The 113908-nt window shown below is 60.0% G+C and carries 103 protein-coding genes and 1 pseudogene (1 of these 104 cut by a window edge); 36 read left to right on the top strand and 68 right to left on the bottom strand.

The features are described 5' to 3' along the window. Positions 1–227, bottom strand: the 5' end (the start) of a protein-coding gene (gene pth, locus Q1B40_RS13370; protein ID WP_299815286.1) for an aminoacyl-tRNA hydrolase. 517 nt of this gene lie to the left of the window's left edge; only the first 227 of its 744 coding nucleotides appear in the window; its start codon is at positions 225–227; its stop codon lies off the left edge, out of view. A gap of 123 nt (positions 228–350) precedes the next feature. Beyond that, the gene (locus Q1B40_RS13365; protein WP_299815283.1) at positions 351–974 is read right to left on the bottom strand and encodes a 50S ribosomal protein L25/general stress protein Ctc; all 624 of its coding nucleotides are present in this window, start codon (positions 972–974) and stop codon (positions 351–353) included. Positions 975–1434: 460 nt separating this feature from the next. Between Q1B40_RS13365 and Q1B40_RS13360 the strand changes: the two genes are divergently transcribed. Together Q1B40_RS13360 and Q1B40_RS13355 are read left to right on the top strand one after the other, a co-directional pair. Then, the gene (locus Q1B40_RS13360; RefSeq protein ID WP_299815280.1) at positions 1435–2004 is read left to right on the top strand and encodes a hypothetical protein; all 570 of its coding nucleotides are present in this window, start codon (positions 1435–1437) and stop codon (positions 2002–2004) included. Positions 2005–2128: 124 nt separating this feature from the next. Beyond that, the gene (locus Q1B40_RS13355; protein WP_299815277.1) at positions 2129–4186 is read left to right on the top strand and encodes a methyl-accepting chemotaxis protein; all 2058 of its coding nucleotides are present in this window, start codon (positions 2129–2131) and stop codon (positions 4184–4186) included. A gap of 98 nt (positions 4187–4284) precedes the next feature. On the opposite strand, the gene Q1B40_RS13350 is transcribed toward Q1B40_RS13355, so the two are convergent. From Q1B40_RS13350 to lgt, 6 genes are all read right to left on the bottom strand, one after another. After that, a complete protein-coding gene (locus Q1B40_RS13350; protein ID WP_068413041.1) occupies positions 4285–5217 on the bottom strand; it encodes a ribose-phosphate pyrophosphokinase in 933 nt (310 codons plus the stop codon). A 337-nt stretch (positions 5218–5554) separates the two neighbouring features. Then, on the bottom strand, positions 5555–6076 hold the full coding sequence (locus Q1B40_RS13345) for a hypothetical protein (RefSeq protein ID WP_299815274.1): 522 nt from the start codon (positions 6074–6076) through the stop codon (positions 5555–5557). Positions 6077–6169: 93 nt separating this feature from the next. Then, a complete protein-coding gene (locus Q1B40_RS13340) occupies positions 6170–7327 on the bottom strand; it encodes a Xaa-Pro peptidase family protein (RefSeq protein WP_299815271.1) in 1158 nt (385 codons plus the stop codon). Positions 7328–7337: 10 nt separating this feature from the next. Beyond that, entirely contained in the window at positions 7338–8102 is a 765-nt protein-coding gene (gene pgeF / locus Q1B40_RS13335) for a peptidoglycan editing factor PgeF (protein WP_299815268.1), read from the bottom strand. Positions 8103–8219: 117 nt separating this feature from the next. Further along, entirely contained in the window at positions 8220–9314 is a 1095-nt protein-coding gene (locus Q1B40_RS13330; protein ID WP_299815265.1) for a class I SAM-dependent methyltransferase, read from the bottom strand. A gap of 4 nt (positions 9315–9318) precedes the next feature. After that, on the bottom strand, positions 9319–10152 hold the full coding sequence (gene lgt / locus Q1B40_RS13325) for a prolipoprotein diacylglyceryl transferase (RefSeq protein WP_299815262.1): 834 nt from the start codon (positions 10150–10152) through the stop codon (positions 9319–9321). A 168-nt stretch (positions 10153–10320) separates the two neighbouring features. Between lgt and Q1B40_RS13320 the strand changes: the two genes are divergently transcribed. From Q1B40_RS13320 to proC, 3 genes are all read left to right on the top strand, one after another. After that, a complete protein-coding gene (locus Q1B40_RS13320) occupies positions 10321–10587 on the top strand; it encodes an accessory factor UbiK family protein (RefSeq protein ID WP_299815259.1) in 267 nt (88 codons plus the stop codon). A 343-nt stretch (positions 10588–10930) separates the two neighbouring features. After that, positions 10931–11431 carry a YbjN domain-containing protein gene (locus Q1B40_RS13315; protein ID WP_299815256.1) on the top strand — a complete coding sequence of 167 codons (501 nt, stop codon included), beginning with the start codon at positions 10931–10933 and terminating at the stop codon, positions 11429–11431. Further along, the gene (gene proC / locus Q1B40_RS13310; RefSeq protein ID WP_299815253.1) at positions 11428–12246 is read left to right on the top strand and encodes a pyrroline-5-carboxylate reductase; all 819 of its coding nucleotides are present in this window, start codon (positions 11428–11430) and stop codon (positions 12244–12246) included. Before Q1B40_RS13315 ends, proC begins: the two co-directional genes overlap by 4 nt. 110 nt (positions 12247–12356) lie before the next feature. Here the strand turns inward: proC and Q1B40_RS13305 are convergent, their stop codons facing one another. Further along, the gene (locus Q1B40_RS13305) at positions 12357–12830 is read right to left on the bottom strand and encodes a ferritin-like domain-containing protein (RefSeq protein ID WP_299815250.1); all 474 of its coding nucleotides are present in this window, start codon (positions 12828–12830) and stop codon (positions 12357–12359) included. Positions 12831–13110: 280 nt separating this feature from the next. On the opposite strand from Q1B40_RS13305, the gene Q1B40_RS13300 reads away from it, so the two are divergent. Both Q1B40_RS13300 and Q1B40_RS13295 read left to right on the top strand, forming a co-directional pair. Continuing rightward, positions 13111–13809: a TetR/AcrR family transcriptional regulator gene (locus Q1B40_RS13300; RefSeq protein WP_299815247.1), complete on the top strand. Its 699-nt coding sequence runs from the start codon at positions 13111–13113 to the stop codon at positions 13807–13809. 98 nt (positions 13810–13907) lie between these two features. After that, complete coding sequence (locus tag Q1B40_RS13295) at positions 13908–14249, top strand: tRNA-binding protein (protein WP_299815244.1); 342 nt, start codon at positions 13908–13910, stop codon at positions 14247–14249. Between the two features lie 15 nt (positions 14250–14264). Here Q1B40_RS13295 and Q1B40_RS13290 read toward each other — a convergent pair whose 3' ends face one another. From Q1B40_RS13290 to Q1B40_RS13280, 3 genes are all read right to left on the bottom strand, one after another. Then, positions 14265–15680, bottom strand: coding sequence for an ATP-binding protein (locus Q1B40_RS13290; protein WP_299815242.1), 1416 nt, complete (start codon positions 15678–15680; stop codon positions 14265–14267). A gap of 4 nt (positions 15681–15684) precedes the next feature. Further along, positions 15685–16383 carry a response regulator transcription factor gene (locus tag Q1B40_RS13285; RefSeq protein ID WP_299815240.1) on the bottom strand — a complete coding sequence of 233 codons (699 nt, stop codon included), beginning with the start codon at positions 16381–16383 and terminating at the stop codon, positions 15685–15687. A 69-nt stretch (positions 16384–16452) separates the two neighbouring features. Further along, a complete protein-coding gene (locus Q1B40_RS13280) occupies positions 16453–17013 on the bottom strand; it encodes a MarR family winged helix-turn-helix transcriptional regulator (protein WP_299815238.1) in 561 nt (186 codons plus the stop codon). Positions 17014–17256: 243 nt separating this feature from the next. On the opposite strand from Q1B40_RS13280, the gene Q1B40_RS13275 reads away from it, so the two are divergent. Next, complete coding sequence (locus tag Q1B40_RS13275; RefSeq protein ID WP_299815236.1) at positions 17257–18159, top strand: branched-chain amino acid aminotransferase; 903 nt, start codon at positions 17257–17259, stop codon at positions 18157–18159. Between the two features lie 308 nt (positions 18160–18467). Here Q1B40_RS13275 and Q1B40_RS13270 read toward each other — a convergent pair whose 3' ends face one another. From Q1B40_RS13270 to mscL, 6 genes are all read right to left on the bottom strand, one after another. After that, positions 18468–19772 (bottom strand): multidrug effflux MFS transporter, encoded by a 1305-nt coding sequence (locus Q1B40_RS13270; protein WP_367279121.1) that lies wholly within the window; start codon positions 19770–19772, stop codon positions 18468–18470. A 97-nt stretch (positions 19773–19869) separates the two neighbouring features. Further along, the gene (locus Q1B40_RS13265) at positions 19870–20337 is read right to left on the bottom strand and encodes a molybdenum cofactor biosynthesis protein MoaE (RefSeq protein WP_299815233.1); all 468 of its coding nucleotides are present in this window, start codon (positions 20335–20337) and stop codon (positions 19870–19872) included. Positions 20338–20340: 3 nt separating this feature from the next. Next, on the bottom strand, positions 20341–20592 hold the full coding sequence (gene moaD / locus Q1B40_RS13260; protein WP_299815230.1) for a molybdopterin converting factor subunit 1: 252 nt from the start codon (positions 20590–20592) through the stop codon (positions 20341–20343). Between the two features lie 160 nt (positions 20593–20752). After that, complete coding sequence (gene pgsA / locus Q1B40_RS13255; protein ID WP_299815227.1) at positions 20753–21325, bottom strand: CDP-diacylglycerol--glycerol-3-phosphate 3-phosphatidyltransferase; 573 nt, start codon at positions 21323–21325, stop codon at positions 20753–20755. 114 nt (positions 21326–21439) lie between these two features. Continuing rightward, complete coding sequence (locus Q1B40_RS13250; RefSeq protein WP_299815224.1) at positions 21440–21742, bottom strand: HlyU family transcriptional regulator; 303 nt, start codon at positions 21740–21742, stop codon at positions 21440–21442. Between the two features lie 171 nt (positions 21743–21913). Beyond that, entirely contained in the window at positions 21914–22360 is a 447-nt protein-coding gene (mscL, locus tag Q1B40_RS13245; RefSeq protein WP_299815221.1) for a large conductance mechanosensitive channel protein MscL, read from the bottom strand. Between the two features lie 309 nt (positions 22361–22669). On the opposite strand from mscL, the gene hisC reads away from it, so the two are divergent. Beyond that, entirely contained in the window at positions 22670–23731 is a 1062-nt protein-coding gene (hisC, locus tag Q1B40_RS13240) for a histidinol-phosphate transaminase (protein ID WP_299815217.1), read from the top strand. 67 nt (positions 23732–23798) lie between these two features. On the opposite strand, the gene Q1B40_RS13235 is transcribed toward hisC, so the two are convergent. The 4 genes from Q1B40_RS13235 to Q1B40_RS13220 all read right to left on the bottom strand — a co-directional run bounded on the left by Q1B40_RS13235 (position 23799) and on the right by Q1B40_RS13220 (position 28706). After that, positions 23799–24377, bottom strand: a complete 579-nt coding sequence (locus Q1B40_RS13235) for a thymidine kinase (RefSeq protein ID WP_299815214.1) — start codon at positions 24375–24377, stop codon at positions 23799–23801. Between the two features lie 93 nt (positions 24378–24470). After that, positions 24471–25577: an endonuclease/exonuclease/phosphatase family protein gene (locus Q1B40_RS13230; protein WP_299815211.1), complete on the bottom strand. Its 1107-nt coding sequence runs from the start codon at positions 25575–25577 to the stop codon at positions 24471–24473. 82 nt (positions 25578–25659) lie between these two features. Further along, positions 25660–27633 (bottom strand): excinuclease ABC subunit UvrC, encoded by a 1974-nt coding sequence (gene uvrC / locus Q1B40_RS13225; RefSeq protein WP_299815208.1) that lies wholly within the window; start codon positions 27631–27633, stop codon positions 25660–25662. Positions 27634–27692: 59 nt separating this feature from the next. Then, positions 27693–28706 (bottom strand): calcium/sodium antiporter, encoded by a 1014-nt coding sequence (locus Q1B40_RS13220; protein WP_299815205.1) that lies wholly within the window; start codon positions 28704–28706, stop codon positions 27693–27695. A gap of 367 nt (positions 28707–29073) precedes the next feature. Here Q1B40_RS13220 and Q1B40_RS13215 point away from each other — a divergent pair, with 367 nt between their 5' ends. The 3 genes from Q1B40_RS13215 (at position 29074) to Q1B40_RS13205 (ending at position 34641) form a co-directional block, all read left to right on the top strand. Further along, positions 29074–29736, top strand: a complete 663-nt coding sequence (locus Q1B40_RS13215) for an outer membrane protein (RefSeq protein ID WP_299815202.1) — start codon at positions 29074–29076, stop codon at positions 29734–29736. Between the two features lie 173 nt (positions 29737–29909). Further along, the gene (locus Q1B40_RS13210; RefSeq protein WP_299815199.1) at positions 29910–31421 is read left to right on the top strand and encodes an HlyD family efflux transporter periplasmic adaptor subunit; all 1512 of its coding nucleotides are present in this window, start codon (positions 29910–29912) and stop codon (positions 31419–31421) included. A gap of 40 nt (positions 31422–31461) precedes the next feature. Beyond that, on the top strand, positions 31462–34641 hold the full coding sequence (locus tag Q1B40_RS13205; RefSeq protein WP_299815196.1) for an efflux RND transporter permease subunit: 3180 nt from the start codon (positions 31462–31464) through the stop codon (positions 34639–34641). A gap of 80 nt (positions 34642–34721) precedes the next feature. Here Q1B40_RS13205 and Q1B40_RS13200 read toward each other — a convergent pair whose 3' ends face one another. The 3 genes from Q1B40_RS13200 to Q1B40_RS13190 all read right to left on the bottom strand — a co-directional run bounded on the left by Q1B40_RS13200 (position 34722) and on the right by Q1B40_RS13190 (position 38238). After that, on the bottom strand, positions 34722–36314 hold the full coding sequence (locus Q1B40_RS13200; protein WP_299815193.1) for a TRAP transporter large permease subunit: 1593 nt from the start codon (positions 36312–36314) through the stop codon (positions 34722–34724). Positions 36315–36318: 4 nt separating this feature from the next. Next, positions 36319–37131 carry a TRAP transporter small permease subunit gene (locus Q1B40_RS13195; RefSeq protein WP_299815190.1) on the bottom strand — a complete coding sequence of 271 codons (813 nt, stop codon included), beginning with the start codon at positions 37129–37131 and terminating at the stop codon, positions 36319–36321. Positions 37132–37224: 93 nt separating this feature from the next. Beyond that, positions 37225–38238 (bottom strand): TRAP transporter substrate-binding protein, encoded by a 1014-nt coding sequence (locus Q1B40_RS13190; RefSeq protein ID WP_299815187.1) that lies wholly within the window; start codon positions 38236–38238, stop codon positions 37225–37227. A gap of 262 nt (positions 38239–38500) precedes the next feature. Here Q1B40_RS13190 and Q1B40_RS13185 point away from each other — a divergent pair, with 262 nt between their 5' ends. From Q1B40_RS13185 to Q1B40_RS13175, 3 genes are read left to right on the top strand one after another with little or no spacing between them, the layout of a single operon-like run. After that, positions 38501–39199, top strand: coding sequence for a GntR family transcriptional regulator (locus Q1B40_RS13185; RefSeq protein ID WP_299816515.1), 699 nt, complete (start codon positions 38501–38503; stop codon positions 39197–39199). A 14-nt stretch (positions 39200–39213) separates the two neighbouring features. After that, the gene (locus Q1B40_RS13180; protein ID WP_299815184.1) at positions 39214–41007 is read left to right on the top strand and encodes an IlvD/Edd family dehydratase; all 1794 of its coding nucleotides are present in this window, start codon (positions 39214–39216) and stop codon (positions 41005–41007) included. A 42-nt stretch (positions 41008–41049) separates the two neighbouring features. Continuing rightward, the gene (locus Q1B40_RS13175) at positions 41050–41859 is read left to right on the top strand and encodes an SDR family NAD(P)-dependent oxidoreductase (protein WP_299815174.1); all 810 of its coding nucleotides are present in this window, start codon (positions 41050–41052) and stop codon (positions 41857–41859) included. 52 nt (positions 41860–41911) lie between these two features. Here Q1B40_RS13175 and Q1B40_RS13170 read toward each other — a convergent pair whose 3' ends face one another. The 7 genes from Q1B40_RS13170 to Q1B40_RS13140 form a co-directional block, all read right to left on the bottom strand. Continuing rightward, a complete protein-coding gene (locus tag Q1B40_RS13170) occupies positions 41912–42562 on the bottom strand; it encodes a glutathione S-transferase family protein (protein ID WP_299815171.1) in 651 nt (216 codons plus the stop codon). 49 nt (positions 42563–42611) lie between these two features. Next, entirely contained in the window at positions 42612–43214 is a 603-nt protein-coding gene (locus Q1B40_RS13165) for a ribonuclease T (RefSeq protein ID WP_299815168.1), read from the bottom strand. 72 nt (positions 43215–43286) lie between these two features. Then, complete coding sequence (locus Q1B40_RS13160) at positions 43287–43739, bottom strand: cytoplasmic protein (RefSeq protein ID WP_299815165.1); 453 nt, start codon at positions 43737–43739, stop codon at positions 43287–43289. Between the two features lie 98 nt (positions 43740–43837). After that, positions 43838–44686 (bottom strand): 23S rRNA (adenine(2030)-N(6))-methyltransferase RlmJ, encoded by an 849-nt coding sequence (locus tag Q1B40_RS13155; RefSeq protein ID WP_299815162.1) that lies wholly within the window; start codon positions 44684–44686, stop codon positions 43838–43840. Next, entirely contained in the window at positions 44683–45210 is a 528-nt protein-coding gene (locus tag Q1B40_RS13150; protein ID WP_299815159.1) for a GNAT family N-acetyltransferase, read from the bottom strand. The genes Q1B40_RS13155 and Q1B40_RS13150 overlap by 4 nt, the downstream gene beginning before the upstream one ends. A gap of 333 nt (positions 45211–45543) precedes the next feature. Beyond that, positions 45544–46395, bottom strand: coding sequence for a cold-shock protein (locus Q1B40_RS13145; protein ID WP_299815156.1), 852 nt, complete (start codon positions 46393–46395; stop codon positions 45544–45546). Positions 46396–46609: 214 nt separating this feature from the next. Continuing rightward, positions 46610–47707: a DUF1176 domain-containing protein gene (locus Q1B40_RS13140; protein ID WP_299815152.1), complete on the bottom strand. Its 1098-nt coding sequence runs from the start codon at positions 47705–47707 to the stop codon at positions 46610–46612. Positions 47708–47933: 226 nt separating this feature from the next. Between Q1B40_RS13140 and Q1B40_RS13135 the strand changes: the two genes are divergently transcribed. Then, positions 47934–48572 carry an MBL fold metallo-hydrolase gene (locus Q1B40_RS13135; protein ID WP_299816513.1) on the top strand — a complete coding sequence of 213 codons (639 nt, stop codon included), beginning with the start codon at positions 47934–47936 and terminating at the stop codon, positions 48570–48572. A gap of 28 nt (positions 48573–48600) precedes the next feature. On the opposite strand, the gene Q1B40_RS13130 is transcribed toward Q1B40_RS13135, so the two are convergent. The 4 genes from Q1B40_RS13130 to Q1B40_RS13115 all read right to left on the bottom strand — a co-directional run bounded on the left by Q1B40_RS13130 (position 48601) and on the right by Q1B40_RS13115 (position 52142). Beyond that, on the bottom strand, positions 48601–49488 hold the full coding sequence (locus Q1B40_RS13130) for a DUF1402 family protein (RefSeq protein ID WP_299815149.1): 888 nt from the start codon (positions 49486–49488) through the stop codon (positions 48601–48603). A 347-nt stretch (positions 49489–49835) separates the two neighbouring features. Beyond that, entirely contained in the window at positions 49836–50186 is a 351-nt protein-coding gene (locus Q1B40_RS13125) for a DUF6665 family protein (RefSeq protein ID WP_299815147.1), read from the bottom strand. Positions 50187–50232: 46 nt separating this feature from the next. After that, entirely contained in the window at positions 50233–51582 is a 1350-nt protein-coding gene (locus tag Q1B40_RS13120) for an MFS transporter (protein ID WP_299815144.1), read from the bottom strand. Next, on the bottom strand, positions 51579–52142 hold the full coding sequence (locus Q1B40_RS13115) for a chalcone isomerase family protein (RefSeq protein WP_299815141.1): 564 nt from the start codon (positions 52140–52142) through the stop codon (positions 51579–51581). The genes Q1B40_RS13120 and Q1B40_RS13115 overlap by 4 nt, the downstream gene beginning before the upstream one ends. Positions 52143–52626: 484 nt before the next feature. Between Q1B40_RS13115 and clpS the strand changes: the two genes are divergently transcribed. Then, on the top strand, positions 52627–52929 hold the full coding sequence (gene clpS / locus Q1B40_RS13110) for an ATP-dependent Clp protease adapter ClpS (protein WP_299815138.1): 303 nt from the start codon (positions 52627–52629) through the stop codon (positions 52927–52929). 106 nt (positions 52930–53035) lie between these two features. Here clpS and Q1B40_RS13105 read toward each other — a convergent pair whose 3' ends face one another. Both Q1B40_RS13105 and Q1B40_RS13100 read right to left on the bottom strand, forming a co-directional pair. Further along, positions 53036–54520, bottom strand: a complete 1485-nt coding sequence (locus tag Q1B40_RS13105) for a hypothetical protein (RefSeq protein WP_299815133.1) — start codon at positions 54518–54520, stop codon at positions 53036–53038. Between the two features lie 218 nt (positions 54521–54738). Next, positions 54739–55938 (bottom strand): DUF1176 domain-containing protein, encoded by a 1200-nt coding sequence (locus tag Q1B40_RS13100; RefSeq protein WP_299815129.1) that lies wholly within the window; start codon positions 55936–55938, stop codon positions 54739–54741. Between the two features lie 215 nt (positions 55939–56153). Between Q1B40_RS13100 and Q1B40_RS13095 the strand changes: the two genes are divergently transcribed. The 3 genes from Q1B40_RS13095 to Q1B40_RS13085 all read left to right on the top strand — a co-directional run bounded on the left by Q1B40_RS13095 (position 56154) and on the right by Q1B40_RS13085 (position 59020). Further along, entirely contained in the window at positions 56154–58019 is a 1866-nt protein-coding gene (locus Q1B40_RS13095) for an OmpA family protein (RefSeq protein ID WP_299815126.1), read from the top strand. A 269-nt stretch (positions 58020–58288) separates the two neighbouring features. Then, on the top strand, positions 58289–58462 hold the full coding sequence (locus Q1B40_RS13090; protein WP_299815123.1) for a hypothetical protein: 174 nt from the start codon (positions 58289–58291) through the stop codon (positions 58460–58462). 270 nt (positions 58463–58732) lie between these two features. After that, positions 58733–59020 carry a GIY-YIG nuclease family protein gene (locus Q1B40_RS13085; protein WP_299815120.1) on the top strand — a complete coding sequence of 96 codons (288 nt, stop codon included), beginning with the start codon at positions 58733–58735 and terminating at the stop codon, positions 59018–59020. 187 nt (positions 59021–59207) lie between these two features. Here the strand turns inward: Q1B40_RS13085 and uvrB are convergent, their stop codons facing one another. From uvrB to Q1B40_RS13040, 9 genes are all read right to left on the bottom strand, one after another. Next, entirely contained in the window at positions 59208–62129 is a 2922-nt protein-coding gene (gene uvrB / locus Q1B40_RS13080) for an excinuclease ABC subunit UvrB (RefSeq protein WP_299815117.1), read from the bottom strand. Positions 62130–62304: 175 nt separating this feature from the next. Continuing rightward, on the bottom strand, positions 62305–64140 hold the full coding sequence (locus Q1B40_RS13075) for a peptidoglycan-binding protein (RefSeq protein ID WP_299815114.1): 1836 nt from the start codon (positions 64138–64140) through the stop codon (positions 62305–62307). A 177-nt stretch (positions 64141–64317) separates the two neighbouring features. Then, positions 64318–65241, bottom strand: coding sequence for a hypothetical protein (locus Q1B40_RS13070; protein WP_299815111.1), 924 nt, complete (start codon positions 65239–65241; stop codon positions 64318–64320). A gap of 262 nt (positions 65242–65503) precedes the next feature. Continuing rightward, a complete protein-coding gene (locus Q1B40_RS13065) occupies positions 65504–66580 on the bottom strand; it encodes an ABC transporter ATP-binding protein (RefSeq protein ID WP_299815108.1) in 1077 nt (358 codons plus the stop codon). Continuing rightward, on the bottom strand, positions 66577–67404 hold the full coding sequence (locus Q1B40_RS13060; protein ID WP_299815105.1) for a carbohydrate ABC transporter permease: 828 nt from the start codon (positions 67402–67404) through the stop codon (positions 66577–66579). The genes Q1B40_RS13065 and Q1B40_RS13060 overlap by 4 nt, the downstream gene beginning before the upstream one ends. Next, a complete protein-coding gene (locus Q1B40_RS13055; protein WP_299816511.1) occupies positions 67401–68303 on the bottom strand; it encodes a carbohydrate ABC transporter permease in 903 nt (300 codons plus the stop codon). The genes Q1B40_RS13060 and Q1B40_RS13055 overlap by 4 nt, the downstream gene beginning before the upstream one ends. A gap of 64 nt (positions 68304–68367) precedes the next feature. Next, positions 68368–69591 carry a sugar ABC transporter substrate-binding protein gene (locus tag Q1B40_RS13050; RefSeq protein ID WP_299815101.1) on the bottom strand — a complete coding sequence of 408 codons (1224 nt, stop codon included), beginning with the start codon at positions 69589–69591 and terminating at the stop codon, positions 68368–68370. A gap of 24 nt (positions 69592–69615) precedes the next feature. Next, complete coding sequence (locus tag Q1B40_RS13045; protein WP_299815098.1) at positions 69616–70551, bottom strand: sugar phosphate isomerase/epimerase; 936 nt, start codon at positions 70549–70551, stop codon at positions 69616–69618. Positions 70552–70558: 7 nt separating this feature from the next. Next, positions 70559–71611: a Gfo/Idh/MocA family oxidoreductase gene (locus tag Q1B40_RS13040; protein WP_299815095.1), complete on the bottom strand. Its 1053-nt coding sequence runs from the start codon at positions 71609–71611 to the stop codon at positions 70559–70561. Positions 71612–71758: 147 nt separating this feature from the next. Here Q1B40_RS13040 and Q1B40_RS13035 point away from each other — a divergent pair, with 147 nt between their 5' ends. Beyond that, positions 71759–72787, top strand: a complete 1029-nt coding sequence (locus tag Q1B40_RS13035) for a LacI family DNA-binding transcriptional regulator (protein ID WP_299815092.1) — start codon at positions 71759–71761, stop codon at positions 72785–72787. Between the two features lie 111 nt (positions 72788–72898). Here Q1B40_RS13035 and Q1B40_RS13030 read toward each other — a convergent pair whose 3' ends face one another. Both Q1B40_RS13030 and betC read right to left on the bottom strand, forming a co-directional pair. After that, complete coding sequence (locus Q1B40_RS13030; RefSeq protein WP_299815089.1) at positions 72899–73801, bottom strand: HNH endonuclease; 903 nt, start codon at positions 73799–73801, stop codon at positions 72899–72901. 89 nt (positions 73802–73890) lie between these two features. Further along, on the bottom strand, positions 73891–75405 hold the full coding sequence (gene betC, locus Q1B40_RS13025) for a choline-sulfatase (protein ID WP_299815086.1): 1515 nt from the start codon (positions 75403–75405) through the stop codon (positions 73891–73893). A gap of 227 nt (positions 75406–75632) precedes the next feature. Here betC and Q1B40_RS13020 point away from each other — a divergent pair, with 227 nt between their 5' ends. Continuing rightward, positions 75633–76109 (top strand): MerR family transcriptional regulator, encoded by a 477-nt coding sequence (locus Q1B40_RS13020; RefSeq protein ID WP_299815083.1) that lies wholly within the window; start codon positions 75633–75635, stop codon positions 76107–76109. Next, complete coding sequence (locus Q1B40_RS13015) at positions 76063–76446, top strand: carboxymuconolactone decarboxylase family protein (protein ID WP_068419344.1); 384 nt, start codon at positions 76063–76065, stop codon at positions 76444–76446. Before Q1B40_RS13020 ends, Q1B40_RS13015 begins: the two co-directional genes overlap by 47 nt. Before the next feature lie 251 nt (positions 76447–76697). Here the strand turns inward: Q1B40_RS13015 and Q1B40_RS13010 are convergent, their stop codons facing one another. Then, positions 76698–76997 carry a SelT/SelW/SelH family protein gene (locus Q1B40_RS13010; protein WP_299815076.1) on the bottom strand — a complete coding sequence of 100 codons (300 nt, stop codon included), beginning with the start codon at positions 76995–76997 and terminating at the stop codon, positions 76698–76700. A gap of 71 nt (positions 76998–77068) precedes the next feature. Here Q1B40_RS13010 and Q1B40_RS13005 point away from each other — a divergent pair, with 71 nt between their 5' ends. After that, entirely contained in the window at positions 77069–77941 is an 873-nt protein-coding gene (locus tag Q1B40_RS13005) for a choline kinase family protein (RefSeq protein ID WP_299815073.1), read from the top strand. On the opposite strand, the gene Q1B40_RS13000 is transcribed toward Q1B40_RS13005, so the two are convergent. From Q1B40_RS13000 to Q1B40_RS12960, 9 genes are all read right to left on the bottom strand, one after another. Beyond that, on the bottom strand, positions 77938–78900 hold the full coding sequence (locus Q1B40_RS13000) for a DUF1624 domain-containing protein (RefSeq protein WP_299815070.1): 963 nt from the start codon (positions 78898–78900) through the stop codon (positions 77938–77940). The two genes, Q1B40_RS13005 and Q1B40_RS13000, sit on opposite strands and share 4 nt — an antisense overlap. A gap of 365 nt (positions 78901–79265) precedes the next feature. Then, a complete protein-coding gene (locus tag Q1B40_RS12995) occupies positions 79266–79676 on the bottom strand; it encodes a DUF3775 domain-containing protein (protein ID WP_299815067.1) in 411 nt (136 codons plus the stop codon). Positions 79677–80180: 504 nt separating this feature from the next. Further along, positions 80181–81479 (bottom strand): hypothetical protein, encoded by a 1299-nt coding sequence (locus Q1B40_RS12990; RefSeq protein ID WP_299815064.1) that lies wholly within the window; start codon positions 81477–81479, stop codon positions 80181–80183. After that, complete coding sequence (locus Q1B40_RS12985) at positions 81472–82230, bottom strand: ABC transporter ATP-binding protein (RefSeq protein WP_299815061.1); 759 nt, start codon at positions 82228–82230, stop codon at positions 81472–81474. Before Q1B40_RS12985 ends, Q1B40_RS12990 begins: the two co-directional genes overlap by 8 nt. Further along, positions 82223–83278: an iron ABC transporter permease gene (locus Q1B40_RS12980; protein ID WP_299815058.1), complete on the bottom strand. Its 1056-nt coding sequence runs from the start codon at positions 83276–83278 to the stop codon at positions 82223–82225. Before Q1B40_RS12980 ends, Q1B40_RS12985 begins: the two co-directional genes overlap by 8 nt. 8 nt (positions 83279–83286) lie before the next feature. Then, the gene (locus Q1B40_RS12975; RefSeq protein WP_299815055.1) at positions 83287–84354 is read right to left on the bottom strand and encodes an ABC transporter substrate-binding protein; all 1068 of its coding nucleotides are present in this window, start codon (positions 84352–84354) and stop codon (positions 83287–83289) included. 112 nt (positions 84355–84466) lie between these two features. Then, positions 84467–84916, bottom strand: a complete 450-nt coding sequence (locus tag Q1B40_RS12970) for a cupin domain-containing protein (protein WP_299815052.1) — start codon at positions 84914–84916, stop codon at positions 84467–84469. A gap of 281 nt (positions 84917–85197) precedes the next feature. Continuing rightward, positions 85198–85425, bottom strand: coding sequence for a hypothetical protein (locus Q1B40_RS12965; protein ID WP_299815049.1), 228 nt, complete (start codon positions 85423–85425; stop codon positions 85198–85200). 56 nt (positions 85426–85481) lie between these two features. After that, positions 85482–85709 carry a hypothetical protein gene (locus tag Q1B40_RS12960; RefSeq protein ID WP_299815047.1) on the bottom strand — a complete coding sequence of 76 codons (228 nt, stop codon included), beginning with the start codon at positions 85707–85709 and terminating at the stop codon, positions 85482–85484. A gap of 398 nt (positions 85710–86107) precedes the next feature. On the opposite strand from Q1B40_RS12960, the gene Q1B40_RS12955 reads away from it, so the two are divergent. The 3 genes from Q1B40_RS12955 (at position 86108) to Q1B40_RS12945 (ending at position 89317) form a co-directional block, all read left to right on the top strand. After that, positions 86108–87238, top strand: coding sequence for a hypothetical protein (locus Q1B40_RS12955; protein ID WP_299815044.1), 1131 nt, complete (start codon positions 86108–86110; stop codon positions 87236–87238). A 201-nt stretch (positions 87239–87439) separates the two neighbouring features. Further along, entirely contained in the window at positions 87440–88639 is a 1200-nt protein-coding gene (locus Q1B40_RS12950) for a pyridoxal phosphate-dependent aminotransferase (protein ID WP_299815041.1), read from the top strand. A gap of 198 nt (positions 88640–88837) precedes the next feature. Continuing rightward, entirely contained in the window at positions 88838–89317 is a 480-nt protein-coding gene (locus Q1B40_RS12945) for a DUF992 domain-containing protein (RefSeq protein WP_299815038.1), read from the top strand. Positions 89318–89410: 93 nt separating this feature from the next. On the opposite strand, the gene Q1B40_RS12940 is transcribed toward Q1B40_RS12945, so the two are convergent. After that, positions 89411–89749 carry a hypothetical protein gene (locus Q1B40_RS12940; protein ID WP_299815035.1) on the bottom strand — a complete coding sequence of 113 codons (339 nt, stop codon included), beginning with the start codon at positions 89747–89749 and terminating at the stop codon, positions 89411–89413. Positions 89750–90263: 514 nt separating this feature from the next. On the opposite strand from Q1B40_RS12940, the gene Q1B40_RS12935 reads away from it, so the two are divergent. From Q1B40_RS12935 to Q1B40_RS12925, 3 genes are all read left to right on the top strand, one after another. Further along, positions 90264–92330, top strand: a complete 2067-nt coding sequence (locus tag Q1B40_RS12935; RefSeq protein WP_299815032.1) for an elongation factor G — start codon at positions 90264–90266, stop codon at positions 92328–92330. 183 nt (positions 92331–92513) lie between these two features. After that, positions 92514–93476, top strand: coding sequence for a protein-methionine-sulfoxide reductase catalytic subunit MsrP (gene msrP / locus Q1B40_RS12930; RefSeq protein WP_299815029.1), 963 nt, complete (start codon positions 92514–92516; stop codon positions 93474–93476). Between the two features lie 630 nt (positions 93477–94106). After that, entirely contained in the window at positions 94107–95822 is a 1716-nt protein-coding gene (locus Q1B40_RS12925; RefSeq protein WP_299815026.1) for a thiamine pyrophosphate-dependent enzyme, read from the top strand. Between the two features lie 333 nt (positions 95823–96155). On the opposite strand, the gene Q1B40_RS12920 is transcribed toward Q1B40_RS12925, so the two are convergent. The 3 genes from Q1B40_RS12920 to Q1B40_RS12910 form a co-directional block, all read right to left on the bottom strand. Beyond that, on the bottom strand, positions 96156–97052 hold the full coding sequence (locus Q1B40_RS12920) for a LysR family transcriptional regulator (protein WP_299815023.1): 897 nt from the start codon (positions 97050–97052) through the stop codon (positions 96156–96158). Positions 97053–97082: 30 nt separating this feature from the next. Continuing rightward, positions 97083–98051 carry a thioredoxin-disulfide reductase gene (gene trxB / locus Q1B40_RS12915; protein ID WP_299815019.1) on the bottom strand — a complete coding sequence of 323 codons (969 nt, stop codon included), beginning with the start codon at positions 98049–98051 and terminating at the stop codon, positions 97083–97085. Between the two features lie 63 nt (positions 98052–98114). After that, positions 98115–99119, bottom strand: coding sequence for a mitochondrial fission ELM1 family protein (locus Q1B40_RS12910; RefSeq protein WP_299815016.1), 1005 nt, complete (start codon positions 99117–99119; stop codon positions 98115–98117). 235 nt (positions 99120–99354) lie between these two features. Here Q1B40_RS12910 and Q1B40_RS12905 point away from each other — a divergent pair, with 235 nt between their 5' ends. After that, positions 99355–99822 (top strand): Lrp/AsnC family transcriptional regulator, encoded by a 468-nt coding sequence (locus Q1B40_RS12905; RefSeq protein ID WP_299815013.1) that lies wholly within the window; start codon positions 99355–99357, stop codon positions 99820–99822. Between the two features lie 96 nt (positions 99823–99918). Here Q1B40_RS12905 and Q1B40_RS12900 read toward each other — a convergent pair whose 3' ends face one another. The 4 genes from Q1B40_RS12900 to Q1B40_RS12885 all read right to left on the bottom strand — a co-directional run bounded on the left by Q1B40_RS12900 (position 99919) and on the right by Q1B40_RS12885 (position 104905). Continuing rightward, entirely contained in the window at positions 99919–100401 is a 483-nt protein-coding gene (locus tag Q1B40_RS12900) for a hypothetical protein (RefSeq protein ID WP_299815011.1), read from the bottom strand. Between the two features lie 143 nt (positions 100402–100544). After that, positions 100545–101018: a transcription elongation factor GreA gene (gene greA, locus Q1B40_RS12895; protein ID WP_299815009.1), complete on the bottom strand. Its 474-nt coding sequence runs from the start codon at positions 101016–101018 to the stop codon at positions 100545–100547. Between the two features lie 109 nt (positions 101019–101127). Further along, positions 101128–104490 carry a carbamoyl-phosphate synthase large subunit gene (gene carB, locus Q1B40_RS12890; protein ID WP_299815006.1) on the bottom strand — a complete coding sequence of 1121 codons (3363 nt, stop codon included), beginning with the start codon at positions 104488–104490 and terminating at the stop codon, positions 101128–101130. A gap of 172 nt (positions 104491–104662) precedes the next feature. Beyond that, positions 104663–104905: a helix-turn-helix transcriptional regulator gene (locus Q1B40_RS12885; RefSeq protein ID WP_299815003.1), complete on the bottom strand. Its 243-nt coding sequence runs from the start codon at positions 104903–104905 to the stop codon at positions 104663–104665. Positions 104906–105935: 1030 nt separating this feature from the next. Here Q1B40_RS12885 and Q1B40_RS12880 point away from each other — a divergent pair. Next, entirely contained in the window at positions 105936–106304 is a 369-nt protein-coding gene (locus Q1B40_RS12880; RefSeq protein WP_299815000.1) for a MerR family transcriptional regulator, read from the top strand. Positions 106305–106528: 224 nt separating this feature from the next. On the opposite strand, the gene carA is transcribed toward Q1B40_RS12880, so the two are convergent. Next, positions 106529–107710 (bottom strand): glutamine-hydrolyzing carbamoyl-phosphate synthase small subunit, encoded by a 1182-nt coding sequence (gene carA / locus Q1B40_RS12875; protein ID WP_299814997.1) that lies wholly within the window; start codon positions 107708–107710, stop codon positions 106529–106531. Positions 107711–107957: 247 nt separating this feature from the next. On the opposite strand from carA, the gene Q1B40_RS12870 reads away from it, so the two are divergent. The 4 genes and pseudogenes from Q1B40_RS12870 to Q1B40_RS12855 form a co-directional block, all read left to right on the top strand. Beyond that, a complete protein-coding gene (locus Q1B40_RS12870) occupies positions 107958–108443 on the top strand; it encodes a GatB/YqeY domain-containing protein (protein WP_299814994.1) in 486 nt (161 codons plus the stop codon). Between the two features lie 234 nt (positions 108444–108677). Continuing rightward, a complete protein-coding gene (gene dnaG / locus Q1B40_RS12865; protein WP_299814991.1) occupies positions 108678–110621 on the top strand; it encodes a DNA primase in 1944 nt (647 codons plus the stop codon). A 511-nt stretch (positions 110622–111132) separates the two neighbouring features. Continuing rightward, positions 111133–113127 (top strand): RNA polymerase sigma factor RpoD, encoded by a 1995-nt coding sequence (rpoD, locus tag Q1B40_RS12860; RefSeq protein ID WP_299814988.1) that lies wholly within the window; start codon positions 111133–111135, stop codon positions 113125–113127. 145 nt (positions 113128–113272) lie between these two features. Further along, a pseudogene (locus tag Q1B40_RS12855) lies at positions 113273–113908 on the top strand (hypothetical protein); the annotation flags it as partial.

Here is a 113908-nt window from a genome sequence, read left to right as displayed (position 1 = left end):
GCTTCTCCAACAGCGCGGCCGGATTCGTTCATGTAGGTGTTTGGCTTGAGCAGAAGCACCTTCTGCGAGCCGAGGCGGCCTTCGGACACCTGTCCCTGAAACCGCATGCGCCAGGGCTGGAAGCCGGATTGGCGGCGATGGATTTCATCGACAGCCATGAAGCCGATATTGTGCCGGTTGCCTTCGTATTTCGAGCCCGGATTGCCCAGACCGACGATCAATTTCATGGCACGCCTTTCAAGATCCGTCTTGAAACGAAAAAGCAGCCGGAGCGGCTGCTGAAAAAGGGTTCTCCGGGGAGGAGAGGAGGCAGCGTGCTGCCTCCCGCATTTTTATAGCAGACCGCGAACTTATTCGCTTGTCTCTTCTTCGGCTTCTTCCGGAGCCTCGTCATCGGTCTCCTGAACGCCTGCCGGTGCGGCGATCGTCGCGATGGTAAAATCGCGGTCGGTGATCGTCGGATGGCAGCCTTCGGGAAGCTTGACGGCGGAAATGTGCAAGCTGTCGCCCGGCTGAGCCTTCAACAGATCGATTTCCAGAGCTTCGGGGATGTTGTCGGCCGGAACGGTCATTTCGACGGTGTGACGTACGATGTTCAGAACGCCACCCTTCTTGATGCCCGGGCAATCTTCCTCGTTGAGGAAGTGTACCGGCAGATCGACGGTCAGCGTCGCGCCCTTGGCGACACGCAGGAAATCAACATGCAGAACCGTGTCTTTCACAGGGTGCAGCTGAAAGTCCTTGGCGATGACCTGGTGCTTTTCACCGTCGACTTCGACGATACCGATATGAGTCAGAAAACCGCCCTTTTTCAGGGTGAGAGTGGTTTCCTTCATGGAAATGGTAATCGGCAGAGCCGGTTTCTTGTCGCCGTAGATCACGGCAGGTAGAAGGCCTTCTCGACGCAGTGTCCGTGCGGCCCCCTTGCCCACCCGGTCCCGTGCCGATGCCTTCAGCTCATAGCTGGCAGCCATGGCAAAACTCCTTGAGTGTATGATAACGGACCGGCGATCCACCGTGGGGTCTTTGAAAGACTTCGGATGTCCGGGATCGGTCCAGAAACGCCTCCTCCAGGGGTGCAGGCGCGAGCGCGCATATAGCGGAAATGTGGGCCGCACGCAAGAGCACGCGGATTTCCGCCCCGTACATTCGCCTGTCAGCCGCTGAATTTGCCCGCCTTTCATTGGAAGACGGCCAGAGGAATTGGCTCTGTCAGGGCGCTGCGTGAGAGGGTTGTTTTTGTAACTGAAGCTTCAGGTTGTTATTTACTATGTATAATTGTAGTATCTGTTACATTTCTATTGTAATAATTGTCAATATTATTTCGAGCTTGTCCATGTACTTTTGAAATATCTGGAATGAATTTTACCTTCTACACATAATATTAAGACAAAAACATGATCATTCCGTCGAGTAACCTCATGGGAGTGAGAAATGAAATACCTTGTTCAAACGATTGCACTTTGTCTTTTCTTCACAGGTTCTGCCTTCGCGAATGAATTCGAAAGCGAGCTCAAGAATCTTGCCGCAGGCAAGATTGCCGAGATCGCGTCCTCGGAGGAAGTCGTGTCGGCTGTCATCGCGCAAAACGCCGATACCGCGTCCTACGATCAATCGAAGATCGACGCACTGGATGCGAAATGGCGTGAGGAAGCCGACGCCGTTGACCAGCCAATGATCGACGAGGTTCTGGACAATCCCCTGTCTGTCTACCTTGCGGCTGCCCAGGAAGAGAGCGACGGTCTCTTCACCGAGATTTTCGTCATGGACGCCAAGGGGCTGAACGTCGGTCAGAGCGATGTGACTTCGGATTTCTGGCAGGGAGACGAAGCCAAATGGCAGGAAACCTATCCTGTCGGCAAAGGTGCGGTCCACGTCAGTGAGCTGGAAGAGGACGACAGCACTCAGACCCTGCAAAGCCAGGTAAGCGTGCCGGTCTTCGATCCGGCAAGCGGTGAAGCCATTGGTGCGGTCACCTTCGGTGTGAACGTCGAAAACCTCTGATTAGAAAAAGAAAAAGCGGGAAGGCATTGCTTTCCCGCAACTTCCAGGAGGAAGCATGAAAGTCTCCGTGAAACTTCCGGCACTTGTGCTTGGCATCGCGCTTTTATGTTCAGGAGGCGTTGGTGTGGCAAGCTATATATCGGGCGCCAACACCGTGCGCGGACAGGCGGAGCAACGTTTGATGGCGCTCGCCGAAGGCCGCAGGGATAGCCTGCTGGAGTTTTACCGGAGCAAAGAGATATCCATCGACAGTCATCTCGGGGGAAAAGCCCTCCGGTCTGCCTATAGCGACCTGGAAGGGGCCTGGGCGAAATACGGTGACAAGGCGTTCGATACTCTCACGAAGATTTATGTCACGGACAATCCCCATCCGGTGCATGAGCGCGACCAGCTGGTCAAGGCCGGGCGCAAGCCCTACGACAAGGCCCACGCGAAACACCATACGTCCCTCCGGGACTATGCGGATGCGAACGACCATCCGGACATTCTGCTGATCAACCTGAACGGGGACGTGATCTACAGTGTCCGCAAGCGGTCGGATTTCGGCGTGAATGTGCGCTCCGCAGACTTGCAGGGAACGCCGCTGGCTGAAGGATTTGAGCAGATCGTATCAGGTGAAGCCGAAACCCTCGTGGGCTTCGATCCGGTCTTCTACCCTGGCAAGGACAATGAGCCGGCGGGTTTCTGGGCCGCTCCGATGGTCGTTGGTTCGAAGACCATCGGCGTGATCGTATACGAGACGCCGATCAGCAAGATCGATTCCCTGCTCGGGAAATACGCCGGTCTTGGCGAAACCGGAGACATCTATCTTCTGAATGAAGACGGCCTGGTGCTCAACGACAGCCAGCGCACAGCGGATGTGTCTGAAATGCTGAGTGCGCAGTTCGCTGCACCGGAAATCATGTCGGCGATGGCAGGCGAGGCGACGTTCGGACATCTGCCGGACTACAATGGACGGGATGTCTTCGCGGCGATGGTTCCCTTCACGGCTCTCGACAACAAATACACGTTGGTCGTCGTTCAGGGAGCGGATGAAGTACTGGCACCTCTGTCTTCCCTGAAACTGTGGATTTTCGGAATCGCTCTGGCCTGTGCGGCTGCCGCATGCATGTTCGGGCTGCTCATGGCGCGAAATCTGTCGGGCCGGCTCAATGGACTTGGTGAAGTCATGAACAGGCTTGCCGGAGGCGATAGTACCGTCGAGATACCGGCGCAATCCGCTTCCGATGAAATCGCCGAAATGGCGGCCACGGTGGACGTGTTCCGCGAAAACGCGCTGGCGCGTGAACGGCTGGAATCGGAGCAGCGGGACTCCGGCCTTGCGCAGGAACGCCAGTCTGCCGAGATCTCCAGAATGATCGCCGAGTTCCGGTCTGAAGTCACGGAGATGCTGGACGCAGTGTTCAGCAACAGCGAGCAGATGCGGCACGCTGCCGAAGAGCTGAACAGCGTTGCCGACGAGACTGCGGGCGATGCCACGAATGCATCGGCTGCCTCCGAAGAGGCCTCGACGAATGTGCAGACGGTGGCTTCAGCCGCCGAGGAGCTGTCGGCATCGATCCAGGAGATCCGACGGCAGGTTCAGTCGACCACTGAAATCGTCCAGAACGCGTCGCATGCCGCGGTGCAGACCAACAACAAGATCGAGGGGCTTGCGGAATCCGCGCAGCGCATCGGTGATGTCGTCAATCTGATTTCCGCCATCGCCGAACAGACCAATCTGTTGGCGCTGAATGCCACCATTGAGGCCGCAAGGGCCGGAGAAGCCGGGCGCGGGTTCGCGGTTGTGGCTTCCGAAGTCAAGGAACTCGCGACGCAGACCGCAAAGGCGACGGAAGAAATCGAAGGTCAGATTGCGGAAGTGCAAGCGGCGACGAAGGAAGCCGTCACGGCGATCGCCGGAATTACCCAGACAATGAGCCAGGTCGACGAATATACCGGCTCGATTGCCTCGGCCGTAGAGCAGCAGGGAGCTGCGACGAACGAAATCTCCGGGAACGTGCAGGAAGCGGCCAAAGGCACGCAGGATGTTGCACGCACCATCGTGACAATCTCGGAAAAGACGCGTGTCACGAGTTCGTCCGCCGGACAGGTGCTGTCGGCCTCGACGGATGTCAACGGCCAGACGACTGCGTTGCGGGACACGGTCGACCGGTTTCTGAATGCGGTGGCAGCGGCCTGATACAAATCAGCCTGCCTTCATGCGATTTTGCTTGAAGGCAGGCTGTATTCTCAATTCCGGGATGTCGGAACCTTCTATTTGTCTTTCTGACCGCACATTCAGCTGAACAGGCTGGAGACCGATTTTTCCAGGGCTGTGCGGTTGATGGCCTCACCGATCAGCGGGGCGATCGAGATGGTGCGGATGTTGGCCGCCGCCGTGATCGCCGCCGTGGGTTCGATCGAGTTGGTGATCACCAGTTCCTTCAGCTTCGAAGACGTGACGCGCGCAACGGCTCCGCCGGACAGAACGCCGTGGGTGATATAGGCCGTCACCGACTTGGCGCCCTTGGCGAGCAGGGCTTCGGCCGCATTGCAGAGCGTGCCGCCGCTGTCGACGATATCGTCGACCAGAATGCAGTCAAAGCCGTTCACTTCACCGATGATGTTCATGACTTCCGACTCTCCAGGCTTGTCGCGGCGCTTGTCGACGATGGAGAGCGGCGCCTCGATGCGCTTGGCAAGGGCACGTGCCCGGACCACGCCGCCGACATCGGGAGACACCACCATGACATTGTCGGTGGCATAGCGTTCCTTGATGTCGCGGGTCATGACGGGAGCGGCAAACAGGTTGTCGGTCGGCAGATCGAAAAAACCCTGGATCTGTCCGGCGTGGAGATCCAGGGTGAGGACGCGGTCAGCGCCGGCTTCGGTGATCAGGTTGGCCACCAGCTTCGCCGAAATCGGCGTTCGGCCGGAGGCGCGGCGGTCTTGCCGCGCGTAGCCGAAATAGGGGAGCACCGCCGTGATACGGCGGGCAGAGGACCGGCGCGCTGCATCGATGATGATGAGCAGCTCCATCAGGTGGTCATTGGCCGGGTAGCTGGTCGGCTGAACGACGAAAACGTCCTCGCCGCGCACATTTTCCTGGATCTCAACGAAGATTTCCTGGTCGGCAAACCGCCGGACCTGGCATTTCGCGAGGGGGACTTCGAGGTATCCGGAGATTTCCTCAGCCAGGGCTCGGTTGGAATTGCCCGCGACGATCTTCATAAGCCGCAAGTCCTTCTGGTGCGACAGCGGATCAGCAGGCAGGTTCATCCCTGCTGAAACGCGGAAAGGGCCAAGAGCGTTCTGCGTTCAGGTCAACACAGACTTCTCTAACACTTTAAAATCGATCAGCTTTTCTTCTCTCATGCGATGCCGCATGTGAGCAGGCCGAATCGAGGTCTTAACAGTTTGCCGAATGCCGGAGGCCCGAATGGAAAGCCTTGGCAGGCGGCGGCGTTGTAACAACCAACCACCCGGACCACAACAGGCGTTCGCCGTTGAGACCCGCTTTTTTTGAATTTTTGTGGCGCTGCACCCTCATTATCCGGCTAAAGGCAGATTAGCGGTTGAGCCAGGCCTTGATTTCCACCATCGACCGGTTGGCGATGCGCGACAAGGTTCCCGATCCGACCGCCTGCCAGGGGTCGCCGGAGGCGCCGCCCGTATCTTCGGTGCCGGAGATTCGTTTCACCCGGCGGCCGGAGCCGTCAACAATGTCGAATACATAGAAGACGGTGCCGTTGGAGGGCTGGCCGGTGGCCGCAAGATAGCCGTTGACGCGGTAGGTCGCGGCTGCGCCTACGCGGCGGACAAGAGTAATACCCTGCTTGCGGGCTTCAGCTCCGATGAGCTCGGACAATTCGTCGGAGATGTTGCCGGGAGCGCCTGTAAAGGGTTCGAAAGCGAGTGTTACCCCTTCTTCCTGATCGATCTGTCCGGAAATCGAAGGCGCGGTGACCGTGGTCGATATGGGGCTCGGAGGCTGCTGCGCCGACTGACAGGCGGCCAGGCCGCCCAGAAGCAGGAGGCAGATGATCGAACGCAGGGTCGAAAAGGAATTCTGTCTGGAAAAGGTGAGCATGTAGGCGCCTGGCTCTGATAATCGATTTCGACATGGTGCGGATCGTCTGCCGACAATGCAAGAACGGAAGCGGCCCGCTGAGTTGCAGTTTGTTTAGCCTGACTTGACCGGCAGGTCGAGAGGCAGGGTGGATAAGCACTCCGGAGCGCCATTGGTGGTCAGGTAGGTCTGCCCCAGTGTCATCGCGGTTCCGGTGATGGAATCCATCAGGATCATGTGCATGAAGATCACCATGTCCGGCTTTACCTCGGCCGGATTGGCCTTGTAGGCCATGGGCATGTCCATCCAGCTCGGCGTGAAGCGTGCGCCCAGCGAATAGCCGCAGGCATTCAGCCTGTGGGGCATCATGTCATGGGCATCCACACGTTCGGCATGGGCGTCGAAAACGTCGCCGAAGGTCCGGCCCGGAACAAGCTGGGTTTCAACGGCGGCCAGCGCTTCGCGTGCGGCGGTATACATCTCGTGGTGCCGGTCGGTCGGTGAGCCGATGACGACGGTGCGCATCAGCGCGGCGTGGTAATGGCGATAGCTTCCCGCCCATTCCAGCGTGAGCTGGTCCCGATCGGACAGGTTTCGGCGGCCGGCCTTGTAGCGGCACAAGAGCGCATCAGCGCCGGAGCCGATGATGAATTCATTGGCGGGATAATCTCCACCGCCTTCGAAAATCGCTCCCTGCATGGCGGCAAGAATGCGGCCCTCGTCGGCACCGGGGCGGATTTCTTCCATGGCGGCATAATAAGCCTTGTCGGCGAGTTCGGCAGCCTTGCGCACATAGACGATTTCTTCAGCGCTCTTCACTGCACGCAGTTGCGGGACCAATTCGGAGGCGTCGGAAATATCGGCGAAACTGGTCAGTTCCGCATTTATCTGCAGTCCGATCCTGCCGGTCATGCCGTGGGTATCGTATTCGATGCCGATACGGCTACCGAGGAGATCCAGGTCGAACAGGAGATCCTTGAGCTGCCCGACCGGGCTGGCCGATCCCCGGTCGATCCAGATGCGAATGTCGGCGATGTTCGAGGTGTGCCTGGCCTGACGCTGGTCGGCGGAGCGGGTGAGGAGCACAATCTCTCCATCCCTCTTTACGACGAGGCACTGGAAAAAGCAGAAGCCGAAGGTGTCGTAGCCGGTCAGCCAGTACATGCTTTCCTGTGCGAAAAGCAGCATGGCATCGAGTTTTTCCGCCTCCATGGCGGCCTTGAGCTTCTCGAAACGGCTCTCGAACTCGGCATCGGAAAAGTGCAGTGCCATCGGTGTCTCCCTATCTCAGAACGATCGCGCTGATCTGGCGGCCATAGTCCGGTTCCTTGCGGTGGGTGGTGCGGCGGTAGGAGAAAAAACGGGTCTCGTCGCCGTAAGTGCATAGTGCGAGGTCCGTGACCTCGCCAAGGTTCAGTCGCTCAAGTCTGTCCCTGATGAAGGCAGGCAGGTCGAACATGAAATGATTTTCCCGCTCGGACGGCTGGAAATATTCCGTATTGCGGGAGGCGTCCTGAAGGAACCGTTCGCGGAATTCCGGACCGACTTCATAGGCCTGGCGGGATATCGTCGGCCCGAGGACCGCGGTGATACCGTTTCTTGTCGCACCCAACGCTTCCATGGCGACGACCGTGTTCAGGAGAACTCCGGTCAAGGCGCCTTTCCAGCCTGCATGGGCGGCTCCGACGACGCGCGCTGCGGGGTCCGCGAAAAGCACCGGGCCGCAGTCGGCCGTCAGAACTCCGATGGCCAGTCCCGGCGTGCTTGTGACGAGCGCGTCGGCTTTCCTGTCCGCAGCGTCCTCCCAGGGGCCTGTAACCGTGATTACGTCCGGTGAGTGGATCTGATAGGGGGAAAGCAGGTTCTCCGGGACAACGCCAACTGCATCGGCGGCCCGTCTGCGGTTCTCCAGAACCCTGCTGCGCTCGTCATCCGAACCGAGGCCGAGATTCAGACTTTCATAAATGCCGTTCGAGACGCCGCCCTGCCGGGTGAAAAAGCCGTGGCCGAGGCCTTCGAGCTTCAATGCGTCTGCTTCAATTCTCATACGGGTCTCCGGACCAGATCGACCTGCTTGTCATTGGAACACCAGAAAGCGGATAACTGACCGCTCTCCAGATGTTTCGAACAGGATTCGTTTTGCAGCGATTGATCCTTGAGGGGATCACGGCGCGCTGTCAAACGGCGGAAACGATATTCCCGCGCCTGTCACAGCCAGAACCTTGAAGAGATCGCCCATCTTGGCGGGGGCTGCCAGACGTTCGACCGCGTCGTGGATCGCTTCCTGCTCTTCGCGGGATTTTCCCGCACCGAGGGCCCCGGCCCGCTCCAGAAGTCCGGACTTCAGGAGAAAATCCCCCTGTGACATTGGCGGAAGTGCTGTCGCTCCGCCTCTTACAGCCGCCGCGGCCAATGCGTCGAAATTCACATGCGCCGTCAGATCTGCCTCGCCGGGGTGCGCCAGAACATCGTCGAATTGATGCCTGTAAAGGGCCTGCAGCGTGTCGCCGGGGGCGGTTTTCAGATAGCCGTAATCGATGAAAATCGCGGCCCCGCCGTGTTCGGCAATCCGCGCGCCGATGGCTTCGGCTATGGCGTTTGCGGCAGGTTGGGTTTCGAGGATCGTGCCTTCGGCAGAACCGGCAATACGGGCCGGGATGGCGTCATCGGAAAGCCTGGCGGTGCCGGCGCCGAAGATGAGACTGCCGTCCTCCGACAGGCCGATCCGGCGTTCGCGCCAACCGTCCCCGGTTTTGACGAACTGATGGATCGGCAGCGCATCGAAGAATTCATTGGCGACCAGAATCAGCGGACCATCGGGGATATCCGCGACTGTGGTCCGGAAGTCCGGTTCGAGCGGTGCCCCGGCCAAAGTCTCCTGCTGGATTTCGCGAAGGCGCGGGCTTGTCTCGACGAGGGACAGGCTGGCTGCCTTCAGGAATGCCGGGCGCAGTGCGGCTACGCGCAGCAGGTCCGCCATCAGGGTTCCGCGGCCCGGTCCCAGTTCCACGAGCTGAAACCGTTCGGAGGCACCCATGGCTTCGTAGGCGGCCAGACAGGATGCGCCGATCAGTTCGCCAAACATCTGGCTGACTTCGGGCGCGGTGATGAAATCGCCGCTCGCGCCGAAAGGCTCCCGCGTCGTGTAATAGCCCGCCTCGGGATCACCGAGGCAGATCGACATGTACTCGGCGACAGAAAGAGGTCCTTCGGCGGATATGCGGGCCTTGATCCTGTCCTTCAGAGAGAGGGCCGGCATGGTCTTACCCGGCTGTGGCGGCGGAATTGCGGGATGACGCCCAGATCATCGCGGCCAGTCCGCCCAGGATCATCGGCAGCGACAGCAATATGCCCATGGTGAAAAAGCCGCCCAGATAACCGATATGGGCATCGGGAACCCGGAAAAGTTCCGAGATCGAACGGGCAATGCCGTAGCCGCAGGCAAAGGCTCCGGCGAGAAATCCCGGCTTTTTCAGAAGCTTGAAACGGTGGCTGAGCAGACGCAGCACGAGGAACAGGACAAGCCCCTCAAGCGCGGCTTCGTAGAGCTGGCTGGGATGGCGGGCATCAGGACCGCCATTGGGAAAGACAAAGGCCCAGGGCACATCCGAGGGGCGGCCCCATAATTCGGAATTGATGAAGTTGGCGATCCGTCCGAAGAAAAGCCCGATCGGCGCCGCGCAGCCCGCCAGATCGAACAGGGTCCAGACGGAGACGCCCCGGCTCCAGGCGAACAGCATCATGGCGATCACCGTGCCGGCGAAACCGCCATGGAACGACATGCCTCCGGTCCAGATCGCGAATGCGTCCATCGGATTGGCGAGATAATAAGCCGGATTGTAGAAGAGCACGTACCCGAGACGGCCGCCGATGATGATGCCGAGGGTTCCCCAGAGGACGAAGTCGTCGAGCTGGGCGAGGGACGGCCTGCCGATGCTGCCCCAGAGCCGGTGGTTGAGGACAAGAGCGCGCATGTAGCGCCAGGCCAGAATGATGCCGACGATGTAGGCCAGCGCATACCAGCGCAGGGCGAAGGGACCGAATTCAACAATGACCGGGTCGATGGCGGGGAACGGCAGGACGAGTAAGGGCGGCACGGCATAACCTTCTTTGTTTTTGTCCTGAAAGAGCAGGGCAAAGCCCGGCGCAACGCATGCGCGATCTTGTTCGATCCGTCAAGCACGCGGGCGGAATTGGTTCTTGAAGTTCAGGCCATTCCCACATACCTCTCAGGTGTAAGTTTGTTCCTGACCAAGGAGGGTCACATGACCCAGGGCCCGAACCGTATTCTCGACGATTTCGCGAAGCTGATGACTGACGCCGCCGGTGTCGCCCAGGGGGCGCGCCGTGAAGTGGAAACCGCATTCAAGGCACAGGCCGAGCGTTTCCTGTCCGATATGGATATGGTCTCGCGGGAAGAACATGAAGCCGTCAAGGAGATGGCCGTGCGTGCGCTCGACAAGGCCGAAGAGCTCGAATCGCGGCTCGCGAAGCTGGAAAAAACAGGTGCCGCCGGTGGCAAGGGCGCCTGACGCGGCTCGCTGACGCGGATGTGACCGATTTCTGTTCATAGTTCGTGACAGAAATGCGACCAGTGCACTTGGCGGAAATGCGTTGCTTTTGAGCAATGTGCTGAAAATTGACGCTGTGTCGTCCACAAGATTCGGCTTTCGGGGCAGAAATGGTATGTATCCCTTAAATCAATCTTGCTCCTATACTCATAGGTAACAGGGATTCGTCGGAGCAAGACGGAACCGGTTCGCTCCAAGGACCAGCAAGGGACGCGTTTTGCTCCTCCGGCATGGGACATTTCCCGGCGGTCCGCCCGGTTTTCCTGATCGGGTATTCGGCCCCGGCTCGAAAGGGAGTAGGCACATGAGCCTCATCGAAATCGACTTCGAGCGACCTGGCAATCCCGTTGACACAATAGAAACCGTCGCGGCTCTGAACGACTGGACTTTCGAACGGTCGGACGACGACGAGATCACCATCTCCCTTGGTGGCAGCTGGTGTGACTATCATGTCTCTTTCTCGTGGATGGAAGATGTGGAGGCGCTGCATCTCGCCTGCGCCTTCGACCTCAAGGTCACGGAACTCCGCAAGACGGAAGTCGTCCGCCTGCTGGCGCTTGTGAACGAGCAGCTCTGGATGGGGCACTTCGATCTCTGGCACAAGGAGAACGTCGTCATGTTCCGCCAGTCGCTCATTCTGGCCGGAGGCGCGGAAGCCTCTTCGGCGCAGATCGAAGCCATGCTGACAAATGCGCTTGAAAACTGCGAGCGTTTCTATCAAGCCTTCCAGTTCGTCGTCTGGGCCGGTCATTCGGCTTCCCAGGCCATGGACACGGCCTTGTTTGAAACCGCAGGAGAAGCATGAGTTTTTCAAAAGAGAGGCCCTTCCTTCTTGTCGGAGCCGGCAAGATGGGAGGTGCAATGTTGTCAGGCTGGGTGGCGGAAGGGATAGACACTTCCGCCCTCATGGTATGCGACCCGTATCTGTCCGGGCCAATGGCTGCGCTTCTGAAACAATACGGTATCCGGCATGTAACCGTCATACCCGATGACTTGCGCGCGGGCATTGTTCTTGTCGCCGTCAAACCGCAGATGATGGACGATGTCCTGCCCGCTCTGAAGTCGGCGGTGGCGCCGGATACGCTCGTGCTTTCCATTGCGGCCGGGACACCGGTTTCGAAATTCGAATCCGTGTTCGGGAGCGTACCGGTTTGCCGCTGCATGCCGAATACACCGGCGATGGTCAAACGGGGGATCACCGCGGTTTATCCAACGGCGGCGGTTTCAGACGAGAGCAAAAAAGACGTCGACCGGCTTCTGGGCGCTATTGGGAAGGTGGTCTGGCTGGACAGCGAGGACCAGATCGATCTGGTTACGGGTGTCAGCGGGTCGGGTCCTGCCTACGTGTTCTATCTTGCTGAGACTCTGAGCGAGGCAGGCAGGCAGGCCGGGCTTCCCGATGATCTCGCCGACGAACTTGCCATTGCGACTGTCTATGGTGCGGGGGAACTGATGCGCCGCTCCGGCGAGCATCCTTCGGTTCTTCGCAAGAATGTCACCAGCCCGAACGGAACGACGGCGGCAGCGCTGGAGGTTCTGATGGGAACCGGCGGCTTGCAGCCGATCATGACCGAGGCCGTTGCGGAAGCGGTCCGGCGGGCGAAGGAACTGGCAGGCTGATCCTGCCGGCGTCGTCTTCTTTGTTTAACTGAGCCATGGTTTCAGGCGCTGACGGCTGGGGCGATGAAGCGCGCATTTTCAAGCGCGCTTCATCCGGCATGGTGATGCGTTTACTGCTCGTTGATTGCGGCGACTGCCAGACCGGTCAGCTTGCTGTTGGCAGCCTTTTCCTGGTCGAGAATTCCGGTCAGCAGGTCGTGCGCCTCGTCGTGGCCGAGAACCTTCGCCCATTCACGCAAGGTGCCGTAGCGGGCAATCTCATAGTGTTCGACAGCCTGGCAGGCGGCGACAAGCGCTGCGTTTTTCGCAGTGCCGCTGGCTTCGGCGATTATGCCGTCGGTTTCCTTCAGAAGACCCTCGATAGCGTCGCATTTTTCACCGGAAGCCTTTTTGCCGAGCGACTTGAAAACCTGCTCGAGCGTCTTGACCTGGGTTTTGGTCTCTTCAAGGTGATCGCCGATCACGTCCTTGAGTTTTTTGCCGTTGGCTGCTTCCTGGAGCTTCGGCATGGCTTTTGTGAGTTGCTGCTCGGCGTAATAGATGTCCTGCAGCGTATGTTCGAATGCATCGGCAAGCGTTTTCATGGGGTTTCTCTCCTCGCGGTAGTGATCTGGTGGACGCTTCTGACGGTCGGTTTCTGAAAGGCTGCGACCCGGCCGGGCTGCAGCGACCGTGGCGGGACTGCAAGGCGCCGGACCGGGCCGCATCCTTCAGGCAATCAACGCAGCGGCGTCGACTCTGGTTCCAGCCTGTCGTGAAGAATGATCGGGGAAAGGATCGCCGGACCCGTGGCACGGTGCCGCCCTTTCCTCAGGAGAGCAGGTTTCCTATCTTAAGGTGTGAAGACCAACTGGAGACCTTCTCATGGCAACCGCTAAAACCAGGCAGAAAATCCTTCAAACGTTCTTGGAGCTGTTGTCCGAGCATCCTTATGAGGATGTCTCGCTGCCAATGATTGCCGAGACGGCGAAGGTGAAGCTCTCGGAGATGCGCAGCGCTTACGCTTCGAAACTTCAGCTTGTCGCTGCATTCGTGGAGAAGATCGACACAACGGTTCTTGATGGGGTGGACGCGGACATGGGCGATCAGCCACCGCGCGACCGGCTGTTCGATGTCCTGATGACACGGATCGACGCGCTTGCCCCGCACAAGGAGGCTGTCAGGGCGCTGCATGACGCGGCGCGTCACGATCCTGGACTTGCGCTTGATTTCAACCGGCTGGCGGTGCGTTCCCAGAAATGGATGCTGATTGCAGCCGGTATCGATGTTTCCGGTGTGAAGGCGACCATCGTCGGACAGGCGCTGGCTGTCGCATTCGCCCGTGTGGTCGATGTCTGGCTGGACGAGGCCGATGAAGGCATGCCCCGCACGATGGCACGGCTCGACAAGGAACTGGACAAGGGCTCCTCCTTCATGAAGCGTTTGAACGGTGTGGAGAGCCTTGCCAGGGGACTGCGTTCATTCCTGAAAAAAGCATCCTCGGGCGGCAGGAGTCGCCGAGGCCGGGACGGTGAACCGGATCAGGATGCCGGCGTCGACGCAGAAGCCCCCGCAAGTGCCTGACGGCCACAGGTCTGTCGCAAAAAGTCGCTGAACGGCTGCCTGTGTCTTGCACGGTCCTTGTTGACCGGCCATGGTCGCTCTCAAAAGGAGTATGTTTCGTGAGCGACCAGATCAGTTTTGACGATTTTCTGAAAGTGGATGTGCGCGTCGGCCGTATTGTCGAGGCCGAGAATTTTCCCGAAGCGCGCAAGCCCGCCTACAAGATGCGGATCGACTTTGGTCCGGATATCGGCGTCAAGAAGACCTCCGCGCAGATCACGAAGCACTACACACCGGGCGAGCTGGTCGGCAAGCTGGTGATGGCGGTGGTCAATTTTCCTCCGCGCCAGATCGGTCCCGTCATGTCCGAAGTTCTCACCCTCGGCGTTCCGGACGAGGATGGCGAAGTCGTCCTGCTGACCCCGGACAAGGACGTGCCGATCGGCGGGCGGCTTTATTAGGGCGTAAGAACAGTCTTACGCCGGCAATCTCAGCCGTGTTCTCAGCCCTCCCAGCGGGCTGTCTTCCAGGTAGAGTTCGCCGCCGTGGCCGCGGGCGATGTCGCGGGCGATCGCAAGGCCGAGGCCGCTGCCGGTCTGGTCCTGGTTGCGGGCCAGGTCCAGCCGGTGAAACGCCCGGAAGGCCATATCGCGCTGATCTTCGGGAATGCCGGGGCCGTCATCGTCAATGGTGATGACAAGCCAGTTTCCCTCGATCCCGGCAGAGATTTCGACCTGGGTGCCGTATTTGCAGGCGTTGGTGACGAGGTTGGCGAGACAGCGTTTCATCGAAATGCGTCTCACTTCGACGTCGAGAGGCCCTTCGATGCGGGTGGTCACGGAATAGCCGGAGATTTCGGCTTCCTCTTCCAGTTCCTCAAGAAGAAGCGCCATGTCGGTCGTCTGGACTTCTTCGTCGCCATCACCGCTGGCAAAGGCAAGATAATCCTCCAGCATATGGCTCATCTCGTCGACGTCCTTGCGCATGGCATCGCTTTCAGGGGTCTCGGCCAGAAAGGCGAGCTGTAGTCGCAGGCGCGTCAGGATGGTCCTCAGATCGTGACTGACGCCGGCCAGCATCGTTGTGCGTTGCTCGATCTGGCGTTCGATGCGGCGGCGCATGTCGATGAAGGCCAGGCTGGCGCGGCGTACCTCGCGGGCGCCGCTGGCCCGGAAATCCGCAGCCGGGCGCCCCCTGCCGAAAGCCTCAGCGGCATTGGCCAGACGGATGATCGGGCGGATCTGGTTGCGCAGAAAGAGTAGGGCGACAATCACCAGAACAAGCGAGGTGGAGAACATCCAGACCAGGAAGATATGCGAGTTGGAGGCATAGGTCTGGCTGCGCCGGGTGAAAATCCTCAGGATGGAATCGGTGAGCTGAATGCGAATTTCCACAAAGCGGGAGCGGCCGACCGTATCGATCCAGAAGGGTTTGCCGATCCGTTGGCTGATGGCAAGACTCAGTTCCTGGTCGATGACATCGAAGAACGGCTTGGGCGTTGGAGGCGGCAGCGGTTCCAGCGGCATGACGGTCATAGACATGCCAAGCGCGCGTGAGGCGAGCTCCTCGACCTTGCGGTTGTCGTCATCCTGCGGATAATTTTCCAGCACGAAAACAACGGCTGCGATCTCCCGGACCACCGCTTCCGACATCCGGCGGGAAACCAGCTGATAGTGACGCTCCATGAAGACGAAAACCAGGACCGACTGGAGGATCACGATGGGGGCAAGGATGATCAGAAACGTCCGGGTGAAGAGACCCTTCGGCATGATCCGGTACATCAACCGGGAAAATACCCGGTAGGCGCCGACAAAGGGCTTCAGGAGAACCGCGAGGAACTTCAGGTGGTTTCCTTCCTGGAAACGCCGGAGCAGGGTTGTTTTTTCCGCCATCGGGTCAGTCGCAGGCCAGCCGGTAGCCGATGCCCCGGACTGTCTGCAGATAGACCGGATTGCCCGGATCGGTTTCGATCTTGCGCCGCAGGCGGTTGATCTGCACGTCGACGGTACGCTCGCCGAGACCACTGTCGTCGCCGACGATCTTGTGCCGGGGTACCGTTGCGCCGGGCTGTTCGGCAAATATCGACAGGATCTGTTTTTCCCGGTCCGTCAGGCGCACCGGATTGTCGCCGTTTTTCAGTTCCCCCCGGCCGGCATTGTAGGAGAAGGGGCCGAAGCGTATTTCCTGCCTGGCGACAACCGGCTGCTGGTTTCCACGCCGCAGGATGGCCGCGATCCGCAGCATCAGTTCTCGGGGTTCAAAGGGCTTGGCGAGATAATCGTCCACGCCGGCCTCCAGGCCGGCTATTCTGTCGGGTGCATCGGATCTGGCCGTCAGCATCAGGATCGGAACCTGGGAGTCCTTTCGCAGCGAGCCTGCAAGCTCCAGCCCGCTTTCGCCCGGCATCATCACGTCCAGGATGATCAGGTCGAACTCCAGCCCGGACAGACACTTGCGCGCTTCGGCGGAATTGGCTGCGGTGGAGACACGGAAGCCATTGTCCTTGAGCAGCCTGGAGAGCAGATCCCTGATCCGTTTGTCGTCGTCTACCAGGAGAATGTGGTTGGCGTTGTCGTCAGGCACCTGAGCGTTCATTTCGGTCGTCTCGTCCCCTAGGGTGGTGTCAGGATCGCGTTTGCCGGCTCAACGAACGGACGCCGACCCTTATCTGTCTCTCAGATCGAAGGAGCTGCGGATAAGCTTGAGGATGTCCGGCCGGGCATCGGGATCGATCATCTGCAAGAGAAACCTGCGGACGGTTTCCTCGCTGCCATCAGGCAGGCCAATTAGGGCGCGTTCAAGGCGCTTTTGCTGCAGACGCGTGAGATCGACGGCGAGCGCGTGGCCTGTTTCAGTGGTGTAGAGAAGCCGCTGGCGACGGTCGTGATTGCCCTCGCGCTGTTCGATGATCCCGGCATCCACCAGCTGTTTCAGCACCCTTCCGAGGCTTTGCTTGGTGATCCCCAGAATACCGAGTAGATCCGTCACCATGATGCCGGGGTTCCGCTCCACGAAATGCAGAACCCTGTGGTGCGCCCGACCGAACTCGAATTTGGCCAGCACCTCGTCCGGATCGCCGGTGAAATCGCGATAGGCGAAGAACAAAAGTTCAACGAGGTCATAGGGCAGGGCGTCATCGCTGCTTGCCTCACCGCTGTCGGGCAGCCCGGGATCGTTTTCCCGCAACGGGGAGGAAAGTGCGTTTTTGAAATTTACGTCAGCCATATTGACTTAATTCTGGTCGATTGTTACTTGTTAGCATCCGTGAACGAAATGATCGGTCTTTCTGATGCATTTTTGCGCACCAGATGATAAACGAATCCGATCACGAACGTTGCGGATATCAGGATACCGATAGTTGGCGTGCTGTGCAAAAGATACAGCGGTGAAGCGGGCGCAAGTCTTTGGCGCCATTTGCCTCTGCAGTGGAAAACAATAAACGCTCTCAGAGCGGGCGGGAGATGAAAGATGGCCGGAACGCCTTTTGATCAGCTCAGTGGAGACATCTGGTACGACGGCACATTCGTGCCGTGGGCGGACGCGAAACTGCATGTGCTCAGCCACGGGCTGCATTACGGCAGCAGCGTGTTTGAAGGTGAACGCGCCTACGGCGGGCGTATCTTCAAGTCCGAGGAGCATACTGCGCGCCTGCTTGAATCCGGCCGCATGCTGGGCTTCGAGATTCCCTGGACCGCCGAGCAGATCAACGCGGCCAAGGAAGAAACCCTGGCGCGGATGAACCTCACCGATGCCTATATCCGCCCCGTCGCCTGGCGCGGAAGTGAGATGATGGGCATCTCCGCGCAGAAGAACACCATTCACCTGGCCATCGCCGCCTGGGAATGGCCGAGCTATTTCGCGCCGGAAGAACGGCTGAAGGGGATCCGGCTGGACCTTGCGGACTATCGCCGCCCCGATCCGAAAACAGCGCCCTACAAGGCCAAGGCCGCCGGCCTTTACATGATCTGCACCATCTCCAAGCACGCGGCCGAGTCCAAGGGCTATACGGACGCGCTGATGCTGGACTGGCGCGGCCAGGTCGCGGAAGCGACCGGCGCCAATGTGTTCTTCATCAAGGACGGCAAGATCCACACGCCGACGCCCGATTGCTTCCTGAACGGGATCACCCGCCAGACGGTCATCGGCCTTGCCAAGGACCGCGGCATCGATGTGATCGAACGGGTGATCATGCCGGAGGAACTGCCGGATTTCGAGCAGTGCTTCGTCACCGGCACTGCGGCGGAAGTCACGCCGGTCTCGGAGATCGCCGGAAACCGCTACGAAGTCGGCGAGATCATCAAGACGCTGATGGAAGACTACGATGCTGCCGTCCGGCCGCAAGCTCCTGCGCTTCAGGCCGTCGCCGGCTGATCGGACGCCCGGAAAAATCTCGGCAGAAAGGCGGGCATGAGCCCGCCAGAGACTGCTGACAAACCTAATTTCGTCATCCCAGACAAGTGCAGCAAGGCTGCACGCAGATCTGGGATCCAGATATATTTCACGCCGCAGGCGTGGCGTGTTCAAGTGTAATTGAGTGTTCGCTCCGCTCACGCTGATGCGCTGGATCCCAGATCAGCGTTCGGCTTGCCTCACTTGTCTGGGATGACCAGGCTGAGGGTTTGTCAACGGGCCGAAGCAGGCATGAGCCCGCCTTTTTTGCTCGATCCTTGTTTCAATATTCAGACGGTTGCCCCACGTTCCGTTGAATGGAACATGCGTCCGCGTTCGGCGTAGAGAATGCAGCCGATGGCGCACAGGCCGTAGACCATATAGGACAGCCCCAGGGGCTCGGTCGTTCCGTCGAAGAGCTGCCCCATGACGTACCCCAGAAGCGCGCCGCCGAGGGTGCTGATGAAGCCGATCACGGAAGAGGCGGTGCCGGCAATGGCCCCGAGCGGCTCCATGGCCATCGTGTTGAAATTCGCGCCGATGAAGCCGAACGTCGTCATGATGAGGGTCACCAGTGCCAGGAAGACCCAGAAGTTCTCGTAACCTAGCAGGGCGAGCGCATAAATCGTCATTCCCACCAGGGTATAGACCACCGTGGCGGCGTGCGAGAGACGGCGCATGCCGATGGCTTCCACGAGCTGGGAGTTCATGAAAGAGGCTACGGCCATGGTCACGGCGATGACGGCAAAAACGATCGGAAACAGCGTTCCCAGGCCGAAAATGTCGACAAAGATCTGCTGGGACATGGCGAGGAAGGAAAACAGGCCTCCGAAAATGAATGCGGTGCCGACGGTGTATCCGAGACTGACGCGCGTTGTCAGCGCCAGCAGGTATGCGCTGGTGATCGTGGAAACCACCAGAGGGCGCCGGTTTTCCGGCTCCAGGGTCTCAGGCAAACGCAGACCCGACCATACCAGCATCGCCACGCCGGAAATCAGCAGCAGGGCGAAGATCCAGTGCCAACCGGCCACAAGCAGGATGGCCTGGCCGATGGACGGTGCAATAACGGGTACGGACATGAAGACCATCATGACGAGGGACATGACCTTGCCCATGCGCCTTCCGGTATAACAATCGCGGACAATTGAAAGCGCGGTCACCCGCGCCGCGGCGCAACCGATGCCCTGCATGAGGCGTGCGATCAGCAACTGGTCCAGGTCCACTGCGAAGATACAGACGATGCTCGCGAGGCTGTAGAGCGCGAGGCCGCCAATCAGAACCTTTCGCCGGCCGAAGGCATCCGCGACCGGGCCGAAAAACAGCTGTCCGCCGCCAAAGCCGATCAGGTAGACGAGAAGAATGAGCTGGCGGTCATTGTCCTTGGCTATGTCCAGCGCACCGGCGATGGCCGGCAGGGCCGGAAGCATCACATCGATCGCCATGGCGTTCAACGCCATGATCATGGCGATGATGGCCACGAATTCCGCAAATGGAATGCCGGGCTCGCGCAGGACTTCGCTGTAACCGCCGGAGTGCGATCGCGTTGCCGCTGAACCGGCAGGCGGGTTGCTGGAAATATCTTCTTTGTGTTTCACGCAATTGGGACCAATTCGAAAGGGCATGACGCGGCTGCGCGTCAGGGAGGTATTGAGGGATTATAATGTCAGGTGTTGGAAAGCGAATGTTCGTGGTTCAGGAGGAAGACCATCGCGCGGCGTCCTTCTCATCGCCTGCTTTGGTATCCACCCAGGTGCCGCCGGCACCCGATACGAGGTGCTCCTTTTTCCAGAAGGGGGCTCTGGTTTTCAGGAAGTCCATGAGAAAGTCGGCTGCCTCGAAGGCCGCGCGCCGATGCGCCGAAGCGGCGACGACCAGAACGATGTTCTCGCCCGGCGCGATCTTTCCGAAGCGGTGAATGACGCTCAATCCGGTGAGGGGCCAGCGACCGGCAGCCTCTACGGCAATGCGTGTCAGTTCTGCTTCCGCCATGCCGGGGTAATGTTCCAGCTCCAGCGCCTCCAGCGTCCCTGCCTCGTCGCGGCAGAGGCCCGTGAAGGTTACCAGCGCTCCGACATCCTTGCGGCCGGTGGTGAGACGCTGCGTTTCCGCCGCGACGTCGAAATCTGCTGCCTGAACTCTTACAAGCGGTTGAACCTGCATGCCTCAGCCACCCGTCATCGGTGGGAAAAAGGCGACCTCTCTTGCGTCGCCGAGATCGGTGTCAGCTTCCACGTGCAACTGGTCAAGCGCCACCCGGATCGCGTCTTCCTCCTCAAAGGCGGCCGCGTGGTTACCGTCCAGCGTTTTCAGATGCGAAATCAGGTCCGCGACGGTTTTCACACCTCCGGGAACCTCAATCGTTTCTTCTTCGACGCCGACCCGTTCACGGACCCAGGCGAAATAACGAATGTTCATGAGAGCCTCGATAATGTGCCGGCCGGCGCCGAAGTGCGCAAACCGGAGCAGGGCGAGCTTAACTTGACTTATCCGATAGGGGAAGTCCGGCTGACCGGCTCGCCGAGAGGCCGGCCAACCGGGTCTTCCAGGGTCGATCCTGCTCCTGCTGTCCGGAACCCTATTCCTTGATGAGGTGGCCGATCCCGGCGCGGAAATAGTCGTATCCCGTATAAAGCGTGAGTATGGCGGCAAGCCAGAGGGCGGTGAGGCCGGCCAGGGTGGTGCCCGGAAGAACGGTGTCTCCCGCAGGCCCCGCCAACAGGAAAGCAACAGCAATCAACTGGACGGTGGTCTTCCATTTTGCCAGCTTGGTGACCGGGACGCTGACCTGGAGTTCGGCCAGAAACTCCCTCAGTCCGGAGACCAGGATTTCGCGGCACAGGATGATGATCGCGGCGATCATCGACCAGCCGCCGATAGTGCCGTCGCCGGCCAGCACCAGCAGGCAGACCGAGACCAGCAGCTTGTCGGCGATCGGGTCCAGCATACGTCCCAGGGCGGACTGCTGCTGCCAGGCGCGCGCGAGATAGCCGTCGAAAAAGTCAGTCACGGCGGCAAGTATGAATATGCCGAGGGCGATCCAGCGCGGTGTGTTGCCTTCGAAATAGAAACAGGCGGTCACGGCGGGAACCGCCAAAATGCGCCCATAGGTCAGAAGGTTCGGCAGGCTGAGTACAATATTGCGTTTCATGTCGGCTTTCGGATTTCAGGCAGGAGTGCCGGAGCCCAGATGGCCCGGGCTGCAGAACATTGCCCGTAAAGACTTCCACGCGGCGGTATTACGCGTGCACCCATGTGTACCAGGTCAATCGAATATGCCATCGCCCAGCTGGTCGATCATCATTTTTGCCTTGCGGATCATTTCGTTGGTCGCACCCTGCTCGTCTGGCAGGGTGTCGGCACGGATGAAGATGTGGGTCTTCAGAGTATCACCGACCTGCTTTTCGATCCGTCCGGCCACCAGCCATTGACCGTTTGAAAGCTGGGGTTCCGCGATGATCCGGAATTCGTCATATACGACCGTCGTGCTCTTCGAGGCGGCTGTTTTGCCTTCGCCTGACGAGCCGAAGAGCGATTTGAACATCTTGCCGAGCATTCTGTCACCCATTGCTGATCCGTTTGCCCCTTTTACGGGGGCGAGCGCGGAGCTTCAAGGCAAGAGTTGCAAAGGCGGGGCGGGAATGTGCTCGCCCGCAGCGCTCCGGTGCGGCATTGTCGCCGCACCGGTCCTTTGTCACGTTACTGGGCGGCATTGTCGCCGCACCGGTCCTTCGCCGCGTTACTGTGCGGGGCCGGAGCCGCCGCGAAGCTGATTGCGGATGTCGATCAGGACATCCAGTTCCGACGGGCCGGTTTCGACTTCAGGCTCCACATCGTCCGGCTTTTCCGCCGCCGCCTTGACCTTGTTGACTGCTTTCACGAGCATGAACACAACGTAGGCGATGATCAGGAAATTGATGCATGCCGTGAGAAACGCCCCGTAGGCGAAGACTGCTGCGCCGCTTTCCCGAGCGGCCTCAAGACTGGAACCGGCAGGCACGTCCCCGGACAGGACGATATACATCGACGTGAAGTCGATCCCGCCGAGCACAAGCCCGATGACCGGATTGATGAGATCCGAGACCAGGCTTGAGACAATTGCCGTAAAAGCCGCACCGATGATAATGCCGACGGCAAGGTCCATAACGTTGCCCTTGGCGATAAAGTCGCGAAATTCCTTGATCATGTGGTGTCCCCAACCTTCCCTATAAACCCGAACTCTCAACTTGCATGCGAGTGACGGATGTTTCTTGCGTAAAATACCGCCGGGAAATCTAACACATTCCGGCGGGGTAAAAAGATTGCTTGTTTTTCCAATGCCTTGATCAGGTTCAGGTGGGACCAACCCGGCATTTTCCTGGCTTCCGCGGGCCGCTTCGCGGCCGGATTTTAGCCGACCGCGCATAAAACGTGACACGCTTCAGGAAAAAAGCGCGTGATCGGGACGGTGCGGGCCGGTATCAAGTGGCGTCCCTATCCCGCAAGGTCAGCAAACATGAGCAGGTTCTGGAGTCCGATCGTCGAAAAACTGACGCCTTATACGCCCGGTGAGCAACCCGGGCAAAGGACGGTCATCAAGCTCAATACCAACGAGAACCCCTATGGTCCGTCGCCGAAGGCGCTGGAGGCCATTCGCGCAGCGACCGGAGATGAGCTTAGGCTTTATCCGGATCCTGTTGCCGCGGAGCTGCGTGAGGCAATCGCTGCAACTTTGTCCTTGGACGTGGATCACATTCATGCCGGCAACGGCTCCGACGAGGTTCTGGCGCAGGCGTTCAACGCCTTCTTCACCGGCAAGGATGCAATTGTCTTCCCGGACATCACCTACAGTTTTTACAGGACCTACTGCGAGCTCTATTCGATACAGGCCGAGAAGCTTCCGCTCGATGCAGCGCTCCGGTGCGACCCGCGGGACTATCAGCGCGCATGCGGAGGCGTGGTGATCGCCAATCCGAACGCACCGACCGGTATCGCCATGCCGCTTGAGGATATTGTCCAAATCCTGCAGCAGAACCCGGAAGTCGTCGTGATCGTCGATGAGGCCTATGTGGATTTCGGGGCAGAGAGTGCGGCGTCGCTGGTGCCGGACTTTGAAAATCTGCTTGTCGTGCAGACTTTTTCCAAGTCCCGCAGCCTTGCCGGCCTGCGGGTCGGTTTTGCCATCGGGCAGCCGCACCTGATCGAGGCGCTCCGGCGGGTCAAGGACAGCTTCAATTCCTATCCGCTCGGACGCCTGTCGCTTGCCGGCGCCGTTGCCGCGTGGAAGGACCGGGAATGGTTCGACAGGACCCGGCATCTCGTCATGGCGGACAGGGACAGGATGGCGACGGCTCTTCAGGAACAGGGGTTCGATGTTCTGCCGTCCATGGCGAATTTTCTGTTCGCGTCCCATGAGACAGTTCCCGCAGAAAAGCTGCTCGGGGATCTGCGCGCGCGCGGTATTCTGGTCCGGCATTTCGCCAGGGAGCGCATTGGAAACCACCTGAGGATTTCCATCGGCACGAGCGAAGAATGCGCAGCCTTGCTGGCGGCGACCGAGAGCATCATCCGGGAATAGACAGAAGCTTTCCGAAGACGTGATTTTCGGAACACAGCGCGGTGCGCGTGGACGAGCAGGGTTCGGCCTAGCCGAGTTTCCGCCGCGTCCAGTGATTGCGGCACAGGGAGACGTAAGTTTCGTTGCCGCCGATAACCACCTGATCGCCTTCTTCGAGAATCTTGCCGTCGCTGCCCAGCCGGGCAGTCATGGTGGCCTTGCGACCGCACCAGCAGATGGACTTGATTTCCTTCAGATTGTCGGCGATGGCCAGCAGAGCGGCGCTGCCGGGAAAGAGCCTGCCCTGGAAATCGGTGCGCAGACCGAAACACATGACCGGAATACGGAGCCGGTCGGCGACCTGCGCCAGCTGCCAGACCTGTTCGGCGGTCAGGAACTGGGCTTCATCGACCAGCACGGCATCGACAGGACTGGTCTCATGGGCCTTTGACACATGTTTGAGAACATCGTCTGCGGAGGAGAATATCTCGGCGTCGGCGGAGAGTCCGATCCGTGAGGCGATCCTGCCCTTGCCGGCGCGATCATCGAACGCCGCAATGAGCAGAAGCGCGTTCATGCCCCGCTCCTGGTAGTTATAGGCGGCCTGCAAAAGTGACGTCGATTTGCCGGCATTCATCGAGGAGTAGTTGAAATAAAGCTTGGCCATGCGTTCTGAAAAGGAATCGGTTGAGGAGGCTGCAGTGTTCCCATTCGGGTTCCCTGCCTCAAACAGCCTCAGGTTGAAGTCACAGGCAATCGATCAATTTCCGCCGTGCCTTGCAAGGCCAAACTCGACAATCAACGGCAGATGGTCAGATCCGATATCGGGGCCGGTCGATACGCTGATCACCTGCAGGTCACCGAAAACCGCAAACTGGTCGACAGGAGCGCCCAGAATCCAGTGCAGGCGGTAGTCGAAGAAAAACCGTGTCGTTTGCGGCCAGCGGCCCGGATAGGCGGTTTTCAGATCGTTTTCCGTCAGGACCTGCTGAAATCGTGAGGACCAGGGCGAGCTGTTCCAGTCGCCGATGGCCAGGACCGGGCCGTCCTTTTCAGCTTTCAGATCGTCGATGATCCCGTCGGCCGCGTCAAAATAGCGGCGCTTGTTGTGCCAACGGGATTCCGTGCGCGGACTGTCCGGATGGAGGGCTAGCAGATGCAGCGGCCCGGCATCTGTCTCCAGCGTGAGCGACAGCAGTTCCCGGTCGGCGTTGTAAAAGACATCGGCGCCGGAGGGCAGATCGCCCTCGACGACGGTCGACATTTTCTGCCGGACAGGAAAGCGGGAATAGACGACAAGGCCACCCAGCTCACCGACTGTCAGATATTGCGGAAAGCCGTGTTCGCCCGCGCTGCCAACGGGCAGGCCGAGGCGCTGCCAACGCCGTTCCTGCAGTCCCCAAAGGGTCTCCTGAAGGACAACAACGTCGGGCTCTTCCTTTTCGAGAAAGGCCTGCAGAGTCCTGTCACCCAGGAACAGGTGCTCGATATTGATCGAGATGACCTTCAAGGGGAGGCTTCCGGCCTGGAGCGGGGCAGGTTCGACCGTATTTTCCAATGTGCGGGCGCCGGTCAGTCCTGCCAGAGTGACGAGCGCCAGGACGGCCAGAAACCAGACTGTTCTATAAAGGAGGGCGAACCGGTGCCGCACGAAAAAACCCAGCGCGCCTCCCACACACCCCAGCAATCCGGCTGCGAGAAACTGTCTCAGGAAAAAGCTCATGTTGTCGGCAAGCCAGACATCGGGAGCGGCGAAGTTGGCGAGCCCGAGCGCGCAGACTGTAAGGGCGCCGAGGCAACCGCACCAGCCGATGAGCGAAAGCAGCGATCCGAACAATGATCTCGACTTCGAATTGTTTTTGAACATCTTGAACCGATCGTGTCCGGTTGGTGTGGGCTTGCGCTATCGGGGTCCTGCCGTCCGTCGCCGGTGAAGCAGGCTGGACTATCTACTCGTGGAAATGGTCGTAGACCAGTTTGGCGATGGCTTCGGAAATGCCCGGTACGGAGGCCAGATCGTCGACGCCAGCCTTGGATACGGCCTTGGCAGTGCCGAAATGGCGCAAAAGGGCCTTCTTGCGTGTCGGACCAACGCCGGCAATCTCATCCAGCGGGTTCCTGGTAATGTCTTTCTTGCGGCGGGCGCGGTGGCTGCCGATGGCAAAGCGGTGCGCCTCGTCGCGCAAGCGCTGGACGAAATAGAGCACCGGATCGCGTTCCGGAAGCATGAAGGACTGGCGACCGGGCATGAAGAACTTCTCCCGGCCCGCATCGCGGTCGGGTCCCTTGGCGATGCCGACAAGGGGCACATCGGTGATGCCGAGGCTTTCCAGCGTCTCGCGGGCGGCGGTCAATTGTCCCTGTCCGCCGTCGATCAGAAGCAGGTCCGGCCAGGCCGGCATGTCACTTGTCGCGGAAGTCGTCTCCGCGTCGTCCTGATCTTCCTGCTGGGCGGCGTCTTCGGCGGCAGGTGGTTTTTCCCGGACGTGTTCCTTGAGCAGGCGGGAAAAGCGGCGGCTCAGAACCTCGCGCATCATGCCGTAGTCATCGCCGGGAACGAGGTCCTCGGACTTGATGTTGAACTTGCGGTACTGGCCCTTGGTGAAGCCTTCCATGCCCGCGACGATCATGCCGCCGACGGCGTTGGTTCCCATGATATGGGAATTGTCATAGACCTCGATGCGGCGCGGCACGACCTCAAGACCGAAGGCTTCCGCGACGCCCTTGAGGAGCCGCGCCTGGCTGGAGGTTTCGGCAAGACGCCGGCCGAGCGCCTCGCGCGCATTTGTCAGGGCGTGGTCGACAAGTTCTTTCTTTTCGCCCCGCTTGGGTTTCGCGACCTCGATTTTTCTGCCCGAGCGTTCGCTCAGGGCTTCGGCGAGCAGCCTCTGTTCGGCAAGTTCGTGGGACAGGAGGATCTGTTTCGGGGCCGGCTTGTCGTCATAGAACTGGGCGAGAAAACTCTCCAGAATGTCGGCTTCCTCGAAGGATTTGTCGGCCTTGGGGAAATAGGCCCGGTTGCCCCAGTTCTGGCCGGTGCGAAAGAAGAACACCTGAACACAGGTCTGACCGCCGTCCTGATGGATGGCAAAGACGTCTGCTTCCTCCACCGTCTGGGGATTGATGCCCTGATGGGCCTGAACATGGGAAAGCGCCGAGAGGCGGTCGCGGTAGATCGCGGCGCGCTCGAATTCAAGATCGGCGGAGGCGGCTTCCATCTGTTTGGCAAGCTGGGTCTTGATCAGCTGGCTGCGGCCGGACAGGAAGGCCTTGGCCTCCGAGACCAGGCCCGCATAGTCCTCCGGGCCGATTTCCCCAGTGCAGGGAGCCGAGCAGCGCTTGATCTGATACTGCAGGCAGGGACGGGTGCGGTTCTCGTAGTAGCTGTCGGAGCAGGTGCGGATCAGGAAGGCCTTCTGCAAGGCGTTGATCGTGCGGTCGACCGCTCCGGCGGAGGCGAAGGGGCCGAAATACTCGCCCTTGCGCTTGCGAGCGCCGCGGTGCTTGACGATTGCGGGCGCCTCGTGGTCGCCGGTCACCAGAATATAGGGAAAGGACTTGTCGTCCCGCAGCAGAACGTTGAAGCGCGGGCGCAGGCGCTTGATCAGGTTGGCTTCCAGAAGCAGGGCTTCCGGTTCCGTTCTTGTGACGACGAATTCCATCGCGGCCGTCGCCATGATCATGCGCATGATGCGGTTCGACTGGCCCTGCAGCCGCGTATAGCTGATGACCCGCTTTTTCAGGCTGCGTGCCTTGCCGACATAAAGGACTTCGCCCTTGTCATCCAGCATTCGGTAAACGCCGGGGCCGTTGGGCAGGCGTTTCACCTCGTTGGCGATCACCTCGACGCCCTTTTTTACGGGTGGGCTATCTTCGGTGGCCGGGCTTTCTGCCGGATTTTGAGAATCAGACGGTTCCTGCATGTCTGACATTTAAGCGCGGAAAGCCATTTGGGAAAGAGGCGGCCGCGGTTGGAGCCAGGTCAGCTGACATGTCCAAGAAAATAAACGGTCGCCAGGTAAAGGACGTAGGCAACCGTCATCACCAGACCGGAGATCTTGTTGAGGCAGATCCTGAATCCGGCAAACGCGGTCAGCAGCAGCGCGCAGGCGAGCATCACCCAGACGTCGAATTTCAACACTTCGGCGGGCACGTCTATCGGGACGACGACAGCCGTGATGCCGATGATCGCCAGCAGATTGAAGATATTGGAGCCGATGACGTTGCCGATTGCCACCGCGCCGTGCTGGCGGATGGCTGCCATGACGGTTGTCGCAAGTTCCGGCAGCGACGTGCCGAGGGCGATGACGGTCAGGCCGATCACGGCTTCGCTCACCCCCCAGGCGGACGCGATCGACGTTGCGCCCGTGATGGTGAAATGCGCGCCGAGGGGCAGGCCGACAAGGCCGAGGAGAACATAGGCAAGCGCGATCCAGATTGAGTCCGGAACATCCTCGACATCTTCCAGGACATCGGAAGTATCCAGCTCCGCATCTGCTACGGCGGCGCCCGCGGCGGCAGTGGCAATGGCCTTCTGTTCCTTGCGGTGTTTGCGGGCGGTCATTGTCGAGGCGGTCAGAAAGCCGCCGAGAAGCGCCAGCAGAACCAGACCCGCAGGCAGCCCGATGGGCGTGAAGAAACACAGGGCGATGAACACCATGGTCACCGCGACCATGAAGACCGCGTTGCGGGTTGCGCCGTTCTCGCCACACGGCGTTGCCGCGATCATGGCGGGAAGGCCGAGGACCAGAAGAACATTGGCTATATTTGAACCTACGACATTGCCGATCGCGATACCGCTCGCGCCTTCCAGAGCCGCCTTGAGGGAAATCACCAGTTCCGGAGCCGAAGTGCCGAAGGCGACGATGGTCAGGCCGATGACAAGATTCGGAATTCCCAGTCGCTGCGCGATCCCCACAGAGCCTCTGACCAAGACATCACCGGCGATAATCAGAACAACCAATCCGCCTGCGAGGCTTACATAGTCAAAGAGCATTTAGGAATTCCGGTACGGGTTTGGTGTGAGGCGGCTGCGGGAGGGAGCGCCAAACGGGTTGAGCGCCTTATACGCAATAGATTGGTATGGGGAAAGCCGGGGGCAAGGATCTTTATACGCATCGATGTGGCAATTTCTTCCGGCCGGTTTCGCAAATTGCAATCGCCTTAAGCTATTTTTCATCGTGCCAGAATGTCGCCGTCATTTGTCATCAAAACTCCCAAATCTCAATCCTGATCCGCCACAAAGGCTCCCCATATCTGCAGAGTGGGGAGTGTGAGGATGCGGCAGAGCTGCCCTCCTGCTCGTTATTGGCCGATGTGTTTCGGTCAACTCAGTTTGGTAATGTGGATCTGGAGTATCTGTGATGAAACGTCTTGCACTTGCAAGTTTGGCACTGACGGCGGGGATCGCGCCTGTTTGGGCCGCAGACCTGGCGCAATCGCCGGCACCGGTCTATGAGGCGGTACCATCCCCACAGCAGTCCATCGACTGGACCGGTCTTTATGTCGGTGGCAATCTCGGCTGGGCCTTTGGACAGTTCGACAACCGCGCAGGCGGCAACGCCGGTCTGGATACCGATGCGAACGGCGTCGCCGGTGGTCTTTATACCGGCTACAATTTTCAGGTAACGCCGAATGTGGTCGTCGGTGCGGAAGCCGATTTCAGCCTCACGGACCTGGAAGAGAACAAGACCAGCAACGGCCTGACTGTCCAGTCCAAGTCCGACTGGAACTCCAACATCAGGGCGCGGCTGGGTTACAGCTTCGACCGCTACCTGGTCTATGGTGCCGGCGGTCTGGCTCTTGCCGATCTTGAAGTTTCCGGAAACGGCGACAGCGACAGCAAGACGGCTCTCGGCTGGACGCTGGGTGCCGGCGGCGAGGCCGCGATCACCAACAACCTGAGCGCCAAGCTCGAATATGTGTATCAGGATTTCGGTGAACAGGATTTCAATCTGAACGGTACAGCCGTCAGTTCGGACCTGAGCACGTCCCAGGTGCGCCTCGGTCTGGGCTACAAATTCTGACCGTCGAGCCTTTCTGAAGAAATCGGCCCGGCACCGAAAGGTGCCGGGTTTTTTGTTACAAGTGGTTACATGCTTTTCAGAATTTCGCCCAGGAAGCGTGATAAACATGACGTCACAACGTGACGCGATGTTGCAGTGCCCTATATTGACAGTGGTTTCAGTTGGAGAGGTGAATGCGGTTCTTGATGCGTGGACTGCTGGGTCTGGCCTTGATGGCGGTGATGATCGGTTTCGCCGGCATTGGCGCCTACCGGCTGTACACTGCGACGACGGCGGAGGACACCGTCCGCCAGCGGCCCGCGCGCGAACGCAGCTATTCGGTGAATGTCGCTGAACTTTCCCCCGCAACACTATCGCCTGTCACCACCGCCTATGGAGAGATCGTGAGCTGGCGGTCGCTGGAGTTGCGGGCCAGCACCGAGGGTCTTCTGGTCGATGTGGCGCGCAAATTCCGGGACGGCGCAGCCGTTGCGGAGGGCGAGTTGCTGCTCAGGATCGATCCGGCGAATGCCGAATTTCTGGTTCTGGATGCGGAGGCAGCGCTTGCGGATGCGGAGGCTCAGAAGACGGAAGCCGAGGAAGCGATTGTCGGCGCCGAGCAGGAACTGGAAGCGGCCCGCCGGCAGCTGGTCCTCCGACGGCAGTCTTTGGATCGCCAGCAGCAGCTCAAGGAAAAGGGCTATTCGACCGCTGTCCAGGTCGAGACAGAGGAACTTGGCGTTGCCTCGCTGGAACAGTCGCTCAGCAACCGACTGCAATCGGTGATCACGGCCCGCAAGCGGGTCGAGCGCATGGACCTGACGGTCAAACGTGCGCAATTTGCACTGGGCGAGGCGCGTCGCGTATTGAACGAAACCGCGCTGACGGCGCCCTTCAGCGGCAATTTATCCGAAGTCAACGCCACACTCGGCCGGCGTGTCAATCAGTCGGAGACCCTTGCCCTGTTGATAGATCCGGCCGCCCTGGAAGTGAAGTTCTCCCTGTCGACCAGCGAATTTTCCAGGCTTCTGGATGACAGCGGCAATCTCATCAAGGCACCTGTGATCGTGACTTTGCAGCTCGGCGTCCGGTCGCTTGAGGTTGCCGGTCATATCGACCGGGCGGCGGCGGTGGTGTCGGAGGGAGAGGCGGGGCGGACCCTGTTCGCGACCCTCGAACTGGACCCTGGAACAGCGCTGCGCCCAGGCGACTTCGTCAAGGTGGAGGTGCAGGAACCGGAACTTGCCGGTGTTGCCGTCGTTCCCTCTGCCGCGGTGACGGAAGACGGCCGCCTGCTGATTGTCGGCGACGGCGAGCGAATCCGGGAAATCCGTACAACCGTGCTGCGCCGGATGGGTAATGAGGTTGTTTTGACAGATGTGCCTTTCGGCGCGGATTATGTCCGCGAACGGCTGCCGCAGCTCGGCACGGGCCTCAAGGTGACGCCGCGCCGCGTTGGTGAGGAGGACCCCACTCCGGCAGCGGACGATCCCGATACGGCGCGGGTATCCGACGCGGGGGATGATGGCGCACGCGGCGACCTGGTCGCGCTTGAGCCGGAGCGGCGGGCGGCGCTGATAGAACAGCTCAACAGCTCCGACATGCCTGAAAACCGCAAGGCCCGGCTGCTTGCAACGCTGAACCAGCCGATGGTGCCGAAAGATCTGATTGACCGGTTGGAACAGCGGCTCGGGAACAGGGGCTGATGGTCCTGGTTTCCTGATGCCATGATAGGAGTGTCCTGACATGCGTTCTCCTGGCGGATCGCAATTCGCGTCATTGCTGGACTACATGGTGCGTCACCGGACGGCGGCCAACCTTCTGCTTGCGATCATGCTGCTCAGCGGTATTGCCGCCGGCACGCAGATCAGGACGCAGTTCTTTCCCGATTTCGTTCGCGAGGAAGTGGACGTCGATGTCAGCTGGCCGGGCGCGGGGCCGGAGGACATGGACCGGGCCATCGTCGAAATTCTCGGGCCGCCGCTTCTGGCGATCAACGGTGTTGACGAAGCCACGTCCATCGCCCGCGAAGGCAAGGCGAGCATCGAACTTGAATTCGAAGACGGCTGGGATATGGGGCAGGCGACCGACGAGGTGAAAGCCGCCGTCGACCTTGCGCGCTCGAGCCTGCCGGACGGCATAGAAGAGCCCGTCGTCAGCCGCAGCGTCTACAGCGACCGGGTGACCGATGTGGTCGTTTACGGGCCCGTGGACATCGATCAACTGGCCCGCTTCGCTGAAGACCTGCAGACCGTGCTGTTCCGCCAGGGCGTGACCCGGGTGGAGATCAGGGGGCTCGCCGACCCGATCATCCGGGTCAATGTCGGCGAAAGCATGCTCGTGCGGCACGAGCTGACCCTTGAGGAAATCGCCGAAACCGTCTCGGCGGAAATGGAGACCACGCCCGCGGGCGACGTGAGCGGCAGCGGTGCGCGGCTGCGCACGGGTCAGACCCGGCGATCCGAACAGGACCTCGGCGAAATCGTCCTGAAGGCGCCATCCCAGGGAGAAAAGCTGCGGCTGCGCGCCGTCGCCGACATCCTTACGGAGGGCGTGGAAAGCGGGCGGGCCTATTATCACAAGGGCATGCCCGCCGTCCTGCTGCGGGTCAGCCGCAGCGCCCAGGGAGACACGATCGAGATCCAGAGAGCGGTGGAGACGATCACGGCCGATTTCCAGCGCACGCTGCCCGAAGGCGTCATTGTCCAGATGACCAATACAAGGTCGCAGGCGATTATCGACCGGCTGGATATTCTCGTCGAAAACGGGCTGTTCGGGCTCGCTCTGGTGCTGCTTTTCCTTTTCCTCTTCCTGTCCGCGCGCACGGCATTTTGGGTCGCGGCCGGCATTCCGGTGGCGATGGCGGCCACCATCGGCCTCATGTATGCCTTCGGGCTGACGCTGAACATGATCTCGGTCTTCGCACTGATCATCTGTCTCGGCATCGTCGTCGATGACGCCATCGTGGTCGGGGAGCACGCGGATTTCCTGCACAGGCGTGGATATTCGCCCGAAGAGGCCGCCAGCCTGGCCGCGCGGAGGATGACGGCGCCTGTGTTCAGCGCCTCGATCACCACTCTCATCGCCTTCGTCGGGCTGATGGCCATAACGGGCCGGTTCGGGAGCCTGGTGGCCGACATACCCTTCACTGTTGCCGTGGTGCTGATCGCCAGTCTGGTCGAATCCTTTCTGATCCTGCCTGCGCATATGAACCATGCCCTCTCGGCAAGCAAAAAGCCGCGCTGGTACGACATGCCGAACAGGCTCTTCAACCGTGGTTTTGTCTGGTTCCGCGAAACCCTGTTCCGCCGCTTCATCGGCTGGATCGTCACGGTGAGATATCCGGTAATCGGATTTGCCGTAATGATCCTCGCCCTGTCCGTCTCGCTGTTCTTCGACGGTTCGGTGCGCTGGCGCTTCTTCAATGCGCCGGAGCGTGCCGTGGTCTCCGCGAGCATTGCCATGATGCCGGGGGCGAAGCGCGACGATACCAAGGCGATGATCGCAGAGATGGAACGGGCGCTGGATGTGGTCAACACGCGCTACGCCGGGGAATACGGCAGCGAGCCGGTCATCTTCGCGCTTTCCACGGTCGGGGCAACCGCCGGACGCGGGCTCAGCGGCGCCGATACCAAGGATATCGACCAGCTTGGCGGGATATCCATCGAACTTCTCGACCCGGACCTGAGACCGTATTCGGCGTTCAAGTTCATCGGGGACTGGCGCGCGGAAATCCGCCAGCCGCCGCTGCTGGAAACACTTGCCCTGCGCGGTGAACGCTCCGGCCCGGGCGGCGATGCGATCGATGTCAGATTGTACGGGACGTCCACCGAAGGCCTGAAGGCGGCGGCGGAAAGCCTCAAACAGGCGCTTGAACCACTGCAAGGTGTCAGCGCGCTCGAGGACACGCTTGCCTATGACAAACCGGAACTGAGCCTGACGCTTACCCCGCGCGGCGAAGCGCTCGGTTTTTCGACCGACGACGTTGCCCGTATCCTGCGCAATCGGCTGGAGGGTATTGAAGTCGCGGAATTCCCGGTCGGCCGGCGCACGGCGACGGTGAAAGTGCTGATACCGGACGAGGAAGCGGATTCCTCCTTCCTCTACACGACCCGGGTTAGGACGGAGGCCGGGACCTATGTTTCCCTGAGCGAAGTTGTTCAGGTGGACAGCTCCTACGGGTTTGCGTCCGTGCGGCGCAGCGACGGCCTGCGCACCTTGCAGGTGACCGGTGACGTGTCGGAGGACGATCCGGAGGCGGCGGCACGGGTGACGGAGTTGCTGCAGGCCGAGTTCCTGCCGCAGCTTGCGGCGGAATTCGATGTCGAAAGCGAAATGGCTGGTCTTGCGGAACAGGAAAAGTCGTTCCTGTCCGATGCGATGATCGGTTTCGCACTCTGTCTGGCCGGCATCTATCTGACGCTCTGCTGGATCTTCGAATCCTGGACGCGGCCGCTGACGATCATGATCGTCATTCCCTTCGGCTGCGTCGGCATGATCTGGGGCCACTACCTGCATGGCATACCGCTGTCGATGTTCTCGGTGGTCGGGTTCATCGGCATGGCGGGGATCATCATCAACGACAGCATCGTGCTGGTCACGACCATCGACGAATACGCGAAGGATCATCCGTTCCGCGAAGCCCTGGTCAACGGCGTCTGCGACCGGCTGCGGGCGGTTATACTGACGACCGCGACGACGGTTTTCGGACTTGCTCCGCTGCTGTTCGAAACCAGTCGGCAGGCCCAGTTCCTGCTGCCGACGGTGGTCACGCTTGCCTACGGACTGGGTGTCGGCCTGCTGCTTGTCATCCTGCTGACGCCGGCGCTTCTTGCCGTGCAAAGCGATTTCGGCAGGTCGATCACCAGCGGCCGGCGGCTGCTGAAGGTCCGGGGACGCAGATCTCTGCCGGGTGGCGGGGTATGAAAACCGGATGGCTCAAAAGCGTCCGGCCCGCGTTCGTGTGAACGCGGGCCGGAGGTTTTTTCAGGCTCCTCGCAATGTTCCTAAAGGAACACCGAAACCAGGTTCGGCCATGTGAGAAGAATGAGCAGGGCCAGAAGCTGAATGCCGATGAAAGGCAGAAAACCCTTGAAGATATCGGTCAGGGAGATGTGCGACGGGGCGACCGATTTCAGGTAGAACGCTGCCGGACCGAAAGGCGGTGACAGGAAGCTGACCTGCATGTTCATCGTGAACACCACGCCGAACCAGATCGCCACATGGCTGGGCTCCACACGGCCGAAGAAGCCAAGTTCGTCGACAGGCATTGCCATGACGATGGGCAGGAACACCGGCATGATCAGCAGGACGATCCCGACCCAGTCCATGAACATCCCCATGACCAGAAAAACCACCATCATCACAAGTATGATGCCCATTGTGGGAAGTTCGGTTCCGACAATCAGATTGGCGACGTAAGTCGGGCCGCCCACGAGCGTATAGGCGGAGGCCAGAGCTGCCGCGCCCACTGTCACCCAGATAATGGTTCCGGTGGATTTCATGGTGCGGATCAGCGAGTCGAGCAGCACTTCAGCGCTCATTTCCCGGCGCAGGACAGAGATCACGAATACGGCGACCACACCCATTGCAGCTGCCTCGGTGATGCCGGTGATGCCGCCGTAAATGGACCCGAGCACGACGCCGATGACGACCAGCGGCGCGACAAGGCCCTTGCCCATATTCCAGCCCTGCCGGATGCCGTCGCGGCCGAATACGAAAACGACAAGCAGGAAACCGACAAACAGTATGCCAAGCTGATAGGGGATATCCGAAACCATGCCCCAGGTGATGGGATCGACGCCTTCTGTCACGTCATTCGCCCCGGTCAGGGTGAAGAACAATGTGCGCACCAGGACGAGGGTGGTTGCCGCCAGAACGATGACGGTCATGAAGCCTGCGAAGAGCTTGGCTTTTTCCCTGCCTTGCGGATCATCGGGATCCGGTTCGGGCAAGGGGGCCTGTTCCGGGTTCAGCTGGGTCCTGACAATGATGTAGATCAGGAAGAAGGACGCCAGCATGAATCCGGGAAGGAACGATGCGGTGAACAGCGCCTTGATGGAGGTTTCGGTGACAAGGCCATAGAAGATCAGAACGATCGACGGCGGGATCATGGTGCCAAGCGAACCGCTTGCGCAAATCGTCCCGATGGCGAGGTTCTGATTGTAGCCGAGCCGGAGCATCTGTGGCAGGGCGATCAGGCCGAGCAGGACGACCTCGCCGCCGATGATCCCGGACATGGCCGCCATGATCACGGCCATGATCGACGTGACGATCGCGATGCCGCCCCGCGTCCGGCTGAGCCAGACATTGAGCGAGGAGTACATGTCTTTCGCGATGCCGCTTCGTTCCAGCAACGCGGCCATGAATATGAACAGCGGCACGGAAATGAGGACGTAGTTCGTCATCTGCCGGTAGATCGCCTGGCCTATGACCGCCAGTGGACCGCGGCCAAAATCGCGGAACAGCAGATCCGGCCCGAATTTCATCACCAGGATGGCGCCGGCCAGAGTTGCCGAGGCAAATCCCAGCGGCATTCCGAGGGCCAGAAGCAGGAACAGGCCCAGCAGCAGTAGAAGTGAAATCGTTCCAACGTCCATGCCGCTAGCCCTCGATATTCTTGCGTATGAGTTCGATCTCGTGCTCGTCGAGGTCGTCGACCGGCAGGTGAACCTCAGGTGCCTTGTTCCAGTCGGCGATCAGGTTGGACAGGGCCTGGATTGCCACCAGCAGCACAACCAACAGGATCGCCGGCTTGATGGTGGCGGGGATGGGAGGATCCCACGCGGTTCCGAATGTTTCCCAGCGGAAAAACTTGGCGACCGCTTCGTTGTATCCCCCCCAGATCAGCAGAAAGGCGAAGGTCCAGATCAGCAGCACCGAGATCACGTCCGAAAGCTTCTGGAGCCAACGGGGAAGCAGGTCATAAATGATATAGATGCGAATATGGCTGCGCTGCTGCATCGCGTAGAGCCCGGAAAGCAGGAATACGAAGCCTGCTATCCAGAGAGAAAGTTCGTTCGCCCAGAGGGTGGGTTTTTCGAAAACGTAGCGGGATACAACTTCGAAAAACATCACGAAGACAATCCCGGCGGTTGCGATCATGGACACGCGTGCGCACACCAGACTGACGATGTCAAAAAAACCGGAAGGCTCAGGTTCGATTGCGCCGCGTATGTCGGACAGGTAGACGCTCGCGGAAAGCAGCACGATGCTCAACAGGATCAGCGTCAGAAGGACGACCGGTTTTTCGCCCGGCAACAGGAACTGCTTCATGCCGACATCGGACCCGAAAAAAACAACGCCCAGGATCAGCCAAAGGACGAGCGCGCCGGCGCCGAACATACTGGCCCACATGACCAATCGGACAGGTTCTCTTGCGGAACCCAGCCACACACTCTCAGCTTGAACAGTCACAACGCCCTCCCTTGCGCTTCAACAATTCCGACAGAAGAGAAAAGCGAGCCCCGGAGGGCTCGCTAACTCTACACATAGGCGAGGAGTTGGAGTCTAGTCGATTTTGCCGATGCGGCGAAGGAAAGCACGGTGTGCTTCCACCAGAGCCTTCGCTTCCGGTGTCTTGTCGGCCCAGCCGTCCCATGCGCGCTGTGCGCCGGCGCGGAATTCGGCACGATCTTCCGCCGACCAGTCATAGAGCTTCACGCCCTTTTCCTTCAGCATCGTGGCGGCTTCCTCGTTGGCGATATGGATCGTCATCGACGTCTTGAAAGCCAGTGCCTGTGTCGCCGTTTCGATGATCGCCTTGATGTCGTCCGGGAAGCTGTTCCAGACGTCGAGGTTGAACGTCACATGGTCAACCGGCATCGAGTGGAAGCCGGGATAGGTGGCATGTCCGACGATGTCATAGAGGCCGAGGCCGACGTTGTTGGCGAGGCTGGATGCATCCGCACCGTCAATGATGCCGGTTTCGAGCGACGTGAACACTTCCGTGAAGTCGATGACGATCGGAGAAGCGCCCAGTTCGGCGAAGATTTCGGTTTCAAGGCCCGGAGGCGACCGGAATTTCCAGTCCTTCAGGTCTTCGGGGCCCGCAATCGGCCGGGAAGAGGACATGGCTTCCTGACCACCGGTCCACCAGCCGACAAGATGCATGTTGTGCGCTTCGTACAGCTCGTTGGCAGCCTCCTCACCGCCACCGAAATAGTAGAAGCTGTAAAGCTCCCAGGGCGTGTCATAGCCACCCATCGGGTCGCCCACGAACTGGAATGCAGGATTTTTGCCGGTCTGGTAGGCGCCGCCATGCATTTCGCCGTCAAGAATGCCGGTTGCGGCAGCATCGAAGCCCTCGACCGTGGCGACAACGGCCGACGACCAGAACATCTCGATTTCAACACGTCCACCGGACATGCGCTCGACATTGTCGATAAACTCCTGCGCCAGCTGACCCGAAACGGATTCAGCCGAATATTGTGTTTGCAGGCGCAAATTGAATTCGGCCGCGGCTGCTCCTGTCGCAAGACCAGCGGACAAGGCGGCTACAGCCGCCAGGCTAATGAACTTCATATCTTTCCTCCCAATTGCATCTTTCCTCCCAGGAAAGACTCGCGACTACTGCGGTTCGTGTTTTTCAGCGCGACAGCCACACTTAAAACTCGTAGTCACATCCGGTCATGCTGTCAACTTGTGTTGAGATTATACCACTTGACTAACATTTGTTATATATCTCGACCTTTAGTTGGTATACCAAATATATATCGGTTCGTCCGGAAAAATATTTTAGAGAACGCAAATCTGAAACATGTGCTGAGAAACAAACGTGTCACTGATGAAAAACGCTACCATCGATCTTCCCTCCCTGCCACGCCAGCGGCTCGGCGATCAGATCGCCGACGTCCTCCGCCAACAAATTCTGTTGGGTCAGCTGCCTCCTGGCAAGAACATTCCGGAACGGGAAACCGCGGCTGCCCTCGGCGTGAGCCGCACGCCTTTGCGCGAGGGACTTCTGACTCTTGAAGCTGAGGGCCTTGTTGAAATGTCCCCCTCCAAAAGCCCTGTCGTCGCAAATCCAACATTTGTCGAGGTAAGCCACCTGCTGCTTGTGCAGTCGGCTTTGGAAGAGCTTGCGGGAGAATGCGCCTGCGACGAGGCGACCGAGGACGAAATCGACAAGATCGAGGACATGCACAAGATGATGCTCGCCAATGTGCAGGAGCCCGACCAGATAAAATTTTTCCAGATCGACATGGCCTTTCACGAAGCGATCGTCGCCTCGACGAAGAACCCTTCGCTGATCAAGACCCACAAACAGTATCACTCGCGTCTTTGGCGGGTCCGCTTCCTGTCCGCACGTCGCCGGGCAGCCCGGGACAAGGCGATGATCGACCACGGCCGGATCGTCGAGGGGCTCCGGCACCGTGACAAGGAGCAGGTTTCCTCCGAAATGAGAGAGCACCTGAGACGCGCGATCGACAACATCAGAATTGTGTTTGCCGAGGAGGAAGCCTCCGCGGCAGTCAATGGTTGAGGGGCACAAAGGGTATGGACGAGTATCGTTCGAAGTATTTGGCCAAGTCCAGATTGCGGTCACAGGAATGGTTCAACAATCCGAACAATCCGGCAATGACGGCGCTCTATCTGGAACGCTATCAGAATAACGGTTTCACACCGGAGGAGCTTCAGTCCGGCCGGCCTGTTGTCGGTATCGCCCAGTCGGGCTCCGAACTGACGCCCTGCAACAAGATCCACCTTCTTCTTTCCGAACGGATCAAGGCAGGCATTCGCGACGGCGGCGGAATACCGATCGAGTTCCCGATCCATCCCCTGCACGAGAACGGCAAGAGACCGACAGCGGCCCTCGACCGCAACCTGGCCTATCTGGGGCTGGTGGAAGTGCTGCACGGCTATCCGCTTGACGGTGTGGTTCTGACGACAGGATGTGACAAGACCACGCCGGCAATGCTGATGGGGGCCGCGACAGTGGACCTGCCGGCGATCGTTCTGTCGGGCGGTCCGATGCTGGACGGCTGGTGGAAGGGGGAACTGGCGGGTTCGGGTACGATCATCTGGGAAAGCCGGCGGCTGCTTGCCGAAGGGGTCATTGACTACGACGAATTCATCAGCCGCGTTTGCGCCTCCGCGCCGTCCCTGGGCCACTGCAACACGATGGGCACGGCAAGCACGATGAATGCCCTGGCTGAAGCGCTGGGGATGAGCCTGCCGGGCTGCGCCGCGATACCGGCGCCGTTCCGTGAGCGGATGGGGATGGCCTATGAGACCGGCAAGCGCATTGTCGCGATGGTCGAAGAGGATCTGACGCCGTCGAAAGTTCTGACACGCGAAGCGTTCGAAAACGCCATCCGGGTTGCGACCGCCATAGGCGGATCCACCAACGCGCCCCCGCATATTCAGGCGATCGCGCGGCATATCGGTGTCGATCTCGATATTCATGACTGGCAGGAGCAGGGGTATGACCTGCCGCTTCTGGTCAACATGCAGCCGGCGGGAAAATATCTCGGCGAACGGTTCTTCCGGGCAGGCGGCATTCCCGCGGTCATGGGAGAGCTGCTTCAGGAAGGGCTGCTGCATGACAATGTTCTGACGGTTTCCGGCAAGACACTGGCTGAAAACCTCGCCGACACCAGAAGCAGTGACTACGAGGTGATCGCGAGCGTGGCCAACCCGCTGCGCAAGAAAGCCGGGTTCATGGTCTTGAGCGGTAATCTGTTCGACTCCGCACTGATGAAGACCAGTGTGATTTCGGACAAGTTCCGGGGCCGTTTTCTGAGCAAGCCGGGGTCGGAAAACGTGTTCGATGCACGTGCCGTCGTCTTCGAGGGGCCTGAGCATTATCACGCGACACTGAACGATCCGGAGCAGGATATCGACGAGAGCTGCATCCTGTTTATCCGGGGCACCGGCTGCGTCGGTTTTCCCGGCTCGGCAGAGGTCGTGAACATGCAGCCGCCGGACGCGCTTTTGAAACAGGGCGTCATGCATCTTCCGACCGTGGGTGACGGCAGACAGTCGGGCACATCGGAAAGCCCCTCCATTCTCAATGCGTCGCCGGAGTCGGTTGTCGGCGGCGGTCTTGCGTTGCTCAAGAATGGTGACAGGGTTCGACTGGATCTCAACAACCGCACACTCAACGCCCTGGTTGAAGAAGCGGAGTGGAGCGAAAGACGCAAGAACTGGTCTCCGCCCGAGCTGGAGAACCAGACACCCTGGCAGGAATTATACCGCGCGAATGTCGGCCAGCTAGCGGAAGGGGGATGTCTTGAAATGGCAACGTCCTACCAGAAGGTGCGCCATCAGATGCCGCGTGACAGCCACTGAGTGTTTCATCCGATGCTGGAGCGTCGGTCAGGAGTTGATGAATTGACAGACGCGCTATTCGACGTATCGGAAAAAACCGTTCTGATTTCAGGCGGCAGCAGGGGAATAGGGCTGGCGATGGCGGAGGCGTTTGCCACTCGCGGCGCGCGGGTCGTCATCACGGGGCGTGATGAAAAAACCTTGCAGAGTGCCTGCGAGGCTGCTCCGGCCGCGCCGATTCCGATGACCCATGAAGTCTGTGACGTCAGCGAGACGGACACGATTTCGGCCTGTGTCGATGCGGTTGTCGCGCGATACGGCCGGATCGATGCGTTGATCAATTGTGCGGGTGTGAATATCCGCAAGCCGGCCGTCGACTACACCCCCGAAGAATTCGACATGATCATGGATATCAATCTGCGCGGCGCGTTCTTCATGGCGCAGACCGTCGGCAGGCAGATGATCCGTCAGGGCAATGGCTGCGTGATCAACGTGGACAGTCTGTCTTCTTTCAATTCCCTTGCCCAGGTCGGGCCCTACGGGATGTCGAAAGCCGGCCTGTCCAGCATGACCCGCGTCATGGCTCTTGAGTGGGGACAACATGGCGTCCGGGTGAATGGCCTGGCACCGGGCTTCATTCTGACCGATCTGACCGAAAAGCTCTGGTCCGATCCGAACCTGCAATCCTGGAACCGGACTGTCACGCCGCTGGGGCGCATGGGCTCCGTCGACGACCTGATCGGCACAGCGATCTTTCTGGCCTCGCCCGCAGCGGCCTTCCTGACAGGACAGACGATCAGGGTGGATGGTGGCACATCGAGCGGCATCAACTGGCCGATAAACGGGGAATTCGACGTCACTCCACGTGCATGATGCGGCCCGCTTTCCGAGCTTTCTCGTGAAAGCGGGCTGATCGTGCAGCAGGTTACCGAAGAGCCGCAGGGGCGTTATCCGGGACAGGCGCTGGCGGCTGCCTGGTGTCGGCAAAGGCAGGAACCGCGGCTTCGAATGCATCCAGCCAGGCGACCAGCGCGGGATGGTCCTGCCGCCATTCACCGCCGTAGCGCATGTCGAGATATCCAAGGGTGCAGGCGAGCGTCAGCGTGCCTGCCGTCACATCGGCGCCGGTTGTCGGCGCAGGGGGCGTTTTTTCCTCGAAATACGCCAGGCCTCGTTCCATCTTTGCCGCATGGTAGGCGTCCCAGGCGGGATCGCGATACTGCTTTTCCTTGAAGCGCTTCTCATAAACCCGAAGGATGGCGGCATCCATGATGCCGTCTGCGAGCGCTTGATCGCGCAGCACCGCGAAGCGGGCTTCGCCTTCCGGAAAGAGCTTGCCGCCGCCAGCCAGGAAATCAAGATACTCGATGATGACGGCGCTGTCGTAAAGCACCTCACCGTCTTTCAGCACGAGCGCCGGAATTTTTCCAAGAGGGTTCTGGTCGCGAATGCTGTCGGATGGGTCCGCGGTGTTGGTGTCTTCCACCGTGATCTTGTCTTTCAGTCCGAGGATCGCCGCGGCGAGTTTCACCTTGCGGCCGAAAGGGGAAGGGGGAGACGAACGTAATTTCATCATGGTCCAGGCTCCTGAACAGTGAGGCTTGAGAATTGCGGCCGGTGTGGTCTTACCGGGCGCCGGGTGGGGGAACGTCGAAGCTGGCGGACCGGCATCCGGCACGGTCAACGGCAGTGCAGGAGCGGAACGCCAGGTCCTTCGTCAGGCAGATGCGGACTTCTTCCAGCTCGCCGCGATCGCAGGTGACGGCCATGCCATCTTCCCGCAACCCCGGATTTGCGAGGCGGAAGGCCTTTTCGACGGTCGCCGGAGCGGCCTTGCCGCGCTTGTCCAGTTTCTTGAAGACACCGGGAATGGCAATCTTCTCGAAAGCCTGCCGGGTCAGGCTGAAATAATCCTCCGGGTCGAGGCCGGAGCAGGTGCCGTGCTTGCGCCACTGGTGAAAGACAAGGCCATGACTGGGCATGATGTCTTCCATGTCTTCGGCGATCCGTCGATCGATGCGTTCGGGCATGCCCGGACAGGATTGCGGGTAGCCTTGCTCATATTGCGGCCAAAGACCGTGAACCACGAAGCGATAAGGGTCGTCGACCTCACACTGGTAAGGATTGGCATCCTTGCCTTCCTGCTTGCAATAGGTCGGCGACCAGGAAAGTGACAGGACGAAGAAATCGAATTCCCCGGGCTGTTCCGCCAGGGTCGATGTCGACATCAGGCCAGCCAGCAGACAGAAGATCTTCAACCAAGCACGGCTGTGGAGCGCCATCGGAAAAGACCTTTTCGCTCAGCGCGGGCGTGTCGTGCTGCAATGGGCGCCGTAAACGTGCCATTTGTCGAGAGGGGCCATGCAGGCCTCCACGTTCCAGCCCAGGCCGAGAAAACCGCCGTGTTCCTCAACGAAGTAGTGGACGGACTGAATGCTGCCGTCGGAGAGGCTGGCCTTGCCATGGCAGTACCGGCGCGCGATCGGACTGATGTCTGTCTGGTAGCCGGTTTCGCGAATGTCATCGATGCCCATGATGGTGCGGCCATCGTAATAGTCCCTTCTGGCGCTGGCGACAGAACCTGCAACGGCACTCTGGACGGAGGCCGCGGTGCAGGCTGGCAGACGGTTCTCACCGCTGAAAGAGAAATGGACACGGTTTTCATCCGCCATTGCCGGCACTGCAAGGCTCGCGCAGACGGTGAGGACGGTCAGGAGGGGCAGGAAAAAGCGGGTGAAACGGGCAATGTGCACGGCAAGAACTCCAGTATGCAAACTGAGAGAACGACGATGGGGGAGGGCAGGCCCGAGGTCAAGCTTTGATCCATGCAAAAGTGACCGGTCCCGGGCAGTTATTCGCCGATCAGCTGGGTGACATTCCATCCGGCTCCCGGACCCAGATGCAGGACGTCGCAGAGCCATGGCAGGATTACGCGCATTTCGCGGTCCAGTGTAAACGGCGCGTTGACGAGGGTCATGCCGGAGCCCAGCATTCGCGTGTCGGGACCGCTTTTGCCGGTATTGAGCTCCAGTGTCAGCACATCGCGCAGGCCGGCTTCCCTGAATGTCTCGTGCATCCGCCGAACCGCCCTGACGTCTTTCAACGGATACCAGATGGCGTAGGTGCCCCCGGGCCATTTCTTCCAGCCGTTGACAACCGCTTCGGTCATCCGCTCGAATTCATCGGTCTCCTCGAACGCGGGATCGATCAGCACGAGCCCGCGCTTTTCCTTGGGGGGCAGAAAACCGCCCAGCGCGAGCCAGCCGTCCAGGTGGATGGACTTGACCTGGTGATCGCCGGTGAAAAGATCCGAGAGGGTCTTGAAGTCCACCGGATGCAGTTCCGTCAGCGTGAGCCGGTCCTTGGAGCGCATCAGGCTGCGCGCGAGCAAAGGCGAGCCCGGATAGAGCTTGAGCCCGCCGTCCGGATTGAGTTCATGGACGACGTCAAGCCAGGGAGCCAGAAGTTCGCCAACCGGAGCGGGGATGTCGGCGGCCAGTATCCTGCCGATCCCCTGTTGCCATTCTCCCGTCTTCTGCGTTTCCACCGAGGTGAGGTCATAGCGGCCGATACCGGCATGGGTGTCGAATACGCGGAAGGCCTTGTCCTTGCGCTTGAAATAGACAATGAGCCGCGACAGCACGGCGTGTTTCAGCACATCGCCGATATTTCCCGCATGATAGGCGTGCCGGTAGTTCATGCCTGCTGCTCCGGATCGGCGGGCTGTGGCGGCCGTTTGAGGTAGACGACAGCCTTTTCTCCGTGATCGGCTCTGCCGATCTCTTCAAATCCCAGCCGCTTGTGAAATCTGAGCGACCCGGGATTGGGTGGCCGCTCGTTGACTTCACAGACGAAGCTGCGTCCGGAGCCGGCAAGGTGCCGGAAGAGACTGTCGTAAAGCGTCTCACCGATTTTCCTGCCCCGCTGCTCCGCGTCCACGGCAATTCGGTCGGTATAGGCAAAATTGGAAAGACGTTCGCTCAGCCAGCGATAGTTCCGGCTGTCGTAGTTGGTGCCGTCCCCGATGCACAGCAGGAACCCTGCGGGCGTATCGTCAATGTCTGCCACCAGGCAGACAATCGCGGAATTGACCAGGTCGAGCAGATCCTCGGCTGTCAGTTCGTTGACGGCCGGAACCGATGCGTTGTTCAAGGGCAGAAGTTTGCTCAGATCGCCAGGCCGGAAAGGCCGAACGATTACGGAGGAAGACGGCCTGGATGTCATGAAACCACCTGGATCAGCCCGATAGCATGGAGAAAGATATGAAAGCGGGGCATTTGAGTCATTCGATAGCGTCGCACGTCACGGCGTCCGCAGTCCGGGCTGCGTTATAGAAGTTTTTCCGCCGAGATTGAAGCGCGGGAAGGATATACGCGAGGCGCAGGCATGCCACGAGGTAAAAGACAGGCGCGCGGGTGTTTCCAGGCTGTACTTGGCTGGAGCCTGACGTCCCCGGAGCTGGTGCGGATCGGCGGGGCAGATAGTCTTATCGGCCATAAATGAATTTGGGCGTGGTTGAGCCACGCCCAAACAGCTCACCTCAAAGGGTGAGGAATTTTAGTCTTCGGCCGGCCGGCTGTCTTGCCCGGCAGGGGGGCCGTCTTCATCGAGCGCCTGCAGGTCGACAGCCTTCGGACCCTTGCCACGGCGATCCGGCTCGGTTTCGAAAGAAACCCGCTGACCGCTGTCGAGGGAGGTAAAGCCAGAGCGTTCGACGGCGGAGATGTGCACGAACACATCCGCGTCGCCTTCATCCGGTGTGATGAAGCCGAAGCCCTTGTCTGTCTTGAAGAACTTTACCGTGCCGGGCTGACGCGGGCCGCGTTCTGCAGGGGGCATGTCCCGGTTCGGACGTGGCTGACCAAAGCCGCCGCCGCCTTCTCCGCCCTCGCGGTTGCCGTAGCCGCCACGGCTGCCGGCATATCCACCGCCTTCGCGATTGCCGCCGCCGTAACCGCCGCCACCGCCATAGCCACCGCCTTCACGGTTGCCACCGCCATAGCCACCACCGCCACCGTAGCCGCCGCCACCTTCGCGATTGCCGCCGCCATAGCCTCCGCGGTTGGCGCCACCGTAACCGCCTTCGCGATTAGCGCCGCCGTAACCACCGCCGCTACCGGCATAGCCACCACCTTCGCGATTGCCACCGCCGCCATAGCCGCCACGGCCACCACCGCCGTAGCCACCATCGCGGCCGCCGCCATAACCGCTGCTTCTGTCGTCGCGGCCGTGGCCGCCACCGTAGTCATTGTCTCGTCCACCGCGGTAGCCGCCGTCCCGGCCGCCGCCAAAGTCACCACCACCGAAATCGCTTCCGCCGAAGTCACTGCCGAAGTCTTGCGGACCACCAAACTCACGTTTGCCGCCGCGCCGACCACGCGTCCGCCGGTCCGAATCGCCATCGTGCATTACCAGATCACCTTACCTGCTGCGCCCTTTCGGCACATACCGACCAATCTCACCCGCCTTCACAGTCGAGTCACCTCAACCAGACGTACCCGGTACGCCTGCTCAACATTCTGGGATCGGGTTGAAACACTCCTGCCGCATCCCTATCCAGCCGCTGCACTTTCATCATAAGGGCGTGATGGATAAAACCGCAAGAGAATCCTTGGTCCGCGCGCTAATTCGGGGCGTTTTTCGGAGGCCAGGTATTTGACCAAATGGACAAGTCAGGGACGGTGCCGTCGCATGTTTTGCGGGTGGCTTCTTCCAGCAGGACCAGTCCCGTGCCGTTCCAGCTCCACCTGTTCCAGAGGCCGCATTCGCCAACACCGGAGCCCTTGAAGTAGCTGACAAGCTGCTCATCGGCCGGGGACCACTTTGCATTGTAGATCAGGTCGGTTGCCACCGGCCCCTTCTCCGACATGCGGGCAACATGGATCTGCCGCGCGGCGCCATCCTTGCCGGAAAGGACGGCGACATAGGGACTGTTATAGGCCGTCGGCGCGCCGCAGGGGATGATGTAGAGCGAGCCGTTTTCATCGAGGGGGACGCGTACCGCATTCAGACCTGCGAAGATTGCCGGGTCGATGTCGGAGCACAGGCGATTGGCGGACCAGACCGCGGCGACTTCCGGCGGCAATTGATCCGCGCTGACAAGCGGCATGGCATGGGGCGCGTCCTTGGCGGGCTCGGCACCGGGCGAGACAATGGCCGCAACGGTTCCGGTGCGGTCCTGTTGATTGTCCAGCCACAGAAAGCCTGCTTTCAGGCCCTGCAGGGAAACAGGAACGGCCACGGGATCTGCATCCTTTGCGGCCGGCAGATGGATTGTCAGTTCCTTGCCGGACTGCATAGCCTGAAGCAACGTCGCGGTCACCGGACCCGTGGGATACCAGAAACCCTCGCCGCCGAGCGGCCGGAAGCCTGCCGGGGCGGTCACCGTGGGCTGCATTTCCCGAAGCTGCTCGATCGGCAGTGCCTCGATCTCCACCCCGTCGACGTCAAAGCGCAGGCTTCCCTCCTGCGGCAATTCGGTGTTGGTGGTCAGGCGCACCAGCGGCTGGGCTTCGGCCTGCCAGTCCCGCACGATGCGCAGGTCCACCCACACCGACTGCGTGCGGGTAAAGGATGACGCGAAACACACTCCCGTATTGCCGCAATCAACGGTCCAGCTTTCGAAGCTGGGCGGTGTCCGGCCAGGCTGCGCCGAAGCACCGGAAGCGAAGCCGAGCACCGTCGCGGCAGATATCAGAAATGTTAATAGTCTCAGCGTCATTGGCCGGTTACCCGATTATGGTTGCCATCTTTTCAGCGGCCCATACATCTTGTACGAAATGCACGCGGCAAGGTGAAGCCGCTAGTGACCAGAAACACGACGGCGGTCGTCTTTGTCCCGTATTTCCTATCGGGGCGGACCGGCGTCGCTGCCAAAGGAGGCGGTAGTGACTCAAGGAACTTCAAATGCCGGCGGAGAAGACGCGCAAGGCGGCAATGAAGGCGACATGCCGCCGATCCAGGTCATGGTCATCGTCGTGACACAGTTTCAGCAGAACTGTTCGCTGATCTGGGACCCGGCTACCATGCGCGGCACGGTGATCGATCCGGGCGGTGACGTGGAGCGGATACGCACTGCCATCGACAATCAGGGGGTCAAGGTTGAAAAAATCGTTCTGACTCATGGACATATAGACCATGTCGGCGGGGCTGCCGACCTGGCCGAAGCCCTCGAAGTTCCCGTGGAAGGACCGCATGAGGCCGACCGGGCGATGATCGACAGGGTGGCCGATCAGGCGGCGCAATTCGGTGTCGACGGGGTCAGGCCGGTCACTCCGGACCGCTGGATGGACGAAGGCGATCAGGTCGAGATTGCCGGCCGGATGTTCGACGTTCTGCACTGTCCCGGCCACTCTCCGGGGCATCTCGTATTCTACGACAAGGACCTGCGGTTCGCGATTTCCGGGGACGTTCTTTTTGCCGGCTCGATCGGCCGGACGGACCTGCCGGGGGGCGACCACGCGACGTTGATCAGGTCAATCCGGGAAAAACTGCTTCCGCTCGGAGACGACGTTTCCTTCATCCCCGGTCACGGACAAGCCTCGACCATCGGTCACGAGCGAGAAAACAACCCGTTCCTGACCTGATGGTCTAACGCGGTGAAGTTGATCGGTGTCAGAGAAGTGCTCTGAGGTCGTCGATGCGGTCGTTGACCAGCCAGCCGTAGTAATTCTCGCGCGGCCATGCCTGGCCGGTGCGGCGGAATTTGGCGGCCCGGCTCCACGGGTCGCCGAGATTGTAGAGGGTCGCGGTCAGGCCCGGGTTGTTGGATATATCGACCTTGCCGACGGATTTGTAGGCGGCAATGGCGTCCTGAATGATAGCGGCCATATAGTGGAGCGAAATATTCGGATCCATGGTGGCCTTGTAAACGCTTTCCGCATTGGTGGCCTCAAGCTTGCGGAAATTGCTTTGCCGCGCCACGCGGTCGGTCATTTTCAGAACGGTCAGCGGGCTGAGCTGGCCCAGCCCGAAGCTCTGGCCGGCAAATAGCGGCTGGAAGAAGGCCTCGTTGAAATTCTTCTTCGGATAGCGCACGCCATCCACGGATCTGCCGCGAAACTTGCCGTTCCAGACATTCTCGTAGCAGGACCAGCGGCGGTCGCTGCTTTCCTGAATGTGCGCCTTGCGGCAGCGGTCGAACTGCGGGCGCTCGACGAAGGTCTCGACATGTTCGCCGTTGATTTCGAAGCTTATGCGCACACCGGCATAGGCCAGCGCCTTGACGTAATAGGACTGCGCGCTGTCGAGGGTGTCGTAATTATAGGTGTGCTCGCCGACGATGGCGCCGATGATGTGGATCGGATCGATGCCGTAGCGTGAGGCCACCCGCTTGATGGACGAAATCAGCCCGCGGTCGCGTTTCAGAACACCAAGCACTTTCTCGAACTTGGCATCATAGGAGGACTTGGAGGCGGATGTCCGGCGGGCCGAGGCGTAGGGTATGTTCGGCTGGGACCTGTAGCGGTTGCCCTCCGGGACCGTGCGCACAGACTGGGCCATTGCCGGCTGGCTGGCCGGGAAGAGCGGAACGGCAGGGTTCAGGAGCAGAGCGGCTGCCAGGCATCCCGCGCCAAGTAGGGAACCGAGTCTGAACGAACCTGTCTTCCTGCACATAGTGATCATTCTGCGCCTGGTATTGTTGTTAAATATGCGCGCGCAAGCGGTGGCTGCGCCATCCGACCGTAGCGGTTTTACATAGCTCGCAAAATGCGACAGTAAATAACTCATCCTGCAAAAAGCCCCCAGAAAGAAACACTACGGCATCGCAGATGCAACAGCTTCCTTCCCTTAAGCGCTCACCATCAACAAAGAAGTGATCGCTGTCACAGAGGTTTTCTTTCTCGAGATTATTGCGAAATCTTTCCGGAAAGCCGGGCCGGACCCATCCGCAAACGGACCTCCCTGGGCACTGCGAGGAAATCGTTGAAGGCCTTGTGCTGGCGCAGTCCGCAGAGTTCCCGCTGGGTGACAACGTGCCAAAGGGCCTCGCCGGCCACTGCCACAAGGCGTTCGCGGTCCTCTTGAGGCAGGTCGGCCGTGCTCTCGGCGGTTTTCAGGTCCGAAAGGGCTTTTTCAAGTTTTACCGTCAACCGGGAAAGCGTCGATGCTTTCTCGTTCAATATCTCCTGTTCCAGCGCCGCGGAAAGCGGGTCCCGGTCATCCTCTTTTCTGAACGTGCGGGGAGGTCTTACCGTCATTGCGGGCGGTGCATCCTGTCGTTTCGGGGCAGGGAGATCATCTCGCCTATCTGTTCCTTGCCAGATCCTTGTGGAACAGAAGCAATCCTGCAAGAGCGATGAGTTTCAAAACGCATGGCAAACCGGCATAGGTCAGGCTCAACAGAAGGCCGAGGTCGGAGGTCATGGGACCTCCCGGATGGTAACCGAAAAAGCCCAGGAGAGGTAGAGTGAGACCTGTGGCTGCCGCCAGCGACAGCTTGGAGACAAAGGCCATGACGGAAAACAGGCGCGAGGCTTCCCATTCCCGGTCATCGGCTTCGATATGGTCCGCCAGGATGGCAGGCGGCAGAGCCAGATCCGCTCCGAGGGCGAAGCCGGACAGGGCACAGACGAGCGCGTAGGCGATGACATCCCCACCTGCCAGCAGTCCGGCCCAGCAGAAGGTGACGACTGCGGTGGCCAGCGCCATCTGCCAGGCCCGCAGTTTGCCGTACTTGCCCGCAACCCTCGTCCAGAGAGGAAGCGAAGCCGCGCCTGAAAGAAAATAGATCAGCAGGAACAAACCGGTATAACTTTCGGCACCCAGCCTGTCGCGAACGAAAAACAGTACCAGAACCGCCGGAATGGCACTTGCGAAGGTGTTCAGAAGTACCAGCGAGAAGAAGGTTGCGCGCCAGCGGTCGGTCATCAGCCGGACCCATCCGGCCGATATCCGCGAAGAGCTTGGAACAATGAGCGGAGCGGTGCGCATCCAGCGGAACAACAGCCAACAGGCGATGGCCAGAAGCGGCAGGTATCCGAGCGCGAGCCAGTGAAAGGCAGCCCTGGTGCCGAAGAAACCGGTCAACACCGGCGGGATGACAGAGGCGACCAGCAGGCCGATCAATCCGTACGCCTCTCGGCTCGCCGTGATCCTGGTGCGGCTTGCGCTGCTTGCCCGCCAAAGACCTCCAAGCGTCTGGAAATTGATCGCGACGATGGAATATCCCGTCGTGCAGATCAGGACTGACAGCGTGAACCAGAGCATGGGCGATTGTTCCACCGGATGAAACAGCATCCAGAAGCCGGTGCCGAGCAGGAAGGCGCCAAGCAGCAGAGTGAGATGTCTCCAGCGATGAAAGCGGTCGCTCAGGCTGCCGATAAGCGGGTCCTGAATGGCATCGAACAACCGCAGCGCCAACAGGGCGGTTCCCAGCGCCGTCAAAGGCAGCTGTAGTGTGAGCGCGTAGAAATCGGGCGCATGCAGGTAGATCGGCAATCCGGCGAAGGCGAGGGGAAAGGCCATCACGCCATAGCCTGACAGTGATCCGAGCGTCAGCTCGGGCACCGTCGTGTCATCAGGCCGGTCGTCCGAACCGGCAGTGTCGAGGGGTAATCCTTCCGCAGTCGTGTGACGATCCGCCTGCTGCTTCAAGAACCGGACCCGACCAGCTTCGCGCGCAGTTGCGGGTTGCGGGTCTGTCCACCCAGCCAGATATCAAAGAAACTGCGGGTGAAGTCAGGATCGGCAATCGTCCCGAGCTTCCTCTTGCCCTGATAAAAGTCGGTGCTGCCCTGCGAGGTGCGGACGCCGGTGATCGATTGTCCTGCAGAAACGTCCGGGAAAATCGCCGTCATCTGACGGGTCCAGGACGACAGTTTGTCCGGCGGGGTGCCGCCCTGCTTGCGGATTTCTTCCGCCGAGCGGTCGGCGATTGCCTTGCCCTTGAAATTGCGCAGGTAGGTCAGCTTCAGTGCGTACGGGCCGCTGCGACTGTAGCTCCCCTGCGGGGCGTAAAGTTCGGCGTCAAAGACCTTGAAACCAAGGAACGTCATTCGTCCCTTGCCCACCAGCTGCGCGGAGGGGAGGGCGCGTGCGGCGACGCCCGTGTCCGCAAGCCCCGGTGTAGAAACGACAGGTGCAAAGCAGAAGCTCATCCAGATGGCGATCATTGCGGCTTTTCCGAAAGCCAGTGCGTGTGCGCGGGGTTCCAAGATATCCCTCCAGAATTTACGTCAAGCCTGAGACCTGACTTCTACGCAAGCAAAGATCTTTCGGATCGGCCGGGGGCAAATTCTGATGGAGAGGCGATGAAAATAACGCCGAAACAGCGGACTGCCGCAACTCCCAGTCCAGTTTTTCTGGAATTTGATCGCAATACGTCCTGCAGCGGCATTGTTTTCCGACAAATTTCAAGATGTCGTGTTTTCTTCGATTTCAGCTTGCATTATATTGGCTGTGAACGCGGGTACGAACGATCGGACAGGTTGTGCCGCGTTCAGGATATTTCAGGCGTCAGGCGCAGGTGTTCCGGCAGACGGTCGGCAGCTTGCCTACAGTGCCGGATTTCCGGGTGCGTTGCCCGGAACGATATGCGTTCGTTGGAACGCAAACAGGACTTTCAAGGAATATAGATCGCTCGAGTCTTCCACCGTGCAGCCGGTTCGCGAGACGTCGTGACGATCCAGGGTCAGTGCTATGAGCGATATCGATTTCAAACCGAAACTGCAGCAGAAGACCAAGCTTCAGAAGCCGAAGCTCTACAAGGTCATTCTGCTGAACGACGACTACACGCCGCGGGAATTCGTTGTGCTCATCCTGAAAGCGGAGTTCCGTCTGGACATGGCTCAGGCGGAGGTCGTCATGATGACCGCCCACCAGAAGGGGGCCTGCGTCGTTTCCGTCTATCCAAGGGACGTCGCGGAGACCAAGGCCACCAGGGCCATCGATGCGGCCAGCGAACTGGGCTATCCGCTGCAATTGGCCGTCGAGCCGGAATAGGCTGCGGGATCCGTAACCTGTAAACCTTGCCGCTTGAACGCGAACACGCTCCAAAACAAAGCCCCGGCTCAAGGCCGGGGCTTTTTGATTTCAGGTGCGTCGAAAATCAGTCGCGCAGCTTGACGATCTTCTTGTCGTCACCGCCGGACGGGGTGTCGTCATCCGGTCCTTCGTCGCCGGAGGCGTCGTCGTCGAGGTCGATCGGATCCAGCTCCGTCGGCAGAGGCTCGGTGATGCCGAGTTCCGCGATCGGGTCGTAGCTCTCGGTCAGGCCCAGCTCTTCGGCCGGTCCCTTGCCTTCCATGGCCATCTGGTAGTTGGTGATGACCGATTTGAGCTGGACGATCTGCTCGTTGGCGGTGTCCACCTGGATCTTGTACCGCTGTAGACGTTTGTTTTCTTCGATGAGATCTTCAAGATTGTCGGCGAATTTCTGGTTCTGATTGCGCTGGTGGTTGAGGTCCGTGAGAGCCGAATTGTAGCGCAGGTTGAGTTCGCGCAGCTTGGCGGAGGTCGCCATCAGCTCGTTGCGGTCCTTCTCGTGGTTCTTCTGGGCACTGTCGAGAAGGTGTTCGATTTCCTGCATGCGCTTGAGGAGGTCGCGGTTGCGCTCCTTGAGCGTGGAATTCTCGCGGGCCATTTCCTGCAGCGACTGGGCACCGATGCGGCGCTGGGAGGAGAGATTCTCGATTTCCGCATTCAGCGCATAGACCTCGTTGTCATGCTTGCGCTGTTCTTCCTCCAGCCTCGTCTTGGCGTAGACCAGCTCCTGGCTGGCGACGTCGAGATGGGACTTCAGGTCGATATTGTCGTTGCGGAATTCGCCCAGCTCGCGCTTGGAGGCTTCCAGCTCGCTGGTGACCAGATTGTTCTTGCGGATCTCGTCTTCCAGCAGCTTGGCGCTTTCAGACAGGTTCTGCTGCAGTTCCTTTTCCCGGTGCCTGACAGCTTCCAGGTCCGAGCCGATGTTCTCGGCATGCTTTTCCAGCGTCTCGAACTTGGCCTTCAGGTCGTTGAGCTCGCCGCTGAGATCGGCGACCTGCGAATTGGCCTCCACCAGCTTGGCGCTCTGCAGCCGGTACTCGTCGTTGATCTTCTTGTTGTTGTCGCGGATCGAGACGATGTCGTTACGGGCGGTTTCCAGCGCCGTGCGGGTCTCGGTGGTGCGTTTGCGAAGCGAATGGACTTCCGCTTGGGCATCTTCCAGCTGGGTGGTGAGTGTTCTCACCTTGTGGTCTGCGTCCAGAAGGTCGGTCGAGATCTTGGCATTTTGCGACTTCAACCGGACTTCGGTCTCGACGCTGGCGCGCGAAGCTTCCAGAAACTCGGACATCAGGCGGATCGACGTCTGGCTTTCCGCGGCAAAGGCGGCCATCTGGTCGAACGTCTGATTGAGCCCGCCGACCCGGGACTTGAGCCCGTCCAGCTGGTTCATCTTTTCCTGCATCTTCAGAGCAAAAGGCGAAAGATGCTCGACATTGCTTCTTTCCGGAAGCTGCGCGTCTTCCTGCATTTCGGTGCCGGATGCCCCGCTCTCAACCTGCTGCTCCTGCTCATCGCCCGGGCGCGAAGATTTCGAGAAAATGCCCATTCCTGTCTCCTGAACTTCCACGCCGGCACGAGTCCGGCGGCAGATACGCAATACATTAACTCTTTCTTAACCCAGAAGTCCCGGGTGTTTCAACGACTCACGCAGACTACACTGCAGAATACCGCGGCAAGTGTTACCTCAAAAAGACAGATTCCTCCGCATTTTTCAGGGTTTTTGAGCCTATGGTTAACCGCCGGGCGCAAACCTGCGCCTGCGGGTCAGCCTCCCATCTCGTCAATCGTCCAGCTGAGCGGCCAGCCTTCGGGTGGTCCGGTGACGCCGTCGCAGTCGGATTTTTCCAGATATTCGATAAGGGTGTAATCGCCGGATTCAGCTTCCATCTCGTGGCGCTCGAAGGCGCCACAGTCATAACCGGGGCCGTAATAGGTGGTGCCGGTGACCTGGCCGGTGGACGGGTCGTAGAAGAGATTGTTGACCAGCGCGTGATTGGGCTGGTTGAAGCCGGGCGGCGTTTCGAACTCCTTCCACTCGTCGAGCGACGGGTTAAAGGGAATGTGGATCGCGAGGAAATAGGGCACGTTGGCATCCGCCATCTGACAAGGAACGACCCAGGTTTCCACATCGCCTTCAGCGAAATATTGCGCGCCGAAGGCGGGCACGGTCTCGTCGAGCTGACAGTCGAGCGTGCGTATGCCCATCATCTGTATGTCATCCGGGATCTCGGAAACCTCATAAACAAGGCCCTGGGCACCGCGATCGATGCCGCTGTTGTTTGTCTCCTGAGACGGCATGACAGGCGGTGGCAAATCCGTTTGCGCTGCGCTCGGCGCCGGGGCTGCAGAAGCGGCGGTGGATTTCGGGGCTTCCGACTGCGTGGCCGGTACGGCGGCGACCAGCGTCTCCGCATCCGCAGGGAGCCCGCCCCAGGCGACGATAGCGTCCGTCCTGCCGATGCGTCCCTGTTCTTCGTCGATCCGCAACAGCGCGTGGGTGAGGCCGGTGAGCGACACGCGGTAGGTGAGAGTGTCCGCCGGGATGCCATACTGGATCTGGATGTCGGCGTTCATGCCGAGGCGGAGATTTTCCATCAGGTCCCGGTCTGCGTCTCCGCCGAAGGTCATCTCGTTGCCGGTATAGATCTTCTCGGCAAGGCCGAAGAAGCCGTAATTCTCTTCCTCGCCCTCCACCTCGATCCGGGCCCGCATGCCGACTTCCAGCTTCGTCGCCGGCCGGAGCGTGACGAACACCTGCGACTCCGGTTTGGCTCCGCGCTCCACCTTCAGTCTGAAAGCCTCGCCGTTGGACCCTGTGCCCCGGCTTTCGGCGATGCAGTAGGTCTTGTCATCGCAGCGGACCGACCAGTCGCCATAGGTGGTTTCGGCCAACTCCGCCGACGCGGTTCCCATGAAAAGAACCGTAAACAACGCCACACAAAAATCCGAAATACAGCGTCTCATGCGCAGACCATCTCCCAAGATTGCCGGACTGCATCCGACTTAGCCTTCCCCTCGCACCGCGAAAGTTCCAGAAAAGGGAAATTCACGGCACATGCCTGGCAACAATGACGCCGGGGCAGAAGATGTCAATCTGGATGGGAGCTGGAACGAACGGCTCAGCTGGCCGTTTGCCCGGTAACACCGGGTGAACCGGCACGCAGCCAAGAGGAAACATCATGACATCGAGACATTTGCGTAATTCAACCGCGCTGGCCGCGGTGCTGGCGTTTGGCTTGCAGATCCCGCCGAATGTGAGCTACGCGCAGGACACAGCAGTCGACTGCGCCGCAACGCCTCAGGCCTGCGAGGACGGGAAGACCGTTGAAGGCGGAGAGAATGCTGCCGATGCGCCGGCCGCACCTGCGCCTGCGTCTTCCGAGCCCGCGTCTCCCGAGAATGTGCGCCCCGCCGTGGACAATTCCGCACCGGAAGCCGTGGAAGCGGCACCTGAAGTCGCTCCAGAGACCGGTGATGTCGTGCCCGAACCAGTGACACCCGAGGCTCCGGCACCTGTAGAGGCACCGGCTCCTGCAGAACCTGCGCCGGTGGAACAGGAGGCACAGGAAGAAGCGCCTGCGGCTGAACCCGCGGAAGACGCCGCACCTGCCGAAAAACCCGCTCCCGTGGAAGAGCAGGCACCGGAAGTAAATACGCCGAGAGAAAAACCCGCTGAAGAGCCGCAAGCCGTGCAGCCGGCCGCGCCGGACAGTGCACCGTCGGAAGAAGCTCCTGCTGCGGAGCCTGCTCCGGTGACGGAAGAGACGCCCGAAACAACGGCTCCGGCTGAAAAGCCCGCGGCGTCTGCCCCGAGCGAAGAAAAGGCAACTCCTGCCGAAAAGCCGGTGGTTGAACCCGAGACGTCTGGCGAAGCTTCAACCGAGAACACAGCCGCTGATGAAGCTCCGGCGCAGGAAACACAGGTAAAAGAAACTCCGTCCGACGCAACGCCGTCGAAGGGCGAGCGAACGGGGCGCCGGCCGGCCGGGGAGGCGAGCACCGAACCCGGTGATCCGATCAAGGCGCAGGCCTCCGGCCAGCCGGAAGAGCCGGCGGCCGTGATTTCAGACGATGCCACCGACGCGCAGCGTGCACAGAACAAGGAACGCGAGGAGCGCCGCCGCGACGAAGCGCGCGACCGCCGTCTGGAACTGCTCGGTGCCGCCGCAGTCGGTGCGGGCATCGGCATGCTGATCCCGGCGCTGGGCGGCAAGGTGGTGGAAGACCAGGGTGACCGGATCATCGTCGAACGCGACGGCGAATATCAGGTGCGCAAGGATGAAAGCAGCCTGCTGCGCTACGGCGATGCGGAAGTGCGTGCCGAGCGTCTGCGCGGCGGACGCACCCGCGAGACGGTCACGCGCCGCAACGGCGTGCGCATCGTCACCATCCGCGACGAGGGCGGGTTCATTCTCTACCGCTCACGGATCATGCCGGACAACCGCGAATACGTGCTGATCGATAACCGCCAGGACGACCGTCGCCGCCGGAACTACGACCGCGACCTGCCGCCGGTTCGGGTGGGCATCCCGCGCGAGCGCTACATCGTGCCCGCCGGCCGCGCCAGCTATGAAGATATCTACGACACGTTCGCGGCACCGCCGGTGGAGGACGTCGAACAGGCCTACACATTGCGCGAGGTCCGCGAGAGCGAGCGCCTGCGTGACAAGATGCGCCGCGTCGATCTCGACACCGTCACCTTCGAAACCGGCAGCGCCGTTGTGCGCCAGAGCCAGGTACCGCTCCTGCAGGACCTCGCCCGCGCCTCCGCCGCGCTGATCGAGGAAGACCCGACGACTGTTCTTCTGATCGAGGGCCACACCGACGCTGTCGGCTCGGAGGTGTCCAACCTTGCCCTGTCGGACCGGCGCGCCGAAACCGTCGCCCGCATTCTCGCGGAACTCTACGACGTTCCGCCGGAGAACATGGTCGTTCAGGGCTATGGCGAATCCTATCTGAAGATCGACACCCAGGGTGCCGAAGAGAGAAACCGCCGCGTCACCCTGCGCAACATCACCCCGCTGCTGAGCACCAGCGCGCGGTAGGCTGGCCCCGGGAATTGTCTCTCCCGGAAGACAGGACAGAACCGGCTTTTCCTTCTCTCCTCGGTCACCAACGCAATGAGTTGATGACCGAGGGGGAGGGGAGGCCTGTTTCCTGTTCTGGGGACATCGCCAATCCGTATTGACAATTCAAACAGGGTCGGGCCTCGTGACCGCGCCTTGCAGGCACCAGGATTCTCTTTCCCGGTCCGGGCAGAAAGCCCACAGCCGGTTACCCACATCGACACCAATCCGCCATCCGGAGATGCCCCATGAGACTGACTGCCCCTTCCTTCATCGTCTTCCTGATTTCCCTCGTCCTTTTCGTCATCGCCGTCCTGCCGCTGGCCGGCATCGCCATTCCGAGCATCGGCGTCTCGACGCTGTGGCTCCTGATCGCGGCCTATGTGATCCTGGCGGCCGGGGTGCTGTTCAAGGGGATCTGAGGCCGGCGGCGCTGGAGCTGCGGGTCCGGTGCGAGTTTATCGGAATTGACGGAAGGCTCGCCGCGCTCGCGCTGATGTCTGGATACCAGATCGGCGCGCAGCGGTGCTGCGCTTGTCGGGTATGACGCGCTGCCGCGCGGTCTTTCATCTTTCTCCGTCATACCAGACAAGTGCAGCTTGCTGCATGCAGATCTGGTATCCAGACATATTTCGCGCGTCAGCGCGGCCCTATTCAAATTTACCTCCACCCAACCCACCTGAACCTTCACCATGCCCGCCGCCGTCTACATCCTCGCCTCCGGCCGCAACGGCACGCTCTATATCGGCGTGACAACGGACCTGCCGCGCCGAATGTATGAACATCAAAATGGCCTGGTGGAGGGGTTTTCAAAAACCTACGGTGTCACCTGCCTGGTCTATGCTGAATTCCATGACCGCATCGACGAGGCCATCGCTCGCGAGAAGCAGCTCAAGGCCTGGAACCGCTCGTGGAAGATCGAACTGATCGAAAAGAGCAATCCGGACTGGCGGGACCTTTCGGAAACGGGGTTGTTCTAGACGGTGCTCGCTGGCTCTCGCGCTGATGTCTGGATACCAGATCGGCGCGCAGCGGTGCTGCACTTGTCGGGTATGACGCGCTGGCGCGCGAGCCTTCGTCTTTCTCCGTCATACCAGACCAGCGAGGCGCTAGCCGAACGCCGATCTGGTATCCAGATATATTTCGCGCCATAGGCGCGGCCGCTTCCTATTGCCCCGGCCGCCCACTCTTCTTAGGCCGTCCTCTTTGCCGTTTTTCCTCCGCCGGGTCCTCATAGGAGCCCGCGCCGATCTTGCCGCGGACCACCGGCTTGACCGGGTCTTCGCCGCGCCCTAGCGGAACTTCCGTGCGGCCGACGGTCATCTCGTCCAGAGAATTCTTGCGAACCTTTGCGGACGGGGCCGGGAGCGGTGCGGCGGTTTTGTTCTTTGCGGCACGGGCCCGGTCGGCGGCGGTCTGTTTTTTCTTGCCGCTGGCGCCTTCCTTGGTGCCGCCGGCGCCGAATTTTCGCTCGCCCCGGAAGCCGCCGGACTTGTCGTCGACGGTGGACTGGCGGGCCATGGCGTCGTCGGCGACGGCCAGTTCTGTCTGCTGCAGGCGTTTGATCTCGTCGCGCAGGCGGGCGGCGGTCTCGAAGTCGAGGTCGGCGGCGGCGTCGCGCATCTTCTTTTCCAGGTCCTCAATGTGGGACTTGAGATTGTGGCCGACGAGATTGCCGTTCTCGGCAAAACCGGCGTCGACGGTGACATGGTCCTGCTCGTAAACGCTGTCGAGAATGTCGGCGATGTTGCTCTTGACGCTTTCCGGGGTGATGCCGTGCTCTTCGTTGTAGGCGAGCTGCTTCTCGCGGCGGCGGTTGGTTTCGGCAATCGCCCGGTCCATGGAGCCGGTCATGCGGTCGGCATAGAGGATGACCTTGCCGTCGACGTTTCGCGCGGCGCGGCCGATGGTCTGGATCAGCGATGTTTCCGAGCGCAGGAAGCCTTCCTTGTCGGCGTCGAGAATGGCGACAAGGGCGCATTCGGGAATGTCGAGGCCCTCGCGCAGCAGGTTGATGCCGACGAGGACGTCGAAAGCGCCGAGGCGCAGGTCGCGCAGGATCTCGATGCGTTCCAGCGTATCGATGTCGGAATGCATGTAGCGCACGCGCACGCCGTTCTCGTGCAGATATTCGGTCAGATCCTCGGACATGCGCTTGGTGAGCGTGGTCACCAGGGTGCGGTAGCCCTTTTGCGCGACCTCGCGCACTTCGCCAAGCAGGTCGTCCACCTGGCTGGTGGCCGGGCGGATCTCGACCGGCGGATCGATCAGGCCGGTGGGACGGATCACCTGTTCGGCGAAGACGCCGCCGGACTTGTCCATCTCCCAGGAGCCGGGGGTGGCGGAGACCGCGACGGACTGCGGCCGCATGGCGTTCCATTCCTCGAAGCGCAGCGGCCGGTTGTCCATGCAGGAGGGCAGGCGGAAGCCGTATTCGGCGAGCGTCGCCTTGCGGCGGAAGTCACCCCGGTACATGGCGCCGATCTGCGGAATGGTCACGTGGCTCTCGTCGGCGAAGACGAGGGCGTTATCGGGCAGATATTCGAACAGGGTGGGGGGCGGCTCGCCGGGCTTGCGGCCGGTGAGGTAGCGCGAATAGTTCTCGATGCCGGCGCAGGAGCCGGTGGCTTCCAGCATCTCCAGGTCGAACATGGTGCGCTGTTCCAGCCGCTGCGCTTCCAGCAGGCGGCCGTGGTGGTGCAGTTCCTCCAGCCGCTGCTTCAGCTCTGCCTTGATCGACTTGGTGGCCTGGTTCAGCGTCGGCTTGGGGGTGACATAGTGCGAGTTGGCGTAGATCTTGACGCTTTTCAGCTCGCCGGACTTCTGGCCGGTCAGCGGATCGAACTCGGTAATCGCCTCGATCTCGTCGCCGAACATGGAAATGCGCCAGGCGCGGTCCTCATAGTGGGCCGGGAACAGTTCGATGGTGTCGCCGCGCACGCGGAAGGCGCCGCGCTGGAAGGCAGCGTCGTTGCGTTTGTACTGCAGGGCGACCAGATCGGCGATCAACTGGCGCTGGTCCATGCGCTCGCCGACCTCAATGGCGAAGGTCATCGCCGTGTAGGTTTCGACCGAGCCGATACCGTAGATGCAGGACACGGAGGCGACGATGATGACGTCGTCACGCTCCAGCAGCGAACGGGTGGCGGAGTGGCGCATCCGGTCGATCTGCTCGTTGATCGAGCTTTCCTTCTCGATATAGGTGTCCGTGCGCGGCACGTAGGCTTCCGGCTGGTAATAGTCGTAGTAGGAGACGAAATACTCGACCGCGTTGTCCGGGAAGAATGACTTGAACTCGCCATAGAGCTGGGCGGCCAGTGTCTTGTTGGGGGCGAGGATCAAGGCCGGTCGCTGGGTGCGGGAGATCACCTGCGCCATGGTGTAGGTCTTGCCCGAGCCGGTGACGCCGAGCAGCACCTGGGTCTGCTCGCCGCCGCTGATACCTTCCACAAGCTCGGCGATGGCCGTCGGCTGGTCGCCGCGCGGCTCATAGTCCGATTTCAGCACGATCGGCACGCCGCCTTCGGATTTCTCCGGCCGGTCCGGACGGTGCGGCACCCACAATTCGCCGTTCTTGTGCAGAGGATTGCCGCTTTCGATCAGCGCCGACAGGGCCTCGACGGTCGCGGTCGCGCCCAGGTTGCCGGTCAGCTCGCCGAACTTGCTTTCCTTGTTCTTCTTCTTGTTGTCCTTGCGATGCTCCTTGAGCTTCTTTTCAAGGCTTTCGGCCTCTTCCAGCGACATGTCGAGACCGGCCACTGGGTTCAGCCCGCCGGCGGCCCGCTCGCGGGCGCTGTCCGCCTTGCCGATGGAGGTGCCGCGCGCCGACCGGGTGGGTTTTTCCTTCTTCGCGCTCCCGGGCGCGGCCTGACCGGCTGCCCGGGTCTTGCCTCCGCTTTGCTTCGGAGAGGCTTTTTCCTTGCGGGGCTCTTTCGGCAGCGGCTTGTCCGCTTCTTCGGCGATCTCCGCAGCCCAGTCGCTCACGGAGCCGGAAAGAGGCGTGCCGGAAAGCGGCTTCTGCGGCGCTTCGCCGAAGCCTTCTGGTTCGCTGGTGTCGTCGGATGCGGATCTGTCGGGGCGTTTGCTCATGCCCTGCAATATGGTCCGGTTGCGGCCGCGAGAAAAGGGGCCGGTTGCGGCTTTGTTCCGGAAAAACCCACTTCCTGCCGGTCTCCTGACAGGAGGGTGTCAGGAGGGGGCGTTCCAACCACGGCCGGAAGACCACACGACAGTCATTGCGGTTCAAACAAATCGGGGTTTCCCGTTACGAGTCTTTCAGCAACTTCAGAAAATCCCGTGATTTGTAGCTGCGGTTTTTTTCGCATGCGATGATGCCATCCCTGCCGCCGGCCTTGTTGGTGTTGCCCTCGTAGGTCTCGAAGGTGTCTTCGTTGACCTTGCGAACGATGCCGACATGCGTCCAGTCCGTCGATGTCTTTCTGATGACGAACAACATGCCAGGTCGAAGGGCGGACAGCCGTTTTTGGGCTGTATCCAACCTGGATCCTCTGATGAAACGATTGGCGTTTTTCGCATCCTCGACAAGATCGTCGACGCCGACCCTTCGTGTGAACGGCAGTTTCTGCTTCAGGTCGCGCGCCGCCTGGGCGACGATCAGGCAGGCAAACCCGGCGCACCACAGCTGGTCCGATCCCTGCTTGCCGCGCATGTAGAGCCGAACCCATGGACCGCAGTTGGCGCCGCCCACCTCGATTGGCGTTTCGGCAACATGCTGTTTTGCGATCCGGACGACGGCTTCCTCGAAGCTGGTCGATGGGGCGAACTCGATCGGGGCCAGGGCGCGGCGCATCGGGCCGGTCAGTGTGACCCAGGTTTCCTCGTCGAGTTCACCCGTTACCGGGCGTCCGAGTGCGGTTTGAAAGCGTTTGAGCTGGATCTCTGTCGAGGGGCCGAAATCTCCGTCAATTCCGGTGCTGAAGCCATTCAGGTTCAGCCACTCCTGGACGCGTCGAACGCTTTTCTTGATTGCGTTGGAACTTCCGGGAGCTCCAGCTCCGACAGCGAGGTTGCCGGGAAATTCAAACTCCTCCACGGCGTGTTTGAAGTTCGTGGAGGTCAGGGGCAGTTCGATTGTGTTCACATCCCCGGAGGCGGAGCCGGCGTTGGAGACAATGTTGTTGTTGTTGCCATCAAGTTTGACCGCTTTCAGCTCGATCAGCGTTTTCAGCAGGACGGCCGCGCCGACCTGCTTCGACACCGCTTCGGGATCAAAAACGCCATCCTTGACGTATTTGCCCTTTTTGTAGTGGCGACAGCCGCTCCACAAATAGGGGGTGGGAATTCCTCGCCGCTTGTACTCGTTGTTGATGCCGTTGTAGCGGTGCCAGTGATACAGAGCGCTTTCGAGAGACCAGTCTTTTATCCCGAGCAAACGGTCATACTCCATCGCGTCGCGTGCGCTTTCCTCCCAGCTGAAAGGGGGCGATCCGGCGGCGGGCCGGTCCTTCGGTATCCGGACGGTCCGCGCTGTCAGCGTATCGCCATTATGCAGATGCTGGTCGAACCGGAGACTGCATTCCATGGCATGAACAATGGCGATGAACCACCAGGGAACCGTCGTTCCATCCACCGCCTTGGCGTAACGGTGCTGGTTTGAAACGATTTTCTTGCAGATATAACGAGAGGACTTCGACCAGGTATCGGAAACCTCCATCGTGTTCCAAAGCTTCGTATAGGCCGCGGCCCAACCTGCTGACACACTTGGAGTGGTCCCGATCGCAACGGGTGCGGGGGCGGGGGGCGGTTGATCCGGGCCGGGATCGAGAAAGTCATTTTCCGCGAGCTGGTCGTCCCGATTGGGCTTCTCGTGATCCTCGGGGGCGTCGGCGGAGCCGAACGGCCAGTTCTCCACTTCTTCGGTCAGCGCTTCCAGCTCCTTACGGAGATCATCAAGCGCTGCCGCAATACCGGCCGCTCCTTCCATCGCTATCCGGCTGATCGTCTTTTGTACGTGGTCGATCTTTTTCTGGATCTTCTGAGCGCTGGCGGTGTCTCCGGTCGCGGTGGCCTTGTCCCGTTGCGCGATCAGGTTGTTTCTGAATGCCAGGAGTTCCCACTTATCCGTTGGTAGTTCCGCCATAACAAACCTCCCTCGAATTTATATGCCAGATCGGATTTCAGGCACGACGCGTACAACCCGGTATGCGGGTGATGATGTGGAGCTTCCTGCAGTCAATCGGTTGCAGGAAAATGCTCCAACACGCTGAAATATATCTTCTTTAAAACGTTCTCTCGACTTCGGCCGGCACCTGCCGGTCTAGCGGTTTTGTTCTGTTTTGACTTTTTCCGCGAGGATGCGCAGCTCGATTGCGTGGTTCGCGAGAGCGTCAATGTCGGCTCTTGATGCCTGGTTCATTGCTGCCTTCACTGCGACTTCCATCGCCTCGATGGTCTGGTCAAGGAGAAGAACCCAGGATGCGAACAATTCCCTGTCCTTCAGCATCTGTTGATTGGAAACGGCCTTGGGGCTTGAAATAACGAAGTAATAAAGTTCCGGTGTGCCGTCCCGATAAGTCACCAGTATCTTCTTGATTGTCGGAAAAGCCTTGAGAAGATTTGCTCTGAAACTCTCTCTTGCGGCACCTTTCAGCGCGGCGCTGAAAATCTGCTTCGCGGTGCCCAGGTAGCCCGGAACGACAGAGGGAATGGTGACAATGTCTGCGAACCCTGCCGCGCTTTGGAGATCTGATTGGGCGGCTGACAGATCGGATACGATCTGGGTCGTTTTGGACATCAGCGCATCGACCGACTCGCCATTCGCGAGGCCGGTAAGAGCCTGATTGTAAGCTTTTGCCGCAGCAAGCGTTTTGCGCATCGACGCCGTCAGGGGCGGATCGCCGACAACCACGTAATAAGCGGCGTCATTCGGCTTGAACTTGCGCAAGGGGTCATTGCCGTTGTTCAACACAGTCCAATGGGCGCGTTCCGCATTTGCAACCTTGTCGAGGACCTTTTGCGCCGTCTCGTTCTGCAGGTCGAAAGCTGTCGAATAGAGCTGAAACTCCTGGACTGCATTGCTGCATGCAGTCAGGGATAAAAATAGTGCCAGAATCAAGTAATGAATTGAAAATCTATACATACAATTCCACCCTCTCCCCCGAGAGAAGCATGTATCCAAACGTGTGTTCGAACTTTTGTCAAACTTTTCGGGGTAGGAGTGCGCCAGTGTTTCTTTTAGCAAGATACAGTCGATGGAAAAACGAAAGAAAGGTCTGCCGAAACTTCAGTTGATGTGGCTAATTGAGAGAAGAAATTCGGTGAATGATACCGGGAGTGGTGGGGCGAATATCCGGCCATCCAGGTACGTTCCGTCAGAAAACAGCGCCAATATTATCAGCCAGATCGTTGTTAAATCGGGGTGACAATAGGCATCCGCGCATATTTAGCCGCGTTCAAAAGCTCTGCGGTTTTCAAGATTTTCGAGTTCTGTCTTCAGGTATACTTCACCTCAACGCCGCCCCCGTCTCAGGATCAAAAAGATGGATCTTGTCCGGTGCGATGGTGAGGCGTACCGGTTCGCCCTGCGAGATGCGTTCGCGCTCGGACAGGACGACGACGATTTCAGGGCTTCCGCCGCAATAGAGATAGGTGACGGAGCCGGTCGACTCCACGGATGTTGCCGTGGTTTCTATGCCGGGTGCGTCGCCGGTTTCGATCGACAGGTGCTCCGGGCGCAGGCCGACGTCCACCTTGCGGCGCGGCTCCATGGTGCGGGCAAGCGGCAGGGAGGGGGCGCCCGGCAGGTCGAGGGTGACGGCGCGGCCGGTGTCGGCGACGATGCCGCCGACGAAGTTCATGGCTGGGGAGCCGATGAAGCCGGCGACGAATTTCGTTGCCGGTGTGTCGTAAAGCGACAGCGGCGCGCCCTGCTGTTCGACAACGCCGCTTTTCAGGACAACCACGTGATCGGCCATGGTCATGGCCTCGATCTGGTCATGGGTCACATAGACTGATGTTGCGCCGATCCGGTCGTGCAGGGCGCGGATTTCCTTGCGCATGTGCACTCTGAGCGCAGCGTCGAGATTGGACAGGGGCTCGTCGAACAGGAAAACCTTGGGATTGCGGATGATCGCCCGGCCCATTGCAACGCGCTGACGCTGGCCGCCGGACAGGGCGTTGGGCTTGCGGTCGAGATAATCGCCAAGGCCGAGAATGGCCGCGACATCGGCCACGGCCGCGTCGATCTCCGCCCTGGGCGCTTTGCGCAGCCGCATCGAGTAGCTCATGTTGTCGCGCACGCTCATATGCGGATAAAGGGCGTAGGACTGGAAGACCATGGCCACGTCCCGATGGCGGGGCGGGGTGTCGTTCACCGCCTTGCCGGTGATGCGGATTTCACCGCCGGAAATGCTTTCCAGACCGGCCAGCGAGCGCAGCAGGGTGGACTTGCCGCATCCGGACGGCCCGACAAGGGCGACGAAGCTGCCTTTCGGGATGGTGACGTTGATGTCCTTGAGGGCGTGAAAACCGCCGTAATGCTTGTTGACGGACAGAAGTTCGATTTGCGGCTGGTTGGTCATTTCAGGGCTCCGGAAGTCAGACCCGACACGATGCGTTGCTGCAGCAGCACGAAGGCTGCCAGGATGGGCGTCACGTAGATGGTGGCGTAGGCCATGATCTTGTTCCATTCGACGGTGTTGGGGCCCATGAAACCGTTGAGGCCGACCGAGGCGGGCTGCAGGGTCACGTCCTGGATCATCGACTTGGAATAGACGAACTCGCCGAAGGCCTGCATGAAGATGAGGATGGCGGAGACGAGAATGCCGTTGCGGGCGAGCGGCAGGGCGATCAGTGCGAAGGCGCCTATGCGCGAGTTGCCGTCCACAAGCGCGGCTTCCTCCAGTTCAGCCGGGATCGACATGAAGGTCGCCCGCACCAGGATCACGAAGAACGGCATGGCCTTGGCCGTGAAGGCGAGCATGACGGCGAAGCGCGGGAAGTCCAGCAGGCCGAGGGCGGAGAAGCCGACGAAGATCGGGGTGATCATCAGCGAGGCCGGCAGGACCTGAAGCATCAGGACAAGGAACAGCGTTATGTCTATCCAGACGTTGCGGTAGCGCGCCAGAACATAGGCACAGCCGGTGCCCAGAAGCGCGACGAGGGCCATGGACCCGGTGGCGATCACCAGCGAGTTCCACAGGAACCGGCCCATGTCGCGGGTTGCCCAGACTTCCGCGAAAATGCCGAAATCGAGCCCGCGTGGAATGAAGGTCGGCGGATAGGCGAAGATTTCCGATCCGGATTTCAGCGCGGTCGCATACATCCAGTAGAGCGGAAAGAGATAGATCGCGCCCAGGAGAATGGCCGCGGTCAGCAGCAGGCGGGTGTGGCGTTTCGCGCTCATATGCGCACCTCGTGGCGGGTGGAGCGCACGTAAAGAACGGCGGCGATCATTACGGTGATGATCATCAGGGTCGAAACGGTCGCCCCCTTGGCGAAATCATATTGCCGGAAGGAGAGCTCCCAGGCCCAGTATTGCGCGACGTTGGAAGAGTTGGCCGGTCCGCCGCTGGTGATGGCGGCAAAAAGATCGAACTGCTGCAGCGTGAAGATCAGCCCGAGGGAAACGACCGCGCCGATGGTCGAGCGCATCATCGGCAGGGTGATGGTGAAGAACCGCTGCAGGACATTGGCGCCGTCCAGCTCGGAGGCTTCATAGAGGTCCTTCGGGATGCCGGCCAGACCGACGGACAGAAGGATCATGTTGAAGGAGGTGCCCAGCCAGATATTGGCGAGCACCACCGCCCAAAGCGAATAGTCCACGTCCGAACGCCAGAAAATGTTTTCCGAAATGAGGCCGGTGCTGGTGAGCAGGTAGTTCAGCACACCGAAATCGCCGGACAGGATCCAGTTCCAGATTGCGCCGACGACCAACCCGGGCATGACCCAGGAGACGAGAAACAGGCCGCGCAGAAAGGAAGAACCGCGAAAGCCGGTGTCGAAGAAAAGAGCCAGGGCGAGCCCCAGGGTGAACTGCCCGGCGATGGAACAGACCACGAAAAGCACCGTGTTCCACATGATCGGCCAGAACTCGGGCGCCGCGAACAGCTCACGGTAATTGTCCAGCCCGACAAAGGGCCTTATCAGCCTGCCGAGTGAAAAGATGTCGACTTCCTGAAAGCTCATCAGGACGTTGTAGAGCAGCGGCAGGCCGGAAAAGGCCAGCAGGAAAAGCAGGGGCAGTCCGACCAGAAGGATGTCGAAGCCCTTGCCGTCGGTGACACTGGAGAGCAGGCGTTTCATCTTCGGATATCCGTTGCGCAGCCGGCGGGAAAGCACAAGGCTCTCCCGCCGGTCGGGGCGATGATCAGTTGAGAACCGCGTCGATCCTTTCCTGCGCGTCGTCCAGAGCCGCCTGGGCGGTTTTCTGGCCGGTAAGCGTCAGCTGGATGGCATCCTGGATCGCCTTGGAGATCTTCGGCCATTCAGGATGCGGCCCGCGTGCCTTGGCGTATTTCAACTGTTCCAGGAACACCTTGAGCGCGGCATCCTTCGGCGCGACGCCTGTCGGCGGAAGCTCGACGTCGCCCCGGGCCGGAAGCTGGCCGAAATCGGGAAACAGGCGCTCATCCTGGCTGGCGAAATATTCCAGCGCCTGAAAGGCTTCGTCCGGGTGCTCCGTGTTGGCGAAGATGGCCCAGTTGAAGTCCCCCATGGCCGAGGCGCGGGGAGCGCCTTCCTCGGGGACCGGCAGAAGGGCGACACGCCAGTTGAAATCGGCCTCCTCGACCATCCGGTTCAGTTCCCAGGGGCCGGAAATCACCATGGCGGCATTGCCGGAGTTGAACGTGCCGGTGGAATCCCACTGGCCGCGGGTCAGCGTGTCCGGGGAAGCAAGGCCTTCGTCCAGCAGGGTTTTCCAGATTTCCAGGGCCCTGACGGCGCCGTCGCCGTTGATCTTGTCGTAGCCGCCGCCGGTCATTTGGACCCAGGGCAGGAACTGGAAGGTGCCTTCCTCGCTGGCCTTGGCGGAAAAGGCGATGCCGTAGACATTGTCTTCCGGCCGGTTCAGCTTGCGCGCGGCCTCCACCAGCTCGTCCCAGGTTTCCGGTGGATCCTCGGGATCAAGTCCGGCAGCCTCGAACATGTCGGTGTTGTAGTAGAGCGCAATGGTGTTGGTCGCCTTCGGCACGCCGAAATGTTTGCTGTCCCAGGTGACGGAATTCAGCGGGCCGGGGAAGTAGTTTTCCGCGTCGATGGCATCGGAAGCGGCGATCCTGTCCGTCAGGTCGAGAAAGGCGCCGCGGGCGGCAAAGAGAGCATGCTCCGGGTTGTCGACGGCGATGATATCCGGCGCCTGCCCGGTAGCGAAAGCGCGCATGGCTTCGGTCACGACATCGTCGAACTGGACGATGCGGTAATCGACCTTGATGCCGTTGTCGAGATCGTTGAATTCCTTGGCCAGATTGTAGGCCGGCTGGGTTTCCTTATCGAGCGACCATACGGAGATGGTCACGTCTTCGGCGAATGCAGACGAGGCAAGAAGCGCAAGTGCCGTGACGCTCCCTCCCAGAATATGCAAGCGTTTCATTTTCTCCTCCACGTTGTTCGTCGTTCAGTTTTCCAGTGACGGATCTCCGCCGCCATATTCCACCCGGTCGTTGACGAACGATCCTCCCCGGCAGATTTTAAGATGGTTGAGGGCATGGACCTGACCGGTCATTTCCAGCTCGTCCCGGTAAACGGGGTCGTGCCATCCCTCGATGTCGATGGCGCCCTTGTAGCCGGCCAGCCGCAATTCGCTGATGACGTCAGTCCAGTTGCTGTCACCGAAACCGGGCGTTCTCATGAAGACGAACGGATGCTTGCCGAAAATGCCGTGTTCGCGGATCACGTCATGGCGCACGGTGGCGTCCTTGCCGTGCACGTGAAAGATCCTAGTCGCCCATTTGCGGATCTGCGGCAGCGGATCGATCAGATAGACCAGCTGGTGGCAGGGCTCCCACTCAAGTCCCAGATTGTCGTCCGGCAATTCGTGGAACATCATTTCCCAGGCGTCCGGGTTGTGGGCGATGTTCCAGTCGCCGGTCTGCCAGTTGCCGTCCATGGCGCAGTTCTCGAAGGCGACCCTGACGCCCTTGTCGGCGGCCCGTTTGGCAAGGTCACCCCAGACCTCCTTGTAGCGCGGCAGGCTTTCGGGCAGCGGGCGATCCCTGATCCGGCCGGTGAAGCCGGCCACGCAGGTGGCGCCGAAATGATGGGCGTTGTCGATGCAGTCCTTCCAGCCTTGCAGGGTGTCCAGGTCGATGTCCGTCGTTTCCAGCGGATTGCCGAACATGCCGAGGGTGGAGATGGTGATATCCCGGTCGCCGATCGCCTCGCGGCAGCGCTTGCCGAGCTCGGCAAGATCCTTGCCGCCGGTGGTCTGCCAGAAGAACGGCTCGAAACTTTCGAAGCCGTGATCGGCAATCTGCCGGATCCGGTCGGCAGCGTCCCCCTTGTTGGCGGAAACCATCGTGCCGATGCGGATGTCCTTCGCTGGGTCGGTCATTGAAACGTCAGTCCTTTGTCAGTGAAATGCGCCGGCCGGAACGGGCGCTGTCGATCGCGCCGAAGACCATGGCAAGTGAATGGATGTTGTCGGTGCAGACGGTTTCGGGAGGGGTTCCGGTCTCGACGGCCTGGAGAAAATCGGCGATGACCGAGGCATGTTCCTGGACACGCCTGTCGTCCTTGAGCTCCGGCACCTCGACCGTCCGTGTCTCGCGCAGAAACGCCGGTCCGCCGGTGGCGACGGTCGCGGACATGGCGTCTTCCCCGTCCCAGGTCAGCATGCCCCTGGTGCCGACGAGGCGCCAGGAGGCGTCCCAGGAGGTCGGCGCTCCTTCGGCGCACCAGCTGCCGGTATAAGTGAAGGTCACATCGCCGCTCATCTCGAAGATCGCCGCGGCAGAGGCCCCGCGCGCATACCAGGAGCCCTCGGGATTGGTCTCGTGGCACAGGACGGCGAGAGGCTCTGCGCCTGCCATGCAGCGCGCGGCGTCGAAATGATGGATGGCCATGTCGAGAAGGAGTACGTGGTCCATTTTCTCGCGAAAGCCGCCGAAATGCGGGCCCATGAAGAACTCCGCGTGGAGGGACGTGAGCGGCCCGAGGGTGCCGCTCTTCACGAAGGCTTCGATGCGGCGCACGCCGCTCTTGTAACGCCGGTTCTGGGTGACCGCGAAGAGACGCCCCCTGGCAGTCGCCAGGCTGCACAGGTCGCGGGCGGTTTCCATGTCCGGCGCCATCGGCTTTTCAGACAGGACATGCAGCCCGGCCTTGAGCGCGGTGGCGACGACAACAGGGCGGACGTCAGGCGGCGTTACGTCGAAGACGCAATCCGGCCCGGTTGCGGCAATCGCCGTTTCGAGATCGGCGAAGACAGGAATGTCCGCAAGGTTCTGCGCACGAGCGAATTGCGCCGCGACGTTTGCGTCCCGGTCGACAAGGCCGCAGAGGGTCAGCTTGCCGGTCTTGAGCTTGTCTGAAAGCAGGGGATTCGTCGTGACGGCCCGCGCCCAGCCAGCCGCCATCGCACCGCACCCCACGAGCAGTGCACGCATGTTCATCCTCCCGGATCGGCCGGCTGAAACCGGCTTCGTAAACGTTTACGAAAGAAACTAGGTGAAACTACCGAGGCCTGTCAACATGTTTTCGTAAACGTTTACGGTGAGGCCTTTGCCTTGGTGGAAAAGTGTGATTAACGTGCGTGCGGGATGACAAGTATCAAAGACCTAGCACAGCACCTGGGCGTTTCGATCGGAACGGTTTCGCGGGCGCTCAATGACAAGTTCGACGTCAAGCCGGCGACGCGGGAACGGGTTCTCAAGGCGGCGGCGGAGCTCGGCTATGTCCCCAACCAGGCGGGGCGTTCGCTGCGGCAGGGCAACACGGGGCTCGTCGGCTTCGTGCTGGAGACCAGTTCCGAGGGCATGATGCAGGGCGACCTGTTCTTCATCAGGGTCTTCGACGGCATGCAATCGGTTCTCAGCGAATACGGCCTGCATCTGATGGTGATGATGTCGCCGTCTTCGGAAAAGTCGGACGAGTATCTGCAAAAGATCGTCGGGCGGCGGCTGGCCGATGCCCTGGTACTGTCTTCAACGCGCAGGATCGACCCCAGGGTCAATCTTCTGGCAGACCAGAACATTCCGTTCGTCATGCTGGGCCGCTCGCAGACCGACAGGGGCCAGCCCTGGCTGGATCTTGATTTCGAGGGCATGGTGACGGACGCGATCGAGCGTCTGCACGCACGGGGACACCGGCGGATTGCCCTGGCGGTTCCAAGGCAGGAACTGAATCTGCGCTACGTGATGCTGGACACCTACCGGACGCAGATCGAGCGGCATGGACTGGCCTTCGATGAAAATCTCGTCATCGAGACCGCACCCGGCGACAATGGCGGCGTTGCGCTGGCGCATCACATCATGGAGATGGAAGACCGACCGAGCGCGGTGATCTTTTCCGATCCCATCCACCCGTTCGGCCTCTATCGGGGTCTGACCGAAATGGGGCTGGTTCCGGGCAAGGATCTGGCGATCCTCGGCATCGCCACGCGTCTGGCAACCGTGCTCAACCCCAACCTGACCCATTATCGTGTGCGCCTGTTCGATCTTGGCCGCCGCGTGGCACAGGCTCTCATCCACCGACTGCCGCATCTCAACACGGAAAACCCCCCGCCCGTCATCCGCGAACGGGTGCCTTTCACGCTTGTTGAAGGGGACAGCGATCTACCGTTGGAGTGAGGGGGAAGTCCGTCGCGTCCAGAAATGGCTTGAAGTGCAGTGTTCGGTGCAGACAAACCAAGGTGGCCTGTCATTCCACGCAACGTCAAAGTGTTGAGAGTGCCTATTATCTCAGTGTTTGAAAATGTTGCTGCGGTGCCATTCGAGGTAGCGCGGGTGAGGCTTTTTCATCGAGTCTTCTGGCACCTTGGCCTTCATGTCGCTGTTCAGAAGGTGGGCGACATCGTAGTTAAGATGTCTGGACGGCAGAATGTCGTAAGTGTCCGAGAGGCTGAGGAGGCCCCTGTCAAACATCCAGTGGACCGTACCGGAGAGCGCCAATCCGTTTTGTACGGAATCGTTGCCGCCTTTCTCGACTGGGATGATGTGTGCCGCCTCGACTTCGGGGCGGCCTTGGCCGTTGATCAGGCGAAGACCGGTGAACGCGCATGTTCGGTCATAGAGTTTGCGGATGTGCAGGCGAAATTTTGCGTCCCGGAAAGGACGGTTCACAATGATGGCCTTTCTGTCACGGCCGGTAAACATCTCAGGCATCAGCGCCTGACTGCGGTCTGACAACCCTTCTGGAATCTGTGTTCCATCAGGTATATCCACACGTGCTGGCCATGGGTCGGTTTCCGACAAACCAGCGTTAAACAACGCTTCGAATTCCGTCGGTTCGATTATGCGAACTGCCTGCTGGGTGCGACCGCCATTAGGTTTCCCGTCAGCGCGAAACAGCTTGTGCTCGTAACCGCCATTTTCCGTGTAGCCGATTGGGCGGTCGAAATCGAGATAGTCTTCCAGATAGACGTAGTATCGACCATCGTGGTCAGGGTCAGGACGGATATGAGCCGCTCGGGCAAGGGCGGTATAATAACGGCCTTTTCTGGCTGGAAGCGGACCATAATAGACGATCCAATCGCCCAGCGTCTGCTCGACCCTTGAAAGATACGTTTTGGGGAAGTGATATCGGTCCGCCGGATCGTCGTCGTAAATGCTGTCCGGCTTGTGGTAGAAAACCGCGTTTGCCATCAAATCGTATAATTCGTTGAAGTGACTGAGTGTTTCAACCTATCCGATCATGAAATTCTCGCAAACGCAAATAATTGATGTTGCTTTCTTCACTCCCCGCGCGGAAAGCGCTGGCTCTCCTCCACTTCATTCAAATCCATATGATTGCGCATATAGCGTTCGGAGGCTTTTTGCAGGGGCTGATAGTCCCAGGGGAAATAGGCACCGTTGCGCAGGGCCTCATAGACGATCCAGCGGCGGGCCTGTGACTGGCGGACTTCGGCGTCGTAGGCGGCCATGTCCCATTGCCGGCCGGCGAGTTCCGCGAAGCGGACCGCGGTTTGGGCGTGGGCGGGGTCGGCGGCCAGGTTGGTGAGCTCGTTCGGGTCGTCGGCCAGGTTGAAGAGCTGCGGCGGGTCGAGTTCGCAGTGGATGTATTTCCAGTCGCCCGCGCGGATGCCGACGAGCGGTGCATAGGAGGCTTCGGCGGCGTATTCCATCAGCACGGGTTCGGTGCGCGGTGTTCCCTGTGCCTGTGGCACCAGGCTGATACCGTCTGTCCAGGGCATGATGTCGTCCATGTCGATGCCGCCGAGATCGCAGACCGTCGGCAGCACGTCGAGGGTGCTGACGGGTGCCGCGATGCGCTGCGGGGCAAGGTCCCGGTCGGCGATCATCAGCGGCACGCGGGATGCGCCCTCGAAGAAGGTCATCTTGAACCACAGGCCGCGTTCGCCGAGCATGTCGCCGTGGTCGGAGACGAACAGGATCGTCGTGTCGTCGGCCAGATGCATTGCCTCGAGTGCATGCAGGATCTCGCCGATCTTGTCGTCCAGATAAGAGATATTGGCGAAATAGGCGCGGCGGGATTTTCGGATGTCGTCCTCAGTGATGTTGAAACTGCGCCAGTCGTTGGCATCGAATATCCGCTTCGAATGGGGATCGTGATCTTCATAGGCCATCGCCGGAATTTCCGGCAGCAGATGCTCGCAGTCCTCATAAAGGTCCCAGTATTTTCTGCGCGCCACGTAGGGATCGTGCGGGTGGGTGAAGCTGACCGTCAGGCAGAAGGGGCGGTCGTATTTGCCGCGGCCGTAGTCGTGGATCTTGCGCACGGCCTGAAAGGCGACGTCGTCGTCATATTCCATCTGGTTGGAAATCTCGGCGACGCCCGCACCGGTTACCGAACCCATGTTGTGGTACCACCAGTCTATGCGTTCGCCCGGCTTGCGGTAGTCGGGTGTCCAGCCGAAATCGGCCGGGTAGATATCGGTGGTCAGGCGTTCCTCGAGACCGTGCATCTGGTCGGGGCCAACGAAATGCATCTTGCCGGAAAGACAGGTGGTATAGCCGGCCCGGCGCAGGTGATGGGCATACGTGGGGATGTCGGAGGCGAATTCGGCGGCGTTGTCGTAAACGCCCGTCCGGCGCGGCAACTGGCCGGACATGAAACTGGCCCGGCCCGGCGCGCAGAGCGGTGAGGCGGTGTAGGCATTTTCGAACCGGACCGAGCGTTCAGACAGTTTTTTCAGGTTCGGCGCGTGCAGAAACTCCGCCGGACCGTCGGGAAACAGGGTTCCGTTCAACTGGTCGACCATCAGGATCAGGATATTCTTGCGGTCCATGGCGCGGCGTTCTCTCTCAGGTTCGGAAATCGGCAGGGTCGGTAAAGTGTCATGATGCGAGTTTTTTGATTGGTCGATCAATCAAAATCGACACGGTGTGTAGCGTTGCTGCCTGTGTCCGGAAACATCGATCAGGAGAGCAAGAAACAGGAGCGGGGAAAATACCGCTTGACCTGGAGTGCACTCCAACCCGTAAGTCAGAGAAATCGTCCTGTTTGGAGACACACATGCGTATCGGTGATCTTGCTGAAAAGTCGGGGCTCTCAACCGACACACTGCGATATTACGAGAAGATCGGTCTCATTCCGCGTCCTCTGAGGGACGGCGGTGGGCGGCGGGTTTACGACCGGACAATTCTGCGCTGGATCGAATTTCTGGATCGTCTGAAGGCGACCGGAATGGGCATTCGGGATCGGCTGCGCTATGCGGAGCTGCGGACCCTGGGCAGCGCGTCGCTGGCCGAGCGCAGGAGAATGCTGGAAGACCATCGCCGCAAGGTTGCCGCGGATATCGCGCGGCTGACCGAAACGCTGGGTGTCCTGGACGACAAGGTTGATCTCTACAGAAGGATGGAGGCGGGCGAAACCGTCGATCCGGCCTTCGAAAGCTGCGCCCGGACCGAACACGGTGCGCCGCCAATTCAGGACAGTTCCTCCCATGACAGCAGCTCTGGAGCGCGGCCGCGCGCTGATAGCGGACCTTAATCCCGACCTCGAAACCATTCTCGCCGGGCGTTACGACGACCTGCTCCCGGACTTCGCCGAGAGCCTTATCGAATGGGCCTATGGCCGCCACTATGCCCGGCCGGGCCTAGACCTGAAGACCCGCCAGCTGTGCACTATCGCGGCGCTGACCGTGCTGGGCGGCCAGACCGGACCGCAATTGAAGATCAACATCGAACACACATTGGCGGCGGGTGCTGCGCGGGAGGAAATCGTCGAGGCGATCTGGCAGATGGCGGTCTATGGCGGATTGCCGGCGGCCATCAACGGGCTGAATGCGGCGCAGGAGGTTTTCAACGAACTGGATGCGCCTGCCTGAGGGGGAATCTTCAACCGTCAGCCTTGTTGTGTGACTTGAGGGGCTGAGCTCTTCTTAATACATGAGAAATGAATAACCGGGGTGATGCTGGGTGGGACGAAACGCCAACCTCTCCAGCGTCATTCCGGATCGGCGTTCGACTTACGTCTCACTTGTCCGGAATGACAGCCGTGAGGGTGATGCTCAGCTTCTTCATTCACTCAACAGGGTTGATGAAGGGAGGGGGTGTTATCGCTTCCCTGACCTCTGTGTCACCCGCCGGCCTTGGGAAGGTCGGAATGGCCTAGGTCTTTTTCCGGCCAGAGAAGGTCGCGCAGCCGCTGCTTCAGGACCTTGGCTTCCGGAAAACCGCCATCCTGCTTGCGGTCCCAGACCGGATTTCCGTCGCACGTGATGGTGAAAATGCCGCCGGTGCCGGGGACAAGAGTGACGGCGCCGGTTTCTTCCGAGAAGGTGGACAGGATTTCCTGGGCCATCCAGGCGGAGCGCAGCAGCCAATTGCATTGGCGGCAATAGGTGATGATGATATGGGGAGCCGGAACGTCCGTCATGGCGTTCTCCTTTTCAGAACAGGTAATCTTCAGCGCTTGTGCCACATTCTTCAACCAATGCGCCAGACGACTTGAGCGCGGATATTCTCAAGGCTTTCGAGCGCCATCCGGACCTTTTGGAGATTTGCGGGGCGCCCGGCAGAGCCGTGCCGCAGGCCGGGCTGACCAACCGGGTCTACAGGCTGGAAGCCGGGCGGGGTGTTTTCTTTCTGCGCCTGCCGAGGCCCGGGAATGCCGGGCTTGTCGACAGACAGGCGGAGGCCCTCAACCTCGATCTGGCGGCGCAGCTCGGGCTCGCGTTGCCGCCACTCTTTGTCCATCCCGATGACGGCATTCTCCTGACCGCGGCAGTTGAAACGCTGGAACCTGCGCCGATGGATTTTCCGACCCTGCTTGGCGACGCGCTCGGCAGGCTGCACGGATCGGGTGCGGCGTTCGCAGGCGTGCTTGATCCGGATGACGTCTATCGGACGCAAAGGGACTTCCTCGCTTCGGCGGGGGAGTTCCAGTCGGAGATTGCATCCCTCGACCAGGCCATGCAGGACCTTGCGGACCTGTCAGTGAATTCCGGTACTGTTCAGCCCGTGCCGGTGCATGGCGATGTCACGCCGGGAAACTGTCTCTGGACGCCGGAGCGGCTGTGGCTGATCGACTGGGAATACTCCGCGATGGCGGATCCCGCCTGGGATCTGGCCTATGCGATCCTGGAACAGGGGTTTTCCGAGGTTCAGGAAAACGCCTTTCTGGATGCCTGCAAGGCGCGACAGGAACCGTACCGATTTCCCGCCAGGGAGCGGATCGAGGCCATGAAGGTCAGATGCGATGCGGTGTCGGCGCTCTGGGCGCTGGAACAGGTGGCACGGGGACGGGACACGGAAACATTCCTGCCGTTCGCCCGCCACAGGAGAGACCGGGCGCTGACCCGGATGCGTGAGCTGGTTTAGCTTCCGGTACCGGGATCCAGTTCCGGATCGGCGAGGCATTGTGCATATCGGCCGTTCATGCGGTCGCGCAGGGACTGGTTTTCCGGGTCTTGATTGAGCGCCGTCCAGATGCCGTCTTCCTTGAGAAAGGCGAGCGTGCAGCCGCAGGCCTGCTCACAGATATCCGGTGCACCGAGACTTTCCTGACAGGCGGCGGCGCAATTGCGGACAAAGGCGTTTCCGGCCTGGTCGATGTCGCCCGCCACAAGCGTCGCAGCCCAGACAAGCCCGTAGAGCACCGGCTGGTGCAGAAGGTAGATGGGCAAGGAGTGGCGTCCGATGAACCGGGTGAAACGGCCCGCGGGATCCGTCGCCCGGACAGCGGAGAGCCTGTCCCAGATGCGCGCCTTGCGGAACAGCTTCGAGAGGGCGAGACCGGAAAGGGTCGCCCCGGCCCAGGGGGCCAGCGGCACATAGTCGACACTGCCGAAATCCGGCGTTCCCAGTCCCGTCCAAAGCCAGAGCTGTCCGTTGAAGATATAGGAGCTTGCCCACAGAGGCAGCGTCAGCACAAAGGCCGCGGCCGCTGCCGTGATCAAAAGCGGCGCGCGGGTGAAGGGGAGGGCGATCACGCTGGAGGCGGCGATACAGTGCAGAATGCCGAAGCGCACGAAACTGTCGCCGAAGGTGAACCAGGTCGCCAGGGAAACGGCCGCCGCAGCGGCAATGATGACTGCCAGCCGGCGCCCGAATGCTTGCCAGCGAATGCCCTTGTGGTGGGCCAGGTCCAGGCTGATGCCCGCCACGAACAGAAAGCTGCCGGCGATGGCGGCAGCGAAACTGCGCCAGCCTTCGCCCTGTGCTACCGGCCAGTCGACGAAACCGAACCAGGAAAGATCCCAGGACAGGTGATAGACGGCCATGGCAACAACGGCGAGACCGCGGGCGAGGTCGGGCACGGCCAGACGAGTTGAAGGCATTTTCCGGCTTTCCGCAGGGTACCGCACCAGCGCCCGCCGGGACGCGGGAAGGCAGGGGAACGTTTCATTGCCTGAAAGAGATAAGGCTAACTGCTGAAAGTCACAACCAGTGTCGTGATCAGCGCGGTCGCAGCCACCATCGCGCCGACATATGGCCATGGAGACGGCCGGTGGACGGTAAACGCATCGCGGTTTGCCGGATCCTGCAGCATAGCCTTCAACCCCCTAGTACCCAACCTGTCGGGCAAGAGTGGTGTAAACAGGGGCTGACGGAAAGGCGGGAAACCGGTTTCTGACCCGTTTTCCCAAGAAAACCACCGGCTTGTGATCTAACCGGCGAAGTTTGCCAATGTCACTTGTCGTATCTAGAGATCGAGCGCGTCGAGGCCGGCTTCCATGTGATCGGCCAGCAGGGGCATGCCGAGCAGGTACTTCGCGGTGGGGCCTGCCGCACGTTCGCGGGCTTCCTGGAGGGCCTGTTCAAAGTCTTCGGCCTCGAAATCGCCACGGCCGATCCAGGTGATGGCGACGAGTTCTGCTGCTTCGTCGACGTTGAGATCCTCGATCAGTTCGCGTAGTTCCTCGTCGGAGAGGTCGTCGTTTTCCTCCTCCGCCAGACCGTCATGACCGTGGCTCTGTTTCAGAGCATCGGCGTCGAACTCGACGTCGCCCTCATGTCCGTCCTCGAAGGTGTCTTCCAGCGCAGAGGAAACCGCACGGGCCTTTTGGGCCAAGAGGCGGATCGTATCCGCGGATAAAGTCAGGTCGATGTCCATGTCTGCCTCCGGCGAACCTTGTCTTCCTTTATCGATTCACTTTGCTTCCTTGGCAATGGTGATCATGACAATCTGTTTGCAAGTGCCGCGAAATCGAGCATTTGCACGGACACTGGATGGCCGGCGTTTCAATCTTTCCCGGGGTTTTCCCCAGTATCCTCATTCGATAAACGCGCATCGGGTTAATTACCCTGGTCTTCCTGAGCATCAGGCAATTACAGCCTTGCAGACCGCCGAACGTGTTGCTTTACTTGGCCAGCGAACAAGTTTCCGTTCTTGCCGGGAGCCGCGCCCAAGGGGCCGGATCAGGATTTCAGACGGATTTCGGGCCTTCACGGGTCCTGAAATTGAGCCGAAGGCAAGGCGGAAAACATTTTACCGGGGGCGGACCGGGCACTTGGGGCTCGGCTTTCATACGATAAACGTATGAGGCCGGGCCTCGGCTTTTCAAGGCTTTGCTTTTGCCTCTGTTGTTCCGGTCGTCTGCCTTTTCGGATTGTATTCTCAGAACAGCATGCTGCCTTCCATCAGTCCCTGAAGCGCCCTGGCCACAGCGGGAACGAGTTGTTCCTTGTGCGGCCCGTGATCGGGATAGCGGGTCATGTTGTCGCCACTGTGCATGAAGACGAAGCCACCGCGATGGGTGTTGGCGGGGTAGCGCCAGAGCCAGTCGGAGGGTTTGGGATCGTTCTGCGGACCCACATCGGTCAGCCAGATGGCTCCGGCAGGCGGTGCTGTCCAGCCGCGGGCATACTGGCCGAAAATCCCCTGCCAGCCGTCGAAATCGGGTCCGAGATCCCTGAAGATGCCGAAGCGGTCGTCGCGGACCCGAACCTTGATGTTGCTGAAGGGTTTTGGCGGGACGGCAACGAAGGGGCTCAGAAACGGCAGCCAGGCCCGGCACGGTTCCGAACACAAGATGAGACTGCCGCCGCGCGCAAGAAACGCCAGCAGGTCGTCCTGACGGGATTGCAGGAAGAACTCGTCATGGCTGAAAGGCAGGTAGAGCATGTCCGTGTCGGCCAGAAGGCCTGGCCCGAGCTCATAAAGTGGTCTGAAAGACGGTTCGAAACCGCTTTCTCTCAGGCTTTTATCGATCCACGACGGAAACCACTCGGTTCCGTGGTGAGAACACTGCAAGTAGGTGAAACGGTTTTTCGGCCGCCGGTCGATGCCCAGTTCCCGGTTCAGCCAGGGATAGAAGCGTTTGAGAAAGGCCGTGGTCGCCGGCATGAAACGCTGACCGTTATGGGAATGCGGGTCGAGCGTCGACAGCAACAGCCGGCCGCCACCGGGACGCTCCGGAAGGTCAAGAAACAAGTAGCCGCTGCCGTCTTCCAGTTCCAGGATCGGCCTCGCCCCGGCAGGGGCGCGGTAACTGCCACCCCAGTGCCAGCTCATCACCTCCAGCGGCAGGTCCCTGGTGATCGGGTGGGGTGGATCGCTGAAGCCGATTTCCAGCCTGTCACCCTTCGTCCACCACAGCCAGTCCCGGCAATTTCCGGGTGTCCAGGTCAGGCCGGGAATGTCGAGCCAGTCCGCGTGGCCCTGAAGGAAGACGATCAGGAACCCTCCGTTGTTCATATAGGCGTTCAGCTGCGCTGCATGGGGTCTCGGCGCCGCTTCATCCATGGCGTCCGGCATGATGACCGCCTTGTAGGCGCTGAGGTCCACCTTGGGCAGATCGTGGATGTAGATCAGGTCGTCGATGTAATGGTTGAAATCCTGAAAGCTGCGCAGTTGCCAGCTGTTGCCCCAGTGAATATAGGCGATGCCCTTTGATCGTTCCGCGGTTTCAGACATCGGAAGCGGTCTCCCCGGACCGGAACAAGGGTGCGAACGTGTGTTTGGGCCGGTCCGTGAATTCGGCCCGGCCGATCGGCAGCGCGTAGAGGTCGCTCAGGTTGGCGGCGTTCAGGATTTCGGGGACGGGGCCGAAGAGGAAGTCACGGCCACTGGTCATCAGCAGGACGTGGCTTGCGACTTCCACCGCGTGCTGAGGCATATGGGTGGTGAAGACGATGGTCATGCCGTGGTCCTTCTGCAATTGCGCAAGAAGGGCGAGCACCTTGTCCTGGTTCTTATAATCGAGCGCCGCGCAGGGTTCGTCCAGAATCAGCAGATCGCATTCGGAGCCGAGCGCCTGGGCGATCATCACAAGCTGGCGCTGGCCGCCACTGAGGGAGTTGAATGTCTGGTGTTCCAGCTTCGTAATGCCGAGCATGGAGAAACATCGCCGGACGATTTCATAATCCTTTGCCCCGGGCGATCCGAAGAGGCCAAGGTGTCTGGCGCGACCCATCAGGGCGATATCGAGGGCGGAATAGGAAAAGGGCACCTCGAACAGTTGCGGGACGAAGCCTATCCGGCCGTCGATGGCAACCTTGCCACCGGCAGGTTTGAGCAATCCGATCAAGGTTCCCAGCAGAGTGGTCTTGCCGACGCCATTGGCGCCGAGGATAGACAGAACGGAACCGCTTTCCAGATGAAATCCATACGCCTCGAGGATCCGTTTGCCGCCGCGATCGACAGCCAGGTCGCGCACCTCAATCATCGGCCCAGCCTCCCCTCGAATGTACCCGGCGCAGGATAACCGCGAAGACCGGCACGCCGATCAGGGCGGTGATGATGCCGAGGGGAATTTCGGCGGTCGTCAGGGTCCTGGCGAGATTGTCGACTAGCAGCAGATAGATCGCGCCGATTACGCCGGAGACCGGCAGCAGCTTCTTGTGGTCCGCACCGACAATCGCGCGCGCGACATGTGGAATGACAAGGCCGACCCAGCCGATAATGCCGGAGGTTGCGACGACACCGGCGGAAATGAGGGCGGTGGCGATCAGGATGATCCATTGCACCAGCACGACCCTTGCGCCAAGCGCACGGGCTTTTTCTTCGCCGAGGGAGAGAATGTTGATCTGGAAACGCAGCAGATAGACCGCAAGGGACGCGGGAACGACGGCAGCGGCGATCAGCAGAACATCCGCGTAACTGCTGGAGGCGATGCTGCCCATCAGCCAGTAGGTGATCGCGGGCAGTTTCTGGAACGGGTCGGCGAGCAGTTTGGCGATGGAGATCGCGGCGGAAAAGAATGCTGAAATGACCACGCCGGCGAGCACGAGCGTCAGCATGCTTGTGCGCCCGCGCACCGTGGAAAGCAGTTTCACCAGAAAGATGCTGCCCATCCCGAAGGTGAAGGCAATCGCCAGCAGTCCGTAGCCGGAAATCCCCACAAGAATGGAGAGAGTGCCGCCGAAACCGGCACCGGAGGTGACGCCGATGATACCGGGATCGACCAGAGGATTGCGGAACAGACCCTGAAGCGCCGCACCGGAGACCGCCAGCCCGAAGCCGATGAGCACGGCGGCAAGAATGCGCGGCAGGCGCACCTGTTCGACCACGACCTCCTGAACCGGTTCCCAGTCAGGCGCCGCAACGGGGTAGATATTGTCGATCAGGATCAGGGCGACCTCCTGAACCGACAGATCATAGCGCCCGATGGTCACGGAATAGAGAACCGCGAGGACCAGCAGCCCCAGGAGAAGCGGTAAAACGGGGATCGGCGCCTTTCCGGCGCCGATCCATTTTCTGAAAAGTGAAGTCATCGCTGCGATTATCCGAAGATGTCGGAATAATTCCTGGCCGGCGTGTTGGCTTCGCTCTCCAGAATGCTGTTCAGCTGGTCTTCGGAAAGCCTGGCACCGTAAATGAGCTCATAGGCGTTGACGATTTTCTCACGGAAGTCCGGCGCGAAATCGGATCCGTGGGCGACCGCTGCGAGCCAGACCGAGGTGAGGTAGATTTCCGGCGCGTCCGGGGTGCGGGCGAAGAACGGCTGTTTGTAGACACGCTTGTTTTTTACCGCCTCCAGGCTGGCCAGGATCGGGTTGTCGAACAGATCCTGCGGGTCAAGCTCGGCCGCATAGGCCGGAATGACGATCATGTCCGGGTTCCAGACCAGGAGCTGCTCCAGATCAATGGTGCGCCACCATTCGCCGCTGTCGTCGGCCGCCGGATTGGTCACGCCGCTGAGTGACAGGTCCTGGGAGCCATTTGCGATGACGCGGATCTGGTCGTTGATCTGGTCGATATGCAGCACGGAGGGGAGGATGGTCTGATCCTGGTCGGCCATCTTTTCCGAAAGGGAGGTGAGAGCATCGTTCTGCAGTTTCAGGATGCTCTGGACGCGGTCGTTGCGGCCGGTCATGTAGCCGCTCAACGTGAGATAATCGAGACGGTCCTGCTCCGTGCAGCATTGCCAGCCGACGACCGTCAGCCCGACGCGTTCCAGCGGTTCGATGATTGCCGGATCATGTGTCCATTGAATGATCGCATCCGGCTTCTGTTCCAGAATGGCTTCGACATTGGGGACGAAACCGTCCTGTGCCGCACCTGACGGGATGCTCGCCATTTCAGGCAGGATTTCCGCATAAAGGCCGTTGGCGAAATACCGGTTGAGGGAATCCTTGTTCATTCCGGCAATGTTGTCGCTCTTGCCGTCGACCGCGCGATAGATCATGGGTGCGGAGCGGACAATCGTTACAACCCGCTCGGGCGGAGCCTCGAAAGTGATTTTCCGGCCGCGATGGTCGACAAACGAGGTTTCAGCAAGGGTATCAGTGGACAGTATTACGGTGGACGCACACATGAGCGCCGCGCTCAACACGATCTTCGAGAGCATCAGTACCATCTCCGGCTGCTTGGCAGGTCTGAGAGCCCTGGCTGGATTTATGGCTTGGGCGTGAAATCAATAATGGTGAGTTTAATACTCATGTTTATGATTGGCGTCCAGCCTAATTCGCGGGAGCGGCGGGGGAGGTGGTTGGATCGATGCTTTCCGGTGGATTTTCGCGAAACCAGTCGACTATTGCAGGCATCCCGGGCTCGAAGGCGCTGCCGATGAAACAGTTCAGCACACCTGCTTTTCGCCGGCTCCGGTTTTCAAAATCATGAGGGATACCGGCCGGAACATGCACGACACCGCCTTTGGCGACATCCCGCCATGTATCTCCGACCAAAAAGGTTATGACCCCTTCGATGACGAAAAAAATCTCGTCCTCCGTGTCATGGGAATGCGCGCCGGGACCTTTGGTGCGGGGATCGAGCCACCATTCGGAGACGGAATATTTGCCGTCCGTCTGAGCACCATCGACTTTGAATTCAGCCTGAATGCGGCCCATGTCGTAACGACGGCCATTGCCGCTTGCGATGACGGATGGAGTGCGATCATGCGCCTTGGCCATGGTTTTCAGGTCTCTCTTGTGTCACCCAGACCAGTCAATGCTCCGTGGTTTCCTTTAACCGGGAGACCTGGATAACGTCATTGGAAGTGGCGGAGGCTCAACCTGGCAAATCCTGAAAGCGATGTGATCGACCTGGGTGCCTCCATGACAAACATACCAATGCGGGATCGTTCTTGCAGCAGAATTTGTCTGTCGATGAGTTCACACTCTGATCCCGGACAGGGCAAGCTACGGTTGGCGGGATGCCCTGCCCAAGCGTTATCGCAGCAAGTTCGTTGCCCTCAGTCGGGCCGGGAGGTGTCCGCCGACGGTTGCAATTGCTGTCCTGTGGATGGTGGAGAGACCTGTGGTGTCTGCTGCCCTTGCGGGGTCGCCATGGCTGCGGCGGCCATCAGGCCTCCGGCGAGCACCATGCCGAGAAAGATGGCCCGCAGGAGCGGGCGTGCTTCGTTCAGATCGTTCTTCGCGGGCGCCGGTCTGCGGCTTTTCGTTGTTCCAGGGGGTGCCATCGTCACGTCATCCGGTCTTCGTTGTCGTTGGCCGGTTTCGGCCAGCGGTCGCTCAATCAGTTCTTGCGGCCCGGAGCCCGGGCCAGATCACCGAAAAGGCGTTGGCCCATCCGGCATGTCAGTGCCGCCATTGCGAGGAAAGCGGCAAGCGGCGGTGCAAGCATCGGTTCCAGCGCATACGACAGCAGCAGCAGGGGGCCAGCCGCCAGCATATAAAACAAAGCCGGTGGGAAGCTTGCGCCGGATTTTTCGCGCGACCTGATTTCAGTTTCCGGTGATTGCATGGGTGCCTCCTTCATCCTCGGAGCCGATACTCTCCGCAAAAATTGCGCCGGCACCCGGTCGCCATTCAGGCCGCAGATGTGAGTTTTCGTGTCAATTTTGAGGCAAATTTTAAGGAAGTCCGGCAGGGACGAAGGGCTGCTCCCGCCGGGGGGCGGAAAGGCCCTCCGCGGTCACGCTGATAGAACTCTGCGACGAACCCGGAGCGGCCAAGCAGCAGTGTAATTAATCACCTGTAAAAATGACGATGAGAAATCTATAAAACTACGGGTACACACTACGCTAAACTTGAAAAAATGTTCGAAACACTTCGATTTTAGGCTGTCATTTTAGTGTTTGTTTGCTTTTAAGACAGATACTCCGGCCAAGGGTGAACGTCTACAAACAGGTCGGGCCAGGGATGACATTCAACGTTGCGCGACGGACTGAGGCCGAAAAGGCTCAGGAACCTGTCAATTCGCCGGAGGCGCTTCCTGAGCAGGAAGAAGAAATTCCGGCGCTTTCCCTGGCAGGTCTCCAGTTCTTCATTGCCGATATAAGCCGGAAAACGATCCTCTGGCATGAGATTGGGTCGCAAAGCTTCAACAGTGTAGTCAAGGACCTTCAGGAGGCGCCCTCCAACGAGGCCCTGCGTCATCTGTCCGCCGAAGACCGGAAGACGATCCTGCGGCTGGTGCAGGGGGCGATCCGTGAAGGCCAGGCCGGACCGTTCGATGTCGGCGGCGGGCCGGACCATCGTATCCCGGGTATTCCGATCGTTGCCCATAGATATGAACTTCCTGACGGGCGCATCATCGCGATCTGTTTTCCTTCGATTGGCGAAAACGACGACAATCCGGGGCGCATGGTGCTCGGACTGGCGCCTATCCTTCAGCATTTTGTCGCCTCCTCGAATCGCGTGGTTCTGCTGGTCGACAACTTCGGCTACGTACGCTTCGCCAGCGAAGGCTTCGTCAAGTGTTTCCAGATTGAAGATGCCCGGATGATCCTGGGGCGCAACGTCGCCCATATCCAGAACAGAGTCGGGAAGACCATCGTTTCGCTGGCGCTGGCCGCTCTCACCCGGCGGGCGAGCGCGACAGGCCGGGGCAAATTCCTACTGGCGAGCAACGACAGTCTCGAGCTCAATTACGATGCGATGTATTTCCGCATCGGCGGCACCGTCGGCGGCGTGTTGTTCTCGGCCGGTCATGTCAGCGGCGATGTCGATTTTGCGAGGGTGTTCGAAATCTGCAGCGCACCGATCCTGGTGATCAACGGCAAGTCGCGCCTGATCGTTGCCGCCAACAATGCGGCGATGAAGACCTTTCACCTCACGCACGAGACCCTCGGCGAAAAGCCCATCACGGAAATGCTGCTGCATTCCAGCAGCTATTCCTCCCTGCTGGAAGCGGCAAAGCAGGGGTCCGAGGTGCCGGTTTCGGTCCCGGTGAACCTGATGAACGGTCAGACCAAGAAGAAGCGGTTCAAATGCACCTTGCTGGATGCGGACAAGAAAGAGCCAAAACTGATTCTGGAGACCCGAAGCTAATTTCTCCTGTGGTCAGCTGCCGCGGGATGCTCCCCCAAACCGATATCAGTCCTTCTCCAGACCTTCGATCGGTTGCGACGGAGGTCTTTTGACAGCATGCGAGCTTATGCGCGTATCTGATGCCCGGATTTGACACTTGTCTTCCGGAGCGCACGGATCTAGGGTCCGCGCGCTGTTATTCCCGCTTTCCTGGAGGATATTATGGGCTTTCTCGCTGACGCATTGGCGCGTGTTCAACCTTCCGCGACCATCGCTGTCACCAACAAGGCGCGCGAGCTGAAGGCCGCTGGCCGCGATGTGATCGGACTTGGCGCCGGTGAACCGGATTTCGATACACCGGAAAACATCAAGGCGGCGGCCATCAAGGCCATCAACGAAGGCAAGACCAAATATACCGCCGTGGACGGTATTCCCGAGCTGAAGGCGGCGATTGCCGCGAAGTTCAAGCGGGAAAACGGCCTCACCTACGAAGTCAATCAGATCACCGTCGGTACCGGCGGCAAGCAGGTGCTCTACAATGCACTGGTCGCGACGCTGAACCCGGGTGATGAAGTCATTATCCCGACCCCCTACTGGGTCAGCTATCCGGACATGGTGCTGATGGCGGGCGGCGAGCCGGTCATCGTGGAAGCCGACAAGGCCACGTTCAAGATCACGCCGGAAGCCCTGGATGCGGCCATCACCGCGCGCACCAAGTGGCTGATCTTCAACTCTCCGTCCAACCCGTCGGGAGCCGCCTATACCGAAGCGGAACTGAAGGCGCTCACCGATGTGCTGGTGAAACATCCCCACGTATGGGTGATGACCGACGACATGTACGAGCACCTGGTCTATGACGATTTCAGGTTCACGACACCGGCGCAGATCGAACCGGCGCTCTATGAGCGTACGCTGACGGTCAACGGTGTGTCCAAGGCCTATGCCATGACCGGGTGGCGTATCGGCTATGCGGGCGGGCCGGCCGAACTGATCAAGGCGATGGCCAAGGTCCAGTCGCAGTCCACCTCCAACCCGTGTTCCATTGCCCAGTGGGCGGCGGTCGAGGCGCTGAACGGCAGCCAGGATTTCATTCCGGAGAACAATAAGGTCTTCAAGGAACGCCGCGACCTGGTGGTTTCCATGCTGAACCAGACGAAGGGCCTTTCCTGCCCGGTGCCGGAAGGGGCGTTCTACGTGTTCCCGTCCTGCGCCGGAACCATCGGCAAGACCGCACCGTCCGGCAAGGTGATCGAGACCGATGCGGACTTCGTCACCGAGCTTCTGGAAACGGAAGGCGTGGCCGTAGTGCAGGGTTCGGCCTTCGGTCTCGGCCCGAACTTCCGTATCTCCTACGCAACCGCTACCGAGGCTCTCGAAGAGGCCTGCACGCGCATCCAGCGGTTCTGCGGCAACCTGAAATAAGTTTTCCTGTTTTTCGGGCCAGGGAAGGGCGGCATTGGCCGCCCTTTTTTGTTCACTCGTGTTGCGCCTGTCGCGTCTGTCGCGCCACAACGGGTACTTCGCCCCTATTTTGACGCGATGGACGCGCATATCACGAAACTGTCCGCCAACACTGAAACGGTGCGGGCATTTTACGATCTCGATTAGGAGACTTCCTGAATGCGTTTTCCCTTATTTGCCCTTGCGGCGACAGCCCTTTTCTTTGCCGGGCCGGCTCTGGCCGACGAAAACAACCCGACGGTTGAAATCGGCACGCTGAAATGCCTCGTTGAAGGCGAGCACAGCTTTATCGTCGGCTCCACCGCGACACTCGGCTGCAGTTTCAATCCGGCCGATGGCGGCGCGGTTGAATATTACAGCGGCAAGGTTCGGGACTACGGTCTGGATATCGGCAAGACCAGTGCAGCGACCCTGGTGTGGGGTGTTCTGGCTCCTTCGGCCAACCGCAAGCCGGGCCTTCTGGCCGGCACCTATGCGGGTGTGACCGCGGGTGCAAGCCTGGGAGCAGGGATCAAGGCGAATGCCCTTGTCGGCGGACTCGACCGCTCGATCGCGCTGAACCCGTTCAGCCTGGAAAGCCAGACCGGCACCAATCTGACGCTCGGTGTGAGCAAGATGACGCTCGAGCGCATCAACTGATCCTGAAAATCGGATGCTGCCCCCCGGATACAATGTGCCGGGGGGCGGTCGTCACCTGTCGTCTAACGAATGGATTGTGCAATTGCCAAGAACTTATTGCCCTTCCCGGCAGGTGGCATTCGATCCCGCACACGGCCCTGAATTCACGTTCGGACGCATGTTCTGGCGGTTGATGTCCTCCGTCCGGTTCAACCGGTTCGAGTTGTCGATCCGCTGATCTGTCGAAAAACCGGATTCCTGACGGTCGAGGGTCCGGTTGAGTTGCTGTTCGGCGGAGGGCAGGCGCGGCGAACTGGACTGCGGCAGTACGCGAAGCTGGTTGTTCTGTGCGGAAGCGCAAACCGTGCAAAGGAACACGAGCCCGGCTCCCAGGGCCGCCATTGCCCAGAATGATCGCGAGGGGACCATCGCCCTGTCGTAGGTTTTCTGCATTTGAAAGTCCTTTTCAGGCGCCTGCCGCTAAGTTGTTACGCAGTCTGGATGATAACGGATGACGCGCAGCGGGAACAGGATACAGGTCAAACGATTTGCTGCGCTGCCGCGTAAGTTTCCCTTGCGTTGCCCTCATGATCGGCGCGACCATGAGCTACCGCCCCTGATCGATGCGCCGCCGAATTCGGCGCCAGGTGCCCGGGAATATTGACGATCCGTACCTGTATCAAGACAGGGTCAGATCGTCGGTTCACTTCAGATCCTGGCGCACCGGGTATTGGCGTTCGGTCCCATCCGGGCGAGACGCGGCAGGCCCGCGTCCCTAGAGCGAGATGAGCTAAAGATGAATTGTGTCAAGGTTGAGTGCGGTCCGATCGACAGGGTGTGGAATGCCGTCCGCCCCGTTTGCGGTCAATCGCGCCAGACCCGAACGGTTCCTCTTTAAGTCATCTCGTTCTTGCCGCCGGCCTTGCCGCGTTGTTGAGGGATTATCCTCGAACACGGGAGGTGAACGATGGCAATCAAGAACAATGGAAAGGGACTTCAAGCGGACGGCGTACCGCGCTGTATCGCATTGGTCGGTCCATTCGGCAGCGGCAAGACCAGCCTGCTGGAGGCAATGCTGGCGCGAACGGACAAGGTGGCCCGTCAGGGAACCGTCGCGGACGGCAACACGGTGGGCGACGCCGCCCCGGAAGCGCGTGCGCACGGCATGAGCGTGGAAGTCAATATCGCGGATGCGACCTATCTGGATGATCGCTTCGTATTCGTCGATTGCCCGGGGTCGGTGGAGTTCCTGAGCGAAATGGACGGGGCACTCAGCGGCGTCGATCTGGCCGTTGTTGTCGCCGAAGACGACGAGCGCAAGGTTCCAGCCTTGCAGCTTATCCTGAAAGCCCTTGAAGCCCGCGCCATTCCGCGGGTTTTGTTTTTGAACAAGATCGACAAGAGCACCCGGCGCGTGCGGGATGTCCTGAGCGTGTTGCAGCCGGCCTCGGCGGTGCCGCTGGTGCTGAGACAGATTCCGATCTGGGAAGACAATCAGGCGACCGGTTTCATCGACCTCGCGCTGGAGCGGGCCCACGTCTATCACGAGAAGGAACCGAGCACGCAGATCGACATGTGCGACGCGGACCGCACCCGCGAGCACGAGGCGCGCTTCACGATGCTGGAGCATCTGGCCGATCACGACGACGATCTCATGGAAGCACTGCTGGAAGACATTGCGCCCGACCGGGACCAGGTGTTCGCCGATCTCGTCAACGAGATGCGGGACGGCCTGATCTGTCCGGTCTTTTTCGGGTCCGCCGAACACGGCAACGGCGTCAGCCGTCTTCTAAAAGCGTTGCGCCACGAGGTGCCGGGTGTCGATCTGCTGGCGACGCGCGTTCTGGGTAAAAGCAATCGTGATGCGTTGCAGGTGATCAAGACCCTGCACACCCAGCACGGCGGCAAACTGTCCATCGCCCGGGTGCTCGGCGGACAGGTCTCCGACGGTGACAGCCTGTTCCTGAACGGGGAGCGGGAAGTCAAGGTGTCTGGTCTGTTTTCGATCTTCGGCCAGCAGGCGACGAAGATCGCAACCGCCGGCAAGGGAGCGCTGGTGGCGCTTGGCCGGATGGAAGATGTCGGAACGGGAGACCTGCTGTGCTTCGATGCGGAGCCGCTTTCCAGTCTCTATCTCGCCGAGGCGCGGCCGCCTGTGCTGGCCACGGCCATTTCCGCCGCCCAGCGCAAGGATGAGGTCCGGCTTTCATCGGCTCTGGTCAAACTCGCGGAGGAAGATCCGTCCCTGACCATAAGCCAGAACCAGACGACGGCGGAGACCCTGCTGGCCGGTCAGGGTGAAATGCATCTGCGTGTCGCCCAGGAACGGCTTGCCGGGAAATACGGGATGGACATTTCTGTCCATGCACCGCATGTGCCCTACGCCGAAACCATCCGGTCGGGCACCAAAATACGACGGCGGCACAAGAAGCAGTCCGGGGGGCACGGCCAGTTCGGTGATGTGGCCCTGGAAATCTCGCCACTGCCGCGCGGCGAGGGCGTCCAGTTCACCGACACGATTTCCGGCGGGGTGGTGCCCAAACAATATATTCCCTCCGTGAAGGACGGCGTGCTGGAGGCTCTCGGCCGCGGACCGCTCGGCTTTCCCGTGGTCGATGTTTCCATATGCCTGACGGACGGTTCCTATCATTCGGTCGACAGCTCGGATCAAGCTTTCAAGATGGCGGGCATTCTTGCGATCCGGGAAGGGCTGCCGGAGTGCAAACCGGTGCTTCTGGAGCCGATCCAGAAAGTGGTGATTGTCTGTCCCAGCGATGCGACGGCCAAGGTGAACGCCATCGTTTCGGCGCGGCGCGGACAGTTGCTCGGCTTCGATGCAAGGCCCGACTGGCCCGGGTGGGACGAGGTTCAGGCATTGATGCCCGAAGCGGAGATCGGCGACCTGATCGTCGAATTGCGCTCGGCAACGGCGGGCGTTGCCAGCTACACGACCGAATTCGATCATCTGGCCGAACTCTCCGGGAAAGCCGCGGAACTGGCCCTGCAGCGCTCCGGCAAACAGCAGGCCGCATAAGGAAAGACGTCTGCGTCTCCTGCAGCCTGGGAGGGGCAGGCGTGCCCCGCCCGTGCTCCCGGCGTGGGCCGCCGGTGCACGAATTGCAGCGCGGGTAAACACCCTCACGGGCCCGGTCACCATGGCGTTATTTGCCATTGAAAGGCGTTTCGGCTTTTCTCGGGGACAAACGGGAGACTTGAGATGAACATTTTGAAACGGCGCAGCTGGGAGCTTCCCGAGCGGGAAGCCACGCCTGAGCATATCTTCATGAACCGGCGCCAGCTCCTCGGCGGGCTCGCCGGTGGCGGCGCGCTGCTTGCCAGCGGCCTCGGCATGCGCCCGGCATTTGCCGAAGAAGACCCGAGTGTTGGGCTTTATCCGGTCAAACGCAACCCGGCCTATGTGCTGGACCGCGACCTGACCCCGGAAGAGTTCTCGTCCAAATACAACAACTTCTATGAATTCGGAACGCACAAGCAGACCTGGCCGGCGGCACAGAAGCTGAAGATCCGGCCCTGGACCGTCACACTGGACGGCATGATCGACAATCCGCAGACCCTCGACATTGACGATCTTCTTGCCAGGATGCCGCTGGAAGAACGGCTCTACCGGCATCGCTGCGTGGAAGCCTGGTCGATGGCGGTTCCCTGGTCCGGTTTTCCCCTTGCGGAGCTGGTCAAGCTGGCGGGGCCGCAGAGCGGTGCGAAATACATCCGTTTCGAAACCTTCTTCGATCCGTCCGTCGCCAGTGGCCAGAACCAGTCATGGTATCCCTGGCCCTATGTGGAAGGGTTGACGCTGGAAGAGGCCACCAACGAGCTGGCTTTCATGGCCACGGGAATTTACGGCAAACCGCTTGCCAAGCAGTTCGGCGCGCCGGTGCGACTGGTAACGCCGTGGAAATACGGATTCAAATGCATCAAGTCCGTTGTGAAAATCTCTTTCACGGATGAGCGTCCGGTAAGCTTCTGGGAAGAAATCCAGCCCAAGGAATACGGCTTCTGGGCCAATGTGAACCCGTCCGTGCCGCACAAGCGCTGGCCGCAGTCGTCCGAAGCGGTGCTGGGGACCGACGAGCGTCGCAACACGCTGCTTTACAATGGCTATGAGGAGCAGGTTGCCGGGATCTACAAGGACATGACCGGCGAGCTTCTCTTCATGTAGCGCCGGTTTTTACGTGCCGATCAAAAAAAAGACAAAAAAAAGCCGGGTCCCAAAAGACCCGGCAGTCTGAATTGATTCACTGTAAACAGTAGAATCACCTTCCAGAGGGGAACAGCTGATCTGGACATCACAGGGAGGAGGACGTGATGCCCGTCTGACCAACAGTGATGCTTATATGCGGTGCACAAGCTGCATAAACAAGAGGCAGTGGCGCAAGTCTGCTATGCGTTTATTGCATATCTCGCCTGATGGTCTTTTCTTCTGAAAAGCTCTTTCTTTTCAATTCGCTAGTGGATTTCTTTTTCGGGCCTGTCTCGCAGGCTTTTCATGTCGGGTCGAAAATTTCGGAGATTCTCAGGAGCTGCATTGCATGTGAGCATATCGCAAACTGCCTAAATACGAGGCCGACTCAATTGTATGTTTCGATGCTGCAAACGGCACCGTATCTGAAGAAAGAGACTGAAATTAAACGGTTAATCCTGGCTCTTGGCTCCTGAATTCGGCGTATCTCCAACTGCAGATGACCGCAGACAAGTCAGTTTGACACGTTAATATCCACCAATCTGCCTTCAAGTGATTCCTCATGGAGGCAGGTGCCGGAGTTGCTCATTATTTTTATTGGAGAAAACCATGCGCGTCGCAGAACTTGTTCTTGAAGCCCTTTATCAACATGGCGTGCGTCAGGTTTTCGGTATTCCCGGGGATGCGATCAACGACTTTACCTATGCGCTTCACAATCGCTCCGACATGGATTTCGTTCTTGTCCGTCATGAAGAGGCCGGTGCGTTCGCCGCCTCGGCACAGGCCAAGCTGACCGGAGAGCTGAGCTGCTGCATGGGGACCGCCGGCGGCGGGTCGATCCATCTTCTGAACGGTCTCTACGATGCCAAGATGGACAAGGCACCGGTCATTGCAATCACCGGCCAGGTGGCAACCGATTTCATCGGGACGGGCTACCACCAGGAAGTCGATACCGAGCGGCTGTTTTCCGATGTCGCCGTCTATTCCAAGACGGTGATGGATCCGGGGCAGCTGCCGGGCATCCTTCTCGAAGCCATCAAGGCGGCCCTGTCCGAACGTGGTCCGGCGCATATTTCCGTGCCCACCAATATTGCCGGCCGCAAGGTGCCCTTCATCCCGGGCAATCTGCAACTGGCAAAGGCACAGTCGCGGATCACTCCGGCAGACGCGGCGTTGCAGCAAGCGGCTGATGTTATCAATGGTTCGTCCAAGCCCGTGATCCTTGCCGGCATAGGGGGCGCGGAGGCGAAGGATGACATCCTGGAACTGGCTGCGAAACTGAAAGCACCGATTGTGCGCACCCTGCGGGCCAAGGACTGGATCGACGAGCACCACATCGATTGTGTCGGCGGACTGGGTCTTCTCGGCGGGCGGGCCGGTTCCAAGGCGATGGACGGGTGCGACTGCCTGATCATGCTGGGAACGGACTACCCTTATGTGGATTTCTATCCGAAGTCGGCGAAGACGATCCAGGTCGACCGGGATATCCGGCAGCTCGGAAAGCGCACGACGATCGATGTGCCGCTTCACGGTGATGTCGGATCGACCCTGAAGGGCCTTGTTCCGTTGATTACGTACAAATCCGAGGACGGGTTTCGCCAGAGCATTCGGACAATCCACGAAAAGGAACGCAAGAGCTGGGTGAAGGAGGAAACGTCATCGGACACGCCGTTGAAACCGCAGACGGTTCTGGCGACGGTTGGCAAGCTGGCGCCCGAGGATGCCGTGTTCCTGTGCGACACCGGTACGGTGACGGCATGGTCCGCCCGGCACCTGACGGTGCGCGACGGCCAGCGGTTCGTGCTTTCCGCTTGCCTGGGGACAATGGCGTTCGCCATGTCGGGCGCGCTGGGCGCGCAGCTCAGGTTCCCGGACCGGCCGGTTGTCGCGCTTGCCGGTGACGGCGGGTTCGCCATGCTGATGGCCGATTTCGTCACAGCCGTGCGCTACGAGCTGCCGATCACCGTGGTTATTCTGGAAAACAAGAAGCTCGGGTTCATCGCGCTGGAACAGGAAGGCAAGGGACTGCCGGAGCATTCCATCGATCTGGTCAATCCGGATTTCGTCGCGTTCGCCAAGGCCTGTGGCGGCGTCGGCCTCCGCGCCGACAGTTACGAAAGCCTGCAGTCAGCGCTCAAGGAGGCCTTCAGCAACAATCTGCCCACGGTCATCAACGCTGTTGTCGACCCTGAGGCACTCATCGTCCCGCCGGAAATCAACGTGAGCCAAGCCTATCATTTCGGTCTCGCGAAAGCGCGGGAGAGTGTCGAGACAATCGAAAATGCGTTCAGGGCGCGTCACGACAAGAAGGATGCGGATGACTGACCGGATCAACCGGCGTCATCGGCACGGAACACACCGCGTTCCCGCGAATGCGGTGTGTTTACGAACTCTAGGGCGTAAACTCATAGATGAAGACGAAATGGCATGGGAAATGGCGAAACCCAGTTAGGAAGCGTGCGATGAGCGGGCTTCCTGCCCGGTCAAGCGCGCTGACGACACGGGGTGAAGCCATTTCCATGTCCTTCGGATTTGACCTAATTGGTCCTCCTCTGCGTCGCGAAAGGCTTGAAAATGAACCACATTTCCTGCGCTTTCGCTCCTTGATGAAGACCAATTCGCCTCAAACCATTTCATCTTCATTTATGAGTTTACGCCCTAATAAACCCACTTTTCCGCGCTGGTGAGCAGGAATTCGCGGAAGGCCGTGACACGGGCCGTGTTTTTCAGTTCCGACGGGTAGACGAAATAGGTGTCGAAGATGGGCACCTTGTCTTCCTGTTCCGTCAGCAGCGGAACCAGGGTCGATCCCTGGTCGATGATATAGTCCGGCAGGATGGCAATGCCGACGCCTGACTGAACGGCGCGTTTGATGGCGACAAGGTTGTTGGCCTTGAGTACGGAGCGGCGCGGATTGGTCGCCACGCGTCCGGCGCTCTCCAGCCAGTTCATGGACCGAAGGTAGGCGGGCGCCTGTTCTCCGAACGTTATGATGCGGTGGTTGTCCAGATCGTCGATGGAAACCGGAGCCCCGAAGCGCTGCAGATATTCCGGCGCGGCATAGACATGAAAATGCACCGTGAACAATTTGCGCTGAATGAGGTCGGGCTGGGTCGGCTGACGCAGGCGGATGGCGACATCGGCTTCGCGCATGCCCAGGTCCAGCTCGTCGTCGTCGAATATCAGGTGCAGATCCACGTCCGGATAAAGGTCGATGAAGTTCTTGATGCGCGAGGTGAGCCAGGTCGATCCGAGGCCGACCGTGGTCGTGACCTTCAGGGCGCCCGAGGGTTTTTCCTTGCTGTCGGTGAGGCTGGACTGCACTGCGTCCAATTTCATCATGACATCGCTTGCGGTCCGGTAGAGCAGGTCACCCTGTTCGGTCAGCAGGAGGCCGCGCGCATGGCGGTGAAAGAGGGCGACGCCCAGATCCTGTTCCAGTGCGCTGACCTGCCGGCTGACGGCCGACTGGCTCATGTGCAGCGTATCACCCGCGTGGGTGAAACTGCCTGCCTGAGCGGCCGCATGAAAGATACGTAGCTTGTCCCAGTCCATGCGAGCCCCTTCCGGAGGACGGTCTGCGGTTTATTCTGCCGCCTGCCGTGTGGATGCCGCTTCATGTTCGGCCAGAAACTTCTCCGCTTCAAGGGCTGCCATGCAGCCCATGCCGGCCGCCGTGACTGCCTGGCGGTAGATATCGTCGGTCACGTCACCTGCCGCGAAGACGCCCGGAATGGAGGTTCTGGTCGAATCCGGCGCTGTTTGCAGGTATCCGTTCGGCTTCAAGGTCAGCTGATCCTTGAAGAGCTCCACGGAAGGAGCATGGCCGATGGCGATGAAGACACCATCTGTGGATACTTCCCGCAATTCGCCCGTGGTGGCATGTTTCAGGCGGATGCCGGTCACGGCCTTGGGCATGCCGCCACCGAGAATCTCGTCGACCTGGTGATCCCAGATCACCTCGATCTTCGGATTCTGGAACAGGCGGTCCTGCAGGATCTTCTCGGCCCGCAGACTGTCGCGGCGGTGCACCAGCGTGACCTTGCTCGCCAGATTGGCCAGGTAAAGCGCTTCTTCCACAGCAGTGTTGCCGCCGCCGACGACGACAACTTCCTTGTTGCGGTAGAAAAAGCCGTCGCAGGTCGCGCATGCGGAAACGCCGGCGCCCATGTAGTCCTGTTCGGATGACAGCCCAAGCCAGCGGGCCTGGGCGCCGGTGGCAATGACGAGTGTGTCCGCCGTGAAGGTCGTGCCGCTGTCAGCCTCGAGACGGAACGGACGCTGGCTGAGGTCCGCGCTGACGATGGTGTCATGGATGATCCTGGTGCCGACATTCTCAGCCTGCTTCTGCATCTGCTCCATCAGCCAGGGGCCCATGATGGGATCCGCGAAGCCCGGGTAGTTTTCGACATCGGTCGTGATGGTCAACTGACCACCCGGCTGGATTCCGGCGACCAGCGTCGGCTCGATCATGGCGCGGGCCGCGTAGATTGCCGCCGTGTATCCGGCCGGACCGGAGCCGATGATCAGAAGTTTGCTGTGTTGCGTGCTCATGAAGCGCATCTTCTCCTGTAATAGCCTTACGCTTTAATCTGTCCCGGAGCCGCGCTGTCAGCGTCAGCCTGCCTGGGCACCCTTGTCCTGCAACCGCAACGCCGCGAAGTCGGCAAGAATGCGTTCTGCGATCACGGGCGTTGCATCAATCGGCTCGTAGGTAGTGGTTTTCAGCGGACCTGGAAAGGGGTGAGTGACATCGAGTTGCTGTAAAGTGTCCAAAAACCGGGTGATCTTGGCGTGACCGCCGCCTGGATGGAACACATGAACCGGTTTGCCGGTGGCGGTAGCCTCGCCAATCATGTTGGTGGAGTCCGCCGTGGCGACAATGGCATCGGCCTTTGCAAGGTAAAGTCCGAGCGGGTTCGAAGTCTCCCCCGTCCAGTAGAGATGACCTCCGGATTTCGCCAGACTGGCAAGGCCGTAGGCCAGGCCGGGCGGGGTCCGGCGGGACGCGGTAATCATGAGAGCGGCACCGTCCTCGCGGGCGATCTGGCGCAGCCCGTTCAGCAACCGGTTCTGGTCTTCTTCGGTAAAGGTGTGATGACGGCTGTCGCCGCCGATCAGAACCGCAACACGGGGCCGGCTGAGGGTGTCGATTTCAGGGACCGGCTGCGCCCGCAGCTTCTCCAGCGTTGCGGCTGAGAAACGGTGCGGCGATGTCGGTGTCGTCAGAACGTTGCGCCCGCGCAGCTTGTCATGTTCGGGAACCCATATCAGATCCGCCGCATCGGTTCCGGTGCGCGGGTCCTTCAGGAAGACAGTGAATGTGCGCCCCCGGGAGATCCGCTTGAGGCGGCGCAGGTAACCGGCGGCGCGGCGGCCGGAGGCGATCGCTATGTCGGGATAAGGCGGGGCGAGGGGACTGCCGGGCCTTCCTTCCCACTCCCGCGGATCGGTCGGGCCGAAAGGCAGCCACAAGGAGAAGGGCGGGCGCGGGGCTACGAGCCGCGTTTCATATGGACAGCTGAGGGCTTCTGCAACACCGGTGCACTGGGCGAGGTCGCCAGCTTTGCCATCGGTCAGGATCCAGACAGAGCAAGGGGCAGTCTCGAGCGGTCTCGTCATTTTTGGCGAGGTTCCCCAACCTAATCTTTCGAGATCGTGCGCAATTTTGTTATAGTCTTGCACAAACGCGCAAAAAATCATAATCCGGCACTCAGGATACGTTAGCTCGGGATTCTCTTGTCCTGCAAGACACCAGGGCCGGTTCGGTGGCAACAACCCACATCTAGTTCAACCGGCTTTCGTGCAGATCCGCAGGAAAGCCGGTCTGGCCAAGCTGAGTTTGAAGGAGACAGGTTTGAAAGCGCGGCTTGATGCCATTGACTGGCAGATCCTGAAAGAACTGCAAGACGACGGCCGGATGACCAATGTCGAACTGGCAAGGCGCGTCGGCATTTCCGCGCCGCCCTGCCTGCGCCGGGTCAGGGCGCTGGAGGAAGCCGGACTCATTCTGGGATACCGGACACTTCTGGATGAAAAGCAGCTCGGCTACGATGTCACGGCCTTCGCCATGGTCGGCCTTCACAGCCAGACCGAGGCCGATCTGATCGCCTTTGAGGAAACGGTGCAGAAATGGCCGCTGGTGCGTGAAAGCTACATGCTTTCCGGCGAGGTCGATTTTCTGCTGAAGTGCGTTGCGCCGGATTTGCAGACATTCCAGAACTTCGTGATCCGCGATCTGACCGCCGCGCCGAATGTGGACAGTGTCCGTACGGCGCTGACCATCCGCCGGACCAAATACGAACCGGTCGTCCCCATCGACTGATCGATTTTAATCCGGCGGGACATTTTGCCTGCGTTCAGTTGAACGCTGTCTCGGGCGTGTTCCCGAATCCATCAAGCCGGCTGAACGCGACACGCCTTAGCTGATAACGTCGCCGGTCCGGTGTGAGATACGGTTCAGTTTTCGGCGCAGCCGCCCGATCACGGAGATGTCCCGCAGCGCGGCCGCGACCAGTGTGAAGGCTATGCTCAGCAAAAGGCATGTGGTCAGGATGGCCACCGGCAGCAACTGATTATAGTGGAACATGTCCAGGGCCTGATCGACCGGCTCGACACCGGAGTAAAGACGGCTGCGGACGATTTCCCTGTAGGGTTCGAGCGGAAGTGTGCCGTGTTTCAGGTAGCGCAGACCGAACACGACAATGATGACGCTTACGGCAAATACGCTCAGGAAACCGAATAGGCGCAGCGCAAACCCGATGGCGCGTTCTTTCCGGCGGGCGACACGCCGCTTGAAAACCTCTCGCCCGGCCACGCTCAACCTGGAATAGACAATCCAGCGATAGATCCACAGCGGGACAGCCGCGATCAAAAGCCAGACCGCAATAGCGTTAAAAACCATTAAATGCCCTCCGACACATGCCGGCCCACCTTAACGGGTGGCCAGCAGGCGTCAAAGGGCTAGCGTATGTATATATGACAAAGAGGCTGCCCTGATCTCGGGGAAACCTGCCGGCGCTATCCGACCAGACACGGTCAAGAAGGTCAGCCGAATTTTACTTCGACGATCTCGTAGGAATGAGACCCGCCAGGTGCAGACACTTCAACGCTGTCGCCGACGGACTTGCCGATCAGAGCGCGGGCGATCGGCGACGAAATCGAGACCTTGTTCTGCTTCACGTCGGATTCAACGTCGCCGACGATCATGTAGTGCTTTTTTTCTTCCGTATCTTCGTCGATCAGGAAGACCGTCGCGCCGAATTTGACGATATCACCGGACAGTTTCGTCACATCGATGACTTCTGCACGGGAGAGTTTGTCCTCCAGCTCGGCTATACGGCCCTCGTTGTGGCTCTGGGCTTCTTTTGCGGCATGATACTCTGCATTTTCCGACAGGTCGCCATGCGCACGCGCCTCAGAAATGGCATCAACGATGCGCGGACGCTCAACCGATGTACGCTGCTTCAGTTCATCCTGAAGCATTTTGTACCCGGCGGAGGTCATCGGAACTTTTTCCATGGGTCTCAGACCTTCAGCTTATTGGGTCCCCCTTCCTGAGGACCACGCTTCAAAAACAAACCAAGCCGGGAAAGGTGCGCTTTCCCGGCCGGTCGCGTGTATATTAGACTTAGCCGAAGTAGGATTGTAAAGGTCTTACTTCAAGGCTTCCCGCTTTGTGGGCAGCAATGCCTTTGGCTGCAGCGACAGATCCGGCCAGCGTCGTGTAGAATGGCACCTTGTTCAGGAGAGCGGCCCGGCGCATCGACCGGCTATCGGAGATGGCCTGCGCCCCTTCCGTCGTGTTGAAGACGAGCTGAACCTCACCGTTCTTGATAGCATCGACGATATGCGGGCGCCCTTCAAGCACCTTGTTGATTTTCTGCACCGCAATCCCGTTGCTTTCCAGGTAGCGCTGCGTCCCTCCGGTGGCGATGATCTTGAAGCCGGCAGCTTCCAGGTTGCGCACGGCATCCAGGACGCCCGCCTTGTCTTCATCGCGCATGGAGACAAACACCGTCCCGTGATCCGGCACGCCTGTGCCACATCCGAGCTGGGATTTTGCGAACGCCTTGCCGAAAGCGGTGTCGAGGCCCATGACCTCGCCGGTCGAACGCATTTCCGGGCCGAGGATCGTATCGACACCGGGAAAACGGGCAAACGGGAACACGGCTTCCTTGACGGCGATGTGGTCCAGTTTTTTCTCTTTCAGTCCGAAGGACGCAAGGCTTTCGCCGGCCATGATCCGGCTGGCGATCTTCGCGACCGGCACGCCGATGGTCTTGGCGACGAAAGGCACGGTCCGGGAGGCGCGCGGGTTCACTTCCAGAACGTAGATCTCGCCGTCCCTGATGGCGAACTGCACGTTCATCAGGCCTCCGACTTCCAAGGCCAGTGCCAGGGCGCGGGTCTGGCGCTTGAGTTCCTCGATCATGTCTTCCTGGAGCGAGAACGCCGGCAGGGAGCAGGCGCTGTCACCGGAGTGAATGCCGGCTTCCTCGATATGTTCCATGATGCCACAGACAAAAACGTCCTTGCCGTCGCACAGGGCATCGACGTCGACCTCTATTGCGCCGTCCAGATAGCGGTCGAAGAGCAGCGGATTGGTGCCGAGAACCGTGTTGATCTGTCCGGTCTTGTCGTTCGGATATTTGGCGCGGATCTCGCCGGGAACCAGTTCCGGCAGCGTGCCGAGAAGGTAGGAATTGAGCGCTTCCTCGTCGCGGATGATCTGCATTGCACGGCCTCCCAGGACGTAGGACGGGCGGACAACCAGGGGAAGGCCGAGCCGACCTGCGATCAGGCGGCCCTGTTCGACCGAATAGGCGATGCCGTTTTCCGGCTGTTTCAGGTCCAGCTTGACGAGAAGCTTCTGAAACCGGTCACGGTCCTCCGCCAGGTCGATCATGTCGGGAGAGGTGCCGAGGATCGGTACATCCGCCTTGACGAGCGCCTGTGCCAGTTTCAGCGGCGTCTGACCGCCGAACTGGACGATGACGCCGTGCAGGGTGCCGTTTTCCTTTTCCTTGCGGATGACCTCCAGCACGTCTTCTGCTGTCAGCGGTTCGAAATAGAGCCGATCCGAGGTGTCATAATCGGTGGAAACGGTTTCGGGGTTGCAGTTGACCATGATGGTCTCGTACCCGGCGTCTTCCAGGGCGAAGGCGGCATGACAGCAGCAATAGTCGAATTCGATGCCCTGGCCGATCCGGTTCGGGCCTCCGCCCAGAATGACGACTTTCTTCTTGTCGGTCGGATTGGATTCGCAGGCCGGCTTGCCCATGAAGGGGGCTTCATAGGTTGAATACATGTACGCGGTCGGGGAAGCGAATTCCGCCGCGCAGGTGTCGATGCGCTTGTAGACCGGATGGACCTCAAGCTCTTCCCGCAATTTGACCACGTCTTGGGCGTCCAGTCCGGCAAGGCTCGCCAGGCGGGTGTCGGAAAAACCCATGGCCTTCAGCTTGCGCAGGTTTTCGGCGTCCTTCGGCAGGCCGATATTGCGGACCTTGCTCTCCATGGCCAGAATGTCCGCGATCTGTTCCAGGAACCAGGTGTTGATGCCGCTTGCCTGATGAATTTCCTCGGTGCTCATGCCGAAGCGCATGGCCTGGGCGACATTGAGCAGGCGACTTGGCGTGGCTGTCGCGACCGCGGCGCGCAGGGCGTTCCTGTCGTCACCCTGGTCGAGGCCCGGAATTTCGGTTTCATCAAGGCCGTTGAGACCTGTCTCCAGACCGCGCAGCGCCTTTTGCAGGCTTTCGTTGAAGGTCCGCCCGATGGCCATGACTTCGCCGACGGACTTCATCGCCGTGGTCAGTGTGGGCTCGGAGCCGGGAAATTTCTCGAAGGCGAAACGCGGGATCTTGGTGACCACGTAGTCGATGGTCGGCTCGAACGACGCCGGGGTCGCTCCGCCGGTGATGTCGTTCTCCAGTTCATCAAGGGTGTAGCCGACGGCGAGCTTGGCCGCGATCTTGGCGATCGGAAAGCCGGTGGCCTTGGAGGCCAGGGCGGAAGAGCGGGATACGCGTGGGTTCATCTCGATCACGACGAGACGGCCGCTTTCCGGATCGACCGCGAACTGGACGTTGGACCCGCCGGTCTCGACACCGATTTCGCGCAGCACCGCAATCGATGCGTCGCGCATGATCTGGTATTCCTTGTCCGTCAAGGTGAGTGCCGGCGCGACGGTGATCGAATCGCCCGTGTGAACGCCCATCGGATCGACGTTTTCAATCGAGCAGATGATGATGCAGTTGTCCGCCTTGTCGCGGACCACTTCCATCTCGAATTCCTTCCAGCCGAGCAGACTCTCGTCGATCAGGACCTGGCCGACAGGCGAGGCGTCGATGCCGGAGCGGACGATGGTTTCATATTCTTCGCGGTTGTAGGCGACGCCGCCACCGGTGCCACCGAGCGTGAAGGCGGGCCGGATGATGGCCGGCAGGCCGATTTCATCGATGGCGCGCATGGCCTCCAGATAGCCGGCATTGCGGTCATAGCCAACAATCCTGCCGTTTTCGTCACGGATGGCTGGCGAGGAGGCGATGGCGGCGCGCGGATTTTCCAGTCCGATCACATCCATCGCGGCGCGGAACTTCTCCCGGTCTTCCGCCTTTTCGATCACATCCGCGCGGGCACCGATCATCTCGACGCCGAATTTCTCCAGTATGCCCATCTCCTGAAGATCGAGCGCACAATTGAGCGCGGTCTGTCCACCCATTGTCGGCAGAAGGGCGTCGGGGCGTTCCTTTTCGATGATCTTTGCCACGAGCTCCGGCGTGATGGGCTCGATGTAGGTGGCATCGGCGAGATCCGGATCGGTCATGATCGTTGCCGGATTCGAGTTCACCAGAATGATGCGATAGCCTTCTTCGCGCAGGGCTTTGCAGGCCTGCGTGCCGGAATAATCGAACTCACAGGCCTGGCCGATGACAATCGGTCCGGCACCAATGATCAGGATGGAAGAGATATCTGTGCGTTTGGGCATCTCGGCTCGCGGCTCGTGGCGGCCAATCCGGATTAGCGGGCACGCTATTCGGTCTGGCTCGGGTCTGAAGTGAATGACGATGTTGGCTGAGCGCGTCTTATAGGGAAAAGCGGAGCGCTAGGAAACCCCGGCAGGCCAAAGAGGCGCTGTTTTCCTGCTCGGAGAGAAAAGTTCAGTCGGCTTCGGACGCATCTGTTGTCAGGGGCAGGGTGGATTGGCCGTCAAAATCGCCGATTCCCTCGGAAAGGGCGTAGCAGGCGAGGCGGATGGATTTCGGAATTTCCACCGGTCGGCCGTCACGGTTGCCTTTTTCGTAATACTGGATCATGCGCTTCTTCAGTCCGAGCCGGTCGGCAGCGTCCTTTTGCTTCAAACCCAGCGTTCGGCGCCAGAGACGGAATTGCTGCGGGGTCATGCCGGGTGCGGGGTTTTTTGATTTTGATTCGGGCATATTTCTCGATATTCCGGAGTAACCTGGGTCCTTGCGGTCACAGTCGGCAGTGCACGGGCCGACAAACCTGACAGAAATAACCTGCACAGGCGGTTGTCAATCGTGAAGTGCACAATGTGCTCTTTTTTATAAGTTCGGACGCTGAAGACAAATCGATCACTGCTGCGCGAAGAACGCTCTCGGCAATGCGGGCTGAAACCGAAAATCAGGCCCTGATCGATGATGGCCCGAAGGTGGATTCGGTAAACGACGCGACGCATCGAAGCTTCGTTTTCGGGTATTTCCGGAAAAAAATGCGCTCTCGATGTTCTTGTGTGATGTAAATTTGTACTCGTTATGCGTGTATTTTGCGAATTCTTCAAATTTGCTTGAGGGGTGGCTGAAAAGTATTTCAACCGCTGGTGGCTCGTTCACACTCCCGGTGTTTATGGAGTACTGTAATAATTGTCAGTGTTGGATGTGCGGGAATTAAGTATTTTCCTCAGGTAGAATGCCGTGAGGTCAAGAAAACCCGAAACAGACTACCAGTTTCTCCGCAAGTATATTTGCTTGGTTCAAATTATCGATAATTAATATTATAGACCACAACATGCGTTTTGGTATCATGATAGTCGTTATAGTTGCATGAACTAGCTGAAGGTGATCGAGTTTTAGTACACGTTAAACTGAAACTGCCGAGGGAAATGTCCAATAAATCCAATTTTTGCGTAGATTTTAACTGTTGATCCGGTGTATTAGTCTAATGCTTAGTCTCCATTGAGTTTGGTGTATGGAGGCTTGTGAAGCTGTAAACTATGCGCTTCGAGCTGCGGGGGCTGCTATTGCGGTGCAAGTGGGACTGAGGACCAGGTGGTGGGACCTGGAAGTCGGGGTGTTGCAAGACCCAGCCAGACTTGAAACAAAAAAAGACAAGATCGGGCTTAAAAGTATGAACAATGTAGCTACCAAGATGGTCGCTGTTCCGGACATAGCTGGACCGGGACAGGAAGTCGTATTGGATGATCGTGCACTTGCGATATCGGAAATGTCGGAGCGTTTCGAAGTAACGCTTCGGACTTTACGTTTCTACGAGGAAAAAGGTCTCCTCAATCCCGTGCGTAAAGGTGCCCGACGTTTCTACGGTGCGCGGGACGTCTCCAGGATGCGTATCATTCTTCAGGCCAAGAAAATCGGGCTTACGCTTGCCGAGATCCGTAGAGTGATCAAGCTGGTCGAAAGCAACACCAAACGCAAAGACCAGTTCAAGGAAATCCAGGAAATCTGCAAAAATCAGCACGAAATTCTGATCGAACAGAAACAGATGCTTGATGAACAGGTTGCCGAGGTGGTCGAGATCCTGGCGGTATTCGACACCCTGGTCTGACGATCCGACGCGAAGCGAAATGAATAAACCCCAGGTTGCATTCGCATTCTGGGGTTATCTTTATATTGAGCGGTTTCGCTTGAAATGCGCCGGTTCCGCTGTCAGCCGGCGCAGAAACAAACCGTTTTCATAGGTTTCAACCCGCAAACGGTTTCATCCGTCTTGACGTCTGCGGGCGTTGGACGTGCGTTTGTTGGGAGGCAACGGCCCCCCCGGAGCACAGCTCAGGACGCTCTGGCAGTTTCCATCAGGTCCGTGAACCGCCTGAACAGATAGTGACTGTCGCGCGGTCCCGGAGAAGCTTCCGGGTGATACTGAACGGAAAACACCGGTTTATCCTTCATCGCCAGGCCGCAGTTGGATCCGTCGAACAGGGAGACATGGGTCTGCGCGACATTTTCCGGCAGACTTTCGGCATCAACCGCAAATCCGTGGTTCATCGATGTGATTTCGACCTTGCCCGTGGTGTGATCGAAGACCGGATGATTGGCGCCATGATGGCCCTGATGCATTTTCAGGGTCTTGCCGCCCAGGGCCAGGGCCAGCATCTGGTGTCCGAGGCAGATGCCGAAGGTCGGCACGCCTTTTTCCACAATGTCCTTGATCATGGAAACGGAATAGACGCCGGTGGCGGCCGGATCTCCGGGACCGTTGGACAAGAAGACACCGTCCGGCTTGTGCGCGAGAACCTCTTCAGCCGTGGCTGTGGCGGGCAGGACGGTGACCTCGCAGCCGGCATCGGTCAGCAGCCGCAGGATGTTGCGCTTGATACCGTAGTCGATTGCAACGACCTTGAACCGCCCACCCGTTGACTCTCCGTAGCCCTCTCCCCATTTCCAGGGGGTCTGGGACCAGGGATGAGACTGGGTGGTGGAAGCATCCTTGGCCAGATCCATGCCGACGAGGCCCGGCCAGCCGGCTGCCGCAACTTTCAGGCTTTCCAGATCGAACTGCCCGTCCGGAGAATGGGCGATGACGCCGTTCGGAACGCCTTTTTCGCGGATCAGAGCCGTCAGGGCCCTCGTATCGATACCGCTGATGCCGATCAGGTTGCGGCTTTTCAGCCAGGCATCGAGATGTTTCGATGCCCTGTAATTGGCCGGATCGGTGATGTGTGCAGCCAGAACCAGACCGCGGATGCCGCTGTCCGAGGCCATGTTGACCGTCTCGATGTCCTCATCGTTGGCGCCGACATTGCCGATATGGGGAAAAGTGAACGTGATGATCTGACCTGAGTAGGAAGGGTCCGTGAGGATTTCCTGATAGCCGGTCATGGCGGTATTAAAGCAAATCTCACCAACGGCTTGTCCGGTGGCGCCGAGGCCTTGCCCCTCGATGACACTGCCGTCGGAGAGCACAAGCAGGGCGGTCGCCGGGGTCTCGGACCATGCGTCTGCAATCGTCATGTCTTGTTTCCAGAGTCTGTTGGTGACATCATGCGCTGCAGGAAAGGCGTCTGGGGCAGGCTGAAAGTGACTGCAATTGGCCGTCTGCATCAAGCGCGAGACTCTATGGGAAGCGGCTGGGATCGTCAATAATGATCCCGTGAAAAAAGATCTTTACAATTCAATAGCTTGGCTGAGCAAACACAAAGGGCGTGCAAGCGCCCGGAGCCTCAGTGCGACAGGGATAGGGTAAACCATGCGCGAAGCAATGCGCGATAGAATCAATGTTGCCTTGAAGGCGGCGCGGGAAGATGGCGACAAACGCCGCTGCGCGACCTTGCGTCTTGTCCAGACCGCGGTGAAAGACCGGGAAGCCGCCGCACGTGACCACGGCAAGGATGGCGTTGACGAGAGTGAAGTAATTGAAATACTTCGAAAAATGGTCCATCAGCGAGAAGTCTCCGCCGTCGAGTTCGAAAGCGGCGGACAGCTCGACCTGGCGGAGCAGGAACGGGTCGAACAGGAGATCATTCGCGAATTCCTGCCGACCCAACTCAGTGAAGACGAAATGCGGACACTGTGCGAAGAAACCGTCAAGGATATCGATGCTCATGGTCTGCGCGATATCGGTCGCTGCATGAACGAGTTGAAAACCCGACATCCCGGCAAGATGGATTTCGTCCAGGCCTCCTGTCTGGTGAAAGACATGCTGCGCACCGACGTCAACGGAGATAAAGACGCGGGCAAAAGCTAGAGCGTCACATCCTCGAACATGGCGCGGCCAGTCTGAATTCAGGGCCGGCTGCGGAACAGGCCTGCGTTTCCGTCTATCAACAGGTCGTCTAGAGGATGACATCTGATCGGCCGAAAGACTGGTATCGGCCGTCCAGACCTTCTATTTATTTATCGTCTTACGGTCTGCCCTGCGGTGCTTGTCGCGCCGTCAGGGGCGGCCCGTATCCACCGAACTATGGATAATCCGAGTTCCATGCGTTTCGAACCGCGTCTTCTTGATGAAATCCGCGCCCGGCTGACCCTGTCGGAGGTCGTCGGCCGACGCGTGAGCTGGGACCGGCGCAAGACGCAGCCGGGCAAGGGCGACTATTGGGCCTGCTGTCCCTTCCATCAGGAAAAAAGCCCGAGTTTTCACGTCGACGACAGGCGTAACCGCTACAAGTGCTTTGGCTGCGGAGCCTCCGGAGACCATTTCACCTTCCTGTGCGAAACCGAGGGGCTGAGCTTTCCGGAAGCCGTCGAGCGGCTGGCGGAGCAGGCGGGCGTCGGACTGCCGGCACCGGACCCGCAGGCGGCCCGCCGCGAGAAGAAGCGTGCAGGACTCGCCGAAATCTGCGAGATGGCCGCACGGTTCTTTCAAAACGAATATCAGGGCCAGCGGGGGCAGGCGGCACGTGCCTATTGCACCAAGCGGGGACTTTCGCCCGAGACGCTTCAGGAATTCCGGTTTGGTTTCGCACCTGACAGCCGGGATGCGCTTAAGGCTTATCTTGCCGCGCGGGATGTTCCTGAAGCGGACATGATCGAGGCCGGGCTGCTGATCCGGCCGGAGGACGGCAGACCTGCCTACGACCGGTTCAGGGGACGGCTGATGATCCCGATCCAGGACGACCGGGGCCGGGTGGTCGCCTTCGGCGGGCGTACGCTTTCACCGGACGGCCAACCGAAATATCTCAACTCTCCGGAGACACCGCTGTTTCACAAGGGCGTCATGCTGTTCAACGCCCACAGGGCACGCGAACCGGCCTTCAAGTCCGGCGAGGCGGTTGTCGTTGAAGGTTATCTGGATGCAATCGCGCTGTGGCAGGCGGGCATCCGGCACGTGGTGGCATCTCTTGGAACGGCATTTACCGAAGACCAGATCCTGCGACTGTGGAAATTCGCACCCGAACCGGTGATCTGTTTTGACGGGGATGCGGCAGGAACTGCCGCGGCGCACCGGTCGATCGACCGGATCTTTCCCGTTTTGAAAAGCGGGTTTTCCTTTCAGTTCTGCTTCCTTCCGGACGGAATGGACCCGGATGATCTGATCAAACAGCATGGTCTCGCCGGTTTCGACGCGGAAGTCGGCCGCGCGCAATCGCTGTTCAACGTTGTCTGGGACCGGGAGATTTCCGTTTCGCGTCTCGACACGCCCGAGCGCAAGGCGGCTCTTGAAAAACGGTTCGACGATCTGATCGGCACCATTCGCGATGAACGGGTTCGCCGGCGATATCAGCTCGACGTCCGGTTCAAGCTGTCCAATCTGTTTTTCGAACAGGCGCGGCAGAACAGGCAGGGGAGGCAAGGGGACAAGAAAGGCGAAGACAGCTTCTGGCTTCCGGGCAAGGCGCGCGAGCGGGTCGCGGCGAGTGACGATTTCGGGATCGAGCGGCTGATACTCGGTGTGGGTATGCGCTATCCGCATCTGCTGGACCGGAATTTCGAGCGCTTTTCGGGGCTGCCCTTTGTCAATGAGCTGCACACCCAGTTGCGAGACGTGCTTTGCCGGATCATCGACGATCTGGAAACAACACCGGTGAGCGACCTTACAAGCGGTGTGGATGAGCCGCTCAAGAACATCATGTCCGAGATGATGCTGGAGACCATCGGTCTTCAGGAACAGAGGCAGGCCGAGTTTTCAGCCCTGAACCACCGGTTCCCGCTGCTGAATTCAAATCCGCCCGAGGATTTCGTCGAAGCGGCCTTCGTGCATTTTCTCGACGTCATGGAATTGAATGCGCTTGAAGCGGAGCTTGCCTCAGAGCTGGCCGGCGCGGACGAACACCTGGATGAACAGGCCTGGGCGCGCATTCAGGCGCTGACCCAGGATCTGAGCCGGCGGCGCGAGGAATGCACCCGCGACGAGGCGGACCTGGCGGAGCGGGCCCGCAAGATCAGAACCGCACCGCCCGTGGCGGCAGTCGCCACCAGTTAGACCTGGAAAACCGGGTGTGCAATCCAGGGTCGGGCAGGCGCTGGAATTGAGGCGGCAAAGTGGCCGAACATACGGGATTTACTTAAATTTCCGCTTTTTGAGGGCTGAAAAGGCGAAAAAGCGCGTTTTCCGATTGACCGATGACGAATCACACTTGCGAATCGTGTGCGTCGAGCTAAATAGAAGTTTTGCAGCTCGTGCGCGCCGCAGCCTTCAAGCCTGCTTGCGGCCTATAGTCTGAACAAAGATGCTGCAAACCCGTTTGAATACCGCTTCGCCATCCGAGATACGGATGCGAATTTCAAGACTGTGTGCTTCGTCGATGATGACTTCTCACAATGTCGATTAAGGGTACGGTTAATAGGGACTTAAGGGACACGGCTTACAAACCTACCCAAGGGTGATTCTTTCAGACGCCGCCGCAGGTGATGCTGGCGCGCTGGGGCGAATTTGGTTTGAAGCTTAACAAGGGGCGCTGCGTGGCCCTTCCGGCCACGAATTGGAGCACGACATGGTAGCCAAAGCGACGCAAGCAGACGACAGTCAGGAAACGAGCACGGACGGTCCGGATGGTCCGCTGCTGGACCTGTCGGATGCAGCCGTCAAAAAGATGATCAAGGCCGCGAAAAAGCGCGGCTATGTCACTTATGACGAACTGAACGAAGTTCTGCCTTCCGAGCAGGTGTCGTCCGAGAAAATCGAAGACACGATGTCGATGCTCTCCGACATGGGCATCAACGTGATCGATTCCGACGAAGCCGAGGAAGGCCCAGAAGAGGTTGACGCCGGTGAACTGGTGACGGCCGCTCCCACAGCGGTGGCCAAGACGACCACCGCCAAGGAACCTGCCGACCGGACGGACGATCCGGTGCGGATGTATCTGCGCGAAATGGGATCGGTGGAACTGCTGTCGCGCGAAGGCGAGATCGCGATTGCCAAGCGCATCGAGGCCGGCCGCGAAGCGATGATCGCGGGGCTTTGCGAAAGCCCGCTGACCTTCCAGGCGATCATCATCTGGCGCGACGAACTCAACGAAGCCAAGGTTCTGCTGCGCGACATCATCGATCTTGAAGCGACCTATGCAGGGCCTGACGCCAAGGCCGGGCCTGCCGTGGCCAATGACGATGTCGCTCCCGGCGAGGGCAACGCCGCCGAGGCTCCGGCCGGCGGAGCTTCCGAGGAGACCGAGAATTCCGAAGAAAGCGAAGAGGACGATGACGACGACGAGTTCGAGTCCAACGTCTCGCTTTCCGCAATGGAAGCCGAGCTGAAGCCCGGTGTCCTGGAAACTTTCGACAACATCGCCGACAACTACAAGAAGCTGCGCCGCCTGCAGGATCAGCTGGTGGAAAACAAGCTGGCGAACAAGACCCTGTCGCCAAGCCAGGAGCGCCGCTACAAGAAGCTCAAAGAAGACATCATTGTCGATGTGAAGAGCCTGTCGCTCAACCAGAACCGTATCGACGCCCTGGTTGCCCAGCTCTATGACATCAACAAGCGCCTGATGGGCTATGAGGGCCGTCTGCTGCGTCTGGCCGACAGCTACAATGTTGATCGGACCGACTTCCTGAAACAGTATCAGGGTGCCGAGCTCGACCCCAACTGGCTGCGCAAGGTGGCCAATCTTTCCACGCGCGGCTGGAAGAACTTCATCGCGAAGGAAAAGGAAACCGTTCGCGAGTTGCGTCAGGAAATTCAGACGCTGGCGACCGAGACGGGTCTCGAGATTACCGAATTCCGCCGCATCGTCGCGATGGTGCAGAAGGGTGAGCGCGAGGCGCGTATCGCCAAGAAGGAAATGGTGGAGGCCAACCTGCGCCTGGTGATTTCCATCGCCAAGAAATACACCAACCGCGGCCTGCAGTTTCTGGATCTGATCCAGGAAGGCAACATCGGCCTGATGAAGGCGGTGGACAAGTTCGAGTACCGGCGCGGCTACAAGTTCTCCACCTATGCGACATGGTGGATCCGGCAGGCGATCACCCGCTCGATCGCCGACCAGGCCCGGACCATCCGTATCCCGGTGCACATGATCGAGACGATCAACAAGATCGTGCGGACCTCGCGCCAGATGCTGCACGAGATCGGCCGTGAGCCGACCCCGGAAGAACTGGCCGAAAAGCTGCAGATGCCGCTTGAGAAGGTCCGCAAGGTTCTGAAGATCGCCAAGGAGCCGATCTCGCTTGAAACGCCGATCGGCGACGAGGAAGATTCCCATCTCGGCGATTTCATCGAGGACAAGAACGCTGTCCTGCCGATCGACGCGGCCATCCAGTCGAACCTGCGCGAAACCACCACGCGCGTGCTGGCTTCGCTGACGCCACGCGAGGAACGCGTCCTCAGAATGCGCTTCGGCATCGGCATGAACACCGATCACACGCTGGAAGAAGTCGGCCAGCAGTTCTCGGTGACCCGCGAACGTATCCGTCAGATCGAGGCCAAGGCGCTCAGGAAGCTGAAGCACCCGAGCCGGTCGCGCAAGCTGCGGTCGTTCCTCGACAGCTGATTGGCTGCCTGCGGGATCAAGGCGTTAAAAAAGACCCGGCGGAGACGCCGGGTTTTTCGTTTAGAGTGTGGTGACCGAGCCTGGTTGCGGTTCGGACCAGATATCCGATTACCGAGAAGTCCGTTGCTCCCGTGAGGCCGCCAATTTGGCACTAGTCGCAGATATGAAAGAGCCGATGGAAGACGTCGAGGTCTCCGACCGGCGCTTCCTGGGCGCTGGCCTTGCGATCTCGCTGGCGATCCATGTTCTCATCGCGCTGGCGTTTGCCGGCTGGCTGGTCGTGCCTTTGCCGTCTCCTGAAGTCCAGCCGATCGAGGTGGAGCTCGTATCGCCCGCCGAGCTGCCGGCTCCTGAACCTGAGATTGCGGAGCCGGAGGTCGCGGAAGCTGAACCGGAGGCGCCGCAGCAGGAAACCGCCGAGGAAAGCGAACCGCCATTGCCACCCGAGCCCCCTCAGCAGCCTGAGGAGGAGCAGGCGGAGACCCAGGAACCGCCACCGCCATCTGTCGTGCAGCCGGTAACCGAATTCGGCGAAGAAGACGCCGGACCGCAAGACGATGACACGGATGAGCAGGATCAGGCCGTGAGTGAAACTGTCGCCGGCGAAGAGGAGGTTGCAGACGTCGAAGAAGCGGCTGACGCGAGCGAGGAGGAAAACGAGACCCCGGAGCTTGACGATGACGCGCAAGACGAAGAGCTGATTTCCGAGACCGAGACCGAGACCGAGACCGAGACCGAGACCGAGACCGAGACCGAGACCGAGACCGAGACCGAGACCGAG

The sequence above is a fragment of the uncultured Roseibium sp. genome (genome assembly GCF_947496995.1).
Lineage (GTDB): Bacteria > Pseudomonadota > Alphaproteobacteria > Rhizobiales > Stappiaceae > Roseibium.
The sequence above is the reverse complement of the archived record's forward strand: the minus strand, read 5'-3'. Positions and strand labels throughout refer to the sequence as shown.

Bases quoted from the DNA above. Each gene is read 5' to 3' on its own strand.
- Q1B40_RS13365 (WP_299815283.1), bottom strand. From the start codon at position 974: ATGGCTGCCAGCTATGAGCTGAAGGCATCGGCACGGGACCGGGTGGGC.
- Q1B40_RS13360 (WP_299815280.1), top strand. From the start codon at position 1,435: ATGAAATACCTTGTTCAAACGATTGCACTTTGTCTTTTCTTCACAGGT.
- Q1B40_RS13350 (WP_068413041.1), bottom strand. From the start codon at position 5,217: ATGAAGATCGTCGCGGGCAATTCCAACCGAGCCCTGGCTGAGGAAATC.
- Q1B40_RS13345 (WP_299815274.1), bottom strand. From the start codon at position 6,076: ATGCTCACCTTTTCCAGACAGAATTCCTTTTCGACCCTGCGTTCGATC.
- Q1B40_RS13340 (WP_299815271.1), bottom strand. From the start codon at position 7,327: ATGGCACTGCACTTTTCCGATGCCGAGTTCGAGAGCCGTTTCGAGAAG.
- pgeF (WP_299815268.1), bottom strand. From the start codon at position 8,102: ATGAGAATTGAAGCAGACGCATTGAAGCTCGAAGGCCTCGGCCACGGC.
- Q1B40_RS13330 (WP_299815265.1), bottom strand. From the start codon at position 9,314: ATGCCGGCCCTCTCTCTGAAGGACAGGATCAAGGCCCGCATATCCGCC.
- Q1B40_RS13320 (WP_299815259.1), top strand. From the start codon at position 10,321: ATGACCCAGGGCCCGAACCGTATTCTCGACGATTTCGCGAAGCTGATG.
- Q1B40_RS13315 (WP_299815256.1), top strand. From the start codon at position 10,931: ATGAGCCTCATCGAAATCGACTTCGAGCGACCTGGCAATCCCGTTGAC.
- proC (WP_299815253.1), top strand. From the start codon at position 11,428: ATGAGTTTTTCAAAAGAGAGGCCCTTCCTTCTTGTCGGAGCCGGCAAG.
- Q1B40_RS13305 (WP_299815250.1), bottom strand. From the start codon at position 12,830: ATGAAAACGCTTGCCGATGCATTCGAACATACGCTGCAGGACATCTAT.
- Q1B40_RS13300 (WP_299815247.1), top strand. From the start codon at position 13,111: ATGGCAACCGCTAAAACCAGGCAGAAAATCCTTCAAACGTTCTTGGAG.
- Q1B40_RS13290 (WP_299815242.1), bottom strand. From the start codon at position 15,680: ATGGCGGAAAAAACAACCCTGCTCCGGCGTTTCCAGGAAGGAAACCAC.
- Q1B40_RS13285 (WP_299815240.1), bottom strand. From the start codon at position 16,383: ATGAACGCTCAGGTGCCTGACGACAACGCCAACCACATTCTCCTGGTA.
- Q1B40_RS13280 (WP_299815238.1), bottom strand. From the start codon at position 17,013: ATGGCTGACGTAAATTTCAAAAACGCACTTTCCTCCCCGTTGCGGGAA.
- Q1B40_RS13275 (WP_299815236.1), top strand. From the start codon at position 17,257: ATGGCCGGAACGCCTTTTGATCAGCTCAGTGGAGACATCTGGTACGAC.
- Q1B40_RS13265 (WP_299815233.1), bottom strand. From the start codon at position 20,337: ATGCAGGTTCAACCGCTTGTAAGAGTTCAGGCAGCAGATTTCGACGTC.
- moaD (WP_299815230.1), bottom strand. From the start codon at position 20,592: ATGAACATTCGTTATTTCGCCTGGGTCCGTGAACGGGTCGGCGTCGAA.
- pgsA (WP_299815227.1), bottom strand. From the start codon at position 21,325: ATGAAACGCAATATTGTACTCAGCCTGCCGAACCTTCTGACCTATGGG.
- Q1B40_RS13250 (WP_299815224.1), bottom strand. From the start codon at position 21,742: ATGGGTGACAGAATGCTCGGCAAGATGTTCAAATCGCTCTTCGGCTCG.
- mscL (WP_299815221.1), bottom strand. From the start codon at position 22,360: ATGATCAAGGAATTTCGCGACTTTATCGCCAAGGGCAACGTTATGGAC.
- hisC (WP_299815217.1), top strand. From the start codon at position 22,670: ATGAGCAGGTTCTGGAGTCCGATCGTCGAAAAACTGACGCCTTATACG.
- Q1B40_RS13235 (WP_299815214.1), bottom strand. From the start codon at position 24,377: ATGGCCAAGCTTTATTTCAACTACTCCTCGATGAATGCCGGCAAATCG.
- Q1B40_RS13230 (WP_299815211.1), bottom strand. From the start codon at position 25,577: ATGTTCAAAAACAATTCGAAGTCGAGATCATTGTTCGGATCGCTGCTT.
- uvrC (WP_299815208.1), bottom strand. From the start codon at position 27,633: ATGCAGGAACCGTCTGATTCTCAAAATCCGGCAGAAAGCCCGGCCACC.
- Q1B40_RS13220 (WP_299815205.1), bottom strand. From the start codon at position 28,706: ATGCTCTTTGACTATGTAAGCCTCGCAGGCGGATTGGTTGTTCTGATT.
- Q1B40_RS13215 (WP_299815202.1), top strand. From the start codon at position 29,074: ATGAAACGTCTTGCACTTGCAAGTTTGGCACTGACGGCGGGGATCGCG.
- Q1B40_RS13210 (WP_299815199.1), top strand. From the start codon at position 29,910: ATGCGGTTCTTGATGCGTGGACTGCTGGGTCTGGCCTTGATGGCGGTG.
- Q1B40_RS13205 (WP_299815196.1), top strand. From the start codon at position 31,462: ATGCGTTCTCCTGGCGGATCGCAATTCGCGTCATTGCTGGACTACATG.
- Q1B40_RS13200 (WP_299815193.1), bottom strand. From the start codon at position 36,314: ATGGACGTTGGAACGATTTCACTTCTACTGCTGCTGGGCCTGTTCCTG.
- Q1B40_RS13190 (WP_299815187.1), bottom strand. From the start codon at position 38,238: ATGAAGTTCATTAGCCTGGCGGCTGTAGCCGCCTTGTCCGCTGGTCTT.
- Q1B40_RS13185 (WP_299816515.1), top strand. From the start codon at position 38,501: ATGAAAAACGCTACCATCGATCTTCCCTCCCTGCCACGCCAGCGGCTC.
- Q1B40_RS13180 (WP_299815184.1), top strand. From the start codon at position 39,214: ATGGACGAGTATCGTTCGAAGTATTTGGCCAAGTCCAGATTGCGGTCA.
- Q1B40_RS13170 (WP_299815171.1), bottom strand. From the start codon at position 42,562: ATGATGAAATTACGTTCGTCTCCCCCTTCCCCTTTCGGCCGCAAGGTG.
- Q1B40_RS13165 (WP_299815168.1), bottom strand. From the start codon at position 43,214: ATGTCGACATCGACCCTGGCGGAACAGCCCGGGGAATTCGATTTCTTC.
- Q1B40_RS13155 (WP_299815162.1), bottom strand. From the start codon at position 44,686: ATGAACTACCGGCACGCCTATCATGCGGGAAATATCGGCGATGTGCTG.
- Q1B40_RS13150 (WP_299815159.1), bottom strand. From the start codon at position 45,210: ATGACATCCAGGCCGTCTTCCTCCGTAATCGTTCGGCCTTTCCGGCCT.
- Q1B40_RS13145 (WP_299815156.1), bottom strand. From the start codon at position 46,395: ATGCACGATGGCGATTCGGACCGGCGGACGCGTGGTCGGCGCGGCGGC.
- Q1B40_RS13140 (WP_299815152.1), bottom strand. From the start codon at position 47,707: ATGACGCTGAGACTATTAACATTTCTGATATCTGCCGCGACGGTGCTC.
- Q1B40_RS13135 (WP_299816513.1), top strand. From the start codon at position 47,934: ATGCCGCCGATCCAGGTCATGGTCATCGTCGTGACACAGTTTCAGCAG.
- Q1B40_RS13130 (WP_299815149.1), bottom strand. From the start codon at position 49,488: ATGGCCCAGTCTGTGCGCACGGTCCCGGAGGGCAACCGCTACAGGTCC.
- Q1B40_RS13125 (WP_299815147.1), bottom strand. From the start codon at position 50,186: ATGACGGTAAGACCTCCCCGCACGTTCAGAAAAGAGGATGACCGGGAC.
- clpS (WP_299815138.1), top strand. From the start codon at position 52,627: ATGAGCGATATCGATTTCAAACCGAAACTGCAGCAGAAGACCAAGCTT.
- Q1B40_RS13105 (WP_299815133.1), bottom strand. From the start codon at position 54,520: ATGGGCATTTTCTCGAAATCTTCGCGCCCGGGCGATGAGCAGGAGCAG.
- Q1B40_RS13100 (WP_299815129.1), bottom strand. From the start codon at position 55,938: ATGAGACGCTGTATTTCGGATTTTTGTGTGGCGTTGTTTACGGTTCTT.
- Q1B40_RS13095 (WP_299815126.1), top strand. From the start codon at position 56,154: ATGACATCGAGACATTTGCGTAATTCAACCGCGCTGGCCGCGGTGCTG.
- Q1B40_RS13090 (WP_299815123.1), top strand. From the start codon at position 58,289: ATGAGACTGACTGCCCCTTCCTTCATCGTCTTCCTGATTTCCCTCGTC.
- Q1B40_RS13085 (WP_299815120.1), top strand. From the start codon at position 58,733: ATGCCCGCCGCCGTCTACATCCTCGCCTCCGGCCGCAACGGCACGCTC.
- uvrB (WP_299815117.1), bottom strand. From the start codon at position 62,129: ATGAGCAAACGCCCCGACAGATCCGCATCCGACGACACCAGCGAACCA.
- Q1B40_RS13075 (WP_299815114.1), bottom strand. From the start codon at position 64,140: ATGGCGGAACTACCAACGGATAAGTGGGAACTCCTGGCATTCAGAAAC.
- Q1B40_RS13065 (WP_299815108.1), bottom strand. From the start codon at position 66,580: ATGACCAACCAGCCGCAAATCGAACTTCTGTCCGTCAACAAGCATTAC.
- Q1B40_RS13060 (WP_299815105.1), bottom strand. From the start codon at position 67,404: ATGAGCGCGAAACGCCACACCCGCCTGCTGCTGACCGCGGCCATTCTC.
- Q1B40_RS13055 (WP_299816511.1), bottom strand. From the start codon at position 68,303: ATGAAACGCCTGCTCTCCAGTGTCACCGACGGCAAGGGCTTCGACATC.
- Q1B40_RS13050 (WP_299815101.1), bottom strand. From the start codon at position 69,591: ATGAAACGCTTGCATATTCTGGGAGGGAGCGTCACGGCACTTGCGCTT.
- Q1B40_RS13045 (WP_299815098.1), bottom strand. From the start codon at position 70,551: ATGACCGACCCAGCGAAGGACATCCGCATCGGCACGATGGTTTCCGCC.
- Q1B40_RS13040 (WP_299815095.1), bottom strand. From the start codon at position 71,611: ATGAACATGCGTGCACTGCTCGTGGGGTGCGGTGCGATGGCGGCTGGC.
- Q1B40_RS13035 (WP_299815092.1), top strand. From the start codon at position 71,759: ATGACAAGTATCAAAGACCTAGCACAGCACCTGGGCGTTTCGATCGGA.
- Q1B40_RS13030 (WP_299815089.1), bottom strand. From the start codon at position 73,801: ATGGCAAACGCGGTTTTCTACCACAAGCCGGACAGCATTTACGACGAC.
- betC (WP_299815086.1), bottom strand. From the start codon at position 75,405: ATGGACCGCAAGAATATCCTGATCCTGATGGTCGACCAGTTGAACGGA.
- Q1B40_RS13020 (WP_299815083.1), top strand. From the start codon at position 75,633: ATGCGTATCGGTGATCTTGCTGAAAAGTCGGGGCTCTCAACCGACACA.
- Q1B40_RS13015 (WP_068419344.1), top strand. From the start codon at position 76,063: ATGACAGCAGCTCTGGAGCGCGGCCGCGCGCTGATAGCGGACCTTAAT.
- Q1B40_RS13010 (WP_299815076.1), bottom strand. From the start codon at position 76,997: ATGACGGACGTTCCGGCTCCCCATATCATCATCACCTATTGCCGCCAA.
- Q1B40_RS13000 (WP_299815070.1), bottom strand. From the start codon at position 78,900: ATGCCTTCAACTCGTCTGGCCGTGCCCGACCTCGCCCGCGGTCTCGCC.
- Q1B40_RS12995 (WP_299815067.1), bottom strand. From the start codon at position 79,676: ATGGACATCGACCTGACTTTATCCGCGGATACGATCCGCCTCTTGGCC.
- Q1B40_RS12990 (WP_299815064.1), bottom strand. From the start codon at position 81,479: ATGTCTGAAACCGCGGAACGATCAAAGGGCATCGCCTATATTCACTGG.
- Q1B40_RS12985 (WP_299815061.1), bottom strand. From the start codon at position 82,230: ATGATTGAGGTGCGCGACCTGGCTGTCGATCGCGGCGGCAAACGGATC.
- Q1B40_RS12980 (WP_299815058.1), bottom strand. From the start codon at position 83,278: ATGACTTCACTTTTCAGAAAATGGATCGGCGCCGGAAAGGCGCCGATC.
- Q1B40_RS12975 (WP_299815055.1), bottom strand. From the start codon at position 84,354: ATGCTCTCGAAGATCGTGTTGAGCGCGGCGCTCATGTGTGCGTCCACC.
- Q1B40_RS12970 (WP_299815052.1), bottom strand. From the start codon at position 84,916: ATGGCCAAGGCGCATGATCGCACTCCATCCGTCATCGCAAGCGGCAAT.
- Q1B40_RS12965 (WP_299815049.1), bottom strand. From the start codon at position 85,425: ATGGCACCCCCTGGAACAACGAAAAGCCGCAGACCGGCGCCCGCGAAG.
- Q1B40_RS12960 (WP_299815047.1), bottom strand. From the start codon at position 85,709: ATGCAATCACCGGAAACTGAAATCAGGTCGCGCGAAAAATCCGGCGCA.
- Q1B40_RS12955 (WP_299815044.1), top strand. From the start codon at position 86,108: ATGACATTCAACGTTGCGCGACGGACTGAGGCCGAAAAGGCTCAGGAA.
- Q1B40_RS12950 (WP_299815041.1), top strand. From the start codon at position 87,440: ATGGGCTTTCTCGCTGACGCATTGGCGCGTGTTCAACCTTCCGCGACC.
- Q1B40_RS12945 (WP_299815038.1), top strand. From the start codon at position 88,838: ATGCGTTTTCCCTTATTTGCCCTTGCGGCGACAGCCCTTTTCTTTGCC.
- Q1B40_RS12940 (WP_299815035.1), bottom strand. From the start codon at position 89,749: ATGCAGAAAACCTACGACAGGGCGATGGTCCCCTCGCGATCATTCTGG.
- Q1B40_RS12935 (WP_299815032.1), top strand. From the start codon at position 90,264: ATGGCAATCAAGAACAATGGAAAGGGACTTCAAGCGGACGGCGTACCG.
- msrP (WP_299815029.1), top strand. From the start codon at position 92,514: ATGAACATTTTGAAACGGCGCAGCTGGGAGCTTCCCGAGCGGGAAGCC.
- Q1B40_RS12925 (WP_299815026.1), top strand. From the start codon at position 94,107: ATGCGCGTCGCAGAACTTGTTCTTGAAGCCCTTTATCAACATGGCGTG.
- Q1B40_RS12920 (WP_299815023.1), bottom strand. From the start codon at position 97,052: ATGGACTGGGACAAGCTACGTATCTTTCATGCGGCCGCTCAGGCAGGC.
- trxB (WP_299815019.1), bottom strand. From the start codon at position 98,051: ATGAGCACGCAACACAGCAAACTTCTGATCATCGGCTCCGGTCCGGCC.
- Q1B40_RS12910 (WP_299815016.1), bottom strand. From the start codon at position 99,119: ATGACGAGACCGCTCGAGACTGCCCCTTGCTCTGTCTGGATCCTGACC.
- Q1B40_RS12900 (WP_299815011.1), bottom strand. From the start codon at position 100,401: ATGGTTTTTAACGCTATTGCGGTCTGGCTTTTGATCGCGGCTGTCCCG.
- greA (WP_299815009.1), bottom strand. From the start codon at position 101,018: ATGGAAAAAGTTCCGATGACCTCCGCCGGGTACAAAATGCTTCAGGAT.
- carB (WP_299815006.1), bottom strand. From the start codon at position 104,490: ATGCCCAAACGCACAGATATCTCTTCCATCCTGATCATTGGTGCCGGA.
- Q1B40_RS12885 (WP_299815003.1), bottom strand. From the start codon at position 104,905: ATGACCCCGCAGCAATTCCGTCTCTGGCGCCGAACGCTGGGTTTGAAG.
- carA (WP_299814997.1), bottom strand. From the start codon at position 107,710: ATGACGATTGCAGACGCATGGTCCGAGACCCCGGCGACCGCCCTGCTT.
- Q1B40_RS12870 (WP_299814994.1), top strand. From the start codon at position 107,958: ATGCGCGATAGAATCAATGTTGCCTTGAAGGCGGCGCGGGAAGATGGC.
- dnaG (WP_299814991.1), top strand. From the start codon at position 108,678: ATGCGTTTCGAACCGCGTCTTCTTGATGAAATCCGCGCCCGGCTGACC.
- rpoD (WP_299814988.1), top strand. From the start codon at position 111,133: ATGGTAGCCAAAGCGACGCAAGCAGACGACAGTCAGGAAACGAGCACG.